At 72.1% G+C, this 101,520-nt stretch carries 74 protein-coding genes, 2 pseudogenes and 1 riboswitch; of the genes and pseudogenes, 22 read left to right on the forward strand and 54 right to left on the reverse strand.

The window, feature by feature from the left end:
- The coding region (locus AB0472_RS32770) for a DUF6350 family protein (protein WP_366361828.1) at positions 1 to 486 on the reverse strand (486 nt) is incomplete at its 3' end.
- A gap of 96 nt (positions 487 to 582) precedes the next feature.
- Between AB0472_RS32770 and AB0472_RS32775 the strand changes: the two genes are divergently transcribed.
- Entirely contained in the window at positions 583 to 1,425 is an 843-nt protein-coding gene (locus tag AB0472_RS32775) for a sigma factor-like helix-turn-helix DNA-binding protein (RefSeq protein ID WP_366361830.1), read from the forward strand.
- 176 nt (positions 1,426 to 1,601) lie between these two features.
- Here AB0472_RS32775 and sucD read toward each other — a convergent pair whose 3' ends face one another.
- The 7 genes from sucD to AB0472_RS32810 form a co-directional block, all read right to left on the reverse strand.
- The gene (gene sucD / locus AB0472_RS32780) at positions 1,602 to 2,486 is read right to left on the reverse strand and encodes a succinate--CoA ligase subunit alpha (RefSeq protein WP_366361832.1); all 885 of its coding nucleotides are present in this window, start codon (positions 2,484 to 2,486) and stop codon (positions 1,602 to 1,604) included.
- Between the two features lie 27 nt (positions 2,487 to 2,513).
- Complete coding sequence (gene sucC, locus AB0472_RS32785) at positions 2,514 to 3,695, reverse strand: ADP-forming succinate--CoA ligase subunit beta (RefSeq protein WP_366361834.1); 1,182 nt, start codon at positions 3,693 to 3,695, stop codon at positions 2,514 to 2,516.
- Between the two features lie 449 nt (positions 3,696 to 4,144).
- Positions 4,145 to 4,474 carry a hypothetical protein gene (locus tag AB0472_RS32790; protein ID WP_366361835.1) on the reverse strand — a complete coding sequence of 110 codons (330 nt, stop codon included), beginning with the start codon at positions 4,472 to 4,474 and terminating at the stop codon, positions 4,145 to 4,147.
- 232 nt (positions 4,475 to 4,706) lie between these two features.
- Complete coding sequence (locus tag AB0472_RS32795) at positions 4,707 to 5,696, reverse strand: hypothetical protein (RefSeq protein WP_366361836.1); 990 nt, start codon at positions 5,694 to 5,696, stop codon at positions 4,707 to 4,709.
- A gap of 203 nt (positions 5,697 to 5,899) precedes the next feature.
- Positions 5,900 to 7,168 carry a VWA domain-containing protein gene (locus tag AB0472_RS32800; RefSeq protein WP_366361838.1) on the reverse strand — a complete coding sequence of 423 codons (1,269 nt, stop codon included), beginning with the start codon at positions 7,166 to 7,168 and terminating at the stop codon, positions 5,900 to 5,902.
- Entirely contained in the window at positions 7,165 to 9,540 is a 2,376-nt protein-coding gene (locus AB0472_RS32805; RefSeq protein WP_366361840.1) for a DUF5682 family protein, read from the reverse strand. Before AB0472_RS32805 ends, AB0472_RS32800 begins: the two co-directional genes overlap by 4 nt.
- On the reverse strand, positions 9,537 to 10,655 hold the full coding sequence (locus AB0472_RS32810) for an AAA family ATPase (RefSeq protein ID WP_366361842.1): 1,119 nt from the start codon (positions 10,653 to 10,655) through the stop codon (positions 9,537 to 9,539). Before AB0472_RS32810 ends, AB0472_RS32805 begins: the two co-directional genes overlap by 4 nt.
- 132 nt (positions 10,656 to 10,787) lie before the next feature.
- Here AB0472_RS32810 and AB0472_RS32815 point away from each other — a divergent pair, with 132 nt between their 5' ends.
- Positions 10,788 to 12,143: an SWIM zinc finger family protein gene (locus tag AB0472_RS32815; protein ID WP_366361843.1), complete on the forward strand. Its 1,356-nt coding sequence runs from the start codon at positions 10,788 to 10,790 to the stop codon at positions 12,141 to 12,143.
- 346 nt (positions 12,144 to 12,489) lie between these two features.
- A complete protein-coding gene (locus tag AB0472_RS32820; protein WP_366361844.1) occupies positions 12,490 to 14,073 on the forward strand; it encodes a DUF5691 domain-containing protein in 1,584 nt (527 codons plus the stop codon).
- A gap of 108 nt (positions 14,074 to 14,181) precedes the next feature.
- Here the strand turns inward: AB0472_RS32820 and AB0472_RS32825 are convergent, their stop codons facing one another.
- Positions 14,182 to 14,598 (reverse strand): cobalamin B12-binding domain-containing protein, encoded by a 417-nt coding sequence (locus tag AB0472_RS32825; RefSeq protein ID WP_366361846.1) that lies wholly within the window; start codon positions 14,596 to 14,598, stop codon positions 14,182 to 14,184.
- Between the two features lie 326 nt (positions 14,599 to 14,924).
- Here AB0472_RS32825 and AB0472_RS32830 point away from each other — a divergent pair, with 326 nt between their 5' ends.
- Positions 14,925 to 15,791: an alpha/beta fold hydrolase gene (locus tag AB0472_RS32830; RefSeq protein ID WP_366361847.1), complete on the forward strand. Its 867-nt coding sequence runs from the start codon at positions 14,925 to 14,927 to the stop codon at positions 15,789 to 15,791.
- A 242-nt stretch (positions 15,792 to 16,033) separates the two neighbouring features.
- A complete protein-coding gene (locus AB0472_RS32835) occupies positions 16,034 to 17,521 on the forward strand; it encodes a M23 family metallopeptidase (protein WP_366361849.1) in 1,488 nt (495 codons plus the stop codon).
- 43 nt (positions 17,522 to 17,564) lie between these two features.
- On the opposite strand, the gene pcrA is transcribed toward AB0472_RS32835, so the two are convergent.
- Positions 17,565 to 20,057, reverse strand: coding sequence for a DNA helicase PcrA (gene pcrA, locus AB0472_RS32840; protein WP_366361850.1), 2,493 nt, complete (start codon positions 20,055 to 20,057; stop codon positions 17,565 to 17,567).
- Positions 20,058 to 20,391: 334 nt separating this feature from the next.
- A riboswitch (cyclic di-AMP (ydaO/yuaA leader) is annotated at positions 20,392 to 20,565 on the forward strand.
- A 7-nt stretch (positions 20,566 to 20,572) separates the two neighbouring features.
- On the opposite strand from pcrA, the gene AB0472_RS32845 reads away from it, so the two are divergent.
- On the forward strand, positions 20,573 to 21,751 hold the full coding sequence (locus AB0472_RS32845) for an NlpC/P60 family protein (RefSeq protein WP_366361852.1): 1,179 nt from the start codon (positions 20,573 to 20,575) through the stop codon (positions 21,749 to 21,751).
- 208 nt (positions 21,752 to 21,959) lie between these two features.
- Positions 21,960 to 22,222: pseudogene (locus tag AB0472_RS32850) on the forward strand (hypothetical protein); the annotation flags it as partial.
- Here the strand turns inward: AB0472_RS32850 and AB0472_RS32855 are convergent.
- Complete coding sequence (locus AB0472_RS32855) at positions 22,200 to 22,553, reverse strand: hypothetical protein (RefSeq protein ID WP_366361853.1); 354 nt, start codon at positions 22,551 to 22,553, stop codon at positions 22,200 to 22,202. The pseudogene AB0472_RS32850 and the gene AB0472_RS32855 overlap by 23 nt on opposite strands.
- 459 nt (positions 22,554 to 23,012) lie before the next feature.
- Here AB0472_RS32855 and AB0472_RS32860 point away from each other — a divergent pair, with 459 nt between their 5' ends.
- Complete coding sequence (locus tag AB0472_RS32860) at positions 23,013 to 24,071, forward strand: NlpC/P60 family protein (protein WP_366361855.1); 1,059 nt, start codon at positions 23,013 to 23,015, stop codon at positions 24,069 to 24,071.
- Positions 24,072 to 24,141: 70 nt separating this feature from the next.
- Here AB0472_RS32860 and AB0472_RS32865 read toward each other — a convergent pair whose 3' ends face one another.
- Both AB0472_RS32865 and AB0472_RS32870 read right to left on the reverse strand, forming a co-directional pair.
- A complete protein-coding gene (locus tag AB0472_RS32865) occupies positions 24,142 to 24,855 on the reverse strand; it encodes a response regulator transcription factor (protein ID WP_366361857.1) in 714 nt (237 codons plus the stop codon).
- Entirely contained in the window at positions 24,852 to 26,144 is a 1,293-nt protein-coding gene (locus AB0472_RS32870) for a PspC domain-containing protein (RefSeq protein WP_366361859.1), read from the reverse strand. Before AB0472_RS32870 ends, AB0472_RS32865 begins: the two co-directional genes overlap by 4 nt.
- Before the next feature lie 198 nt (positions 26,145 to 26,342).
- Between AB0472_RS32870 and AB0472_RS32875 the strand changes: the two genes are divergently transcribed.
- Complete coding sequence (locus AB0472_RS32875) at positions 26,343 to 27,767, forward strand: PspC domain-containing protein (RefSeq protein ID WP_366361861.1); 1,425 nt, start codon at positions 26,343 to 26,345, stop codon at positions 27,765 to 27,767.
- Entirely contained in the window at positions 27,754 to 27,966 is a 213-nt protein-coding gene (locus AB0472_RS32880; protein ID WP_366361863.1) for a hypothetical protein, read from the forward strand. Before AB0472_RS32875 ends, AB0472_RS32880 begins: the two co-directional genes overlap by 14 nt.
- 13 nt (positions 27,967 to 27,979) lie before the next feature.
- Here the strand turns inward: AB0472_RS32880 and AB0472_RS32885 are convergent, their stop codons facing one another.
- Both AB0472_RS32885 and AB0472_RS32890 read right to left on the reverse strand, forming a co-directional pair.
- A complete protein-coding gene (locus AB0472_RS32885) occupies positions 27,980 to 28,519 on the reverse strand; it encodes a TQO small subunit DoxD (RefSeq protein ID WP_366361865.1) in 540 nt (179 codons plus the stop codon).
- Between the two features lie 201 nt (positions 28,520 to 28,720).
- Complete coding sequence (locus tag AB0472_RS32890) at positions 28,721 to 29,998, reverse strand: hypothetical protein (protein WP_366361867.1); 1,278 nt, start codon at positions 29,996 to 29,998, stop codon at positions 28,721 to 28,723.
- A gap of 188 nt (positions 29,999 to 30,186) precedes the next feature.
- Here AB0472_RS32890 and AB0472_RS32895 point away from each other — a divergent pair, with 188 nt between their 5' ends.
- Entirely contained in the window at positions 30,187 to 31,062 is an 876-nt protein-coding gene (locus AB0472_RS32895) for a DUF4429 domain-containing protein (protein ID WP_366361869.1), read from the forward strand.
- Between the two features lie 148 nt (positions 31,063 to 31,210).
- On the opposite strand, the gene AB0472_RS32900 is transcribed toward AB0472_RS32895, so the two are convergent.
- Together AB0472_RS32900 and guaA are read right to left on the reverse strand one after the other, a co-directional pair.
- Positions 31,211 to 32,005, reverse strand: a complete 795-nt coding sequence (locus AB0472_RS32900; protein WP_366361870.1) for a class II aldolase/adducin family protein — start codon at positions 32,003 to 32,005, stop codon at positions 31,211 to 31,213.
- 194 nt (positions 32,006 to 32,199) lie between these two features.
- Entirely contained in the window at positions 32,200 to 33,780 is a 1,581-nt protein-coding gene (gene guaA, locus AB0472_RS32905; protein ID WP_366361872.1) for a glutamine-hydrolyzing GMP synthase, read from the reverse strand.
- 301 nt (positions 33,781 to 34,081) lie between these two features.
- Here guaA and AB0472_RS32910 point away from each other — a divergent pair, with 301 nt between their 5' ends.
- Positions 34,082 to 34,363 (forward strand): chorismate mutase, encoded by a 282-nt coding sequence (locus tag AB0472_RS32910; protein WP_366361874.1) that lies wholly within the window; start codon positions 34,082 to 34,084, stop codon positions 34,361 to 34,363.
- A gap of 655 nt (positions 34,364 to 35,018) precedes the next feature.
- Here the strand turns inward: AB0472_RS32910 and AB0472_RS32915 are convergent.
- Positions 35,019 to 36,173, reverse strand: a complete 1,155-nt coding sequence (locus AB0472_RS32915; protein WP_366361876.1) for a hypothetical protein — start codon at positions 36,171 to 36,173, stop codon at positions 35,019 to 35,021.
- Positions 36,174 to 36,378: 205 nt separating this feature from the next.
- Here AB0472_RS32915 and AB0472_RS32920 point away from each other — a divergent pair, with 205 nt between their 5' ends.
- Positions 36,379 to 37,404: an LAETG motif-containing sortase-dependent surface protein gene (locus tag AB0472_RS32920; protein WP_366361878.1), complete on the forward strand. Its 1,026-nt coding sequence runs from the start codon at positions 36,379 to 36,381 to the stop codon at positions 37,402 to 37,404.
- Between the two features lie 190 nt (positions 37,405 to 37,594).
- Here the strand turns inward: AB0472_RS32920 and AB0472_RS32925 are convergent, their stop codons facing one another.
- From AB0472_RS32925 to AB0472_RS32955, 7 genes are all read right to left on the reverse strand, one after another.
- On the reverse strand, positions 37,595 to 39,370 hold the full coding sequence (locus AB0472_RS32925; protein WP_366361880.1) for a GMC family oxidoreductase: 1,776 nt from the start codon (positions 39,368 to 39,370) through the stop codon (positions 37,595 to 37,597).
- Between the two features lie 86 nt (positions 39,371 to 39,456).
- The gene (locus tag AB0472_RS32930; protein ID WP_366361882.1) at positions 39,457 to 41,082 is read right to left on the reverse strand and encodes a succinic semialdehyde dehydrogenase; all 1,626 of its coding nucleotides are present in this window, start codon (positions 41,080 to 41,082) and stop codon (positions 39,457 to 39,459) included.
- Positions 41,083 to 41,219: 137 nt separating this feature from the next.
- Positions 41,220 to 42,092 (reverse strand): serine/threonine-protein kinase, encoded by an 873-nt coding sequence (locus AB0472_RS32935; RefSeq protein ID WP_366361883.1) that lies wholly within the window; start codon positions 42,090 to 42,092, stop codon positions 41,220 to 41,222.
- A gap of 91 nt (positions 42,093 to 42,183) precedes the next feature.
- Positions 42,184 to 42,687 carry an SUKH-3 domain-containing protein gene (locus AB0472_RS32940; RefSeq protein ID WP_366361885.1) on the reverse strand — a complete coding sequence of 168 codons (504 nt, stop codon included), beginning with the start codon at positions 42,685 to 42,687 and terminating at the stop codon, positions 42,184 to 42,186.
- Between the two features lie 5 nt (positions 42,688 to 42,692).
- Complete coding sequence (locus AB0472_RS32945) at positions 42,693 to 49,550, reverse strand: polymorphic toxin-type HINT domain-containing protein (RefSeq protein ID WP_366361886.1); 6,858 nt, start codon at positions 49,548 to 49,550, stop codon at positions 42,693 to 42,695.
- Positions 49,551 to 49,713: 163 nt separating this feature from the next.
- Positions 49,714 to 53,331, reverse strand: a complete 3,618-nt coding sequence (locus AB0472_RS32950; RefSeq protein WP_366361888.1) for a LamG-like jellyroll fold domain-containing protein — start codon at positions 53,329 to 53,331, stop codon at positions 49,714 to 49,716.
- A gap of 32 nt (positions 53,332 to 53,363) precedes the next feature.
- Complete coding sequence (locus AB0472_RS32955) at positions 53,364 to 54,848, reverse strand: integrin alpha (RefSeq protein ID WP_366361890.1); 1,485 nt, start codon at positions 54,846 to 54,848, stop codon at positions 53,364 to 53,366.
- A 584-nt stretch (positions 54,849 to 55,432) separates the two neighbouring features.
- On the opposite strand from AB0472_RS32955, the gene AB0472_RS32960 reads away from it, so the two are divergent.
- Positions 55,433 to 57,328, forward strand: a complete 1,896-nt coding sequence (locus tag AB0472_RS32960; protein WP_366361891.1) for a glycosyltransferase family A protein — start codon at positions 55,433 to 55,435, stop codon at positions 57,326 to 57,328.
- 10 nt (positions 57,329 to 57,338) lie between these two features.
- On the opposite strand, the gene AB0472_RS32965 is transcribed toward AB0472_RS32960, so the two are convergent.
- The 4 genes from AB0472_RS32965 to AB0472_RS32980 form a co-directional block, all read right to left on the reverse strand.
- A complete protein-coding gene (locus tag AB0472_RS32965; RefSeq protein ID WP_366361893.1) occupies positions 57,339 to 58,946 on the reverse strand; it encodes a serine/threonine-protein kinase in 1,608 nt (535 codons plus the stop codon).
- 103 nt (positions 58,947 to 59,049) lie between these two features.
- Positions 59,050 to 60,807: a serine/threonine-protein kinase gene (locus tag AB0472_RS32970; RefSeq protein WP_366361959.1), complete on the reverse strand. Its 1,758-nt coding sequence runs from the start codon at positions 60,805 to 60,807 to the stop codon at positions 59,050 to 59,052.
- 222 nt (positions 60,808 to 61,029) lie between these two features.
- Positions 61,030 to 63,927, reverse strand: a complete 2,898-nt coding sequence (locus AB0472_RS32975; protein ID WP_366361895.1) for a protein kinase — start codon at positions 63,925 to 63,927, stop codon at positions 61,030 to 61,032.
- A gap of 137 nt (positions 63,928 to 64,064) precedes the next feature.
- Positions 64,065 to 66,143 carry a serine/threonine-protein kinase gene (locus AB0472_RS32980; RefSeq protein ID WP_366361961.1) on the reverse strand — a complete coding sequence of 693 codons (2,079 nt, stop codon included), beginning with the start codon at positions 66,141 to 66,143 and terminating at the stop codon, positions 64,065 to 64,067.
- Between the two features lie 169 nt (positions 66,144 to 66,312).
- Here AB0472_RS32980 and AB0472_RS32985 point away from each other — a divergent pair, with 169 nt between their 5' ends.
- Positions 66,313 to 67,356 (forward strand): serine hydrolase domain-containing protein, encoded by a 1,044-nt coding sequence (locus tag AB0472_RS32985; RefSeq protein WP_366361897.1) that lies wholly within the window; start codon positions 66,313 to 66,315, stop codon positions 67,354 to 67,356.
- Positions 67,357 to 67,514: 158 nt separating this feature from the next.
- On the opposite strand, the gene AB0472_RS32990 is transcribed toward AB0472_RS32985, so the two are convergent.
- Positions 67,515 to 69,221 (reverse strand): glycerol-3-phosphate dehydrogenase/oxidase, encoded by a 1,707-nt coding sequence (locus AB0472_RS32990; protein WP_366361899.1) that lies wholly within the window; start codon positions 69,219 to 69,221, stop codon positions 67,515 to 67,517.
- A gap of 506 nt (positions 69,222 to 69,727) precedes the next feature.
- Between AB0472_RS32990 and AB0472_RS32995 the strand changes: the two genes are divergently transcribed.
- Complete coding sequence (locus AB0472_RS32995) at positions 69,728 to 70,936, forward strand: nucleotide sugar dehydrogenase (protein ID WP_366361901.1); 1,209 nt, start codon at positions 69,728 to 69,730, stop codon at positions 70,934 to 70,936.
- Between the two features lie 170 nt (positions 70,937 to 71,106).
- On the opposite strand, the gene AB0472_RS33000 is transcribed toward AB0472_RS32995, so the two are convergent.
- The 4 genes from AB0472_RS33000 to AB0472_RS33015 all read right to left on the reverse strand — a co-directional run bounded on the left by AB0472_RS33000 (position 71,107) and on the right by AB0472_RS33015 (position 75,605).
- Positions 71,107 to 72,231 carry a GuaB3 family IMP dehydrogenase-related protein gene (locus AB0472_RS33000; protein ID WP_366361903.1) on the reverse strand — a complete coding sequence of 375 codons (1,125 nt, stop codon included), beginning with the start codon at positions 72,229 to 72,231 and terminating at the stop codon, positions 71,107 to 71,109.
- Between the two features lie 116 nt (positions 72,232 to 72,347).
- A complete protein-coding gene (guaB, locus tag AB0472_RS33005) occupies positions 72,348 to 73,850 on the reverse strand; it encodes an IMP dehydrogenase (RefSeq protein WP_366361905.1) in 1,503 nt (500 codons plus the stop codon).
- Positions 73,851 to 74,128: 278 nt separating this feature from the next.
- Positions 74,129 to 74,716: a sigma-70 family RNA polymerase sigma factor gene (locus AB0472_RS33010; protein ID WP_366361907.1), complete on the reverse strand. Its 588-nt coding sequence runs from the start codon at positions 74,714 to 74,716 to the stop codon at positions 74,129 to 74,131.
- Between the two features lie 277 nt (positions 74,717 to 74,993).
- Positions 74,994 to 75,605, reverse strand: coding sequence for a response regulator transcription factor (locus AB0472_RS33015; RefSeq protein WP_003948568.1), 612 nt, complete (start codon positions 75,603 to 75,605; stop codon positions 74,994 to 74,996).
- Between the two features lie 381 nt (positions 75,606 to 75,986).
- Here AB0472_RS33015 and AB0472_RS33020 point away from each other — a divergent pair, with 381 nt between their 5' ends.
- Positions 75,987 to 76,316 (forward strand): WhiB family transcriptional regulator, encoded by a 330-nt coding sequence (locus AB0472_RS33020; RefSeq protein ID WP_046733109.1) that lies wholly within the window; start codon positions 75,987 to 75,989, stop codon positions 76,314 to 76,316.
- Between the two features lie 81 nt (positions 76,317 to 76,397).
- Here the strand turns inward: AB0472_RS33020 and AB0472_RS33025 are convergent, their stop codons facing one another.
- On the reverse strand, positions 76,398 to 77,297 hold the full coding sequence (locus AB0472_RS33025; RefSeq protein ID WP_366361909.1) for a LysR family transcriptional regulator: 900 nt from the start codon (positions 77,295 to 77,297) through the stop codon (positions 76,398 to 76,400).
- An 80-nt stretch (positions 77,298 to 77,377) separates the two neighbouring features.
- On the opposite strand from AB0472_RS33025, the gene AB0472_RS33030 reads away from it, so the two are divergent.
- The 3 genes from AB0472_RS33030 to AB0472_RS33040 all read left to right on the forward strand — a co-directional run bounded on the left by AB0472_RS33030 (position 77,378) and on the right by AB0472_RS33040 (position 79,720).
- Complete coding sequence (locus AB0472_RS33030) at positions 77,378 to 78,046, forward strand: MOSC domain-containing protein (RefSeq protein ID WP_366361911.1); 669 nt, start codon at positions 77,378 to 77,380, stop codon at positions 78,044 to 78,046.
- A 97-nt stretch (positions 78,047 to 78,143) separates the two neighbouring features.
- Entirely contained in the window at positions 78,144 to 78,917 is a 774-nt protein-coding gene (locus AB0472_RS33035; RefSeq protein ID WP_366361913.1) for an SDR family oxidoreductase, read from the forward strand.
- Between the two features lie 95 nt (positions 78,918 to 79,012).
- Entirely contained in the window at positions 79,013 to 79,720 is a 708-nt protein-coding gene (locus AB0472_RS33040) for an ester cyclase (protein ID WP_366361915.1), read from the forward strand.
- A gap of 91 nt (positions 79,721 to 79,811) precedes the next feature.
- On the opposite strand, the gene groL is transcribed toward AB0472_RS33040, so the two are convergent.
- From groL to AB0472_RS33060, 4 genes are all read right to left on the reverse strand, one after another.
- The gene (groL, locus tag AB0472_RS33045; RefSeq protein ID WP_366361916.1) at positions 79,812 to 81,437 is read right to left on the reverse strand and encodes a chaperonin GroEL; all 1,626 of its coding nucleotides are present in this window, start codon (positions 81,435 to 81,437) and stop codon (positions 79,812 to 79,814) included.
- 126 nt (positions 81,438 to 81,563) lie between these two features.
- A complete protein-coding gene (groES, locus tag AB0472_RS33050) occupies positions 81,564 to 81,872 on the reverse strand; it encodes a co-chaperone GroES (protein WP_004955293.1) in 309 nt (102 codons plus the stop codon).
- A gap of 351 nt (positions 81,873 to 82,223) precedes the next feature.
- Entirely contained in the window at positions 82,224 to 82,979 is a 756-nt protein-coding gene (locus AB0472_RS33055; RefSeq protein ID WP_366361963.1) for a polysaccharide deacetylase family protein, read from the reverse strand.
- A gap of 59 nt (positions 82,980 to 83,038) precedes the next feature.
- On the reverse strand, positions 83,039 to 83,932 hold the full coding sequence (locus AB0472_RS33060; RefSeq protein ID WP_366361917.1) for a polysaccharide deacetylase family protein: 894 nt from the start codon (positions 83,930 to 83,932) through the stop codon (positions 83,039 to 83,041).
- Positions 83,933 to 84,022: 90 nt separating this feature from the next.
- Between AB0472_RS33060 and AB0472_RS33065 the strand changes: the two genes are divergently transcribed.
- Positions 84,023 to 85,189 (forward strand): class I SAM-dependent methyltransferase, encoded by a 1,167-nt coding sequence (locus AB0472_RS33065; RefSeq protein WP_366361918.1) that lies wholly within the window; start codon positions 84,023 to 84,025, stop codon positions 85,187 to 85,189.
- On the opposite strand, the gene AB0472_RS33070 is transcribed toward AB0472_RS33065, so the two are convergent.
- The 10 genes and pseudogenes from AB0472_RS33070 to tsaB form a co-directional block, all read right to left on the reverse strand.
- Positions 85,104 to 88,445, reverse strand: a complete 3,342-nt coding sequence (locus AB0472_RS33070; RefSeq protein WP_366361919.1) for an NACHT domain-containing protein — start codon at positions 88,443 to 88,445, stop codon at positions 85,104 to 85,106. The genes AB0472_RS33065 and AB0472_RS33070 overlap by 86 nt on opposite strands.
- A gap of 103 nt (positions 88,446 to 88,548) precedes the next feature.
- Entirely contained in the window at positions 88,549 to 89,835 is a 1,287-nt protein-coding gene (locus AB0472_RS33075) for a sigma-70 family RNA polymerase sigma factor (protein WP_366361921.1), read from the reverse strand.
- A 43-nt stretch (positions 89,836 to 89,878) separates the two neighbouring features.
- Entirely contained in the window at positions 89,879 to 90,235 is a 357-nt protein-coding gene (locus tag AB0472_RS33080; protein ID WP_366361923.1) for a YciI family protein, read from the reverse strand.
- A gap of 130 nt (positions 90,236 to 90,365) precedes the next feature.
- Positions 90,366 to 91,421, reverse strand: coding sequence for an LCP family protein (locus AB0472_RS33085; protein WP_366361925.1), 1,056 nt, complete (start codon positions 91,419 to 91,421; stop codon positions 90,366 to 90,368).
- A gap of 95 nt (positions 91,422 to 91,516) precedes the next feature.
- Positions 91,517 to 92,247 (reverse strand): annotated as a pseudogene (locus AB0472_RS33090) (endo-1,4-beta-xylanase); the annotation flags it as partial.
- A gap of 54 nt (positions 92,248 to 92,301) precedes the next feature.
- Positions 92,302 to 93,333, reverse strand: a complete 1,032-nt coding sequence (locus AB0472_RS33095; RefSeq protein ID WP_366361926.1) for a LacI family DNA-binding transcriptional regulator — start codon at positions 93,331 to 93,333, stop codon at positions 92,302 to 92,304.
- A 165-nt stretch (positions 93,334 to 93,498) separates the two neighbouring features.
- Positions 93,499 to 93,759 carry a hypothetical protein gene (locus AB0472_RS33100; protein ID WP_366361927.1) on the reverse strand — a complete coding sequence of 87 codons (261 nt, stop codon included), beginning with the start codon at positions 93,757 to 93,759 and terminating at the stop codon, positions 93,499 to 93,501.
- On the reverse strand, positions 93,756 to 94,850 hold the full coding sequence (gene tsaD / locus AB0472_RS33105) for a tRNA (adenosine(37)-N6)-threonylcarbamoyltransferase complex transferase subunit TsaD (RefSeq protein WP_366361928.1): 1,095 nt from the start codon (positions 94,848 to 94,850) through the stop codon (positions 93,756 to 93,758). Before tsaD ends, AB0472_RS33100 begins: the two co-directional genes overlap by 4 nt.
- Positions 94,843 to 95,370 (reverse strand): ribosomal protein S18-alanine N-acetyltransferase, encoded by a 528-nt coding sequence (rimI, locus tag AB0472_RS33110; protein ID WP_366361965.1) that lies wholly within the window; start codon positions 95,368 to 95,370, stop codon positions 94,843 to 94,845. Before rimI ends, tsaD begins: the two co-directional genes overlap by 8 nt.
- Positions 95,371 to 95,387: 17 nt before the next feature.
- Positions 95,388 to 96,044, reverse strand: a complete 657-nt coding sequence (gene tsaB, locus AB0472_RS33115; RefSeq protein WP_366361930.1) for a tRNA (adenosine(37)-N6)-threonylcarbamoyltransferase complex dimerization subunit type 1 TsaB — start codon at positions 96,042 to 96,044, stop codon at positions 95,388 to 95,390.
- Positions 96,045 to 96,168: 124 nt separating this feature from the next.
- Here tsaB and AB0472_RS33120 point away from each other — a divergent pair, with 124 nt between their 5' ends.
- Positions 96,169 to 96,732 (forward strand): hypothetical protein, encoded by a 564-nt coding sequence (locus AB0472_RS33120; protein WP_366361932.1) that lies wholly within the window; start codon positions 96,169 to 96,171, stop codon positions 96,730 to 96,732.
- A gap of 97 nt (positions 96,733 to 96,829) precedes the next feature.
- On the opposite strand, the gene AB0472_RS33125 is transcribed toward AB0472_RS33120, so the two are convergent.
- The 5 genes from AB0472_RS33125 to AB0472_RS33145 form a co-directional block, all read right to left on the reverse strand.
- Positions 96,830 to 97,000: a hypothetical protein gene (locus AB0472_RS33125; protein WP_366361969.1), complete on the reverse strand. Its 171-nt coding sequence runs from the start codon at positions 96,998 to 97,000 to the stop codon at positions 96,830 to 96,832.
- A gap of 130 nt (positions 97,001 to 97,130) precedes the next feature.
- Positions 97,131 to 97,643, reverse strand: a complete 513-nt coding sequence (gene tsaE / locus AB0472_RS33130; RefSeq protein WP_366361934.1) for a tRNA (adenosine(37)-N6)-threonylcarbamoyltransferase complex ATPase subunit type 1 TsaE — start codon at positions 97,641 to 97,643, stop codon at positions 97,131 to 97,133.
- Positions 97,609 to 98,871 carry an alpha/beta hydrolase gene (locus AB0472_RS33135; RefSeq protein WP_366361936.1) on the reverse strand — a complete coding sequence of 421 codons (1,263 nt, stop codon included), beginning with the start codon at positions 98,869 to 98,871 and terminating at the stop codon, positions 97,609 to 97,611. The genes tsaE and AB0472_RS33135 overlap by 35 nt, the downstream gene beginning before the upstream one ends.
- 129 nt (positions 98,872 to 99,000) lie before the next feature.
- A complete protein-coding gene (alr, locus tag AB0472_RS33140; protein ID WP_366361938.1) occupies positions 99,001 to 100,206 on the reverse strand; it encodes an alanine racemase in 1,206 nt (401 codons plus the stop codon).
- A gap of 60 nt (positions 100,207 to 100,266) precedes the next feature.
- Positions 100,267 to 101,034 (reverse strand): L,D-transpeptidase, encoded by a 768-nt coding sequence (locus AB0472_RS33145; protein ID WP_366361967.1) that lies wholly within the window; start codon positions 101,032 to 101,034, stop codon positions 100,267 to 100,269.
- Between the last annotated feature and the right edge of the window lie 486 nt (positions 101,035 to 101,520).

A 101,520-nucleotide genomic window follows, 5' to 3' on the forward strand; every position in this document is an offset into this window, starting at 1 on the left:
CCGGGGGGCGCCGCCCCCCACGCCGCGGACCCCGGCGACGACCCCGACCCAGGCCGTTCGGGCGCGGACCGGCGGCGGGGCGTCGGGGTCGTCGCCGTCCGGCGCGTCCACCGCGTAGCGCGCCGCCCGGTGCAGCAGCAGCGCCGGCACCAGGACCAGCAGCAACGGCGTCACCCCGACCGGAGCAGGCACTCCGGACAGCGTGTCGGTACGGACCAGTTCGACGCCGTGGGCGAGCAGCCACAGCGCGGCCGCGACGTGCAGCGCGCCGCCCGGACCGCTGTCGGGGTACGGCGAGCTGACCCACAGCGCGATCGCCAGCACGGCGAAGGAACCGAGTCCGAGTCCGGCCGCGAGCGCGCCCGCCACCAGGCTGGCGCCCAGTCCCGGGGAACGGTCGCGCACCCGGCTGAGCAGCGGCGGCGACGAGCGTCGGCGGGAGGGCAACGACGGTAGGCGGGCGGTCATCCGAATCACGACCGCCATGCTCCCAACGACACGCGCTTTTCCGTCGTAACCGATGAACAGCCGAAGTGTCGCTCAATATATGTTTATGTGCTTTTTCGAAGGGAGGTGCGCCCGATGACGCAGAGCCCTGCCCGTGCCCACGAGGCCGGACCGTCCGCCGCTCTGACGCCCGCTCAGGCCTTCGACGCGCTCTACGCGTTCTGCGCCCCGGCCCTGGTACGGCAGGCCTACCTGCTCACCGGCCGCCGGGAGCTGGCGCAGGAGGCCGTCGAGCGGGCCTTCCAACTGGCCTGGCAGAACTGGCCACAGGTGGCCCGCGACCGGGATCCGGCCGGCTGGGTACGGGCGGTGGCGCACGAGTGTGCGCTCTCCCCCTGGCACCGGTTCCGGCTGCGCTACCGCCACCCCGAGGAGCCGCCGGCCGACGCGGCCGACCGCGCCCTCCTGGAGGCGCTGCTGAAGCTGCCGCCGACGTACCGGCGCACGCTGCTGCTGTACGACGGCATCGGCCTCGACCTGCCGGAGACCGCGGCGGAGACGGAGGCGAGTACGCCGGCGGCGGCCGGCCGGCTGACCCGGGCGCGGCGGCTGGTCGCCCGCCAGGTGCCGGAACTCGCCGACCCCGCCGCGCTGCACCGGCGGCTGGCCGAACTGGCCTCCACGGAGCGGCTGCGGGCGGCCCAGCCGCCCACCGTGCGGACGTACGCCGAACGGCGGACCCGATTCTGGACCCGGTCCGCGCTCGCCTTCACGGCGACGATCGTCGCGGCGACGACCCTCACGCTGCGGACGGCGCCGACGCACTACGAGGCGCCGGTCGGGCCGGCACAGGCGATCAGCGGGGTGCCGGCGGAGGTCGGGATGGGCCCGTTGTCGGCGGGCGAGCGGGCGTTGCAGGCGAAGCTGCACACGGCCCCCGGGAAGGGACCGGAGAGACTGGTGCCGTCGGCGAGGTAGTGGGTTCCGGTGCGGGCGGGTGGGGGCTGGTCGCGCAGTTCCCCGCGCCCCTTTCGGGGCGCTGTCCGGCCGCTTCCTTCATCCGACCGCGCCCACCCGGCGTGGCCGGCGCAAACGCCGGCAGGCCCGCCCCCACCCCGGGGAACGGGCCTACCGGCGTACAGTCACGCGGCTGCTCAGCCGGCGAGGATCTCGCGCGCCAGCTTCGCCGTCTCGGTCGGGGTCTTGCCGACCTTGACGCCCGCGGCCTCCAGGGCCTCCTTCTTCGCCTGGGCGGTGCCCGACGAGCCGGAGACGATGGCGCCGGCGTGCCCCATGGTCTTGCCCTCCGGCGCGGTGAAGCCCGCGACGTAGCCGACGACCGGCTTGGTCACGTTCTTCGCGATGAAGTCCGCGGCCCGCTCCTCGGCGTCGCCACCGATCTCACCGATCATGACGATCAGGTCGGTGTCGGGGTCGGCCTCGAACGCGGCGAGCGCGTCGATGTGCGTGGTGCCGATGATCGGGTCGCCACCGATGCCGACGGCGGTCGAGAAGCCGATGTCACGGAGCTCGTACATCATCTGGTACGTCAGCGTGCCGGACTTCGAGACCAGGCCGATGCGGCCCGGCTTGGTGATGTCGCCCGGGATGATGCCGACGTTGGACTGGCCGACGGTGATGATGCCGGGGCAGTTCGGGCCGATGATCCGGGTCTTGTTGCCCTTCTTGCCGGCGTACGCCCAGAACGACGCCGAGTCGTGCACGGCGATGCCCTCGGTGATCACGACGGCCAGCGGGATCTCCGCGTCGATGGCCTCGACGACCGCGTCCTTGGTGAACTTCTCCGGCACGAAGATGACGGAGACGTCGGCGCCGGTCTTCTCGATGGCCTCGGCGACCGTACCGAAGACCGGTACCTCGGTGCCGTCGAAGTCCACGGACTGCCCCGCCTTGCGCGGGTTCACGCCGCCCACGACGTTGGTGCCGTCGGCGAGCATGAGCTTGGTGTGCTTCATGCCAGTGGCGCCGGTCATGCCCTGGACGATGACCTTGCTGTCCTTGTTGAGCCAGATAGCCATGGTGTGTTGTGTCCTCGTCCTGAGTGCTTACTTGGCGGCGTTTGCCAGCTCGGCGGCCTTGTCGGCGGCGCCGTCCATGGTGTCGACGCGCTGCACCAGCGGGTGGTTGGCGTCGGTGAGGATCTTGCGGCCCAGCTCGGCGTTGTTGCCGTCGAGGCGGACGACGAGCGGCTTGGAGACGTCCTCGCCGCGGTCCTCCAGGAGCTTCAGGGCCTGCACGATGCCGTTGGCGACCTCGTCGCAGGCGGTGATGCCACCGAAGACGTTGACGAAGACCGACTTGACGTCGGGGTCGCCCAGGATGATCTCCAGGCCGTTCGCCATGACCTGGGCGGAGGCACCGCCGCCGATGTCCAGGAAGTTGGCGGGCTTGACGCCACCGTGGTTCTCACCGGCGTACGCGACGACGTCCAGGGTGCTCATGACGAGACCCGCGCCGTTGCCGATGATGCCGACCTCGCCGTCGAGCTTGACGTAGTTGAGGTTCTTCTCCTTGGCGGCGGCCTCCAGCGGGTTGGCCGCGGCCTTGTCGTGGAGCTCCTCCCAGTCCGCGTGGCGGAACTCGGCGTTGTCGTCCAGCGACACCTTGCCGTCGAGGGCGATGACGTCACCGGAGGCGACCTTCGCGAGCGGGTTGACCTCGACGAGGAGGGCGTCCTCCTTGATGAAGGTGTCCCACAGCGTGACCAGGACGTCGGCGACCTTGTCGGCGACCTCGGCCGGGAACTTCGCCGCGGCGACGATCTCCTTGGCCTTGGCCAGGTCCACACCGTCGATCGGGTTGATCGGGGTCTGGGCGACGGCCTCGGGGCGGGTGGCCGCCACCTCCTCGATCTCCATGCCGCCCTCGACGGAGGCGATGGAGAGGAAGGTGCGGTTGGCACGGTCGAGGAGGAAGGAGACGTAGTACTCCTCGAGGATCTCCGGGGCCGTCTCGGCGATCATCACCTTGTGGACCGTGTGGCCCTTGATGTCCATGCCGAGGATGTCCGTCGCCCGGGCGACGGCCTCGTCCGCGGAGGCGGCCAGCTTGACGCCACCGGCCTTGCCGCGGCCACCGACCTTCACCTGCGCCTTGACGACGGACTTGCCGCCCAGCCGCTCGGTGATCGCGCGCGCCGCCTCAGGCGTGTCGATGACTTCACCGGCCAGCACCGGTACATCGTGCTTGGCGAAGAGGTCCCTCGCCTGGTACTCGAACAGGTCCACGCGCTTCCGTCCCTATCAGTGATCTCGCGGTTCGTTGGATGCGTGGGCGTGCCGCGAAGGGCAACGTGACGTCCGCAATGTGTCACAAGGGGTGCGCACACGGTGTCCGAGCGCGCGGCATGTCCGTCTCGCAGATTATCGCCGCTCGCTGGGGGTCTCTAAATCGGGAGTCACACCTGAGCGGTGATACCTGTCACATGATGCCGGGTATCCGGGGTTTCGGTGGCACGGCGTGCCGCCCCGCGTGCGAAGGGCGAGGCCTCACCGGGCTGGGGTTGGCCCGGTGAGGCCTCAGGTCCCGAGGACTTCCGGTCCTCGGGCCGGGCGGCCGCACCCCGTCCCAGGGGGTGGGCCGCCCCGAACCGTGGGGTTGCGGCCGGACGGACCGACGGCGTTCGGCCGTCCGCGCCGGGCCGCCCACGGAGTCGTGGAGAGCCGGTCGCGCGGGCCTACGCCCGGTGGCCGGCCTCCGGGCTCACGGGAGTGCCCGCCGCGGGGAAGGGCGAGGCGAAGTGGCCGGGGGTGGTGTCCGCGAGCATGGTCGCGGCGCGGTTCCGCAGGGCCTGGGCGTGCGCCCGGGCGGTGGCCTGCGCCCTGGCCGTGGCCGTCGCGGCGCGGGCCGCCCGGGCGCCCTGGATCGCCTCGGCACCACGGATCCGGGCCGCCCGGCCCGGTACGGCGGGCGATTCCTCGGCGCCGGCCGCCGCGGGCCGGCCGAACGCCCCCGCCCAGCTCCCGCCGGCGGCTATGACCATGGAACGGCCGATGTACTCGTTCATGCGTGTGTCAGTCCTTCGGGGCTCCGGCACGTCTTCCACGCGCGTACGGAGCCGGGAGAGCTTCCGGTGGGGCCGGAAGTACGGCTGGGGACATCGCCGCCCGGGGCGTCGGCAGGGGTGCCGAGGCGTGCTCACGGAGTCCGAAGGGGGATCTCCGCGGGGGTCCGGGCGGACGGGCGGACCTGTTCCGCCCCCGCGCGGAAGGTCGGTGCGGGGAGGGTGGTCGCCGGTCCTAGCCGGGGAAGAGGGGGATGTCCCGGTACCTGTCCCGGGTCCCGGCCGCGTCGGTACGCCCGGCGGCGGCGGGCACGAGCCCCAGCGGCGCGCGGTCGGCGAAGGTCACGGCGTGTTCGTCAGCGTGCCGGGAGGCGGCGGCGTCCACCGCGGCCTTGCCCAGTGCACCGTCCGGGTCTCCGGCGGGCGCCGGGTGGGCGGGAGCGCCGGCGGCGTGGTCGACGCGCTCGGCACGATGGCCGTCGGTGTGCGGGTCCCTGCCGGACGCGAAGGTCACGTCGGCGGTGTTGCGCGGGCCGTACGACGCGGCAGCGGGCGCCGCCGCCGCTTCCGTACCGGGCTTCCCGTGCCGGTCGACGGGCGTGACCGGTGTCCGCGGCTGCGCCTGCGTGGTGCCGGGCGCCGGGGTCACCGGTGCCGTCTGCGACCCGGCGGGCGGGTCGGAGACGACGGGAAGCTCCGGCACCTGCACCACCGGCACGGCGGGCAGCTCCGTCACCTGCCGCACTGTCTCGGTGAGCGTGTCGGTGAGTGTCCCGGTCAGGGCCGAGACGACGGGAGCCGAGACGACGGGAGAGGTCACGGTGCCGGTCACGGTGGAGCTCACCGTGGAGGTCACCGTGCCGGTCACGGACCGGACGACCTCACCCACGCCGTCCGCGATCGGCACGGCCTTGACGACGGGCCGTCGCGCCGCCCCGGGCTCCCGACGCGGCGTCACCACGTCCCGCGGCGGGAGCTTCTGGGGCACGGCCGACGTCACCGCCGACGTCACCGCGGACGTCACGGCAGATGTCACCGCAGACGTCGGCGACGACGCCGGCGACGGGTTCGACGGCACCCCCTCGGCCGCGTGTGCCCGCTGCCCGCAGAGGAGGCCGAGCGCGAGCAGTCCGCCGACCAGCAGCGCCAGTTGCAGCGCACGCCGTCCCGGCGCCGTGCGCAACACGCGCACCGCGGCACCGGGCAGAACTGCTGGCGAGGTCAAGACGGGGAGGTTCCTCCCGTGCGGCGGAACAGAGCAGAAGGGGCCAACGGCGTGAAGGCCGGTGAAAGACCAGTGGAGACTTCGATCCTTGCACGGCACTCCCGAGGTTGCGCAAGCCCCCCGTTACCGATGGGTACTCATGTCCGTTTTGACGCCCGGTGCCGGACCTCGCCGAGTCGACAAGTCACCCTTCGGGCCGGGCGTCACACGGTGTCCGGCACCGGGATCGGCCGCTTCTCGATCGCCGCCGCCATCACCTCGGGGAAGAGGTCGGGCGTGCACGCGAACGCCGGTGCCCCCAGCGCCGCGAGCGCCGCCGCGTGCTCGCGGTCGTACGCCGGCGCGCCCTCGTCCGACAGCGCGAGCAGCGTCACGAACTGCACCCCCGACGCCTTCATCGCCGCGACCCGCTTCAGCATCTCGTTCCGTATCCCGCCCTCGTAGAGATCGCTGATGAGGACGACGACGGTCTCCGCGGGCCGGGTGATCTGCGACTGGCAGTACGCCAGGGCCCGGTTGATGTCCGTCCCGCCACCGAGCTGGGTGCCGAACAGGACGTCCACCGGGTCGTCCAGCTGGTCCGTGAGATCGACCACCGCGGTGTCGAAGACGACGAGCCGGGTGTCGATCGACCGCATGGACGCGAGGACCGCCCCGAACACCGAGGCGTACACCACCGAGGCAGCCATCGACCCGGACTGGTCGATGCAGAGCACCACCTCCTTCTTCACCGACTGTGACGCCCGCCCGTACCCGACCAGCCGCTCCGGTACCACCGTCCGGTACTCGGGCAGGTAGTTCCCGAGGTTGGCCGCGATGGTGCGGTTCCAGTCGATGTCGTGGTGGCGCGGGCGGCTGACGCGGGCGCTGCGGTCGAGGGCGCCGGTGAGGGTGGCCCGGGTGCGGGTGGCCAGTCGCCTCTCCAGGTCCTCGACGACCTTCCGCACCACCGCCCGGGCCGTCTCCTTCGTCGTCTCCGGCATCGCCTTGTTCAGCGAGAGCAGCGTGCCGACCAGGTGCACGTCCGCCTCCACCGCCTCCAGCATCTCCGGTTCGAGCAGCAGCGCGGCCAGCCCGAGCCGGTCGATGGCGTCACGCTGCATGACCTGCACGACGGACGACGGGAAGTAGGTCCGGATGTCCCCGAGCCAGCGCGCCACCGACGGCGCCGACGCCCCCAGCCCCGCCGAACGCTCCCGCCCCGACTGCGGTCTGTCCCCCTTCCCGTAGAGCGCGGCCAGCGTCCCGTCCATCGCCGCGTCCCGCCCCGACAGCGCGCACCCGGTCCCGTCGGCGGCCTCGCCGCCGAGCACCAGGCGCCACCGCCGCAGCCGCTCCCGCGCGGGATCAGCGGTCCCGCTGCCGGTGCCAATGCCGGTGTCGGTCCCGCTGCCGGTGTCGATGCCGGTCCCGGTCCCGGTCCCGCTGCCGGTGTCGGTCCCGGTGCCCGCGTCCGTCGCGTCCGTGGTCATCTCCCCGCCCCCACAAGGTCGTTGTCCGATCCCGTCGCCGCTCCCTCTTCGTCGAGGCCGAGCAGCAGGCGCAGCACCGGCAGCACGGCGTCGGCGCGCCCGGTGTCCGGCTCGGCACCGAACCCCGGTGTCCCGCCGGCCCGTCCCGCCCCGCGGAGCCGCTCACCCGGGCCGCGGCGCACCAGTTCGCCGATCGTCCGGCGCACCCCCGGCTCGTACACCGAGAACGTCCGGCGCAGCAGCGGCAGCACGTCCGTGAACGCCTCCGCCGGCACTCCGGTCAGCCACGCGTCGACGAGGCCGAGCAGCCGCTCGTCGTGCACCAGCAGCATCCCGCCCCCGCCGCTGCCGCCGACGAACCCCTCGATCCAGGCGGCCGCGTCCGCCGGCGGGGTTCCCGGCGAGAGCACCAGGCCCATCAGCCGGGCCGCCTCCTGCGGCTCCAACTCCCCCTCGTCGAGCAGTATCCGCACGGCCCGCCCGCGCAGCACCCCGGGCACGGTGTCGCGGCCGGAGAGCGTGCGCAGCACGGCCCGCCAGCGCAGGCGGAGGTCCGAGTGGCCGGGACCGGCCTGCGCCGCCGTCTCCCCGAGCAGTCCCACCGCCGTGTGCACCGCGTCCACGTGGCCGCGCATCTCGTCGGCGGCATCCGGGTCGAGGGCGGCGCAGGCCGGCGGAAGCCCGACGAAGACCCGCTCGGCGAGACCCGCCGCGACCTCGGCGAGGGCCCGGGTGTCGGTACCCCGGACGTCGCCGTAGCGCAGGGAACGGACCAGTGCGGGCAGGGCCTGGGCGAGCCGGCCCACGTCGGTGTCCAGCGCGGCCCGGTCGGCGAGCGCCCGCATCACCACCGGCAGCGCGTCCGGCAGCCCGGCGAGCAGGCAGTGCTCGGCGAGCCCGGTGACATCGGCGAGGTCGCCCGCCTGCACCGCGTCGGCCTCGGCCCTGGCCGTCGCCGCGCCCTCGACGGTCGCCCCCCACACGCCCGCCTCGGCCACCCGCACCGACAGTTCCGGCTCCCAGCGCAGCCGCCAGGTCTCCCGGAACGTGCCCGTGCTCCCCCGCGACCGCACCGGCTCGCCCCACCCGACGCCGAGCAGCCGCAGCCGGTGCAGCAGCCGGCTGCGCCCGGCGTCGGTCTCCTTGCGCAGGTCGAGCTCCAGCTCCCGCTCCACCGCCTCCGGCTTGAGCCTGAGCCGGCGCTGCTCGCGGGCCAGGTCCCGCTGCAGCGGCACCGCGGGCGCAGCCTCCGGCACCTCCCCCAGCACGTCCCCGACCACCAGCCGGTCGTGTACCAGCGCCAGCGGGACGTCCGAACCCTCGCAGAGCACGGCCCGCACCGCGTCGGTCGTCTCGCCGAGTCCGGGCAGCGGGCGGCCACGCATCGCGGCGAGTGTCTCGGCCAGCCGCACGGCCTCGATGACGTGGGCCGTGGAGACGATCCGGTCCTCCTCGCGGAGCAGTCCGGCCACCTTGGTGAGCCACCGCTCCACCGGCCGGTCCGGGGCGCGGAACAGATGCCCGTACCAGCCCGGCGAGTCGATGCCCGCGCCGTAGCCGCTCGCCCGGGCCAGCCGGCGGTTCGTCCACGGCACCCAGGTCAGGTCCGCCTTGACCCTGGGCAGCCCCTTCAGCAGTTCCCGGTCGGCGGCGACGGTGGTCTTCGCGCGCAGCGCCGGCACGTGCCACGCCCCGCACACCACCGCGACCTGCTCCCCGAACTCCCGCTGTGCGGCGCGCAGCCGGAGCCGCATGTGGGCCTCCCGCACCGGATCCCGGTCGCGGCCGCCGTCCCCGTACGTCTCGCGCAGCGCCGCCATCGCCTCGGCCACCGCGGCGAACGGCGCGAACACGTCCCGCTCCCCGGCCCCGCCCCGGTGCTCGACCACGTCCTCCCACCAGCGCTCGGGATCGTCGTAGCCGGCGGCCTCGGCGAGCGCGCCGAGGGGGTCGACCCGGACCTGCTGCCGCCCGCCGTCGGATCCGTCGTCCGGTGCGCCCGGCTCCTCCGGCCGCTGCCACGCCAGGGTGTGCGTGGCCGGCAGGTCGAAGAAGCGGGCCGGGACTCCGTGCTGCAGGGCCCAGCGGAGCGCCACCCACTCGGGGCTGAAGTCGGCCAGCGGCCAGAACGCCGAGCGGCCGGGCTCGTCCACGGCGTGCGCGAGGAGCGCGACCGGTGGCCGCATCTGCGAATCGGCGGCCAGCGGGACCAGCGTGTCGGCCTCGGGCGGCCCCTCGATCAGCACCGCCCGCGGCCGGGCGGCGTCCAGCGCGGCCCGCACCGCCCGCGCGGAGCCGGGCCCGTGGTGCCGTACCCCCAGCAGCAGCGGCCCGGGGCCGGGCGCCCGCCGCCACGCCGTGTCGTCGCTCACGCGCTCACCTCGCGGCAGGCGCGGTAGAAGTCCTTCCAGCCGTCCCGCTCACGGACCACCGTCTCCAGGTATTCCTGCCAGACGACCCGGTCGGCGGCCGGGTCGCGGACGACGGCCCCGAGGATGCCGGCCGCGACGTCACCGGCCCGCAGCACGCCGTCCCCGAAGTGGGCCGCCAGGGCGAGACCGCCGGTGACGACGGAGATCGCCTCGGCCGTCGAGAGCGTGCCGCTCGGCGACTTGATCCTGGTGCGGCCGTCGGTGGTCACGCCGTCGCGCAGCTCGCGGAAGACGGTGACGACGCGGCGGATCTCCTCGATGCCGTCGGGCACGGCCGGCAGGTCCAGGGAGCGGCCGAGCTGGTCGACCCGGCGCGCGACGATGTCGACCTCGGCGTCCGGGCTCTCGGGCAGGGGCAGCACCACGGTGTTGAAGCGGCGGCGCAGGGCGCTGGAGAGCTCGTTGACCCCCCGGTCGCGGTCGTTGGCGGTGGCGATCAGGTTGAAGCCGCGGACCGCCTGCACCTCCTGGCCCAGCTCGGGGATGGGCAGGGTCTTCTCGGACAGGATCGTGATCAGCGTGTCCTGCACGTCGGCGGGGATCCGGGTGAGCTCCTCGACCCTCGCCGTCATGCCCTCCGCCATGGCCCGCATGACGGGGCTGGGCACGAGGGCGTCCCGGCTGGGGCCGTGGGCGAGCAGCTGCGCGTAGTTCCAGCCGTAGCGGATCGCCTCCTCCGGGGTGCCGGCCGTGCCCTGCACGAGCAGGGTCGAGTCGCCGCTGACGGCGGCGGCCAGGTGCTCGGAGACCCAGGTCTTGGCGGTGCCGGGCACGCCGAGCAGGAGCAGGGCGCGGTCGGTGGCGAGGGTGGTGACGGCGACCTCGACGATGCGGCGCGGGCCCACGTACTTCGGTGTGATCACCGTGCCGTCCGGCAGCGTGCCGCCGAGCAGGTACGTGGCCACCGCCCACGGGGACAGCCTCCAGCGGGCCGGGCGCGGCCGGTCGTCCTGCCCGGCCAGCGCCGCCAGTTCGGCGGCGAAGGCGTGCTCGGCGTGCGGTCGAAGCGCGCCCTCGACGGTCGTCGGGTCGGTCGGTTCCACGGACACAGTCATGGCTGAGGCCCCCTCCAGCTCGGCCGGTTCGGATCTGGTGTCCACCGTGCACCACGCCACTGACAATCGCTCTGACCTGCACAGACACCCTCGCCGGGGCGATTGTCAGTGGCGGGATCTACCTTCGATGGCATGACTCAGCAGGGGGTGCGCTGGAGTGCGGACCAGGTGCTGGCCCTGGCGCCTGACGCCACGTCACGCAAAGCGGGAAGCCGGCTCGGAGCGGCGGGGCCGTGGTCCGGGGCCGGGAGCGGCGAGGAGGGGACGGTATGGGGACTGTGCAAGGGCAGCGGCAGCAAGCCCTACCAGACGATCGTGGACGTCGCCGATCCGGCGGGGCCCGCCTACAAGTGCAGCTGCCCGAGCCGGAAGTTCCCCTGCAAGCACGCCCTCGGCCTGCTCCTGCTCTGGGCGGGCGGGGACGACTCGGTGCCGGCGGCACAGCAGCCGCCGGACTGGGCCGAGCAGTGGATCGCGGGCAGACGCAGGCGCGCGGAGGACAAACGGGCGACGGGCGGCGGGAGTTCCGCGGCCGCCGCTGATCCGGAGGCGGCCCGGCGCCGGGCGGAACAGCGGGCCGAGCGGGTCACGGCGGGCGCCACGGAGCTGGAGCAGCGGCTGTCCGACCTGCTGCGCGGCGGCCTGGCCGCGGCCGAGCAGGCGGGGTACGGGCTGTGGGAGGAGACGGCGGCCCGCATGGTCGACGCCCAGGCTCCCGGACTGGCCGCGCGGGTGCGGGAGTTGGGGGCGATACCGGGCTCCGGTCCGGGCTGGCCGGTGCGGCTCCTCGAGGAGTGCGCGCTGCTGCACCTCCTCGACCAGGGCTGGCTGCGCCGCGACCGGCTCCCGGCGGGCCTCGCGGGCACGGTCCGCTCCCGCGTGGGGCTGCACGCCCCCGCGGACGGCCCGCCGGTACGCGACCGCTGGCTGGTCCTCGCCCAGTACGACACCGCGGACGCGAAGCTGACGACCCGCCGGATCTGGCTGCACGGCGCCGACTCGGGCCGTACGGCACTGCTCCTCTCCTACGGTGCGGCGGGCCGCGCCCCCGAGCTGGCGCTGCCCGTCGGCCTCGCCCTGGACGCGGAGCTGTCCGCCTACCCGGGCGCGGGGCAGCACCGGGCGGCGCTGGGCGAGCGGTTCGCCGCCCCCGCGCCCTCGCCGGCCCGGCCGCCCGGTGTACCGACGGCACAGGCGGCCGCCCGGTACGGGGAGGCACTGCGCGACGACCCGTGGCTGGAATCTGTACCGGTGACGCTCGACCGGGTCGTTCCGGTCCCGGACGGCGACTCCTGGCAACTGGCCGACGCCGAGGGCGAGTCGGCGCTGCCCCTGACGCCCGGCGCCCGTACCGGTCCGGGGCTGTGGCGGCTGGTCGCGCTCTCGGGCGGCGCCCCGGTCACGGTCTTCGGCGAATGCGGCCACCGCGGCTTCACCCCGCTGACGGCCTGGCCGCAGGAGGCCGGGGAGGCGGTGCCGCTGTGCTGACCCGGCCGGTCCCGATCCGCGTCGCACTCCCACCGGCCCAGGGCCGGCGCGGCCACTCTCCGGCGCGCGGCGCAGCCGCCGTCGGCGAGCGGCGGTCGCGTCCGGGGTGGCGCAGCCGCCGTCGGGGGGTGCTGGGAGTACCCCCCGGCCGAAGGCTCGGGGAGGAACCGCGCGACCAGCCGCGGCGCACCCGCACCCGGCCGCCCGCCCCTCACACCCGAACCGACCCGACACCACCACCCCGCACCCAGCCGACTCGCGAAAATCGCGGCACTCACCGCACTCACGGCACTCACCGCACTCACGGCACTCACGGCACTCACGGCACTCACGGAAAGGTAACCCCGTGACCGCTTGGGAAGATCTCGTCACCACGGCACTCCTGGGCACGGACCGGCGCCCGCCGACGACCGGCGGACCGTGCCGCGAGGCTCCCGTGGCCCTGCTGGACGAGGCGGCCGTGGCGACCGTACGCCGGCGGGCCGGGCTGTGTCCGGCACCGGCCGCGCGCCGCCCCGAACCGGCCCCCGGGGACCCCCGCCCCGCGCTGCCGGCCGCCGCGGCCCGCAGACTGGCGATGCTGCTGTCCGACCGCCCCGGCACCGCGGCCGGCGGCCGCCGGGGCACCTCGCCCGATCTGATGGAGCTGCTGCCGCAGTGGCTCGCCGCGGCCAACGCGCGCGGGTTCGCCGCGCCCCCGCAGGCGCTGCCCGCACTGCTGGACGCGGCCCGGGGCCGTACCGACCTGCGGCCCGCCGCGCTGGCCTTCGCGGGACCGCGCGCCCTGTGGCTGGCCCGGCTCAACCAGGACTGGCGGTTCGCCCTGCGCGCGGCCCCGGGCGGCGGCGCGACGCTGCCCGGCCCCGAGGACACCGACGGGATACGGCAGTTGTGGCAGGAGGGGCTGTTCGCCGAGCGGGTCGCCCTGCTGGCCGCGGTGCGGGCCCGTGCGCCGCAGACGGCACGCGAGCTGCTGGCCGGGACCTGGGCGACGGAGCGGGCCGAGGACCGGCTGATGTTCCTCGACTCGCTGCGCACCGGCCTGGCCGCCGAGGACGAGCCGTTCCTGGAGCAGGCGCTGTCGGACCGCAGCCGCAACGTGCGGACGACCGCGGCCGAGCTGCTGTCCGCGCTGCCCGGCTCGGCGCTCGCCGGCCGGATGGCGGTGCGGGCCGGGGCGTGTGTGGCGGTCGACCACACCGGGGACGGCCCTGTGATCGCGGTGGAGGCACCGCCGGAGTGCGACCCGGGGATGGAGCGCGACGGCGTCGTGGCCAGACCGCCGACCGGACGCGGCGAACGGTCCTGGTGGCTGGGGCAGTTGGTCGAGGCGGCCCCGCTCTCCACCTGGCCGGCCCGGCTCGGGGGCCGGACCCCTCAGGAGATCGTGGCGCTGGCGGTGGCGGACGGCTGGCAGGGCGAACTGCACGCGGCCTGGTGCCGGGCCGCCGTACGGCAGCGGGACGGCGAGTGGGCGAGAGCGCTGCTCGGGGTGCCGGGGGCACCGGAGGCGGGCGGTCCTGGCGCGGTGTCCCTGGCCGAGCGGGCCAAGCTGCTGGGCACCCTCGGGGGCGAGGAGCGCGCCGGCTGGGTGGCCGGTTTCATCGCGGCACACGGCCTGTCGGAGGCGTTCCAGCTGCTCGGGGTGTGCGCCGTGCCGTGGTCGGCGGCACTCGGCCGGTCCGTGGTGGACGCCCTCAACATCGCGCGGGACGCGGGGAGTTACCCGTGGAGCTTCAGTGGGGTGATGGGCCTCGCCGAGCGCTGCCTGGACCCCGCGGAAGCCGGCCGCCTGGACGCCCTCCTCGCGATACCGGACGAACGCGAGGACGCCTCCCCGGGAGCCGGCGGCTACTGGGCAGAGGCGTTCCAACGCCTGGTGACGACCCTGCGCCTACGGGCGGAGATGCTCTCGGAACTCGACGGGTGAGGGCGCCCCGACAGGCGGGCGGGGAACCGCGCGACCGGCCACCACCGGCCCGCGGCCGTCACCCGACCGCATCCCCCGAGGTCGGAGGTCGGCCCCCGCGAACGCGGCCTACGCCTCGGTCGGCTGCCGCACGTTCTCCCGGACCCACTCCACGATCGACGCCGTCGTCGCCCCCGGCGTGAAGATCGCCGCGACGCCCTTCTCCTTGAGGGGGGCGATGTCGTCCTCGGGGATGATGCCGCCGCCGAAGACGAGGATGTCCTCGGCGTCACGCTGCTTGAGGAGGTCGATGACCGCGGCGAACAGGGTGTTGTGGGCGCCGGAGAGGATGGAGAGGCCGATGGCGTCGGCGTCCTCCTGGATGGCCGTGTCGACGATCTGCTCCGGCGTCTGGTGGAGGCCGGTGTAGATGACCTCCATGCCCCCGTCGCGCAGCGCCCGCGCGATGACCTTGGCCCCGCGGTCGTGGCCGTCGAGCCCCGGTTTGGCCACCACCACGCGGATCGGACCGGCTGCCACACCCATCAGTGCCTCCATGACCACGAAACGAACACGCCGACATCCCTGCGTACCGAGAAGTACCGCACATTCAGGGCGTTCCGCCACCCACCTCAAGTGAACGAACGTTATCTCCAGCATCCCGCAACCGGCAGTTTCGCGGAGGTTACAGAGGGGGAAATCACACACAGCGGGACACGTCAGGGAGCCGCAGCGTGGTCCGCGGGACCGGCAGGAGCGCGCGGCGCGGCGCGTCGTCGCACTCTGCCACCCCCGCAGCCTCCGCTCCGGCATCCCCATGAGGGCACACGGGGGACGGAGCTGTCCTCGGCGTGCCGACAGGAGGTCGGCCGATGAAGGTCACCGAGGTACTACTGGAGCCCTTTCTCCCGTTCTGCCGCCGCTTCCTGCCGACCAGACTCGCCGGCCTGTCGATGGCCCTGCTGAAGTCGACCGCCCTGGAGGCCGCGATCCTGGCCGGGCATCTGCTGCTCTACCCGACCGGCCTCACCCCCGAGCGCCGCCCCGCCGTCCCGCCGGCCCCGCCCGCGGAGCCCGACGGCCCGGCCCGGCTGCCGGTCCGGGCGGCCCCGCCGGTCGTGCTGCTGCACGGTTTCATCGACAACCGCTCGGTCTTCGTCCTGCTGCGCCGCACTCTCGCCCAGCACGGCGGGCAGCGCGTCGAGTCGCTCAACTACTCTCCGCTGACCTGCGACATCCGCACCGCCGCCGAGCTGCTCGGCCGGCACGTCGAGGAGATCTGCGAGCGCACCGGCAGCGACCGGGTCGACATCGTCGGGCACAGCCTCGGCGGGCTGATCGCGCGCTACTACGTCCAGCGCCTCGGCGGTGACCTGCGCGTCCGCACGCTGGTGACGCTCGGCACCCCGCACTCCGGCACCCGGGTGGCACCGCTGGCGGACGCGCACCCGATCGTGCGGCAGATGCGCCCCGGCTCGGCGGTCATCGAGGAGCTGGCCCGGCCCGCGCCCGGCTGCCGTACCCGGTTCGTGAGCTTCTGGAGCGACCTCGACTCGCTGATGGAGCCGGTGGAGACAGCGCGCGTCGACCACCCGGACCTGACGGCGACGAACGTGCGGGTGACAGGGATCGGCCACCTCGCCCTGCCCGTCCATCCGGCGGTCGCGACCGGTATACGACAGGCCCTCGACGAGACGCACCCCGAGGAGCGGATCGCCGGCGGTCTGACGGTGGCCTGAGGGCTCCCCGGAGCACCCGTCCGGGACCTGCCGGGCGCCCCGGAGACCGCCGGGGACCCCCACTCGCCTCGAACATTCCTCGAACACAAAGCCAAACCCGTGCCCGTCGTCCCCCGAAACACGGCCGAATGCCCGTTTCCCGGAACAGCGAAACCTGTTGAAGATTGTCGCGCCCGTATACCGCCGGGTACAGTCGCCGCACTGCTCTGGCAGCCCCTGTTGTCGAGGCGAAAGAGAAGTTGGTGAACGACCGTCACCCGTCGGGGACCCTGACCACCCCGGCCCCGGCTTCCGACGCCGATCCGGCGCACTACGCGTCGTACGGCACCCAGGGAACCCAGTACGGCGACTTCACCACGTACGGCGACCACACCGCCGGCGCCGCCTTCCACGGCGACCCGCTCTTCGGCAGCCTCCCCGGCGCAGGCCAGGCCACCGGGGCCTACGACACCACGCAGTGGCAGACCGCCGGCGGCCAGACCCCGAACTACGACCCGTACGCGGCCCAGCACCACGCCGCCTACGACTCCGGCGCCTACGACAGCACCGCGTGGACCGTCCCGGCGCAGGGTACGGCCCCCGACGCGAGCGGCCAGTGGGACGCGAACGCCTGGCTGCAGCCCGACCAGTCGGGCATGGCCGGCGCGACCCAGCAGTGGGAGTGGGGCACCCAGGCCTTCGACACGGGCGTGTACGACGCCACGCAGTGGAACTCCGACGGCACCCCGGCGCACGTCCCCGAGCACGAGCCCGAGCATGCGCAACCGCACGAGCCGTACGGGGACTTCGAGGAGCAGACGGACCACGGGCAGTACGCGGAGTACGGCGGGCACGACGGGTTCACGGAGTCCGCGGACAACTCCGCGGACGACGCGGAGTTGTCCGCGACCGGTGAACTGCCTGCAGTAACGCCACTGCTGGAGGACCAGGAGGAGGTCACCCCGACCGCCCCCGCCACGCCCGCGGCGACTCGCGCCGGCTCCCGCGCGGGGGCGCGTTCCCGTCGCCGTACGCCTCCCAAGCGGTCCGCGCTGCTGACCGTCGCCGTGCCCTCGGTGTGCGTGATGGGGGTCGCCGGGATCGCGGCCGCCTCCGTCAACAGCCTGACCGGCGACAGCAAGGACACCACGGCATCGGCCTCCGACGCGCAGTCGGTGAAGCCGTCCGCCGCCAACAGCAAGCTGGACGCCCAGCTGCGGACGCTCTCGGCGGGCGCCGACGACTTCGCCGACCGGGCCAGCCGGACGCAGGAACGCATCGACCTCAAGGCCCAGCAGGAGTCCGAGAAGAAGAAGGCGGCGGCGGAGGCGGCCCGCAAGGAGCGGCTGCGCCCGAAGTACGTCCTTCCGGTCACGCAGAAAGGGCTCAGCGCCTACTTCGGCCAGGCCGGCGTGAACTGGATGTCCGTCCACACGGGCATCGACTTCCCCGTCTCCTACGGCACGACGGTGATGGCCGCGACCGACGGCGTCGTCTCCACCAAGTGGAACAGTGCCTACGGCAACATGATGATCGTGACGGCGAAGGACGGTACGGAGACGTGGTACTGCCACCTCTCGTCGTACCGCGTCGCCGCCGGTACGACGGTGAAGGCCGGCGACCCGATCGCGTACTCCGGGAACTCCGGCAACTCGACAGGACCGCACCTGCACTTCGAGGTGAGGCCGGCCGGCGGCGCCGCCATAGACCCGCTGCCGTGGCTGCGCAGCCACGGACTCGACCCGACCTGACCGGGCAGGTACCGGAGGGCCCCGCTGCAGCGGGGCCCCGGTGCTACAGCTTCTCCACCGGCGCGTACCGCAGCAGCAGCCGCTTCGGCTTGGCGTCACCGAAGTCGATGGTCGCCTCCGCGTTGCCGCCCGTGCCCTTCACCGCGACGACCGTGCCCAGGCCGAACTGGTCGTGGGTGACGCGGTCGCCGACCACCAGCGAGACCACCGGCTTCTCCGAGGTCCGCCGGGTGGCGAAGCCGGACGCGCCCGACGCCGAGGAGCGCGAGCGGGTCGAGGAGAGCGAGGCCGCCACGCCCGCGGCGGGCCCGGAGGAGACCGGCGCCATCGCCCCGGTCCGCTTCCACTCCAGATACCCGCCCGGGATCTCCTCCAGGAAGCGCGACGGCGGGTTGTACGACGGCTGGCCCCAGGCGCTGCGCATGGACGACCGCGTGAGGTACAGCCGCTCCCGCGCGCGGGTGATGCCGACGTAGGCGAGCCGCCGTTCCTCCTCCAGTTCCTTGGTCTGGCCGAGGGCACGCATGTGCGGGAAGACGCCGTCCTCCATGCCGGTCAGGAACACCACCGGGAACTCGAGGCCCTTGGCGGTGTGCAGGGTCATCAGGGTGATGACGCCGTCGCCGTTCTCGTCCTCGTCGGGGATCTGGTCGGAGTCGGCGACCAGGGCCACCCGCTCCAGGAAGTCGGCGAGCCCGGCCTGCTGCTCGCCCTCGCCGGACTCCTGCTCGAACTCCAGGGCCACAGAGGCGAGTTCCTGGAGGTTCTCGATGCGGGTCTCGTCCTGCGGGTCCGTGGAGTTCTGCAGCTCGGCCAGGTATCCGGTGCGTTCGTAGATCGCCTCCAGGACCGTGGCGGGTCCGGCGCCGGACTCCACGACCGTACGGAGGTCCTCCATCAGCGTGTTGAACCGCTTGACCGCGTTCGTCGACCGCGCGGCCATGCCGTACGCCTCGTCGACCCGCCTGAGCGCCTGCGGGAAGCTGATCTTCTCGCGCTGGGCGAGGGCGTCGATCATCGCCTCCGCGCGGTCGCCGATGCCGCGCTTGGGGACGTTGAGGATCCGCCGGAGCGGTACGGAGTCCTCCGGGTTGGCCAGCACCCGCAGGTACGCGAGGACGTCCCGGACCTCCTTGCGCTCGTAGAAGCGGACGCCGCCGACCACCTTGTAGGGCAGGCCGACGCGGATGAAGATCTCCTCGAAGACACGGGACTGCGCGTTGGTGCGGTAGAAGACGGCGACGTCGCCGGCCTTCGCCTCGCCCGCGTCGGTCAGCCGGTCTATCTCCTCGGCGACGAACTGCGCCTCGTCGTGCTCGGTGTCGGCGACGTAACCGGTGATCTGCGCGCCCGCGCCCGCGTTGGTCCACAGGTTCTTCGGACGGCGGGACTCGTTGCGCTCGATGACCGCGTTGGCGGCGGAGAGGATCGTCTGCGTGGAGCGGTAGTTCTGCTCCAGGAGGATCGTCGTCGCGTTCGGGTAGTCCTCCTCGAACTGGAGGATGTTGCGGATCGTCGCGCCCCGGAAGGCGTAGATCGACTGGTCGGCGTCACCGACGACACAGAGCTCGGCGGGGGGCAGGTCGTGCTCGCCGGGCGGGGTGTCGCTGCCGTCGGCGCGGACGCCGGTGCCGACCAGCTCGCGCACGAGGGCGTACTGGGCGTGGTTGGTGTCCTGGTACTCGTCGACCAGGACGTGCCGGAAGCGGCGGCGGTAGTGCTCGGCGACGTCCGGGAAGGCGCGCAGCAGGTTGACCGTCGTCATGATCAGGTCGTCGAAGTCGAGGGCGTTCGCCTCGCGCAGCCGCGACTGGTACAGGGCGTAGGCCTGGGCGAGGGTCTTCTCGAAGCCGTCGCTCGCCCGGGCGGCGAAGTCCTCCTCGTCGACCAGTTCGTTCTTCAGGTTGCTGACCTGGGCGCTGAACGACTTCGGCGGGAACCGCTTGGGGTCGAGGTCCAGGTCCCGGCAGACCAGGGCCATCAGGCGCTTGGAGTCGGCGGCGTCGTAGATCGAGAAGGAGGAGGTGAAGCCGAGCTTCTTGCTCTCCCGGCGCAGGATCCGCACGCAGGCGCTGTGGAAGGTCATCACCCACATCGCGTTCGCGCGCGGGCCGACGAGGTGCTCGACCCGCTCCTTCATCTCGCCCGCGGCCTTGTTGGTGAAGGTGATCGCGAGGATCTGGCCCGGGTGCACCTGGCGGGCGCCGAGCAGGTGCGCGATGCGGTGCGTGAGCACGCGCGTCTTGCCGGAACCGGCGCCGGCCACGATGAGCAGCGGGGAGCCGGCATGCACGACGGCCGCCCGCTGGTTGTCGTTCAGCCCCTCCAGGAGCGCGGCCGGGTCCGGGGCCGGGCGGGCGGCGCCGTCGCGGTAGTAGGCGTCCCGGTCCGGGGGCACGTCGAACTTCCCGCCGAACAGATCGTCCGGAACCGACTCCGGAGCGTGCTCGTCCTCGGGCGGCGGCGGAGGTTCCTCGTCGTGGCCGCGGGGGGCCTGGAGGCTCGCCAGGAAGCTGTCGTCAAAGAGGCTGCTCATCGCTCTCCGAGTCTAGGGCGCCCCACCGACAACCGGCTGCCGCCCCGAGAACTCGCCCGGGTGACCGAACGGATCCCCTCCGTCACGGCAGGTCGACGCGCGTCCCGCAGCCGCCGGCGCCCGCACCGAACCCCTGAATCGCTCGCGGCAGGACCTTTGGATCCGCCGGAACAAGTCGCCCATAACGTCACGGATCTCCCAACTGAACAGAGCACAACGCCTAGGTCACGAAAATGTATCGGGCATATCGCACATCAAACTTCACAGGGACCACACGAGTTGGCTAGCGTGCCGGGCGGGCCGCACGACCCCCACCGGCGAACGTCGCCGGGCCGCACGGCCTCCGCCGAGTCCGGGGCGCACCGCGCATCCGGAGCCGGGGACCCACACCGATCCCGGGGTGAATCGGTCCCGACGTCCCTCCGGGGAACGGACCGTAGGGCAACCCTTCCGAACCACCCGCCCGAACCCGACAGCTAACTCGGTAGGCGGAACACCGGAAGGAGTCGCCCCCGTTGGCGTCGCACCGCAAGTCCCGGCCGTCAGGAGCGCGCGCGGCGGGCATACGCACCCCCGCGCTGGCCACCGCGGCCCTCACCTCGATGGCGCTGTTCTCCCAGTCGGCCGAGGCCGCGCCGTCCGACGACGGCAAGCCGAGCCTGGAGGAGGTCGAGAAGAAGGTCGACGCCCTCTACCGGCAGGCGGAGTCGGCGACCGAGAAGTACAACGCGGCCAAGGAGCGGACCGGCAGGCAGCGCAAGCAGGTCGACACCCTGCTCGACGACGTCGCCAGGCGCACCGAACGGCTCAACAGGGCGCGTGAGGAACTGGGTTCGTTCGCCGCGGCCCAGTACCGGACCGGGGCGAGCGTTCCCGACACGGCGACCTTCCTGCTCGCGGACAGCCCCCAGGGCTACTTCGACCAGGACCAGCTGATGAGCCGCCTGACCTCGCGCCAGAAGGGCGCGGTCGACGACTACGTCACCCAGCAGTCCGCGACCATGAAGAAGCGGCAGGAGGCCACCCACAGCCTCGAGTCGCTCACCGAGACGCAGGACGACCTCAAGACCGCCAAGGCCACCGTGCAGACGAAGCTGGCCTCCGCGCGGGAGCTGCTGTCGCAGCTGACGGCCGCGGAGAAGGCCCGGCTGGCGGCGATCGAGAAGCGGCAGCAGGAGGCGGCGGACCGCAGGGCGGCGGAGCTGGCGAAGCAGCAGGCCGCCGCGGCCGACCGGGAGGCGTCGTCGTCCTCGGCGTCGGGCGGCTCGGCTTCCGGCTCCGGCTCCGGCTCCGGCTCCGGCAGCGGGGCGGGCTCCGGGTCGGACTCCGCCTATGCCACGAAGGCCGCCAAGGCGATCGCCTTCGCCCGCGCGCAGATCGGCAAGCCGTACGTCTGGGGCGCCACCGGCCCCGGCTCCTACGACTGCTCCGGGCTCTCCCAGGCCGCCTGGAAGGCCGCGGGCGTCTCGCTGCCCCGCACCACCTACGACCAGGTGAACGCCGGCACCACCGTCCCCCTCGCCGACGCCCGGCCCGGCGACCTGGTCTTCTTCTACGACGACGTCAGCCACGTCGGGGTCTACATCGGCAACGGCATGATGATCCACGCCCCGAAGCCCGGCGCCTACGTCCGGGAGGAGTCGATCTACTACGGCGGCGAGTCGATCATCCACAGCGTGGTGCGCCCGGCCTGACCCCGCGGGGGCGCCCGTCAGCTCCGGGGCGCCCCCACCCGCTTCCCTCCGCCGGCCCGCACGCGCCACGGGGCCCACCCGCCGCCGCACGGCCCCGGCCTCCCGCCTGCGCCCCCTGGTGCTCCCGTCCACCGCGACCGCGCGGTTCGCGCGGCCGGGCACGGTTTTCGGTCCGCACGCGCGCGTGCCCCGCCGGTACCTCGGCCCGGCCGCGGAGGTGGCGTGGCCCCGGCTCCGTTACGACGTGCGCCGCTGGGCGACGGTGTTCCCGATCGGGATGACGGCGTCGGCGACGCTGTCGGTCGCGGCCGCGGTCGGCGGCGCGTGGCCGACGTGGCCGGGGCGGGTGCTGGTGTGGGTCACTGTCGTGGCCTGGCCGGCGGTGGCGGCCGGTGCTGCGGCGGGCACCCGTGCCGCCCCCGGGAAGGCCCGCTGAGGGTGCCGGGGATCAGGTCCACAGGACGGCGATGAAGATGTTCACCACCGTGAGCAGGCCCACCAGGCCGAAGGCGCCCTTCTCGACCTTCTCCTCGTCCCGTTTCACGTAGACGAGCCCGAGGATCACGATCAGCAGGGCGAGCTTCACGCCGATCTTGATCGTGTCGACGTGGTGGTCGCCGGCCTCGTTGAGGCCGACCAGGATCACGCCGGTCGCGAGCATGGTGAACGCGCCGTGCAGCATCCCGGGGACGAACCGGGCCGTGCCCTGGCCCATCGCCTTCATCTGGGTGAGGAAGCCGCCGAGGAGCGCGGCGATGCCGATGATGTGCAGGCCGACGAAGAGATGGATGAGTACGTCCATGGCCCCGGAGCCTAATCAGGCCCGTACGGGGCACCGGTCACCGGCCCCTCCCCCGGCACCCGCGGCCCCGCATATATGCACGCCATAGCACCCCGCGTCCCCCATCGGCCCCGGAACCGTCGCTTCGGTCATCCCGCCCTGAGAAGCCGACGACTCCGGACCGCAATCCCGGTCACATACCGTCGGGTAACGATCCGGTCACGCCAATACCGCGCATCGCGTTACCAGGCCGACACACCCGGGCCTAGCGTCCTCCCCCAGGTGACCGACTCCCCACCGCCGCCCGGACCAGGGGCGGCAGTCGGACACCACCGCCGAGAAGATCCGGCGGCGGCCCGTTCCCCCTGTGCGGGCCGCCGCCGGACGCGCAATCCGCACTCCCCCGCGGCCGTACGGACGCTCCCCCTGGCGTGCCCTACGGACGAGACGGCGGTCGTACGAAAGGACGGGACAGTCCAGGTGGCAGCGCACCGCAAGCCCCGACAGCGCTCGCTCGGCGGCAGCACGGCCCGCACGGCCGTCACCCTCGCCCTGGCGGGCGCGGCCACCGCGACGGCCTTCGAAGGGACCGGAAACGCCGAGCCGCAACTGACACCGGCCCAGGTGAAGGCCAAGGTGGACCAGCTGTACCAGGAGGCCGAGGAGGCCACCCAGAAGTACGACGGGGCGAAGGAGAAGGCCGACACGGCCCAGCGGCGGCTGAAGTCGCTGCAGGAAGAGACCGCCCGCGCGCAGCAGAAGCTCAACTCCGCCCGGGACGCGCTCGGTCTCGTGGCGGCCGCGCAGTACCGCGACGGCGGCATCGACCCGGCCTGGCAGCTGGCGCTGTCCAGCGATCCCGACCAGTACCTGGACAACGCGGCCATCGCCGAGCGGGCCGGCGACCGGCAGGCCGGTGCGGTGACACGGGTACGGCAACAGGTGCGGGACATCGAGCAGTTGAGGGGCACCGCACATGTCGAGCTGACGGCACTGCGGTCCCGGCAGGCCGAGCTGCAGCGGGAGAAGACCGCCGTCGACGGCAAACTCGACGAGGCGCGACAGCTGCTGGACCGGCTGTCACCGCAGCAGCGGTCGGCGGTCACCGCGGACGACGGCACCGGGCGCGCCTCACGCTCCGCGGCGGACGCCCGCGCCCCGCTGACCGCCGGCGGCGTCGCCGCCACCGACTCGCGCGCCGCGGCCGCCGTCGCCTACGCCTACTCGAAGCTCGGCAGCCCCTATGTGTGGGGCGCGACCGGCCCCGACGCCTTCGACTGCTCGGGACTCGCCCAGGCCGCCTACCGCTCCGCCGGTGTCTCCATCCCCCGCACCACCTACGCCCAGATCAACGCCGGCCGCCGCGTCTCCCGCTCCGAACTCCAGCCGGGCGACCTGGTGTTCTTCTACTCGGGCATCAGTCACGTCGGCATCTACATCGGCAACGGCCAGATGATCCACGCGCCCAACCCCTCGGCGCCGGTACGGATCGCCCCGATCGACGAGATGCCGTTCGCGGGCGCGACACGGGTCGTCTGACTGAGCGGCCGGCCACGGCGGACCGGGCGGCCACGGACCGGCGTACCGGTGGGCCGGCCGGGCACGGCCCTCAGACCAGGCGGCGTGCCGTCGCCCAGCGGGTCAGCTCGTGCCGGTTCGACAGCTGCAGTTTCCGCAGCACCGCCGACACGTGGGACTCGACCGTCTTCACGGAGATGAACAGCTGCTTGGCGATCTCCTTGTAGGCGTAGCCGCGGGCGATGAGGCGCAGGACCTCGCGCTCGCGCTGGGTGAGGCGGTCGAGGTCCTCGTCGACCGGCGGGGCGTCGGTGGAGGCGAAGGCGTCCAGGACGAACCCGGCGAGCCGCGGCGAGAAGACGGCGTCGCCGTCCTGGACCCGGAAGATCGAGTCGACCAGGTCGGTGCCGGTGATCGTCTTGGTGACGTAGCCCCGGGCGCCGCCCCGGATCACGCCGATCACGTCCTCGGCCGCGTCCGACACGGACAGCGCGAGGAAACGCACCGGCCGCTCGGCGTCCGCCGACAACGGGGCGCACCGGCGCAGCACTTCGACCCCGCCGCCGCCCGGCAGGTGCACGTCCAGGAGGACCACCTCGGGCCGGGTCGCGGTGATCACCGAGACCGCCTGGTCGACGTCGGCCGCCTCGCCGACCACCTCGACGCCGGTCTGCTCGGTCCTGCCGATCTCGGCCTGGACGCCCGTCCGGAACATCCGGTGGTCGTCGACGAGGACCACACGCACCCGACGTCCGGCCTTCTCCGCGCCTTCCGCCGGGCCGTTCGCCTCGGTCGCGTCGCTCATGACGTCTTCTCCGCCCTCTCCATCTCCAGCTCGACCTCCGTGCCGCCGCCCGGCACGGACCGCAGTCGTGCGGTACCGCCGTGGCGTTCCATGCGGCCGATGACCGATTCTCTGACACCCATGCGGTCGGCGGGTATCGAGTCGAGGTCGAAGCCGGGACCGCGGTCGCGGACGGACACGAAGACCGTCCTTCCTTCGGCTTCGGCGTAGACCTGGACGGCGCCGCCCTCGCCACCGTACTTGGCCGCGTTGACCATCGCCTCGCGTGCGGCCTGCATCTGCGCGCCCGTCCGCTCGTCGAGCGGGCAGTCCCCGACCACGACGACCTCGATGGGGACTCCGTGCTTGTCCTCCACCTCCGCCGCGTTGCGCCGGACGGCGTCGGCGAGGGTGGTGGGTTCGTCGGCCTCGTCCTTGCCGGTGCCCTCGGGCTTGTAGAGCCAGGTGCGCAGGTCGCGCTCCTGGGCACGGGCGAGACGGCGCACCTCGCCGGCGTTCTCCGCGTTGCGCTGGATCAGGGTGAGGGTGTGCAGCACGGAGTCGTGGACATGGGCGGCGACCTCGGCACGCTCCTGGGCGCGGATGCGCATCAGCCGCTCCTCGGAGAGGTCCTGGGTCATCCGGACCAGGTACGGGCCGGCGAGCAGCGTGATGCCGACGAGCACGGCGAGGGCCGCCTGGAGCACCGCGCCGATGTGCGCGGCGGAGCCCTGCATGACGAAGACGCCCGAGACGCCCGCGGTGACGAGCAGGACACCGACGCCCGCGCGCAGCAGGCTGAGCGTGCGGCGCCGGCTGCCGACCTCGACCCAGCGGGCCCGGCGGGCGTTGTCGGCCTGGCGCCAGACCAGGGCGACACCGGCGGCGACCAGGACCGCGGGAAGGAGATAGGCCTTGGCCCCGCGGGTCAGGTTGACGCTGCTCACGAACACGATGGACACGACGACCATGAGGAGCAGGGCGACGATCTGGCCCCGGTCCGGTTTGCGGGCGACGAGTCTGCGGCGGCCGTCCGCCGAGGTCTCGGTGGCGACCAGGGACGGCGGCCTCTGTCCGCCGACCCCGCCGACGCCGAGCGGCACGAAGAACCAGAACGCGGCGTACAGCAGCGCGCCGAGGCCGTTGGCCATGAACAGGCCGACGAAGACGAGCCGCACCCACACGACAGGCAGCCCGAGATGCCCGGCGAGACCCCGCGCCACTCCGCCGAGCCAGCGGCCGTCGCTGCTGCGGTAGAGCCTGCGCGGCGGCCGCGGGTCGTCGAGGGGCGCTGCTGCGGCTTCCGGCATGCCATCGATGGTCACACGCCCGCGATGGTGGAGCATCAGGGTCGACCCCCGAGACTCCCCTGATCTTCGGATTTCCCCGTGGGAACCCTCGCGTCCGGCCGTTCGAACGCCTCCCGGTCCGGCCTCGGGGCAGATCTCAGGGTTCGGCCAGGGTCATCCCGACTGCCGTCGCGGCCGCACGGCCGTCACCATTGACTCATGACTGATCACGAGCACGCCGCGACGGGTCCGGGACCCGGCCCCGGCCCGCGGCCCGCAGCGGGCACCGGGCCGTCGGATGCCGCGCCCGCCGCGGCGGAGACGGCCGCGACGGGAGCCGGCGCGCCCCGCACCGGCCCGGAGGCCGCCGACGCGGCTTCGCCGCGGTTCCGGCGCGACCGGCGGCACAAGATGATCGCGGGCGTGTGCGCGGGGCTCGGCCGCCACACCGACCTGGACCCGGTGATCTTCCGCATCACCCTGGCCGTGCTGGCCGCGACCGGCGGCATCGGTCTCCTCTTCTACGGCTTCGCCTGGCTCTTCGTGCCGTACGAGGACGACGAGGAGAACGAGGTCCGCAAGCTGCTGACCGGCCGGGTCGACGGGCAGGCCCTGGCGGCCGTGCTGTTCGCGCTGGTCGGCTGCGGAGTGCTGCTGACGATGATCAGGAACGGCCAGGTGCTGGCGTTCGCCGTCGTCCTCTCCCTGCTGCTGGCCGGCGCCGGCTACTGGTCGCGGCGGCGCGGCGCCCCCGACCCCGACCCGTTGTCCGCGCAGGCCGTCGCCGACGCCCCGCCGGAGGCCCAGGCACCGCCGGTCCCGATCTCCTACCCCTCGTGGTGGCGGGACCCGATCGTCAAGGACGGCACGCATGTGGGGGGCACCGGCTACCTCTGGGGACCGGCGGACGTTCCGGGCCCGCAGGTGCCGGGGCTCGACTTCCGGCTGAGCACGCCGTGGGTCCACGGCCAGGACCTCCGGACCCGGCCGAGCCCGCCACCGAAGCCGCGCGGGCCGCGCTGGATCGGCGGCTGGATCTTCCTGTTCGCGCTGGTGGCGGGCGGCCTGGGCACGGGGCTGACGTGGGACACGCACCCCTTGGGCACCAGCCTCCAGGCCGGTCTGGCCTGCGCGCTGATCGTGTTCGGGCTGGGGACGGCGCTCAGCTCGTTCCTCGGCCGCACAGGCGCCGGCTCGCTGTTCCTGGCCCTGCTCACGGCGGCCCTGCTGGCGGCCGCGACGGCCCTGCCGTCGAACATCAGCACCCACTGGACCCGGACGGCCTGGACACCCGTCACCGCGGCGGAGGTGGCGCCGGCGTACGACCTCGGGACGGGCGTGGCCACGCTGGACCTGACGCACATACGGGTCGCCCGCGGGCGGACGGTGTCGACCTCCGCCGAGGTGGGCGCGGGGCAGCTGAAGATCGTCGTGCCGGCGGACGTGACGCTGCGCATGAGCATCGACGTGGGGGTGGGTGACATCCGGTTGCCCGGTGAGGACAAGAAGGACGTGGACGTGGAGCCGGGCAGGCACAAGGACGTGACGTTGCCGCCCGCGAGCGGCGCGAGGAACGCGGGGACACTCGACCTGGATCTCCAGGTCGGCGCGGGACAGGTGGAGGTGACCCGTGCTGCGGCATGAGTTCCAGCCCGGACGGCTGGTCGTCGGTGTCTTCCTGACGGCGGCGGGGGTCGCCTACGCCGGTGACGTGGGCGGCTGGTGGGACACCGAGTGGTTCGCCGTCATCCCCGTGACGATGGCCGGCCTCTTCCTCGCGGGGGTGGCCGCGGCGCTGACCCGGGCGATACGCAGGCGCCGTGGCACCACCCCGGAGAGGTAGACGCCGGAACCGGTCAGAGGCCCAGCGAAGCCCGTGCCGAGCGGTGTCGGCGGCGGGCGCGGAGCATCGCGTCCAGGGAGAGGTAGGGGGCACCGGCGAGCACCAGGGGCAGCCAGGCCATCAGGTAGGCAAGGTCGTTGCCGTAGTAGTACGGGGAGTTGGCCCAGCTGATGGTCAGCCAGAGGCTGAGCGAGATCAGTGCGCCGCCGAGCGCGGCCAGCCGGGCCAGCAGGCCGAAGAGCGTGCCGAGGCCGACGGCGAGCTCACCGAAGGCGATCGCGGTGCCGAAGCCGACGGGGTTCTTCAGGGCCAGGTCGACCAGGGCCGGGATCGCGGCGGAGTCGCGGACGGCGCGCATGGTGTCGCCGATCGATCCGGAGCCACCGGATTTGAGGAAGGCGCTGTCGGTCAGTTTGTCCAGACCGGCGTAGATGAAGGTGACGCCCAGGAAGATCCGCAGGGGAAGGAGGGCGTACCGGGTGGCGGTGTCCCGCAGGCCGCGGTCACCGTCGAGATAGGGAGTGTGCGTGTCCGAACGAATGCTGTGAGTCATCGCCAGTAGCCGCCTCTCGCCGCTGTACCCGGGCCCCTCAACAGACCATACGTACGACAACGACGACCGTCTCAATCCTCTCCCGGACGTTTTTCCGAATTTCGGCCGGACCGACGCACCCGGGAGGGTGGAGAAAGGTGGGCAAGAAGGGCCAGGGGTGGGTCTGGCCGGGCCGCTCCGCCCTTCCGGCACCCGGCCGGCTCACTCCGTCACGTCGACCACGCAGCGGTTGGTCGCCACTCCGGCCGCCGTCACCACCTGGACCTCGACGGATCCGGGCTCCACGTCGGCCGGGACGGGGACGGTGAGGACGTGGTCCGTGGGGTTGCTGAAACCGCCGGTGACGGGGACCAGGGGGACGTGGACGTTGACGGGGCCGATGCGGACCACCATGCGGGAGAGACGGTCGGCGCCCTGGGCGCCGGGCGGGACGAAGCCGGTGCCGCGGATCTCGATGTCGTCGCCCGTACGGATCGGGGCGTCCAGGTCACCGGCCTCGCGGGCGCGGACGACGGAGAGGATCACCGGGCGACCGCCCTCGGCGTACTTGCCGGCCAGGTAGGTCGCGGCGGAGATCAGGACCACCGTCGCGAGCCCCCAGGGCAGGTCGGGGAGCTGGTCGGGGCGGCGGGCGAGCCGTACCGCGGCGAAGACCAGGGAGACGGCGCTGATGACGACGTACTGGATGTCGGCGAAGGTGCCGCGGCCGGAGTCGTCGGTGAGCAGGTCGGCGGCGCGGGGGCGGTGGGCACGCACCTTCTGCAGACGCTGGCCGGCGATACGCAGGCCGACCACCCGGCGCACCAGGACGGCGATGCCGCAGACCACGGCGAGGACGGTGACCGCCCCGGCACCGCGGGCGAGGTCGAGGCCGGAGATGAGGGCGTCCCGCTCGGCGGGAGAGGAGGCGGCGGCCAGCCGGCCGGCCAGGACGAGGACCGCGTAGGCGACGAAGAGGACCCAGGAGGCGGCGACGGCGCGGGAGGTGGACATGCGGTTGTCCTCGCCGATGACGGGGGCGAGCGCCCCGCCGCGCGAGCGGTGGAACCAGGAGGCGGCGGTGAGGGCGAGGGCCACGAGCAGGGCGGCGAGCAGTCCGGCGGTGCGGGCGCTGGTCCAGCCCGCACCGATGGCGGTGAGGGCCTGGGCGAGGAGTGTGATCACGACGGCGGCCCAGACGGTGCACGCGGTGCGCAGCCACAGGCGGGCGAGCCAGGCCTCGCCTTCGGCGCGGCCGCGTTCGGCCACCACCCCGGCGGACTGGGCAAGTTCCTCGGAGACCCACTGCCGGGAGGCGGAGGCCGAGTGGGCCACCGCCGCGGGCAGTCCCTGCCCGGCAGCGAACTCCTCCCGTTTGAGGAGGAATTCGGCGACCGCCCGTCGGTGTCCCTCGCGTGCCCCGTGCGGGCAGTCCCCGCACGCGCAGCCGCCGCCGTGGGCGCCCGAACCGGCGCCCTGCCTCGCCTCCTGCACCGCCACGCCCGACGCCTGCCTTCCCCACGCCCGGGGCACGACGCGCAGGGCCCTCCCCGGGGCCGGACGGCGTCATGCAACTCCCTTGTGTCGAGAGCGAATTGTGCCCTACGCCACGCGGTTCGCGTTCAGTGGGCCGGTCACGACGGGTGAAGATACGGCAGATGTGTTGACCCGGCTGCGAGAATTTCCCCATGGCCGAGATCATCCAGCGGGACGGGACCTGGGCCTTCGACGGCAGCACGGTCCGGATCACGCCGGGGCGGCACCGGTCCGTGCCGCTGTTCCGGCAGACCTACGGGGAGATCGCCGTACCCCTGGAGGCCGTGGCGGGGGTGGTGTACGAGCCGGAGCGCAGGCGGGGGCTGCTGAGGATGCGGCTGCGCCAGGGTGCGGACCCGTTGCTGCAGGCGACGGGCGGCCGGTTGCCGCAGGCGGCGGATCCGTATCGGCTGGCGGTGGACGGGGACCGGTCGGGGGTGGCCGAGTACGTCGTGGCGGAGATCCGGCGGTCGCTGCTGCTGGACCAGGTCCCGAAGGAGCCCGCGCGGGCCTATCTGCTGCCGGGGCCGCCGGTGCCGGTGTCGGTGCGGTCCTCGGACGGCACGGTGTCGTTCGACGGTACGCAGGTGCGCATCGACTGGGCCGACACCTCCGACCGGGTCAAGCGGGCCACCGGGCCCCGGATCATCGGCGTCGGCGATCTGGTGCAGGTGGAGTGGCTGCCCAACTCCGGGTACGAGGGCGGCTTCCTGCGGTTCGTGACCCGGGACACGGTGTTCTCGAAACTGCCGGCCGAGCGCGACCCGTACGCCCTGGACCTGTGGGGCAGTGTCCGCCGCGACCTGCTGACGGCACTGGTGGCGGCGGCGGTCACGGCCCGGCTGCCGCATCCGTCCACCCGCCCGGGCACGGAGGACCGCCCCCCGGTATCGGTGCCGCGCCAGTCGGCCGACCACCACGACGTCCTGCTGCGCAGACTCCGGGAGCTGGGCGACCTGCACCGCGACGGCGTCCTCACGGACGAGGAGTTCGCCGCGACGAAGGCGGCCGTGCTGCGGAGCTTCTGAGCAGGCGGCCACACCAGGCCCCGCAAGGGGCGCTGAGGGTACCCCCGGCCGAAGGTTGGGGGAGGAACTGCGCGACCAGCCACGATGGCACCGCAGACGACAGACGAAAGACGACAGACGGCAGATCACGGCGCTTCCAGCGCAGCGCCTAGCTGAGCAGGTCCGGTTCGCTGCGGCTGATGTCCTGCCACAGGGGCTGGTAGTTGATCCAGGCCACCAGGTCGCCGCCGAGCTGTTCCCGGGTGGCGACGGCGAGCTTGTGGTCGATGAGCAGCGGCCGGCCGGCCGCCTTGGCGGTCAGCTGGACCTGCGCGGACTTCTCCATCGACAGGAACCACCAGGCCGCCGCGTCCACCGAGTCGCCGACGGTCAGCAGCCCGTGGTTGCGCAGCACCAGCGCCTTGCGGGAGCCGAGGGCGGTGGCGATCCGGCGGCCCTCCTCGGCGTCGACGGCGACGCCGGTGTAGGCGTCGTAGAGGGCGTGGTCCTCGTAGAAGGCGCAGCTCTCCTGGCTGATCGGGTCGAGCAGGTCGCCGAGGGCGGACAGGGCGCGGCCGTGCACGGAGTGGCAGTGGGCGACGGCGACGACGTCCGGGCGGGCCGCGTGCACCTGGGCGTGGACGGTGAAGGCGGCCTGGTTGACGTGGTAGCGGCCCTCGATCACCTGGCCGTCCTCGTTCGCCAGGACCAGGTCGCCGACGGTGACGTGCTTGAACGGCATGCCGAAGGGGTTGACCCAGAAGCAGTTCGAGTACTCGGGGTCGCGGGCGGTGATGTGCCCGGACACACCGTCCTCCAGTCCGGCCCGGCCGAAGATCCGCAGCGCTCCGGCGAGCCGCTCCTTGCGATGCCGGCGCTCGTCGTCGAGCGAGTCGTACATCGGCGGCATCGCGAACTGGAGCTGGTCGGTGGGCAGCGGAAGGGGCGGGGTCGGCCCGTGCATAGGTCCTCCAGCACTGGGTTTGTGTTACGGCCGGAAGTTACCGCCGGTCAGCGCAGGAAAACAGAGCTGTTCTGTAAAGATGACGCGCGCGAGCAGATCGCGACAGAAGATGTCGGGAATCGACAGCCGCGTGACCCTTGCCGCACATGACGAAGAGGTGGCACAGCCGGAGCCGTGCCACCTCTTCACCAGGCCTACTCCCACTCGATGGTGCCCGGCGGCTTGGAGGTGACGTCGAGGACGACCCGGTTGACGTCACGGACCTCGTTGGTGATCCGGGTGGAGATCTTCGCGAGGACCTCGTACGGCAGGCGGGACCAGTCGGCCGTCATGGCGTCCTCGGAGGAGACCGGGCGCAGCACGATCGGGTGGCCGTAGGTGCGGCCGTCGCCCTGGACGCCGACGCTGCGGACGTCCGCGAGCAGGACCACCGGGCACTGCCAGATGGCGCGGTCGAGGCCGGCCGCGGTCAGCTCCTCGCGGGCGATCGCGTCCGCCTCGCGGAGCAGGTCCAGGCGCTCCTTGGTGACCTCGCCGACGATGCGGATGCCGAGGCCCGGGCCCGGGAACGGCTGGCGCTGGACGATCTCGTCCGGCAGGCCGAGCTCCTGGCCGACCATGCGGACCTCGTCCTTGAACAGCTTGCGGAGCGGCTCGATCAGCTTGAACTCGAGGTCCTCCGGCAGCCCGCCGACGTTGTGGTGCGACTTGATGTTCGCGGTGCCGGTGCCGCCGCCGGACTCCACGACGTCCGGGTAGAGGGTGCCCTGGACCAGGAACTCCACGGCCGGGCCGGCGTCGGCGATGATCTCCGCCTGGGCCTGCTCGAAGACCCGGATGAACTCGCGGCCGATGATCTTCCGCTTCTGCTCCGGGTCGGAGACGCCGGCGAGCGCGTCGAGGAAGCGGGCCTCCGCGTCGACGACCTTCAGCTGGACGCCGGTCGCGGCGACGAAGTCCTTCTCGACCTGCTCGGTCTCGCCCTTGCGCATCAGGCCGTGGTCGACGTAGACGCAGGTCAGCTGGGAGCCGATGGCCTTCTGGACGAGGGCCGCGGCCACCGCGGAGTCGACGCCGCCGGACAGGCCGCAGATGGCGCGGCTGTCGCCGACCAGCTCGCGGATCGCGGCGACCTGCTCGTCGATGACGTTGCCGGTGGTCCAGGTGGGCTTGAGGCCCGCACCGCGGTACAGGAAGTGCTCCAGGACCTGCTGGCCGTGCGTGGAGTGCATGACCTCGGGGTGGTACTGGACGCCGTAGAGCTTCTTCTCGTCGTTCTCGAAGGCGGCGACCGGGACGACGTCCGTGGCCGCGCTGACGGTGAAGCCCTCGGGGGCGGCGGAGCAGGCGTCGCCGTGCGACATCCACACGTGCTGCTCGGCGGGGGTGCCCTCGAACAGGGTGGAGGCCGTCTTGGAGACGTGCAGGTCGGTGCGGCCGTACTCGCGGGCGCCGGTGTTGTCGACGGTGCCGCCGAGGACCTGCGCCATCAGCTGGAAGCCGTAGCACATGCCGAAGACCGGGACGCCGGCCTCGAAGAGCTCGCGGTCCAGGCGGGGGGCGCCCTCCTCGTACACGGACGAGGGGCCGCCGGAGAGAATGATCGCCGCCGGGTTCTTGGCGAGCATCTCGGCGACCGGCATGGTGCTGGGCACGATCTCGCTGTAGACCCGGGCCTCGCGGACGCGGCGGGCGATGAGCTGGGCGTACTGCGCGCCGAAGTCGACGACCAGGACGGTGTCGGGAGCGGCGGCAGCGGGAGTCGCTGATGACACGGGGTGCCTTCCGGCGGTCGGGCGGGGGTCTGTGGTTACCGATTCTAACGGGGTGGGCGCGGGGCACCTCCCCGTAGTGCTGTGGCATACTCGCCCCCATGCTCACGCGGACGACCTTCCTGTTTACCTATGGCAACCGGCCCACCGGCTGCCATGGTCGTGCTGCTTGAGCAACTGACAAGCGACTTCCCCAGGCGCCCCGGGCCGACAAGGTCCGGGGCGCCTGCCGTTTCTCCGGACCCGGTCGCTCCGGGGCTCACCGCATCGCACCCCTTCCGGCAAGGACAGACGAGGAGCCCCCATGAACGCGATCGACGTGACCGGTGCCCGTACCCACGAGGCCGCCGAGGTGATCACCGGTGCGCGGGAGCGCATCGACGCGCTCGACGACCGGATCATCGGTCTGATCCAGGAACGGATGGCCGTCTCGGCCGTCGTCCAGGAGGCACGGATCGCCTCCGGCGGCCGCCGGGTGAACCTCTCCCGCGAGATGGAGATCCTCGGCCACTACAGCTCGGCCCTCGGCAGGCCCGGCACGCCCCTGGCGATGACGCTCCTGGAACTGTGCCGGGGTCGCATCTGAGTCGGGCGGACCTGAGTTCGGGACCTTCTCACCCGTACGGCGCGTGACCGGCCCGCGGACCGCCTCGTTGGTGGGGTGTCCGTGTCAGCCAGGGGCGGGCCCGAAAGAACCACGCGTGGCTTCACTGGAGCGATGAGGCGTACGGAACGTGCCGTGCGCCGTGGGACCTCGTTCCAGTCAAGTGACCGGACGGCAGGGGACAGCAGCCCGGTCACCCATGAGACGGCCGGCTCCGGGGACGCCCGGGGCCGACCGGCGGAAAATTGCAAAAATGCACAAGGGCTGGGTCAAACGGTTGCGGAGGCCGCGTACATCCAGCACGATGCGAGAAGGCCCGTAAAGCCTTCGGAGTTCCCAAGTCCCAGTTCAGGCACCGGAATTGCCGTGTACCGACCGTCCGCCAAAGGTCGGGACCTGCCATACGCCCCGAGCGCGCCGGGGCGCCGACCCGGGGCACGGACGGCGGTACAGGGCACAGAGACCAGCGGCGCAACCCCCCGGCGCCGCTCCCAGGCACCGACGCTGCCCTGACGTCGGTGCTGACGAAAGAAGGGCCCCGCGGCTCCGTTCCGCGGGGCCCTTCGCCTGTCTCCCGCGGGGGCCTTCGCCCGTCTGCGGAACAACGTGGGAACAACGTGGGAACAACGCGGGCGGACTAGGTCCGGCTGACCGTGCCGCAGGCCTCCTCCTTGCCGATGTCGCGGCTGCGGTCGTACGGGTCGACGGACGGGCCGCTCGGGGCGGTGCCGCCGGTCGGGGCCTGGGACGGGAACTGCGGGTGCAGATAGCCGTCGCTGATGCCGCACGCCGTGTTGCCGGCGTCCTCGTCGAAGCGGAGGAGGGTCAGGCGCCCGGGGGTGACCCGGTACCGCGTGGGGTCGGAGAGTTCGGCGTCGATGACGCGGCGCACGATCGTGCGGGTGACCTCGGCGTTGCCGTCGGTGGCGGCGTCGGCGCGGACCACCGGGTAGACGAAGGTGTAGTCGGCGTGCACGGCCACGCCCAGGAACTTGCCCTTCGCGAAGGTGATCCGGCCGCGCACCTTGACGACCTTCCCGGCCTCCTTCACGTCCTTCGGGTCGAAGCGGCTGAAGAGGAACAGCGGGTCGTGGGCCTTGCTGGGGCTGCGCAGCGAGGTCTTGAGGTTGTCGAGCACGTCGGGCTGCTTGGGGTCGAGCACCGACAGGGCCGCTGACGGGTTGCCGCCGGCTATGACGTCGGGGTTCAGGTTGGCGTCCACCAGCAGCTTCCTGGTCTGCTGGAGGGCGAGTTCGACACGGTCCTTCGGGATCGCACCGAGCGCGGTGGCCTTCGGCAGCACGATGCCGGCCGCGCCGTCGGCCCAGCGCAGCGCCGGGGAACCGGCGAACGGGTGGGCGAGCGTGGGGGTGTCGGGGGCGACCGCGGAGGGCGGGGCGGTCGGGGTGGTGGTCTCGGCGGGCAGCGGCGTGGTGGTGGTGTCCGTACCGGCGGACGAGCCGAAGGGGTGGCCAGGGATCAGCGACGGCCGCATCGCCACGACGGCCACGGCGATCGCCAGCGGGACGCCGACGACCGCCCAGGCCCTGCGGCGCCGGGCGGCCCGCCCGTTCCTCTCCTGCCAGGCCGGCCCGGTCCGCCAGCCCTCCGGCTGCCCCTGCTGCCCCTTGAGCCGCTCGGTCACCTCACGGGCCCGGGCGGACGGCTCCTTGGGGGCGGACTTGCGGATGTCCCGTTCGGTGTCCTTGAGGAACTGCGCCCACACCTCATCGGACACGGAGGAGGACGACGGCTCGTCCCCCGACGATTCTTCGGACCGTCTGTCAGACATGACACTCTCTCGCTCGGCCGTTCGACGGGGCGAGAATAGCCCCGGAAACGGCCGTGTCCATGCCCTGCGGTGACCTGACAGGTGAGTGACCCACCTCACATAAGGGTTCTGTGAATGTGGAGGCAACCATTCACAGGACTCACCGGTCACATCTGCGGAACCAGCGGTGACATCCGTCCGCCGCGGCTGACGCACGGGGGTCCTCATGAAGCTTCGCCAGGCCTTGGCAACGGCGGCGGCAGCAGCTGTCATCGCACCGGTCGCCCTGCTGTCCGCGCCGGCCGCGTTCGCGGAGGAGTCGCCGTCGACTCCCGCGTCGGAGAGCGCACCGGGCGGGACCCCCGGTGACACGACGTCCGCCTCCCCGTCGGACTCCGGCTCGGCCTCGCCGAGCGACGGCGCGTCGGCGTCCGGGTCCGCGTCGCCCTCCGGCTCTGCCGGCGGCAGCGCGAGCGCGTCGGCGTCCGCGTCCACCTCGGCCGGGCCGTCCCAGTCGGCGGAGCCGAGCGGGGACCCGTCCGACCCGGACGTGCCGTACTGCGAGGATCTCGACCAGGACTTCCGCGACGCCAAGGTGTCCGCCGACATCAAGGGCCTGCCCGGCAAGATCGTCGCGGGCGACGGCTTCCACCGCTTCGAGCTGGTCGTGACCAACGACGCCAGGACGGACGTCGAGGGCGTCGCCTTCTACGCCGAGATCGAGAACTACGAACTCGACGAGTCCAAGTACCTCAGCCCGTACGTCGACCTGGAGTTCAAGAACCCCGACACCGGCTCCTGGGACCGGATCGGCGACGACGACTGGGCCGGCGACTACTTCTTCTACGTGCCGAAGCTGAAGGCGGGCGCGAGCAGGTCGGTCGACCTGCGCGTCTCCGTCGACGCCAAGGCACCCGCCGGTGACGCCTACTCCTTCGGCTCCGGCGCCTACCTCGACAAGGTCGAGGGCCAGGACTGCATCGCCGAGGGCTGGGCCCAGTACGACTTCACGGTCCTCAAGGCCGGCTCGTCCAACCCGGACCCGGGTACGGCCACGCCGGGCGACGACGGCGGCAAGGACTCGGTGAAGAAGCCCCAGGGCAACGTGTCCGACCTGCCGACCGGCAACCTCGCCGAGACCGGATCCAGTTCGGCGCTGCCGGTGATCGGCCTGGTCGGCGGAGTCGCCGTCGTGGTCGGCGTCGGTGCGGTGGTCCTGGTGCGGCGGCGGAGGACCGGCGCGGACTCATAGGCAAGGTCGCGCGGACCGCCGTACGGCGGCGGCCGCGCACCGATCGAAGAGGGACCTGAGCTCGGAGGGGGGCACAGGTCCCTCTTCGGTGTCCGGCAGCGTGTTCGCCGCGCTGCTTGGTCGCCGCGCTGCTCTTCGCCCTACTGCTTCTTCGCCCTACTGCTTCTTCGCCCCGCTGCTCTTCGCCCCGTTACTTCTTCGGCGGTACGGCCGGGATGCCGAGGAACGGCAGTCGCAGCGCGCCGAAGGCCCCGGCCGGGACCGCCGGGCGGTGCGGCTCGACCGCCTGCAGGCGCCGGTACGGCTCGCCCTGCCGGGGGCGCGGGTCCGGCTCGCCCTTGTTCGGCCAGTAGGACATCGCCCGCTCGGCCTGCGCGGTGATGGTGAGGGACGGGTTCACGCCCAGGTTGGCGGAGACGGCGGCGCCGTCCACGACCGAGATGCCCGGATGGCCGTAGAGCCGGTGGTACGGGTCGATGACCCCGGTCTCGCGCGAGTCGCCGATGGGGCAGCCGCCGAGGAAGTGGGCGGTGAGCGGGGTGCCCATCAGCTCGCCGACGTTGCTGCCGGCGAAGCCGTTGATCTCCTCGGCGAGCACCGTGGCCGCCTCCGACGCGGCCCTGATCTGCTTGGGGTTGGGGGCGCCGTGGCCCTGCCGGGCGGTGAGCAGGCCCTTGCCGACGCCGTCCGGTTTCAGGTACGTCGTCAGGGAGTTGTCCAGCGACTGCATGACCAGGCCGATGATGGTCCGCTCCGACCAGCGCCGGTTGGAGAGCGAGCGCAGCACGAGGAGGGGGTGGCGGGCCGCGTTCGCCAGCCAGCCGAGGACGCGGGAGGAGCCCTCCGCGTACGGCACCTGGAGGATCGACAGGCCGCCCATCGCGTTGGAGCCCTTGCCGTAGCGGACCGGCTCGATGTGCGTGTTCTCGTCCGGGTGGATGGACGAGGTGATCGCGACGCCCTTGGTGAAGTCTGCCTTCGGGGTGCCGTGCGCCCTGCGGTAGCGCCGGTCGTCGGTCTGGGCGCCGACCAGGGCCTCGGAGTTGGTGCGGGTGAGGTCGCCGAGGCGGTCGGAGAGGTACGGCAGCTGCCCGCCGGCCTTCATGCGGTGCAGCAGGGTCTGGGTGCCGTAGGTACCGGCGGCGATGACGACCCGGCGGGCCTTGAAGGTCCGGCCCTGCGCCTTCCGGTCGTCGGTGGGGAGGGTGGCGATCGCGTAGCCGCCCTGGGAGTCGTCAGTGACGGAGACGACGGTGGTCATGGGGTGGACGACCGCGCCGGCCCGCTCGGCGAGGTGGAGGTAGTTCTCGTTGAGGGTGTTCTTCGCGCCGTGCCGGCAGCCGGTCATGCACTCGCCGCACTCGGTGCAGGCGTTGCGGGCCGGGCCCGCGCCGCCGAAGTAGGGGTCGGCGACCTGCTCGCCGGGTGCCGCCTTCGCCTCGCCGTCGGCGTCCTTGCCGTCGCCGAAGAAGACGCCGACGGGGGCGAGGTGGAAGGTGTCGCCGACGCCCATCTTCTGCGCCGCGGCCTTCAGGTGCACGTCGGACGGGGTCATCGTCGGGTTGAGCCGTACGCCGAGCATGCGCTGGGCCTGGTCGTAGTAGGGCTTCAGCTCCTCCTGCCAGTCCGTGATGTCCCGCCACTGGGGGTCGTCGAAGAAGGGCCTGGGTGGGACGTAGAGGGTGTTGGCGTAGTTCAGCGAGCCGCCGCCGACACCCGCGCCGGCCAGGACCATGACGTTGCCGAGGAGGTGGATGCGCTGGATGCCGTAGCAGCCGAGCTGCGGGGCCCAGAGGTAGTTCTTGATGTCCCAGGAGTTCTTGGGGAGGGTCTCGCGGGTGAAGCGGCGGCCGGCTTCCAGGACGCCGACGCGGTAGCCCTTCTCGGTGAGGCGTAGGGCGGTGACGGAACCGCCGAAGCCGGAGCCGACGACCAGGACGTCGTAGTCATAGGTGTCCTGAGACAACGTGCCATCTCCCCTTTGAGTGTGCACTGCGGGTGCTCGGTGGCTGGTCGCGCAGTTCCCCGCGCCCCCAGGAAAAGGAAGGTCGGCTATCGCAGCCTCAGTGCCTTCATCACCTTCAGGCTGGTGCTCATGAACTGGGCGTACTTCTCGTCGTCCATCCCCAGCGAGGGCGCCATCGGCAGCAGTCGCTGCTGGGCGACGGTCTGGGCCTCCGTGTACTTGAGGATGCCCTCCGAGCCGTGCCGGCGGCCCAGGCCCGAGTCCTTCATGCCGCCCATCGGGGACTGGACGCTGCCGTAGGCGGGGGCGTAGCCCTCGTTGACGTTCACGGTGCCGGTGCGCAGGCGGGCGGCGACAGAGCGGCCACGGCTGCCGTTCTTCGTCCAGACGGACGAATTGAGGCCGTACGGCGTGCCGTTGGCGTGCTCGACGGCCTCGTCCTCCGTCCTGAAGCGGTAGATGGAGACGACCGGGCCGAAGGTCTCCTCCGTGCAGACGGCCATCGCGTCCTCGACGCCGTCGAGGATGGTCGGCTCGTAGAAGTAGGGGCCGATGTCCGGGCGCGCGGTGCCGCCGGCGACGACGGTCGCGCCCTTCTCGACGGCCTCGTCGACGTGCCGGGTTACCGTCTCCAGCTGACGTTCCCCGACCAGGGAGCCCATGTCGGCGCCGTAGGCGAGGGACCGGCCGAGGCGCATGGCCTTCGTACGGGCGGCGAAGCGCTCGACGAAGGCGTCGGCGATCGACTCGTGGACGTACAGCCGCTCGATGGAGATGCAGAGCTGACCGGCGGAGGAGAAGCAGGCGCGGACCGCGCCGGCGGCGGCCTTCTCGATGTCGGCGTCGTCGAGGACCAGCATGGCGTTCTTGCCGCCGAGTTCGAGGGAGACGCCGACCAGGCGGGCGGCGGCGCCCTGGGCGACCTCGCGCCCGGTACGGGTGGAACCGGTGAAGGAGACGTAGTCGGCGTGCCGGACGACCTCGGGGCCGACGACCGGGCCCTCGCCGAGGACGACCTGGAAGACGTCCGCGGGCAGCCCCGCCTCGACGAGGAGGTCGCGGGCCCACAGGGCGGTCAGGCAGGTCTCGGTGTCCGGCTTCATGACGACCGCGTTGCCGGCGGCGAAGGCGGGGAGCGCGTCGCCGACGGAGAGTTCGAGGGGGTAGTTCCAGGGGGCGATCTGGCCGACCACGCCCCGCGGGTGCCGGAGCTCGGTCACCTTGGTGAGGGTGGGCATGGCGCCCGCGTGCCGCTTGGGGCGGAGGTAGGCGGGGGCCTTGCGGCCGTAGTGCCGGGCGGCGACGGCGACGGCCTGCACCTCCTCGTGGGCGTGCAGGCGGGCCTTGCCGGTCTCCAGCTGGATGAGGTCGAGGACCTCGGCCTGGCGGGCCAGGATCAGGTCGTGGAAGCGGAGCAGCACGGCGGCGCGCTGCCGGACCGGCACCTTCGCCCACACGGCCTGCGCGGCACGGGCCGCGTCGAAGGCCTTGGCCACGTCCTCGGGGGTGGACTCGGGCAGGTCGGCCAGCTTCTCGCCGGTGAAGGGCGTGTGGTTGGCCGTACGTCCGGAGCCGACGACACCCTTGGTGAGCTGGGCGACCAGCTCGGGCGTGACCACGTCGGCGGCGGTTCGGGCCCCTGCGGGCGCGGGGGCGAGCGGGTTCGTGCCGGTGGGGGCCGGTGCGTGGGCCGGGGCCTGCGAGTCCGTCATGAGCCGCAGGGTATTCGGGCGCGAGGCCTTTGGGTACCCGTGGGTAACCCGGTTTCACGGACTGCACACACCACGCCAGTGATCACTGGCAGGGAATGTGCTGATCAGCGGCCTCGGATGCCCTTGGGTACGGACGATCAGCCGCGTTCCGGTTTTTTGGCGAGGAGCAGGCCGAGGGCGGTGAGAGGGGTGAGACGGCGGGGTTCGGGGGCCGGGGGCGGCGCGGGGGCCAGGGCCAGGGGCGGCGCGGCGGCGGGTCCGGTCACCCATGCCGGAAGGGGCGCACCGGCGGCCTCGGCGAGCGCCTCGGCGGCCTCCTGGGCCGTCGGCCGGGCTTCCGGTTCCGGGGCGAGGAGCTTGTCGAGCAGCGGTCGGAGGGGTCCCTGTGCGCCGTCCGTGGCCGCCCGGAGCAGTGCGCCCAGGGACCACAGGTCGGAGGCGGGCCCGGCGACGCCCCGCCCCGCGCCGCACTCGGGGGCGTCGAAGGGGCCGCACCCCTGTCCCCCGCCGATACCGAAGTCGGTGACGACGACGCGGTCGCCGTCCGCCGCGAGGAGGACGTTGGAGGGCTTGAGGTCGCGGTGGACGATGCCGACGCAGTGCGCGGCGTGCAGGGCACCGAGGACGGCGAGGCCGATCCTGGCGGCCTCGGCGGAGGGCAGCGGGCCGCGGGCGGCGAGGACGGGGTGCAGCGCCTCCCCCTCCACCAACTCCATGACGACCCAGGGAAGTTCGTCGTCGAGGAGTACGTCGTGGATGGCGACGGCGGCCGGGTGGTCGACGCGGGCGGCGGCCCGGGCCTCGTGCAGCAGCCGGTGCGCGGCACGCTGCCGTTCCTCGCCGTCCGGATCTCCGTCCAGGCGCGGCTCCTTGACGGCGACGTCCCGCCCGTCCTGCTCGTCCCGGGCCCGCCACACGGTCCCGGCAGGCCCGGACCCGATGTGCCCGGCGAGCCGGTAACGCCCACCGATCAGCCGTCCCTCGACCGGTAGTTCGCCGTCTTCGCTCATGGCACATGAGTACCGTGCGCACCATGCCGTTGTCGAAGCGACGAGGTCAGCGAAAGGGGCCCCCGGAGATCCGGCAGGGCCCCTTCCCGTATCAGTCGGACGGCATCGCGGGCCAGGGGTCGAGCCCCGGGTCGGAGTAGAGGCACCTCAGGGGGCGCTCGGCGAGAATCGCGAGTTCCAGAGCCTCTTCAAAAGTGGCGCCCAGTTCCCAGATCCATCCCATCCCCGTGGCGATGACTCGCCCCTCCGCCTCCACGAAGACGCTGGAGTAGCTGAGCCATTCGCCCACCGGGAAGTAGGACCCCCCGAGAATGTTTTCCGCCTCCACAGCCATACCGCGCTGTCCCGCTCCGGCCGCGAGCGGATCGAAATTGAATGGATCGCCATTGCTGAAGTTGGGGCCTACCTCATTCAGCGGAGGGACGGAGATTCCTCCCAGACTGGCGAGTACCTCCGATGCCAGAGGGTGGACCCGATACCCTTCGGCCTCCAGAGGCACCACCCACTGGGCGGTGTCGACCCTCCGTTGGGCGCTCCACCCGGAGTTGCCGAGCGCTTCCAGCACATCCGGGTGGAGCGAGTCGAATCTGATCATGGCAGTCAGTATGCGACTCCCAGGTCGTCCATCAGCCGCTTGCATCTGGCACAGGGGTCGCCCGGGTCGCCATGTCCTGCGGTATTGGAGGTCGGCATGGAGTTGTTGCGGGACTTCACCGTGCGCATGGACCCTCCGCGGATTCCAGCGGACCCCTCGGCGTCCTGGGCCTGGACCAGGCAGTGCACCTCCGAGCATCCGCCGTGGTGGTCCACTCGCTGAACCGCCGAGCCGAGTTCCCCGGTCACAGGCTCGCCGTGCCGGTTGCGCCCGTAGTAGACATTGCCCGAGGGCGACGTGTATTCGGATGCGAACTTCACGCCCTGCTCGTTGCGCACGCTGTCTGCATAGGTGACCAGGGGATCACAGGGATTGGTGTTGTGAACCAACACCGGAGCGTTCCCCGCCAGTACATAGTACGTGTGCAGTTCACCGACGGTGAGGTTGTGGACCGTCGCTGTCAGGGCCGTCCAGCGCTTCACTGCGGTGATCTGGACGTGGCTGCCCGAGCCGGTGGTCAGCCACTCGCCCGCGTGCAGATCGGTGGCGTCGATCCACTCGCCTAGCTCCGGAACCCAGAAGGGGTGGTTGTAAGTGGCGTTGACCGACGCCGTCTTGGTGCCCTTCTTCCCGTCGACGTCGACGGTGACCTTGACGAGGTGCTTGAGGCCCACGCCCTTGATCTCAGCCGTGACCTTTTCCGGTTTGGTCTTCCCCGTCTCCGGATCGGTGGCCAGGACCTCGTCGCCGATCTTCACGTCCTTGATGGCTTTGGCCGTGCCGTCCGCCATCAACACCTTGGTGTCAGGAGTGAAGCTGTTCGGTTTCTTCACGGAACACGAGGCCACCTCCGCCAGCCGGTCCGCCTCCTTCCTGCTCTTGCGCCAGTCCTTGAAGGACTTCAGGAGGTCCTTGCCAAGCCCGTAGATCCGCTTGCCGAGGGCTGCGGCCTTGTCCCAGCGGAACAGGTACTTCTTGGCGAGCTTGGCCAAGGGCCCACCGCCCAGGAACGAACCCACCACGTTGAGGGCGGTGTTGCCGCAAGCCCCCAGGTTGCCGGTCGTGAAGCAGTCGAGGGCGTCGGTGATGCCGAGCTCGTCCATCGCGATCTTGCCGAGTTCCTTGGCGATCGCGATCGCGCGCTGCTTGGCCGAGTCCTCCTTCTCTCTGGCGTCGTCGGCCTTCGCCTGGGCCGGGGTGTAGGTCGTACCGCTGCCGGTACTGCCCGAGCCACCGTTGTCACGGGTGCCGACCGCGCCGCGGTGGGTGGAGGGGCCGGGGCCGCACTCGTTCCAGCCGCCGACGCAGTCGGCGAGGCGCATGCCCGACGCGTCGCTGTTGGAGACGGGGCTGTTGTTGGCGTACGCGTAGCCGTTGATCTGCTGCGGGTCGGTGTAGTCGACCACCGGGTCCGCCGAGAGGAAGCGGCCGGTGTCGGAGTCGTACTCGCGGGCGCCGAGTGTGGTCAGGCCCGTGGACTCCTGGACGGTGCCGCCGACGAAGCCCTTGTCGTTCACCCAGCCCGTGGACGAGGACGTGGAGTCGTCGCGGAGGTTGCCGAACGCGTCCATGCGGCGGCGGGTCGTCGAACCCGTCTTCGCGTCGACCGACAGCTGCGCGGTGCCCTGGTTGTCCGAGGCGAGGAAGTGGACGCCGTCCGCCTCGCGCATCGCGACCGTGGTGCCGGCGAAGCTGTAGTAGCGGGTGGCCGTGACCTTGGCCGTCGACTTGTCGTAGTGGAGTTCGGTGCCGGGGAGGTAGAACGTCTTCTCGGTGGGGGTGTCCCGGAGGACCCGGGCGCCCTGCGCGTCGTACTTGTACGTCGTCACCGAGTTGTCGGCGTTCGTGACCGTCGTCAGCTCGCCCTGCTTGTCCCAGGCCAGCGACTGGGTGTCGCCGTCCAGGACCCGGGTCTTCGTGTTGCCCGACGCGTCGTAGGTGTAGGAGTTCTGGGAGGTGACCGCGGGCGTGGTGCTGGTCGCGTCCGTCTTCTCCGTCACCGACGACACCGTGTGGGCGCCGGAGGCCGAGCCGTTGGGGCCGGAGCCCGTCTCGCCGTACTTGTACGTGCGGGACGACGTCGCCGCGCCGTTCAGGCCGTGGCGCACCTCGGTCGTGCGGTTGCCGATGGTGTCGTAGCCGTAGTCGGTCCAGTACGGGGTGACTCCCCCGACCGTCGACGCCGACGCTCCCGACGCGCAGGACGCGTCGGTCGAGCCCGTGCCCTTCGCGCCGTTCGACGCCACCGAGGACGTCCACGCGGACGAGACGCGGCCCAGGCCGTCGTACGAGAAGCACTGGACGTCGCTCGTGCCGCCGGTCGGGGTGTCGGCGACGGAGAGGATGTCACCGGCCTTGTCGTAGGTGTAGTCGGCGTCGTAGGCGATGCTCGACGCGCCCTCGACCCGCACCGACGAGTTGGTCAGACGGTCCGTGCCCGCCTCGTAGAAGTTGTTGATCCACGTCTTCTTCGCCGTCGACTCACCCGTGTACAGCTCCAGCTGTTCCAGGTTCGAGGTCGGCGAGTACGACGCGTCCGTGACGTAGCTCAGGCCGCCGAGTGAGGTCTTGAGGCCGGTCGGGCGCTGGAGGCCGTCGTAGACGTGGGACACCGACTCGCCGGGCAGGTCGCCGATCGCCGGCAGGGTGTCGTACTGCACCGTGCCGTCGTCGTTGTAGCCGGTGTCGAACTCGTACGTCCCGCCCAGCTGCGGCTCGGCCGTCTTGGAGAGGAAGTACTTGGTCGAGACGGGTGCGTAGTCGTTGTCGGGGTCCAGGGTCGGGTAGGTCACCGACGAGTAGACCGCGCCGTCCTTGTAGGTGTAGACGCCGTACAGCTCGCCCTTGTAGACCGTGTCGTACTTGGTGACGGAGAGCTTGGTGCCGGTGGTGGCCTCGCCCTGCCAGGTGGAGACGGCCCGGCCCAGTTCGTCGTAGAGCGTCGACGTCTTGTCGCCGTTCACCGTCACGGACGTCTGGCGGTCCAGCGCGTCGTACGTGTACGAGGACGAGCCGGTGTCGGGGTCGACCGCCGTCTTCTTGCGGCCCAGCTGGTCGTAGGTGTACGTCCAGTCGTTGCCCTTGTCGTCGGTGACGCCGGTCAGCCGGCCCGCGTCGTCGTAGCCGTACGACGTGGTGACCGCGTCGCCGTCCACCGGGTACTGGATCTGGGTCGTCGTGTTGTCCCGGGCGTCCTTCACCACCGTCGTCTTCACGCCGCCCTGCGGCGGGGTGGTCGTGACGCGGTCGCCGCCGTAGGCGTACGTGGTGCGGTAGTCCTCGGTGCCCTTGACCTTGAAGATCGAGGCCGTGGTGCGGCCGGCGCCGTCGTACTGCGTGACGGTCGTCGCGTCCAGGTCGTCGTCGACCGGGTCGAAGAGCGTCGAGGACGGCGAACCCGAGGCGAAGTAGGTGTCGTTGACCTTCGCCACCCGGCCCGAACCGTCGTAGAGCGTGTCGGCGACCATGCGGCCGCCCTCGCCCTCCGTCTGGTCCTGCCGTGGCCGGAGCCAGCCGTCGTACAGCGACCACTCGCTGCCGTACGACGTGCCGTCGTTCTCGATCTTCTGGGTGTGGACGGCGGCCGGACCGTCGGCGCCCCGGATCAGGTACTCGTACTTGATCGACGGGGTGAAGTTCTTCGCCTTGGGGCGGTCCTGCAGCCAGACCGAGACCAGGCGGCCGAGGCCGTCGTAGGCGAGGTCGGACCGCAGGCCGTTGGTGTCGGTCTTGGCGGTCGGCTGGCCCCAGGCCGGGGCGTACTCCGTGGACGTCGTCCAGCCGTCGATGTTGGTGACCGTCGCCTTGGTCGCCAGGCCGTAGGTGTCCGTGTAGACCGTGGAGGACGTGTACTGCGTCGACGACGACGCCGTCTCCGCGTCCTTGACCACCAGCGGGCGGCCGTAGGCGTCGTACGTCGTCACGGCGGTCGTCTGGTAGGTGGCCGTCGTGCCGTCGTGGGCCGACAGGCGCTTGGTCATGGTGGGGTCGCCCTTGGTGGGGGCGGCGCCCAGCGTCGTCGAACCGTCGTAGTAGGTGAGGTCGTCGGAGATGACGTCCTTGGAGCGGTCGGGGGTGGAGGCGCAGTCGACGCCGACCTCCTCGACCCGCGAGACCATCGTGTAGATGTGCGCGCTCGCGCTGTCCGCGTACTCGGTGCGGGTGCACTGGTTGTCGGCGACGCCGACCTCGCCGTCGTCGTCGACCGTCTTCTCACGGCCGGTCGCGTCGTCGTAGGTCGTGGTCGACTTGGTGTGGCGCCAGCCGCCCACCGCGAGCGCGGTGTAGGTGTCGGTCGAACCGTTCGCCACGTAACGGGCCTTGTAAGTGGCCCAGTCCCGGGTCTCCGTCGCGGTCACCGCGGTCCACGGCACCGTCACCGACTTCTCGGTGATGTCGTCGCCGTTGTAGGTGAGTGTCTCCAGCTCCTGGCCGGCCTTCCAGTCGGAGTCGTCGTAGGAGACGCCGTTGGAGTCGGTGACGGTCGCGGGGCGGGTGGTGCCGTTCTTGTCGACGTCGCCGTCGAGACCGCGGAAGAAGACGTGCTCGGTGCGGGTGTTGGCGGCGGAGTTGGTGCCGTCCGAGGTGACGACCCGGACCCTGCCGTAACCGCGCCAGTCGCTCCAGGTGCGGTCCTCGGTCTTGGTGATGCCGTCGGCCGGGGTCTTCCGCCAGCCCGCGTCGCCGAGGTAGGTGTACGAGGTGACCTGGTCGGCGTTGCCGCCGGTGAGGTCGGTCTGCACGACGGAGGCGACCACGTACTTGTGGAACCAGTCCGTGATCGGGTCGGTGGCGCCCGGCGGACTCCACTTCACCGGGAAGCAGCGCTTGACGGAGGAGTCCTCCGCCGGGACGTTGCTCGTCGTGCACTGGTTGTCGGCGTAGTTGACGCTGAGCACGCCGCCCGACTCGTTCTGCACCCCGGAGAGGCGGAAGCGGTAGAAGGGCTGGATGTTGTCGCCGGTCTCGTCGACGCGGTTGGGCAGCTGGGTGCCGTACAGCTGGACGGACGGGACCGAGGCGTCGGAGCCGACCTTGCCGGTGTGGTCGATCTTGCTGAGCCACAGGGACCTGGAGCCGTCGCCGTTGTCGGTGAAGTCGTGGGTGAGGCTCCAGACGTCGACCGGGGTGTACGCCGCGTCACCGGTACGGATCTGGGTGGTGACCTTCGTGAGCTTCTTGCGGGTCCAGAAGGTCGGCGAGTTCTGGCTGGGGCACTTGCTGCCCGACGCGCAGTTCTGGTCCCAGGGGACGTCCGGCCAGTCGGCGGCCGTGGAGTCCTTGAGGGCGTCGGCGGAGCAGTCGGTCAGCGAGCCGACACAGCGCTCCGCGGTGGTGAAGACGACCTGGGCGGCGGGCTTCGTGGAGTACACCGAGCCGTCGCGCTGGCCGTAGTCGATGCGCTTGAGGTAGCCGCCGCGGATGTAGGCCTTGCCGTTCTCGGTGGTCTTCAGGCCCTGCGTGTAGTAGTTCGTCTCCGTGCCGTAGAAGTACGACATGGCGTTGCCGTGCGGGTCGACGACGTAGTCGAGGTTCCAGCGCCAGGCCTGCGTGCAGTAGGCGTCGGCGAACGTGGACTTGTAGCAGGGCTCGCCGGAGTCGTCGCCGTAGACCGGGACGGTCCAGGTGGAGTCGGTCTCCTCGTTGCCGCTCGCGTAGCCGGTGAGGTGGTTGAGGCCGAAGTAGTACTGGGTGCCGTCGCCGGTCGTGATCTTCCAGTACTCGCCGTTGTCGTCGCCGTTGACGGCGCCGGTCAGGTGCTCGACCTTGGAGTTGTCGTCGGAGCTGATCCGCCACTCGCCGGTCTTGTCGTCCTTGACCAGCCGGCCCGAACTGCCGCCCGTCAGCGACAGGGTGGCGTTGTCGAACGCCCAGCACTCGTCGCCGTTGGTGTCGTCGTGGCCGTCGTCGGCGCAGGCCTTGTAGCTGCGCTCGATGTACCCGGGGTCGTAGGAGAAGCCCTGGCCGATCCACGAACCCTGGTTGTTGGTGGTGGCCGTCTGACCGTCGATGGACTGGGAGTTGTAGCTCAGGCCGACGGTCGGCTGCATGCCGCCGGGGACCGGCGGAACGCTCATCGGGTACGACCAGGTGAACGCGCCGGAGCTGGCGTCGACGCCCCACTGCGAGGACTGCGAGAGGCTGGTGGCCTTGTAGTCGCCGCCGTCGCCGCCGCTGCTCGCGGTGGCCGCGACGACCGTGGCCGAGGACGCGGCGGAGTCCGCTTCGAGGAGCTGGCCGGAGGGGCCCGAGGTGTCGGCGGCCGCCTGCACGGTCGCGGTCAGGGTCTGCTCGGCCCGGTCGTTCGCGGTCTTCAGGTAGGTCGGCGTCGAGCAGGACCTCTTCTCCGGCGTCGTCAGCACGCACGCGGGGTACGTGGCCAGCCGCAGCCGGGAGCCGTAGGAGCCGCCGAAGGCGTCGGCGAAGTCCGAGTAGTCCAGGGCGACCCGGGCCGGTCCCGCGGTCGCGGCGCCGTCGGCGCGGGCGACGGTGAACAGCACGCCGTCCACCCCGGCCGCCTCGGCGGCCTTGCGGTCGAGGACGGTGAGACGGACCGAGCCGGCGCCCTTGGTGCCGCCGGCCGCCTCGGCGGTCAGCGGCAGGTCCTTGGCCCGGACCGCCTTGCCGGACAGGGCGACCTCCGCGCTGCCCGCCTTGGGCCAGTGGGCCCTGGAGGTCTTCCTGACCACGGCCTTCCCGGCCTGGTCGGTCTTCCTGAAGGCCTTCGCCGTGGCGTTCTTGCCGCGTACCGGCTGGTCGAGGTCGGTCTGCGTCTTGGGCCGGGTGACGCCGCTGTCGGATGCGGTGGCCGCGGGAGCGTACTGCGGGAGCAGCCCTATGGACAGCGCGAGTCCGAGGACCACCGCGGCCCTTCTGCGACCGCTTCGCCAGGCCGGTCGGGCCGACCGGAACCAGGGAGGCGAGGACATCAACTCTCCTATGGAGTAGGGGATATACGGGAACGGCAGACATGCCGAGAAGGGCGGGCGGCTCGCAGTCGAGCCGCCCGCCCACGCAACGGGCCGGTTATGCCGGGGTCTCGTCGATGCTGGAGCCGCCCGGCAGCCCGGCGACCAGCGCCACCAGCGAGGCGTCCAGCGGACCCTGGTACATGCGCACCTCGTCCACGGCTCCGGAGAAGTACTCGCCCGCCGACGAACCGGTCAGCGCACGGCCGACCTGGAGGCTGGTCGTGCTGAAGTCCCAGGTGTTGTCCCAGGAGGCGTCGACCACGGCGACCCCGTTGACGTACAGGAGCGCGTCACCGAAGACCGCGTTGTAGACGAGGGCGAGGTGATCGCCGTCGCCCGCGGAGCTCGGGGCGTCGCCCTTGTCCAGTTGGGTGACGGTGACCGGCGAGGAGGTGTCCGCGTCGGTCACCACCAGCTGCCAGCGGGCGTCGGCCGCCGAGTACCTGACCCTGATCGCGGTCCCGTTGGCGCCGGAGAGCGACAGCACCGTCTCGTCGGCCGTCGGGCTCGCCGAGGCCAGCCGGGCCCGCGCCGTCAGGGTGAAGCTGTCCTGCGCGGTGAGCGGTCCGGCCGCCGCGCGGGTGGCGTAGCCGCTGACGCCGTCGAGCGCCAGGTGCCCGTCGCCCCACAGCGGCGGGGCCGGCGGGACGCAGTCCGGGTCGGCCTCGGGGTCGCAGGACTCGTCCGGGGTGTAGATGGACGCGCCGCCGCCGAGGGTCAGCCCGGTGCCGCCGCCGTTCTCCGGGGAGACGCCGTTCGCGGCCTCGTCCAGCTGCCAGTAGGCCAGCTGGTGCGGCTGGATGCCGCCGAGTTCCTGGCCCTCGGTGGGCGGGATGACCCGGTCGTGCAGCTTGACGTCCGCGACGCTGCCCTTGAGGTTGTTGGTGTAGCCGTCCAGGTCGAGCCGGCGGCCGATCTGCACGGCGCCGGTCGCGGTCCACACGGTGTGCCGGGCCTGCACGTCGTCGGCGACGAGGACGCCGTTGACGTACAGCATCAGCTTGCCGAGCTCGGCGTCGTACACGCCGATCAGATGCGTCCAGCTGCCCACGACCGCCGTGGCGCCGGAGACCTTCCAGGTGCCCAGCGTCTCCATGTCGCTGACCGGGATGCGGAAGGTCCAGGAGGCGGTGTCCCTGTCGTAGCCCAGCTCGAAGCCGGCCTGCGCGGTGCCGTCCTGGCTGACGACGGTCATGTTCTCGGTGGGCAGCGTCGGGAGCATCACCCAGGCGCTCACGGAGAAGGACTTGCCGGTGTCGACGGAGGCGCTGCCCGAGTCGAGGTAGGCGTTCTCGGTACCGTCGAGGGAGGCGGCGGTGTCGGTGGAGCCGAGCGGGCCGGCCACGCCGAAGGCCACTCCGGAACCGGGGGTCGCGGCCGGGGTGGTGCTGCTCCCGGCCGCCTTCGTGGAGCCCTTGGCGTCACCGAGGGTCCAGGCCGCGACGGGCGCGCGGCCGTCGCTGACGAGGAAGACGTGGACCGTCGGTGTCTTCTGCGGGTTGCCGGCGCCGTCGACGGCGGTCACGTGCAGGACGTAGGTGCCCTCGCTGGGCGGCATCCAGCGGATGGTCGCCGGTCCGCCGGTGGAGTCGGCGGCCACCGTCTTCTTCGCGCTGTCGGCCTGCGGGCCGGTGACGTAGTAGGTGTACTTGGTGACGTCGGTGGACGGCGAGTCCATGGTGAAGTCGCCGTAGTCGCCGACGCCCGTGTGCCAGGCCTCGTCGTCCGGGTACTGGGCCGAGGTGATCGTGGCCGCCTGGGGCTTGCTGGTGTCGTAGATGAACTCGCAGCGGGTCTGGTCGCCGTCGGTGGACCAGGCGCCGTAGGACTGCTGGTCGTAGCCGCGGACCGCCCAGGCGACGGTGGTGTTCGCCGGGACGGTGAACCCGGCCTCCCCGTCGCCCGCGACGTCGCTGCCGATGGTGTAGAAGAACGTGGCCACGCCGGTCTGGTCGCTCCAGCTGGAGTCGACGGTGGTCTTCTTGGCCGTCGTGGCGTAGTGCGTGACCGTGTCGCCGCTGGAGTTGGTCCACCAGACCTTGAACTGGGCCTGCAGGGTCTCGGAGTTGGAGCCGACGTCACCGTGGTCGTAGTCCCGGATCACGGCGGAGACCCGCGGGGCCTCGGTCACGTAGTGCTCGGTGGCCGCGCCGTACTCGCAGGTACCGCCCGGCTTCATCTGCAGGTCGTCCTGGACGGGCTCCAACGGAGGCCGGTTGTAGGTGACTTCGAGGTGCGCGTTGCCGCAGAACCGCTTCCAGTACGAGGTGTCGGACTCGCTGCCCGCCTTCAGCCGGAAGGTGGTGGTGTCCCAGGCCTTGTCGGCCGCGGTCTGGATGGTGTCCTGCACGTCGAAGCGCACGTTCTGGTTGGTCGAGGTGCACGAACCGGCGTTGTCGGTCGGCGACTTGGAGCCGATCGTCGCCTTGGACGACGGCTGGTTCGCCCAGTCGGTCTTCGAGCTGATCGCGCTCGCACCGGTGCTGTTGACCCGGGCCAGCTGCACCTCACGGGCGCTGGAGCTGTAGGTGAACACCTGCGTCACCGCGAACTCGGCGCTGACGATGTCCTTGCCCGCGAAGGTGCCGGTCGGGATCGCGAAGAACTGCCGCTTCACGTCCGCCGAGCTGCTGCACCGCACCGACACGTCGGAGGGGCACAGGCCGACGCCTTCGTCGTCGTCGAACTTCCAGAACGAGGTGCCCGAGTAGTGCGAGGAGACCATCGTCCAGCCGGTGCGGGTGGCGGTCTTGACGACCGGGTCGATGTAGACCGGGTAGACGGTGTCGGGGGCGGTGAGCAGGTCCGTGTCGGGGGTGAGCGTCATCGTGTCCGCGGAGACGTCCACGCCGACGTCGGCGACCCTGGCGCCCTCGGGGGGCGTCTGGGTGTTCTCGTCGGCGGCGGGCGCGTCGTCCTTCGCCGTGCGACTGGAGTCCCACATCACCGGCTGCGGCGCCTCGAAGACCGCGCCGCCCGAGCCGGTGTCGGTGGCGGTCAGCCCGCCGTCGCCGGTCTCCGTCAGGTTCACCGAGGAGGTGTCGAGCGGCAGGCGCAGCTTCGCCAGCTCCGGGTCGGCCGCCGCCTTCGCGTTCTTGACGACCAGCACGTGCGAGAAGCCCTCGGCGCTGGCGGTGACCTTGAGGTCGACGCCGTCCAGGACGTTGCGGTACGTGGCGGTGGAACCGTCGATCCGCGGCTTCGGCAGCTTGTCCGGCCAGTCCAGGGAGACGGAGCGGCCGTCCTTCTCGATCTCGGCGAAGGTCGTGTCACCACCGCCGGAGAAGGACATGGCGGTCAGCGCCGCCTTCGGGGCGAGGGTGCCGTTCTTCCGTCTGACCAGCGTGGTGTCGATGTCCGTCCACCTGCCGTCGACGCGGGTGCGGACGGGCTGGACGTACTCGCTGACGGTGAACGTCCCGTCCGGGTTGGCGACGGTGGTGCTGCGCTCGTCGCGCAGGCTCTGGATCTCGACGGCCCTGCCGGACTTCTTCGCCCTGGTCTGGGCGGCGGCCGGGGAGAGCGGCGAGCCACTGCCGTCGGAGGATTCCTTGGCGGCCGACGTCTGCTCGGCGGCCGGGGCGGGGACGACGCTCAGACCGGTCGTCAGCAGGGCCGCCACCGCGGCGGCCGCGACGAGCGGGCGGCGTCCGGGGCTTCTGCGGATCTTCATGGTGCGGTGCTCTCTGCTTCCGTGCCGGCCGTTCACCCGATCACCCCGAACGTCGAGCCCGCGTCGGGCAGGCCGCCCGATCCGGGCACGTGGACCGTGGCCCCCGTGCTGGTGGTGCCGTCGATGTCGGACCACGGCAGGACGTACGCGACGCCCTTCGAGGTGGCCGGTTCCTTGCTGTAGGGCACGCCCACGTAGAGGTTGGTGCTGCCGCCTGCGAGAGCGACACCCGTGTAGTCGCGGGCGGTCGCGGTGCCGGGCAGCCCCGAACCGCGGAAGAGCTCCTTGTCGTTGGCGCCGAGGGCGGCGTCGAGCGGCCGGAAGGTATGCACGGCGCCTGCGTCCTTGACCGTCGGGGTGTCCTTGCCGGGCTCGCCGACGGCGAGGCGGACATTGGCCGTGGTGGTCACGACGGTGGTGTCGGTGTTGGCGATCGCCACGCGCTGGCCCATGAAGTCACCGGCGACCGCGTCGCCCTCGACGTCCGCCACGCTGTTGTCGAACGCCGCGATCTGCGTGTATGCGCCGGACGGCTGGATGCGGACGACCGCCACGCCGCCCGCGTCCGGCGTGGTGCCGATGTCCTCGCCCGGGATGCCCACGGCCAGCAGGACGTCGGAGTTGTACGTCTGGTCGCTGGGCCGGTACCCGGTCATGGAGACCGAGGAGCCGAAGCGGTCCCCGGCCTCCGCCGCACCGCCGATCCCGGTGCTGTCCTGGCCGATCCCCACCAGCGGCGTGGGCATGCCGCCGGAGAGGGTGTGGCTGAAGACGTCCACGGCGCCCGCGAACGCCAGGTCACCGGCTCCCTCACCCGGAACGCCGACGGCGAAGTAGCGGTTGGTTCCGGCGAGTGAGTAGCCGAAACGGTCGTTCTCCTCTGCGTCGCCGTTCACCCCGGGAGAGTTCTGGGTCAGGGAGACCTTGGTGGTGCCCTGGACGTACTCGATGCACCCGGCGTCGGTGTACGTCGTGCCGTCGACCGTGACCCCTTCACCGGGGACCCCGATGACCAGGTACGGCACTCCGCTCGCGGTCGTGCCCGCCTTCAGCGCGTAACCGAACCAGTCGTACGCCTCGGTCGCCGTGGCGGAGTCGAACCCCGCCTGGCTGTAGCCCTGGATCGCGGAGCCCGTCCCGATGCCGGTGGGCGTGCCGTGGATGATGTAGATCGCCCCGGCGTCGACGAGGTTCTTGCCGTCCTTCACGACGTCCTCGTACGGCGCGCCGACCACCAGGTCGCTGCAGCCGTCGCCGTCGGCGTCGTAGCCGGCGTAGGACGTGCCGAAGCCGTCGCCGGTCTCGGGCGTCGCGTCCATGCCGCTGGTCGCCTGGGAGATCTCCGAGACGCCCTTGCCCCCGCCCAGGACCACCCGCACCAGGCCGGCGCGCTTGGCCCCGTTCACCGTGGCGCCCGGGTCCGCGATCACCGTGTCCTGCAGCCCGTCGCCGTTGAAGTCGCTCGCCGTCCCCGCCGTGCATGTGGCGGCGGCCGCCTCCGGGGAGGTCAAGGTCACGCCTCCCGTCGCGGCCAGGAGAAGGCCGGCCAAAGCGACCATTTTCCCCGCCAGATGTGTACGCGTACGCACACTCCACCCCTCGTTGTCCCGTCGGGCGAGCCCAGGTAAGACCACCCTATGAATGACGTAAGAGCAGACTAAATACGAGACAAATAAAGGCCGTCAAGACCGCTCAAGAAAACCAGCTGCACACAGCAACCACACAGAGCGGCACCATCTTTGCCTTATGTACCGCAACGAACGAGAAGGGGACTCCGGACAGCAAAAGGGGCAAAGGATGCGCCACCCACAGGCCCACCTGCGGCAACCTGACGGCGCTTCACGAAATATTCACATGACGGCTCCGGAATGGTCGTGATACGTTCATGACCGGAAGAGGCTTCATATCCAGAGACCGCCACGCCCCCTTTTACCGGTATCCGGGCTGCGATCCGCCGAGGCAATTACGCCTGTCGACCTGCGCGATAATTCGACAGAACGGTCGCCCCATCTTTTCGGTTATCCAATTCCACACCCGCATCACCTCCTTCCCTTCTGTAAAAGATTCGTCAACGCCTGACCGGGCAGGTAAAATCTCGGGAATGCCGAGAATCAAGGTCAGTGTCATCGTCCCCGTCTACAACACGGGGGCCTATGTCGACGAGTGCGCACCGTCGTTGCTGGAGCAGAGCCTGCCGGCCGACGAGTACGAGGTGATCTACGTCGACGACGGGTCGACGGACGACACTCTGGCCCGGCTGGAGAAGATCGCTGCCGCGTATCCGAACGTCCAGGTCCACACCCGCCCCAACTCGGGCTGGCCGGGCGCGCCGCGCAACCTCGGCATACAGCACGCCAGGGGCGAGTACGTGCAGTTCGTCGACCACGACGACATGCTCGGGCCCGAGGCCCTGGAACGGCTCTACGAGCACGCGAAGCGGAACGAAGCCGACGTCGTGCTCGGCAAGATGTCCAGCACCATGGTGCGGCCCCGACGGGTGTTCCGGCACACGGTGGACGCCTGCACGATCGACAACGACGAGCTGATGCAGACGCTGACGCCGCACAAGATGTTCCGCCGGGCCTTCGTCGAGCAGCACGGCCTGCGCTTCCCGGAGGGACCCTGGTTCCTCGAGGACATGCTCTTCGTCACCGCCGCCTACCTGAAGGCGCAGCGCGTGGCGATCCTCGCCGACTACCCCTGCTACTACTGGATGAAGCGGGACGACGGAGGCAACAACACCCAGCACCGGTTCAACCCCCGGTACGGGTTCTGGCCCAATCTCCGCACCATCGCCCGCCAGCTCAAGGACGGCACCACACCCTCCGACGACCTCGACGCCTTGCAGAACCGGCTGCTGCACCGCCTCTACCAGGTGGAGATCCTGGCCCGCGCCCGGGAACCCGAAGTCCTGCGCGAGAACCCGGCCGACCAGCGCCCGCGTTTCGAGACAGCCCGTCAGCTGGCCCTGGAGGAGTTCCCGCCGACCGTACGGGAGGGGTTGCCCGCGGTGTCACGGCTGCGGGCCGAACTCCTCGAAAGCGGCGACTTCGACGGCGCGGTCACGTTCGCCCAGCACATCCGCGAGGTGCAGGCCCGCGGCGAACTCGGCCAACCCCGCTGGGAGGACGGCCGCCTGGTCGCCGATGTCAGGCTGAGCCTGGTACGAGGGGACGGCGAGCCCCTGGCACTCGTCCAGCGGGACGGGAAGCACTGGCTCGACCCGGAGTTGCTGGGCGGGGTGCCGGGAACCGAGGACGGCTGGGAGGTCCGTGACCCGTTCCGGCTCGCCTACGCCGAACTGGTCGTCAAGGACCGCGACCGGGAGGACTGGTGGTACCCCGAAGGCGACCTGGACGTACGGCTGGAGCCGCTCGGGGACGGCCGGTCCCGGCTCGTCGCGTCCGGGCGGCTGACCCTGGATCCGGAGCGGCTGGCGGGCGGCCGGCCGCTGGAACGCGGGCCGCACGAGGTGTGGGCGTTCGTCCAGTTCCTGGGCGTCGACCGGTTGATCCGCATGACCGGCGACGCCACTCCGAACACCCCGGCCGCCACCCCCGCACTCACCGGCGGTCGGCTCGCCCTCCCGTACTGGACGGCGGGCCGGGCGCAGCTCACCCTCGACGTGGGCCCGCGCCTGCGCAGGCTCGGCCCCGACACCGCCGAGGCCGCCGCCGCGAACTCCGCCCGTGGCAGCCGCTCGCTCCCGTTGCCGTACGTGGCGGCGGCCGCGTCCACCGCCCCGGCCGCCGTCAAGGTCACGGTGTCCACGCTGGCGGTGGACGCCGAGTTGGCCGCCGACGCCGGTGTGGTGCACCTGCGCCTCCCGGCCCGCCTGCAACTGCCGTCCGGACGGCACCCGGTCACCCTCCCCAAGGCGCCGGCGCCGGTCGCGTACGCGGTCGTCCGCAACGGTGCCCTGCTACGGCTGGAGGGCCCGGCCTACCGCCCCGGCACCGCCCGCCGTCTCGTGGACCTGGTCCGGCGCACCCGGTAGCGGCCCTGCCTCAGGTGGCCGTGAACGTGTCGACGGCGACGTCGAAGTACTCCCGTGCCTCCCGCACCTTCCCGACCGGCGCCGACACCCACACGTCGTAGAGCCGGCCGTCCTCCTCCCAGCAGAGGTCGTAGGTGTGCCGGGGGCCCTCCGCCGCGCTGAAGCCCTTCCAGGTGAACTCCCAGAAGGCGGCGGGGTGTCCGGAGCGGGTGGTGTCGGTGACCCGGCCGTCGTGATAGCCGGGGTTCGTGCTCGGCCCCTCGGCCGCCGCGCGCCGCAGCACCCCGCCCGGTCCGCCGGTCTGCGTCTCGGAGAGCCTGATGCCGAGCCGGAAGGTCTGCCCCGCCGACATGTAGAAGACACGCTCGCCCTGCGGGTCACGGGTGAAGCCCTCGGGGACGGCGAGGGTGAAGCCTGCCGGGTCCCGTGCGAGGCGGTAGCCGGAGGGCGCGGTCCGGGACGGGGCGGTGGGCGGCGGGGCGGTCGTGGCCGGGGACGGCGTGCCGGCCGTCGGCGAGGGGGGTGCCCGGTGGGAGGCGGAGGCGGCCGTCGTCCCCCCGGGGCCCGGGGCGGTGCCGCCCCCGTCGCCGTGGAACAGCAGCGTGGCCGCCGACACGCCCGCCCCCGCCATCGCGGCGACCAGCAGCGCGGCGACCAGCATCCCGCGGGTGGAGGGCCGGGGCGGCACGGCGGGTTCCGGAGGCGGCGGCCACGGAACGTCCCGCTGGGTCGGCGTGTACGAGGCGACGCCCGCGCTCCGCGCCGCGTCACCGGCGTCCGTCACGGCCCCCGTCTCCAGGAACCCGCGCAGCATCAGCTCGGCCTCCGCCGCGCCCAGCCGGCGCTCGGGATCCCGCTCAAGCAGCCCCCGTACGACCGGCAGCAGCGGCTCGGCCTGGGCCGGTGGCCGGATCTCGTCGGAGACCACGGCGTGCAGGATCCCGCCGAGCGAGTCACGCCGGAACGGCGACTCGCCGCTGAGCGCCGCGCACAGCAGCGCCCCCAGCGACCACAGGTCGGACGCCGGTCCTGACCGGCCGCCCGACATCCGCTCGGGCGCGGTGTACTCGGGCGAGCCGACGAAGGACCCGGTCTCGGTGAGCGTGGTGGCGCCCGCGACCTGGGCGATCCCGAAGTCGGTGAGCACGACACGCCCGGTGGCGGCCTCCACGAGGACGTTGGCGGGCTTGATGTCCCGGTGCAGCACCCCCGCTCCGTGCGCCGCCCGTACCGCGCTCAGCAGCGCGATCCCGATCCGCGCGGCCTCGCCCACGTCCACCGGCCCGCTCCGCGAGATCCGGTCGGCGAGCGAACCGCCCTCGATCAACTCCATGACGATGTAGGGCCGTCCGCCGTCCTCGACGACGTCGTGCACGACGACGATGTGCGGGTGGTGCAGCTGGGCGACGGCCTGCGCCTCGCGCAGGGTGCGGTCACGGCGCAGCCGGGCGTCGTCGTCCGGGAGGGAGTCGTCGACCGTGAGCTCCTTGACGGCGACCTGCCGTCCCAGTAACTGGTCGGCCGCGCGCCATACGACACCCATCCCGCCCCGCCCGAGCCGCGCCTGCAGGCGATAACGCCCCGCGATCAGACGGACGGCGTCCCCGTCGGTCCCCATGGCCCCATGATGCCGCACCGGACCCGAACCTTCCGGACGGTGACAAGCCAAGCCACCTGACCGGAACGCGGCTTTCCGGGGCTTTCGGCGGCGCGCGGGCGCGTCACCCGGACGACCCGGGCTCCTGCCAGCTCTGCAGGATCCACTTGAACTGCTTGGCGGCCGTCGCCCAGTCCTTCGCCGGCGACGACACGTAGATCGCGTACTCGACGCCCGCCCGTGAGTAGTACGTCTCCTCGATCGCCTGCCGGGGCCCGGCCGTGTTCGCCCCGTCCTTGGCCAGCGCCGTCCAGGTGTACTCCCACACCGACCCGTCCCGGTCCCGGTACAGGTTCTGCTTCATGGTCACGCGGTTGTAGTCGACCAGCTTGTGCAGCTGCTGCTCCAGGTCCTGCTGGTGCGCGAGTGCGCTGGAGAAGTCGGGCGAGCTGTCCATGGCGATGCGCACGAAGTGCTTGCCGCCGTCGGGCGAGTAGTCGACCTGCCTGAGGTCGGGGTCGACGTCGCCGCCGACGGCGTAGACCTTGCGCGTCCAGCCCTCGGGCAGGGAGAGGCTGAAGCCGAACGGGTCGTGCACGGTGTGCCAGTCGGTGGGAACGGCCCCGCCCGGAGCCGCGCTCGCGCCGCTCGGGGAGGACGCGCCGGAGGTGGCCGGCGAGGCCACGCTGCCGCTGCCGTCGTCCTGCTGTCCGGAGCCCCACTTCTGCAGCGCCACGGCCGCCCCGCCGCCGAGCAGCGCGGCCAGGGCGACGACGAGCGCGAGGGTCCGCAGCCGGCGCCGTCCGGGCCGGGCGGGGCCGGGCGCGGAGGGCGGGCCGATGGTCGTCGGGGTGTTCGTGGCACCACCGGAGGGACGCTGCCCCTCGTAGGAGCCGCCGAGCGAACCGGCGTAGGAGTTCGGGTAGGAGCTGCTGCCGTACGAGCCCTCGTACGGCGCTCCCTCCGGGAAACCCTCCTGACCGGCGCCGGAGTCCCGGCGCGTCCCGGCGCCACCGCCGCCGCGGAGCTGCGACCGGGTCGGCACGTACGCCTGTGCCCCGCTCGGCCGCCGGCCCTCCGCCGCCTCGGCGAGCATCTGCTCGGCCTCCTCGGGGCTCGGCCGCTCGGCCGGTTCCTTGCGCAGCAGGGCCGTGATGACCGGTTCCAGCGGGCCCGCCGCCTGCGGCTCGGCGGCCTCGTCCTCGACGACCGCCTGCATGGTGGTCAGCGGCGAGGTGCGGCGGAACGGCGAGCGCCCCTCCACCGCCGTGTACAGCGTCGCGCCCAGCGCCCACAGGTCGGAGGACGGCCCCGGGTCGTGCCCGCGCACGCGCTCCGGCGCGAGGTAGTCGACGGATCCGACCACTTCCCCGGTACGGGTGATCGTCGTGTCGCCCTCGATCTGGGCGATGCCGAAGTCGGTGAGGAGGACCCGGCCGTCCCGGCCGATCAGGACGTTGCCCGGCTTGACGTCCCGGTGCAGCACCCCGGCGCTGTGCGCGGCGCGCAGCGCGCGCAGCACCCACAGCCCGATCCGCGCGGCCTCCCGCGGCTCGATGCGCCCCTGTTCCTTGACCGCGTCGGCCAGGGAGTGGCCCTCGACCAGCTCCATGACGATCCACGGGCGGCCGTCGTGTTCGAGTACGTCGTGGACGGTGACGACGGCGGAGTGGTTGATGCGCGCCGCGGCCCGGGCCTCCGCCCGGGTGCGGGCCAGCAGGACGGCCTGGTCGCCCTCGGAGACGTAGAGCGCGGCCGTCAACTCCTTGATGGCGACAGCCCGGTGCAGCACTTCGTCATGGGCGCGCCACACCCGGCCCATGCCGCCGCTGCCGATGATGTCGGCCAGCCGGTAGCGGCCCGCGATGAGCAGGCCCTGCATCTGATTCACGTTGCCCCGCAATGCTCTTGTCAGGGTCAGACTAAGGACCGCTCCCCGGTCAGGGAACAAGGGGGGTCCCACGGAGACAGCACTGTGACGGTTCTCGCTTCCGCCACCCGATGTGAACGAAATCCCCGCACCGGAACGGGAACCAACCGCCCCGGGGATGCGTTGACTTCCGCCCGGTACGCCCCTTTGTACGTCTGCGGCCGCGGCCGCCTCTCAGCCCGTGTACCGGTACGTCGTCGACGCCTGCTCGAACAGCGTGGTGACCTCGTCCCGGTCGGCCTCCGGACCGCGCACCTGCACGATGTGGTACCTCCCGTCGATCAGGAAGACCATGTTGCGCACGAAGAGGTCGCCCTCCTGACCGTCCGTCCAGGTGAACTGCCCCTCGGCCGACACCTGCTGACCGACCGTGATGGTCCGCAGCCCGCCCGCGGTGGCCCAGCTGGAGTCCCGGTAGGGCTGCAGCTCCGGTTCCTTGTCCCGCTGGTAGGCCATCGGGTCGCTGCCGAAGGCCGCCGCGCTGTCCCGCCCGGCCACGACGATCAGCTCGAACTTCCCGTGCGAGTAGATCACCTGGCCGCTGCCGTTCTTCGGGGAACGGCTCCAGCCCTTGGCGACGGCGACCCGGAAGCCGTTCGGGTCGTCGCGCAGGGTGAACCCGTCGGCGACCGTGGAGCCGCCGGTCGAACCAGCCGTGGTCTGCGTCTCGGTGGACGGGGTCGACGTGGGGGTCGGTGTCGGCGTCGGCGTCCGGTCGTGGCCCGGCGTGGGACTCGCCTGGCCGGCCGTGCCCGTCCGGTCGCCGGCGGCCGCACCTCCCTCGGCCCCGGTGTCCTTCTTCGGCAGGAACAGCATGGCGTACGCGACCGCCGCGGCCAGCAGGAGCAGGACCAGCAGAAGCAGGGTGCGGCCCAGCCGGCGCGGGGACCCGGCCTCCTCCCGGGCCCGCTTGTGCCGGCCGTGCGTCGCCGGGAGCCCCGCCCTGCGCCTGCGCACCAGCTCACCGCGGCGCCGGACGATCGGCAGCCGCCGGGGGTCGGCGGGCGGCGCGGCGACGACATGGGCACCGGCGTCCGGTTCCGGCGCGGACCGCACCAGCGAGCGCAGCCAGCCGCGCAGCTCCTCGAAGTCCAGCCGTTCGGTGGGGTCCTGACGCAGCAGCGACTCCACGACCGGTCTGAGCGACCCGCACTCCTCCGCGAACGCGGGCGGCTCCGAGCACACCAGCTGCACCAGCTCGGCCGTCGACTCCTCCGGGTACGGCGCGTGTCCCTGGACCGACCGGAACAGCAGCGCGCCGAGCGCCCACAGGTCGGTGGCCGGCCCGATGGGGGCCGCCAGCTGCCAGTTCTCGTGCACGGGAACGGCCTGCTCCGGCGCCCAGCGCTCGGTCACCGGCCCCACGACGGTCATCCGCACCTGCCGCGCCCGCTCGGCGGCCAGCGCGGTGCCGGGCCCCCGCCGTCCGGGAACGGCGGCAGCGGGCTCACCCCAGCGGGCGGCGGCGGGTCCGGCACCCTGCGCCTGCGCGGGTACGACGGCGTGCGGCCGGCCCTGGCCGCCGGGGAGTTCGGCGTCCGGCCGGGGCGCGCCCGTGCCGATGCCGGTGAACGGAGCGCCCGCGCCGGTGCCGGTCGGCAGACCGCCCGCGCCGGGTCCGGCGGTCGGGAGCGCGGTGCGCTCCTGGCCGGGTGCCACCGCCGGGGGTGTGCCGGGGCGATGTGCGGCGCCGTGCCAGGCCGACGGCGCGCCGCGCACTCCGTAGGGGTCCGCGATCTGGCCGGGCGGCATGGCACCGGCGGCCCGCTGCTCCCCGCCCGGGGCCTGCGCCTGCCCGTTCGCGTACGGCGGTTGCGCCACGCCGTTGGCGTACGGCTGCTGGGCCGGCCCGTGGGCGTGTCCCGGACCGTACGGCGACTGCGGTGCGGCCGCCGGAGTGTCGCTCTCGGCCGACGGCCGGGCGCCGGGCAGCGCGGCCCGCCCGTTCTGCTGGGCCTCGTGGACCCGGGCGGCGGCCCTGGCCCCCGCCCGGTACGCGGCGATCGCTCCGGCCCGCGCTGCGCGGATGTCCGAGCCGGTCTCCAGTGCCGGCCGCTCCACGGCCCCCGTACCGGCGCCGCCCGGACCGGTGCCGCCGGTCCCCTCGTCCGGACCGGCCCCCGGCAGCCCGCCGGCTGCCCGCGCCTGGATCGCGGCACGCCGGGCGGCCTCCGGATCGGTCTCCGGCGCGCCGGGCGCCTGTTGCGCGCCGCCCGTACCACCGGACGCACCACCGATGCTCCCGATGCCCCCGACGGGCACGACACCCGAACCGGCCGAACCGCTCGAAACGCCCGTACCGGGCGCGGCGTTCAGGCCGGGCGGACCGGACGGCCCGGACGGCCCGGACGGCCCGGACGGCCGGGACGCGAAACCGGGGGTGGCGGAACCTTCCGCCACGCCGGCCGGCCGACGGCCGTCGGTCGGCGCGCCGCCCTCGCTCTCACCCTCGGGCGCCGGTACCGGGTCATACCCGCACAGCGCCTCCTCCGCCGCCCCGGCCGCCAGGCCGGTCAGCATCACCCGGCCGTCGTCGCAGACGAGGACCGTGCGGGCGGTGATGTTGCGGTGCACCCAGCCATGGGCGTGCAGCACCCGCAGCGCCATCAGCACGTCGGAGGCGACCTCGGCCGCCCGGTACGGGCTCAGCGGCTGCTCCGCGAGCACCGCCGACAGCGGCCGGGCGGCGACCGACTCGCTGACGATCCACAGCGAACCGCCCTCGGCGAACACGTCGAATACCTGGTCGAGCCGGGGATGGTCGGGGATCCGGGCGGCGGCCTGCGCGGCCTCCACGGCGCGCCGCACCACCGGGTCGCTGGGCCGGCGTGTCGCGGTGCGCGCGGTCGGCGGCCGCCGCGCGCCACGGTCACGCGCAGTGAAACCCTCCGGCAGCCCCTCGGCGTCCAGCACCTCCGCCTCGACGACCTCCGGCAACGGCACCTGGCGGACGAAGACTTCCTGTCCGCTGTAGGTGTCGAAGGCCCGGGTCTCGGTGTGTTCGTACTCGTCGGAGGGGGGCAGCGGCAGGCGGTAGCGGTCGGCGAGCACCCGACCCGCGTAGTCGTCCACGTTGCCTCCCCCGGCCGCCCGGCTGGTCAAATCCGTTCGTTTCGCGGCCCGTTCTGCATGCATACCTGGATGCGTACGGTCCGCAACCACTCACGATACGTGCCGGAGGCAAGTCTCATTGTGGGGATGCGAATTTGTCACTTGGGCTCGAAGGACACCGTCAGTGTCTTCCAGGTGTCCTTGCGCAGCTCACTGTTCCAGTCGTCGGCCTTCGCGGTGTACATCAGCGCGTACCCCTGCTTGGAGCTGACGACGAATCCCCGGTCGACCGTGTGGTACTCGGTGCCGCCGTCGATGTAGGTGAACTCCCAGTCGGCCGTGTTCCAACCGCGGTAGGCCACCTCGGCTATGCGGATCTTCTGGTACTGGGAGCGCACCATGTAACGCTCCTGGTTCTTCCAGTCCGCCACCGGGTCGTCCTTGGGCGTGCTCGTCCAGGCGACCAGCAGCTTCTGCCCGTCAGGGCCGGTGAACCGGTCTCCGGCGGAACTGCTGGTCTGGAACTTCCAGCCCTTGGGCAGCCCGATCGAGTACCCCTGGTCGCCGTTGTACTTGGTCACCACAGGCGCGCTGCCACCGGCGCCATCGGTGTCGCTGCCACTGGAGTTCGACGCCGAGGCCGAGTCGCCGCCGGAGTCGTCCGAGCCACCGCTCCCGGAGCCGTCGGGCCCCGAGGCGTCCCCGTCCGTCCGTGTGCCGCCGCTCGTGTCCTGCTTGGTGGAGTCACCCCCGGAACCGGACTTCGAGCCCGAACGGGAACCGCTGCTCGCGCTCGCCCCCGTGGACGCCACCGCCTTGGAACCGCCGCTCCTGCCGCTCCCCTTGCTGTCCCCGTCGCCGCTGTTCAGCACGACGGCGAGCACGGTTCCGAGCACCGCGAGCACCACCACCACGGCGATGACCACCAGGGTGCGCCTCGGCACCACGTCGGTGAGCGGCGCCTTGGGCACGGGCCGGGGCGCCAGGTCCAGATCCGGCGGCGGCATCACGGGCCACCCCGAACTCGCCTTGCCCGCCGCGGGCTTGCCGCCCGCCGGGGTGCCGGCGGCGCCGGACCCGCCGGGCGCGGCCGGACGCGCACCCCCGACCGGCCCCGAGGGCGAACCGGTCACGACCGGAGCGGCGGGTGCCGCGGCCTTGCCGGCCTCGGCGCCCGCGCCGGCGCCCTTCGTGCGGGTCGCGGCCGCGGCACCGGCCGCCCCCGCGGCCTTCCGCACCGACCGCAGCGCCCCGCGCAGCTTCTCCCCGGCCTCCTCGCCCCGCTTGGCCCCGGCGCCCTTCTCCTCCTGCGGCGCCTCGGGCTGCGGAGGCAGCGGTACGACCCGGGTGGCGTCCGCGGGCACTTCCTCCGGCGCGTTGATGACCGCGTTGAGCATCGCCCGCGCGCCCGCGTCGTCCAGCCGCTTGGCCGGATCCTTGGTGAGCAGCCCGTAGATGACGTCCTTCAGCGGTCCCGCGTTCTTGGGCTCCTCCAGCTGCTCGGTCATCACCGCCGTCAGGGTGGCGATCGCCGACCCCTTGTCGTAGGGCGGCGCGCCCTCGACCGCCGCGTACAGCAGGCCGCCGAGCGACCACAGGTCGGCCGCCGGGCCGGGCTTGTGACCGCGGGCCCGCTCCGGGGAGATGTAGGAGGGGGCGCCGACGAGCATGCCGGTGGAGGTGATGGACGGGTCGCCCTCGACCTGGGCGATGCCGAAGTCGGTGAGCACGACCCGGCCGTCGCTCCCGGAGATCAGTACGTTGGACGGCTTCACGTCCCGGTGCAGGATGCCCTCGCGGTGTGCCGACCGCAGCACGTCCAGGACCGCCAGCCCGACCTCGGCCGCCCGCTTCGGCTCCAGCAGGCCGTCCTCCCGGATGACCTCGGCCAGCGACTTGCCCTCGACCAGCTCCATCACGATCCAGGGCCGGTCGTCCTCGTCGACCACGTCGAAGACCGTCACCGCGCTGTTGTTGCGGATCCGGGCGATCGCCTTGGCCTCGCGCAGGGTGCGCGTGATCAGGCGCCGCTTCTCGTCCTCGTCGATGTTCGACGGGAACCGCAGCTCCTTGACGGCCACCGTCCGGCCGAGGGTCTCGTCCTCGGCCCGCCACACCGTGCCCATGCCGCCGCGGCCGAGCACTCCCCCCAGCCGGTACCGCCCGGCGAGAAGACGCTCACTGTTGTCCTGACGAGTCTCCTGACGAGAAGTCCCCGCCCGCTCCGCCTCCGACATGCGTCCCCTCATGCAACCCGCCCTGACAGAGCCTCCATTGTCCCTCACCCGACAAGTGCCCGACGCCCAGGGGCCCCCTGATCGCGCATCGGGGCCGGCCGACCGGAACCCCCGGTGACGAGTGCGTCACGCGGGCGGGATGATGAGCCGTGAGAGGGGAGGAACCCGGATGCCGTCTCTTCGGACACTGGTGGCCATACCGGCCTCTGTTGCCCTGCTGTTCGCCCCGTTGATGGCCGGTTCCGCCTCCTCCGCGGAGGCCACGGACCCCCTCCTGTCACAGTTCGTCATCAAAGGCGGAGCACCGGCCGCCGCGCTCCTGGACCGCGACGGCGACGACGTCCACTACGCGGGCGCCGGGCCGGGCATCACCCGTGCCGACCACTTCCGGGCCGGCAGCATCACGAAGACGTTCATCGCCACCGTCGTCCTGCAACTGGCCGCGGAACACCGGCTCTCCCTCTCCGACTCCGTGGAGCGGTACCTGCCGGGACTGCTGCGCGGACGCGGCGTCGACGGACGGCGGATCACCCTCCGGGCCCTGCTCAGCCACACCGCCGGGCTCGCCGACTTCACCGCGGCCACCCGGGGGACCGTCCCCCTCACCCCGCTGCAGGCCGTACGCCTCGCGCTCGCCCTCCCTTCGACCCGGCCGGGCCACTACGCGTACTCCAGCACCGACTACGTCGTGCTCGGCATGGTCATCCGTCAGGTCACCGGTCACGCGTACGCCGTCGAGGTCCGGCGCCGCATCATCACCCCCCTCCGTCTCACGGGCACGTCCTTCCCCGGTGCCCGCACCTCGCTGCCCTCCCCGCACGGCCGCGCCTACGCGACCGACGGCTCCGACGTCACCGAGCTCGACCCGCGCGTGGCCGGCGCGGCGGGTGAGCTGGTGACCACGCTCGACGACCTGGACCGCTTCTACGCGGCGCTGCTGGACGGCGAGCTGCTGCCCCCGCCCCGGCTGCGCGAGATGCTCGACACCCGTGCCGCACATGGCGCGTACGGCCTGGGGATCTTTCCTGTGAAGCTGCCGTGCGGGACCACGGTGTGGGGACACAACGGCCGGATCGCGGGCAGCTACGTGCGGAGCGCCGCCTCGATCGACGGCCGGCATGTCCTCACGTTCCGTGTGAACACGACGGCGATCGCAGACCCGGACGTCGAACCCGCACTGCTCGCTGCCGAGTTCTGCCCTCACCATGGATAGAACGACCGGAAGCGGGCGGGAGATCCCACGGCCGGGTCGCTCGATCGGGTGCGGTCCGGGCGCCGGCCGGCACGGACGGTCCGGCACCGCCGGAAACCACCGTCGCGGCTCGGCGCCGCCGCGGCGAGCAGGGTTCTCCGGCGGCCGACCGGCATGGACTACCGGGGCACGATCTCCGGTGCTCCCAGCCTCGCTGCGTCCGCTGTCTGGTCGTCCGGCTGGAGCTGGGATTCGCGTTCGGCCTCGACGCGCTTCTCGTAGTGCTCCACCTCGCGTTCGATCTGGTCCTTGTCCCAGCCGAGGACCGGGGCCATCAGTTCGGCGGCCTCGCGGGCGCTGCGGGTGCCGCGGTCGAAGGTCTCGATGGAGATCCGGGTGCGGCGGGTCAGGACGTCGTCGAGGTGGCGGGCGCCCTCGTGGGAGGCCGCGTAGACCACCTCGGCGCGCAGGTAGTCGTCGGCGGCCGACAGCGGCTCGGCCAGGCCGGGGTCGGCGGCGATGAGGTCGAGGACCTCCTCCGCCGTCGAGCCGTAGCGGTTGAGGAGATGCTCGACGCGGGCCACGTGCAGGCCGGTGCGGGCGGCGATCCTGGCCCGGGCGTTCCACATCGCCCGGTAGCCCTCGGCGCCGAGCAGCGGGATGTCCTCGGTGACGCACTCCGCGACCCGCATGTCGAGTCCGTGCACCGCCTCGTCGACGGCGTCCTTGGCCATCACCCGGTACGTCGTGTACTTGCCGCCCGCGACGACCACGAGCCCCGGCGCCGGGTGCGCGACCGTGTGCTCGCGCGACAGCTTGCTGGTGGCGTCGGACTCACCGGCCAGCAGCGGGCGCAGACCGGCGTAGACGCCCTGCACGTCGTCGCGCGACAGGGGCACCGCGAGCACCGAGTTGACGTGGTTGAGGAGGTAGTCGATGTCGGCACTGGAGGCGGCCGGGTGGGCCTTGTCCAGGTCCCAGTCGGTGTCGGTCGTCCCGATGATCCAGTGCCGGCCCCACGGGATGACGAACAGGACCGACTTCTCGGTGCGCAGGATCAGGCCGGTCGTGGAGTGGATGCGGTCCTTGGGGACGACCAGGTGGATGCCCTTGGAGGCGCGGACGTGGAACTGCCCGCGCTCGCCGACCATCGCCTGCGTGTCGTCCGTCCACACCCCGGTCGCGTTGACGACCTGCTGGGCGCGGATCTCGTACTCCCCGCCGCTCTCCACGTCCTGCACCCGGGCCCCCACGACCCGCTCGCCCTCGCGCAGGAACCCGGTCACGCGCGCGCGGTTGGCCGCCTTCGCGCCGTACGACACCGCCGTGCGCACCAGGGTCGCCACATAGCGGGCGTCGTCCATCTGGGCGTCGTAGTACTGGAGGGCGCCGACCAGGGCGTCCTTGCGCAGCGCGGGCGCGACCCGCAGGGCGTGACGGCGGCTCAGGTGGCGGTGGGCCGGCAGGCCCCGGCCGTGGCCGCGGGCCATCGACATCGCGTCGTAGAGCGCGACACCCGAACCGGCGTACAGGCGCTCCCAGCCCTTGTGCTGGAGCGGGTAGAGGAAGGGCACCGGCTTGACCAGGTGCGGAGCGAGGCGCTCCAGGAGCAGGCCGCGCTCCTTGAGGGCCTCGCGGACCAGGGCGAAGTCGAGCATCTCCAGGTAGCGCAGGCCGCCGTGGATCAGCTTGCTGGACCTGCTGGAGGTGCCGGAGGCCCAGTCGCGGGCCTCCACGATGCCGGTGTTCAGGCCCCGGGTGACCGCGTCCAGCGCGGTACCCGCGCCGACCACTCCACCACCCACCACCAGCACGTCCAGCTCGCGCTCGGCCATGGCCGCCAGGGACTCCGCTCGCTGCTCCGGCCCCAGTGTCGCTGTCCTCACCGCTGCCTCCCGCTCTGCCGCCATGCGGCCATCGCTCGCCATCGGTCCATCGCTCGCCATCGGCCGTCGCCGGCCGCGGGTCACCGATCGGCACCGGTCACCGGCACCTGCTGGTCACTGGTACCCGCCGGTCACAGGTCGATGTCGGTCACTGGTCGCCGGCGGCCGCCGGTCGTCGATCGCGTCGTCGACCACGTCGTGGGCCCGGTCGTCGATCGCATCGCCGATCGCGTCGTCCGCCGCCGAACGCGTCGTCGGTCATCGGTCGCGTCGGCCGCGCCCCCGGCGGGCGTGGCCCCTGCCCAAATTCTGACCGGCCTGCCCGGCTTCAGCCACCACTCGCCCCCAGCCTGTGGACAACGGCCACCGAACCCACGGAAGACACATGAACACAATCCCGCATAACGGTCATATTTACTCCTAGTCTGACCGTGCGCCTCGCTCATCCTGTCCACCGGGCTTGCGCACCTGTCCCGCTTCGGTTACTGGGAAGGACGGCCCACGCCATGCCCGCAGACCTCGCCGTCATCGGACTCGGTCCCTACGGCCTGCCCCTCGCCCAGGCCGCCGTGGCCGCCGGCGTCTCCACGATCGGCTACACCACCGGCCCCGAGGCGGGCTCGCTGAGCCCCGCCGAGCTGCGCCGGATGCTCGCGAAGGGCTTCCGGGTGGCCGAGGACCCGGCGCAGCTCGGGCGGGTCCGCACCGCCGTGATCTGCGCGCCGACCCCGCGCGGCGCCGACGGCGGGCTCGACCTGGGCCAGGTGGAGGCCGCCGCGCGCACCCTGGCCGCGCGACTGCGTCCGCACACGACGGTGATCCTGGAGTCCCCCGTCCATCCGGGGACGACGGAGGACTTCCTGCGGCCCCTGCTGGAAAAGGGCTCGGGCCTGCGCGCGGGCCGCGACTTCCACCTCGCCTACTCGCCCAGTCGGGTGAATCCCGGCAACCGGGACTTCACGCCGGCCAACACCCCGAAGGTCATCGGCGGCCTCACGCCCGCGTGCACGGAGTCGGCCGCCACGTTCTACGGCCGGCTCACCGACAAGGTGGTACGCGCGCGTGGCCCGCGCGAGGCCGAGACCGTGCAGCTCCTGGAGACCAACTTCCGGCACGTCAACATCGCCCTCGTCAACGAGATGGCCGTCCTCTGCCACGACCTGGGCGTCGACCTGTGGGACGTCATCCGCTGCGCGGAGACCAAGCCGTTCGGCTTCCAGACCTTCCGCCCGGGCCCGGGGGTCGGCGGCCACGGCGTCGCCCAGGACCTGTCCGACCGCGCGGGCCGCGGCCTGCGCATGGTGGAGCTGGCCCAGCAGGTCAACAGCCGGATGCCGGGGTACGTCGTGCAGCGCGCCGCCGCCCTCCTCAACGAGCACGGCAAGTCGGCACGCGGCGCGCGCGTGCTGCTGCTCGGGGTCACCTACAAGGCCGACCTCGCCGACCAGCAGAACAGCCCCGCCCAGGAGATCGCGATCCGCTTCATGGAGCTGGGTGCGTCGGTCAGCTACCACGACCCGCACGTCGCGTCCTGGAACGTCCTGGACCGCCCGGTGCCGCGCGCGGACTCCCTCTACGAGGCCGCCGCCGACGCCGACCTGACGATCCTGGTCCAGCAGCACCGCACGTACGACCTGCAAGGCCTTTCGGTGAAGGCCCAGTTGCTGCTGGACACGCGCGGGGCGACCCCGACGGGGGCGGCACACCGGCTCTGAGCGCCCCCGACAGGGGCGGCCCACCGCCTATGAGCGGACCCGGCGCCCGCGGCAGGCGGCTCGTGGGCCGACTCACCCGGGCATGCGAAGGCGCCGGCGCACCCGGGCATGCGGAGGGCCGGCCACCCACCGGGTGACCGGCCCTCCGGCCGCCGCACGGCGGCCGCGGCCTACCGCTTGTGCTGCGAGTCCGCCACCGTCACCTCGACGCGCTGGAACTCCTTCAGCTCGCTGTAGCCGGTGGTGGCCATGGCGCGGCGCAGGGCGCCGAAGAGGTTCATCGAGCCGTCGGGGGTGTGGGACGGGCCGGTGAGGATCTCCTCGAGGGTGCCGACCGTGCCGAGGTCGACCTTCTTGCCGCGCGGGAGCTCCTCGTTGACGGCCTCCATGCCCCAGTGGTGGCCCTGGCCGGGCGCGTCCGTCGCGCGGGCCAGCGGGGAGCCCATCATCACCGAGTCGGCGCCGCAGGCGATCGCCTTGGCCAGGTCGCCGGACCAGCCGACACCGCCGTCGGCGATCACGTGCACGTAGCGGCCGCCGGACTCGTCCATGTAGTCGCGGCGGGCGGCGGCCACGTCCGCGACGGCGGTGGCCATCGGGACCTGGATGCCGAGCACGTTGCGCGTGGTGTGGGCGGCGCCGCCGCCGAAGCCGACCAGGACACCGGCCGCGCCGGTGCGCATCAGGTGCAGGGCCGCCGTGTACGTGGCGCACCCGCCGACGATCACCGGTACGTCGAGCTCGTAGATGAACTGCTTCAGGTTCAGCGGCTCGTGCGAGGAGGAGACGTGCTCCGCGGAGACCGTCGTACCGCGGATGACGAAGATGTCGACGCCGGCGTCGACGACCGCCTTGGAGAACTGCGCGGTGCGCTGCGGGGAGAGCGCCGCCGCCGTGACCACACCGGAGTCGCGCACCTCCTTGATGCGCGCGCCGATCAGCTCCTCCTTGATGGGGGCCGCGTAGATCTCCTGGAGGCGGCGGGTGGCGGTGTCGGCGTCCAGCCCGATGATCTCGTCGAGCAGCGGCTGCGGGTCCTCGTGACGCGTCCAGAGGCCTTCGAGGTTGAGCACGCCCAGGCCGCCGAGCTCACCGATGCGGATCGCGGTGGCCGGCGAGACGACCGAGTCCATGGGGGCGGCCAGGAACGGCAGCTCGAAGCGGTAGGCGTCGATCTGCCAGGCGATCGAGACCTCCTTCGGGTCCCGCGTACGGCGGCTGGGGACGACGGCGATGTCGTCGAAGGCGTACGCCCGGCGGCCGCGCTTGCCGCGCCCGATCTCGATCTCAGTCACGTCTGTGGCCTTTCCCTCTTCGTTTCAGCGTCTTCCAGTATCGCCGACGGGTACGGCAAGGGCGGCCCCGGTGCGCCCGGGACCGCCCTGGAAAGGCCCTGAAGAAGCTCGGGCGACTACTTGCGGCTGTAGTTCGGCGCCTCGACCGTCATCTGGATGTCGTGCGGGTGGCTCTCCTTGAGGCCCGCCGCGGTGATCCGCACGAAGCGGCCCTTGGACTCCATCTCGTCGACGGTGGCCGCGCCCACGTAGCCCATGGTCTGGCGGAGCCCGCCGACGAGCTGGTGCAGCACGTTGGCCAGCGGGCCGCGGTAGGGCACCTGGCCCTCGACGCCCTCGGGGACGAGCTTGTCGTCGGAGGAGACCTCGGCCTGGAAGTAGCGGTCCTTCGAGTACGACCGGCCCTGGCCGCGCGACTGCATGGCGCCGAGCGAGCCCATGCCGCGGTACGACTTGAACTGCTTGCCGTTGATGAAGAGCAGCTCGCCCGGGGACTCCTCACAGCCCGCGAGGAGGGAGCCCAGCATCACCGTGTCGGCGCCGGCCGCGAGCGCCTTGCCGATGTCGCCGGAGTACTGCAGGCCGCCGTCGCCGATCAGCGGGACGCCGGCCGCGCGGGCCGCGAGCGACGCCTCGTAGATCGCGGTGACCTGCGGGACGCCGATGCCGGCGACCACGCGGGTGGTGCAGATCGAGCCGGGGCCCACGCCGACCTTGATGCCGTCGACGCCGGCGTCGATCAGCGCCTGCGCGCCGTCGCGGGTGGCGACGTTGCCGCCGACCACGTCGACGTCCACGCTGGACTTGATCTTCGCCATCCAGCTGAGGGCGTTGCTGTTGTGGCCGTGCGAGGTGTCGACGACCAGGAAGTCCACGCCGGCCTCGGCGAGCGCCTGGGCCCGTTCGAGCGCCTCGGGGCTCGCACCGACGGCCGCGCCGACGAGCAGGCGGCCTTCGGAGTCCTTGGCCGCGTTGGGGTACTTCTCGGCCTTGACGAAGTCCTTGACCGTGATCAGGCCCTTGAGGACGCCGTGGTCGTCGACGAGCGGCAGCTTCTCGATCTTGTGCTTGCGCAGCAGCTGCATGGCCTCGGTGCCGGAGATGCCGACCCTGCCGGTGACCAGCGGCATCGGCGTCATGACCTCGTGGACGCGGCGCGAGCGGTCGCTCTCGAAGGCCATGTCGCGGTTGGTGACGATGCCGAGCAGCCGGCGGTCGGGGTCGGTGACCGGGACGCCGCTGATCCGGAACTTCGCGCACAGCGCGTCGGCCTCGGCGAGGGTCGCGTCCGGGTGCACCGTGATCGGGTCGGTGACCATGCCGGACTCGGACCGCTTCACCAGGTCGACCTGGTTGACCTGGTCCTCGACGGAGAGGTTGCGGTGCAGCACGCCGACGCCGCCGAGCCGGGCCATCGCGATCGCCATGCGGGACTCGGTCACCTTGTCCATCGCCGCGGAGAGCAGCGGGATGTTGACCCGGACGTTGCGTGAGATGCGGGACGAGGTGTCGACCGCGTTCGGGAGGACCTCGGAGGCTCCCGGCAGCAGCAGCACGTCGTCGTAGGTCAGCCCGAGGGTGGCGAATTTGTCGGGCACTCCGTCGACGTTGGTGGTCATGACACCTTCCCCAAATGGCCTTGATCGGTGCGGATGTCCATGCTAACGGGAAGCACGGCTCCCAAATTCCACGGTACGACTCAGCTCCGGGCTTCGTATGTTCGTACGGGAACGAGCGTGCGCCTGTTCATCGGGGAGGGGACGAACCCCGCCGGGAAGGGATCGGACCCCGCCGGGGAGGTGACGGACCCGTCCACGGACCCCGTCGGCCACGGTAACCAGGACCGGTGGCGGCCTGATTCCGGCCCGGTCGGCCGCGGAGGGGCGGAACCCGCCGCCTACTGCTCGGCCAGCGCTCGCAACCGGCTCAGGGCCCGGTGCTGGGCGACCCGTACCGCACCCGGTGACATTCCCAACATCTGGCCGGTCTCCTCGGCCGTGAGACCCACGGCGATGCGGAGCAGCAGCAGCTCGCGCTGGTTCTCCGGGAGGTTGGCCAGGAGTTTCTTGGCCCACTCGGCGTCGCTGCTGAGCAGCGCGCGCTCCTCGGGGCCGAGGGAGTCGTCGGGGCGTTCCGGCATCTCGTCCGAGGGGACGGCCGTGGAGCCCGGGTGGCGCATCGCGGCGCGCTGCAGGTCGGCGACCTTGTGGGAGGCGATCGCGAAGACGAAGGCCTCGAAGGGGCGGCCGGTGTCGCGGTACCGGGGCAGGGCGAGCAGGACCGCCACGCAGACTTCCTGGGCGAGGTCCTCCACGAAGTGGCGGGCGTCGCCCGGGAGGCGGGACAGGCGGGTGCGGCAGTAGCGCAGTGCGAGGGGGTGGACATGGGCGAGCAGGTCGTGCGTGGCCTGCTCGTCCCCGTCTACGGCGCGATGGACGAGAGCACCGATCGCCCCTACGGCAGTGACCGCCTCGTCCTCGCGCATCGGTCCATGGTGCCCTGCTGCCGTCGGCGGCGTGGCATCGCGTCCGTCGTTGTGCACCGAAGCGTTATGAGCAGGTGCGCCGGAACTCATCTCCTGCGCCCTCCCCTTCCGCTCGAACGACTCGTCCCCGAGAGACTCCACACCTCAAGGATGCGGCATCCGCGCCGAAACGAGCAGCGCGCCTTCGGCGCTCCGCCTTGTGGACCCCGCCCACCATCGGGTAGGCGGGGGCGTCCGGTCGGTCCGCTTCCCCGCTGCGGTGCGGCTCACCGCCGTGCTAGCGAACCAGTCCCCAGCGGAAGCCGAGGGCCACCGCGTGGGCGCGGTCGGAGGCTCCGAGCTTCTTGAACAGGCGCCGGGCGTGGGTCTTCACGGTGTCCTCGGAGAGGAACAGCTCGCGGCCGATCTCGGCGTTGGAGCGGCCGTGGCTCATGCCCTCCAGGACCTGGATCTCGCGCGCGGTGAGGGTGGGCGCGGCGCCCATCTCGGCCGAGCGGAGACGGCGCGGGGCCAGCCGCCAGGTCGGGTCGGCGAGGGCCTGGGTCACGGTGGCCCGCAGTTCGGCGCGCGAGGCGTCCTTGTGCAGGTAGCCCCGGGCACCGGCGGCGACGGCCAGGGCCACACCGTCCAGGTCCTCGGCGACCGTGAGCATGATGATGCGCGCGCCGGGGTCGGCGGACAGCAGCCGACGCACGGTCTCGACGCCCCCCAGTCCCGGCATGCGCACGTCCATCAGGATCAGGTCGGATCGGTCGGCGCCCCAGCGGCGGAGGACTTCCTCGCCGTTGGCCGCCGTCGTCACACGCTCGACGCCGGGCACGGTCGCCACCGCGCGGCGCAGCGCCTCTCGGGCAAGCGGGGAGTCGTCGCAGACGAGGACGGATGTCATGACCGCCCTCCGCAGCTGATGCGCGTCACCTTGAGCCTCCAGGCTGGTACGGAATCGTCACCTGTGCGGTCGAACGTCTCGGACGCCTGCCCGAGCGCTTGTTGCTTCAACCGCCACCGCACTCTCAACGACGGTCACTCGAAAGAGTTACGGGGCTGCATGCCGTCTTCGGCACTCTACGTGAGGGGACGGACACGGTGCAGACATGGACGTCAGACCCTCAACTTTTCACCACAACCAATGCCCCATTTAGACCTTTTTCTTCCCGTTTAACAGTGTCTGGGGCTAGATTGCCAATGAGTCATATTTTCATCTCTCTAGACCGGAGATGTACGGTCGTTGGCACCGTATCCGCGCAGAACGGCTACAAGGGGTCACGTAATGGCAGATTTCTCCCGCCTTCCCGGACCGAACGCGGACCTGTGGGACTGGCAGCTCCTCGCTGCCTGCCGTGGGGTCGACAGCTCGCTCTTCTTCCATCCCGAGGGCGAGCGCGGGGCGGCTCGGAGTGCCCGTGAGAACTCGGCCAAGGAGGTCTGCATGAGGTGCCCGGTCCGCGCGGAGTGCGCGGCGCACGCGCTGGCGGTCCGTGAACCGTACGGCGTGTGGGGCGGCCTGACCGAGGACGAGCGCGAAGAGCTCATGGGGCGGGCGCGCAACAGGCTGGTGTCGGCGTCGACGACCAGCGGCGACTCCGCCTCCGACACATGAAAGAACGTTTCTTCAATCTGTTGACAATCCGCTGACGATCTACCGACGATCGGGCACGCGCGCGTGCCCGGCGCCTTTGCGTCACGCCCGCCGGGCCGCCCGGCCCAGCTGATCGAGCGTCGCCGCCACCGCCGGCACCTGTGCCAGGTCGGGCAGGGTCAGGGCGACGATCTCCCGCCGTACCGCCGGTTCGAGGACCACCGTGCGCACGCCTCTCGGCCGTACCGACTCGACCGCCAGCCGCGGCAGCACGGCCACGCCCAGCCCCGCGCCGACCAGGCCGACCACGGCCGGGTAGTCGTCGGTGGCGAAGTCGATGCGGGGCGTGAAGCCCGCGCTCTCGCACGCCTGGACGAGCTGTCCCCGGCAGCGCGGGCAGCCCGCGATCCAGGGCTCCTCGGCGAGTTCCCCGAGGGCCACCGACTCCGCGCGGGCCAGCCGGTGCCGCTCCGGCACCAGGCCGACCAGCCGGTCGGTGAGCAGCGGCCGCACCACCAGGTCGTCCCACTCCTCGGCGTCCGCCGCGCCCTCGTAGCGGAAGGCCAGCGCGATGTCGCAGTCCCCCGCGCGCAGCAGCTCCACGGACTGCGGCGGCTCGGCCTCCTCCAGGGAGACCCGGGTGCCGGGGTGGGCGGCGCGCAGGGCGGCGAGGGCCGTCGGGACCAGGGTGGAGCTGCCGCTCGGGAAGGAGACCAGGCGGACCCGGCCCGCGCGCAGCCCGGCGATCGCGGCGACCTCCTCCTCGGCGGCGGTGAGCCCGGCGAGGATCCCGGAGGCGTGCCGGACCAGGGCCTCGCCGGCCTGGGTCAGGCGCATCTCGCGGCCGTTGCGGACCAGCAGCGGGGTGCCCACGGAGGTCTCCAGGGCCTTCATCTGCTGGCTGACGGCGGGCTGGGTGCAGCCCAGTTCGCGCCCCGCCGCCGAGAAGGACCCGGTGGTGGCGACGGCCCGCAGGACGCGGAGATGACGTGCTTCTATCACCCCTTGAGTATAAGACCGGCTTGGACATCGCACCCGAAAACGCGTCGACGCTTTGGGGGGCGGTCCCGTACCGTCGTGGCATGGAGCTTCTCTCGGTGAACCTCGGCCGTCCGACGCCGTCGCCGCACACGGACCAGGTGGACGGCGTGACCGGTATCGACAAGCGGCCGGTTGCCGGGCCGGTGCGGGTGGCGGCGCCGGGGCCGAAGGGGGCCGCGGGCAGCGGCCTCGCCGGGGACGCTGTCTGCGAGCTGCGCCACCACGGCGGCGACGACCAGGCCGTGTACGCGTACGCGCGCGAGGACCTCGACGACTGGGCGAAGGAGCTCGGCCGCCCGCTGCCGAACGGCTGTTTCGGTGAGAACCTCACGACAAACGGGCTGAACGTGTCGGGGGCGCTGATCGGCGAGCGCTGGCGGGTCGGTCCCGAGGTCGTACTGGAGGTCACCTCCGGGCGCATCCCGTGCCGTACTTTCCAGGGCCATCTGGGCGAGCGGGGATGGGTGAAGAGATTCACGCGGAAGGGTGCCACCGGCGCCTACCTCCGGGTGATCGAACCGGGCGAGATCCGGGCCGGCGACCTCATCGAGATCATCCACCTGCCGGAGCACGGGGTGACGGCGGCGATGGAGTTCCGCGCGACCACCACCGAGCGGGAGCTGCTGCCCCGGCTGCTCGCGGCCGGCGCGGCCCTGCACCCGGAGGCGCTGGCGCGGGCCCGGAAGTACGTGGCGGCGCAGAGCGGCTGAACGGCCGTCACGCGCGGGCCGCTCACCGGTGCTTCACTCTCGGGGAGAGCCGGTGCGCACGGCGGACGCCGTCAGTCCGGGTAACTACCCTTGGGCCATGACAACGGCTCTGATTACGGGATCGACCGCGGGCATCGGTGCCGCGTTCGCGCGGCGGCTGGCTGCCGACGGGCACAACCTCGTCCTCGTGGCGCGGGACACCAAGCGGCTGCGCGAGCAGGCGACCGAGCTGCACGACCGGCACGGCATCGAGGCGGAGGTGCTCACCGCCGACCTCGCCGAGGACTCCGGCATCGAGTCGGTCGCCGCCCGGCTCGGAGACCGCAGGAACCCGGTCGACCTGCTGGTCAACAACGCCGGCTTCGGCAACAAGGGCCGCTATCTGGACGTCTCGATGGCCGACGAGCTGCGCATGCTCAAGGTGCACTGCGAGGCGGTGCTGCGGCTGACCTCGGCGGCGGCCGAGGCGATGCGCGAGCGCGGCCGCGGCGGAGTGGTCAACGTGGCGTCGGTGGCGGCGTTCGTGCCGCGCGGCACCTACGGCGCCTCCAAGGCGTGGGTCGTGCAGTTCACCCAGGGCGCGGCGCGCGACCTCGCGGGCAGCGGAGTGCGGCTGATGGCACTGGCACCGGGGTTCGTGCGTACGGAGTTCCACCAGCGGGCCGGGATGGGCACGGACAACATCCCGGGCTGGATGTGGCTCGACGCCGACAAACTGGTCGCGGCGGCGCTGGCCGACCTCGCGCGCGGGAAGACGCTGTCGATCCCGGATCCCCGCTACAAGGTGCTGACGGGCCTGGCGAAGCTGGCGCCGCGCGGGCTGGTGGGCGGCATCAGCTCGAAGACGGGCCGCAAGTACGGGCCGCAGTAGGGAGCCGGCCGGAACATACCGGGACACACCGGAACCGGGCCGGTGAGACGATGGTGTCGTTCGGTCGCGCCCGCAGGGGGGCCGGAGGCGGTGTCATGACGTTCGTGCAGCTCATCGAGTGCAGGACCAGGCGGTTCGACGAGATGGACCGGCTGATGGACAGGTGGGTCGAGCAGACCAAGGGGAAGCGGACGGCGACGCACACCCTGGTCGGCAAGGACCGCACCGACGCGGAGCGCGTCGTGGAGATCGTGGAGTTCCCGTCGTACGAGGAGGCGATGCGCAACTCACGGCTCCCGGAGACCGACAGGGTCTTCCAGGAGCTGCTGGCGCTGTGCGAGGGGACGCCGACGTTCACCGATCTGGACGTGGTGCGCGACGAGGGGCTGTTCGCCGGCACCGCGCGGCGGTTCTTCGAGACGATCGCCGCGCCCGGCCCGCTGGTTCCGCTGGACGGCCTGCTCGCCGAGGACTACCACGACCACGATCCGGTCGAGGGGCAGGACACCATCGGCATGGACGCGATGCGGCGCAAGCTGGAGATGTGGCGGGGGGCCTTCGACTTCACGTTCCTCGTCGAGGACCAGATCGCCCAGGGCGACCGGGTGTGCACCAGGTGGCTGTGGACGGGCGTGCAGAAGGCGGCGTTCATGGGGGTGGCGAACACCGGCCGGCAGGTCACCATGGCCGGGACCACCGTCCACCGCTTCGGCGCCGACGGGAAGATGGCCGAGGGCTGGCTGCAGTACGACCGGATGGGACTGCTGGCGCAGCTGGGTGCGCTGGACGCGCTGGAGAACTAGGCCGACCATCGAGGTACCCGCGAGGGGCGAAGCCCCCGTTCCCGGCGGACGACCGGGAACGGGGGCTTCCTCAGCTCGGAGAGCCGGTGCCTCAGTGCGAGTGGCCGTGGGAGTGGCCCGCGGCGGCGGCCTCTTCCTCTTCCTTCTTCTCGACGACCAGGGTCTCGGTCGTCAGCAGCAGGGAGGCGATGGAGGCGGCGTTCTCCAGGGCGGAGCGGGTGACCTTGACCGGGTCGATGACGCCGGCCTTGACCAGGTCGCCGTACTCGCCGGTGGCGGCGTTGAAGCCCTGGCCCTTCTCCAGCTCGGCGACCTTGGAGGTGATGACGTAGCCCTCCAGGCCGGCGTTCTCGGCGATCCAGCGCAGCGGCTCGACGACCGCGCGGCGGACCACGGCGACACCGGTGGCCTCGTCGCCGGTCTTGCCCAGGCCGCCCTCCAGCACCTTCGCGGCGTGGACGAGCGCGGAGCCACCACCGGAGACGATGCCCTCCTCGACCGCGGCGCGGGTCGCGGAGATGGCGTCCTCCAGACGGTGCTTCTTCTCCTTCAGCTCCACCTCGGTGGCGGCGCCGACCTTGATCACGCACACGCCGCCGGCCAGCTTCGCGAGGCGCTCCTGGAGCTTCTCGCGGTCCCAGTCGGAGTCGGTGTTCTCGATCTCGGCCTTGATCTGGGCGACACGGCCGGTGACCGCACCGGAGTCACCGGCGCCGTCGACGACCGTGGTGTCGTCCTTGGTGACGGTGACGCGGCGGGCGGAGCCCAGCACGTCCAGGCCGACCTGGTCGAGCTTGAGGCCGACCTCCTCGGAGACGACCGTGGCGCCGGTGAGGATCGCCAGGTCCTCCAGCATCGCCTTGCGGCGGTCGCCGAAGCCCGGGGCCTTGACCGCGACCGCGTTGAAGGTGCCGCGGATCTTGTTGACGACCAGGGTCGACAGGGCCTCGCCGTCGACGTCCTCGGCGATGATCAGCAGCGGCTTCGAGGCGTTCGACTGGATGATCTTCTCGAGCAGCGGCAGCAGGTCCGCGATGGAGGAGACCTTGCCCTGGTTGATGAGGATGTAGGGGTCCTCCAGGACGGCTTCCATGCGCTCCTGGTCCGTCACGAAGTACGGCGACAGGTAGCCCTTGTCGAAGGCCATGCCCTCGGTGAAGTCCAGCTCCAGACCGAAGGTGTTGGACTCCTCGACGGTGATGACACCGTCCTTGCCGACCTTGTCCATCGCCTCGGCGATGAGCTCGCCGACCTGCTGGTCCTGCGCGGACAGCGCGGCGACGGCGGCGATGTCGGACTTCTCGTCGATCGGGCGGGCCGACGCGAGCAGGTCCTCGGAGACGGCGGCGACCGCGGCGTCGATGCCCTTCTTCAGGGCGGCCGGAGAGGCACCGGCGGCGACGTTCTTCAGGCCCTCGCGGACGAGCGCCTGGGCCAGCACGGTGGCGGTGGTCGTACCGTCACCCGCGATGTCGTTGGTCTTGGTCGCCACCTCCTTCACCAGCTGCGCGCCGAGGTTCTCGTACGGGTCCTCGATCTCGACCTCGCGGGCGATCGTGACACCGTCGTTGGTGATGGTGGGGGCGCCGAACTTCTTGTCGATGACGACGTTGCGGCCCTTGGGGCCGATCGTCACCTTGACCGTGTCGGCAAGCTTGTTGACGCCGCGCTCAAGGGCGCGACGGGCGTCCTCGTCGAACTTCAGGATCTTCGCCATGGCAGCGGATGCCCTCTCGGAAATCTGGGGTGAACAAGACTGCGCCCCCGGCGCCCGGCTTCTCGGAGGATCGCGGGGGCCAGGGGCGCAGCTTCAAGCGGAGTGCTTGAGGTGTGAGTCGCAGGCTTACTTCTCGATGATCGCGAGCACGTCGCGAGCCGAGAGGACGAGGTACTCGTCGCCGTTGTACTTCACCTCGGTGCCGCCGTACTTGCTGTAGAGCACGACGTCGCCGACCTTGACGTCGAGCGGCAGGCGCTCGCCGTTCTCGAAACGGCCCGGGCCCACGGCGAGGACGGCGCCCTCCTGGGGCTTCTCCTTCGCGGTGTCCGGGATGACCAGGCCGGAGGCCGTGGTCTGCTCGGCGTCGAGCGGCTGGACCACGATGCGGTCCTCAAGCGGCTTGATGGCAACCTTGGAGCTGGCGGTCGTCACGATCCGACCTCCCCCTTCGGAGATCTCACGGGGTTAACTGTCTGAGGTGGCGACCAGGTCGATCCGTCGTCGCGGGTGCCGGACCTGCCCGTCGCGTTGTTGGCACTCTCATCTGCCGAGTGCCAGAGCCGAGACTATGACCGCGATTAGCACTCGGTCAAGCGGAGTGCCAATTGCCTGCGGCGCGGCGCCGAAAATCGGTGGCCGGGGGTTGTCGTGGCCGTCCCTGGGGGCTGCGCCCCCAGACCCTCCGTTCGGCCTTCGGCCTTCGGCCTCGTCCTCGAACGCCGGACGGGCCGGATCGGGGCTGAGCACCGCCGGCGAAGGCCAGGCCGGGGGGGAGCTGTGGTGCTACAGGTAGTCCTCCAGGCGGCCCACCGTCAGGTCGGCTGCCTGGACTCGGCGCAGGAGGCGGACGGTACGGTCCCTGAGGGTGGGGCCCAGGGCCTCGTCGGGGCCCACCAGGATGATGTCGCCGGGGCGGAGCTGTCTGTCGCCGGTGCGGTAGGTGATGCCGTCGGGGGTCGTCGCCGCCCGCCACAGCACCACCGCGGCGACCCCGCAGTCGTCCGCGGCGCGCAGGGTGGTGGCGTCGTAGGTGCCGTAGGGCGGGCGGAAGAGGCGGGGGCGGATGCCGAAGCGGGACTTCAGCTTCTCCTGCTGGCCGCAGATCTCGGCGCGCTGGCCGGCGTACGGCAGGCCGGGCATGGCCGGGTGGTCGAGGGTGTGGTTCTCGACGCTCGCGCCGACCGACTGGAGGCGGGCGAAGTGGCCGTAGCCGGGGCCGACCACGCTGTCCGTGAGGAACATGCTCACCGGCAGCCGCAGTTCACGGACCATGTCGACGAAGCGGGAGTCCTTCTCGGCGCCGTCGTCGTAGGTCAGGAAGACCACCCGGTCGGCGGTGGGGACGTGGTCGACGACCGGGGGGAGTTCGGTGCGGAGGGTCAGCGGGTGCAGCGGCGGGCGGGGCGCCGGGGCGAGGGGCTCGGTCAGGCCCCACCGGCGGTACGGGGGCTCGCCGGACGGGCCGTGCGGGTGCACCCGGTCGGCCGCCTTCCGGCCGAGCCGTTCGATGGGGTCGACGGACGGTGCACAGGCGGACATCGCGCACGCGGACAGGAGGAGGGCGGCGGCCAGGACAGCGGCCGTCGCCCTCGGTCGGCTCACAGGTAGTCCTCCAGGCGCGCCACCGCGTAGCCGTCGCGGGTGACCTTGTTCAGGAAGCGGCGCATGTCGTCGACCATGGTGCCGTCCCAGTCGTCGCGGCCCCGGAAGTGCGTGAGCACGATGTCACCGGGGTGCAGCGAGCGGTCCCACTCGCGGTACTCCCAGTGGTCGACGAACACCTCCTCGTCCCAGATCGGCGCGTACCTGATGCCGCAGGACTTGGCGGCGCGCAGGGTGTCGCCGTTGTAGTTGCCGTAGGGCGGCCGGAAGACCGTCGGCGCCTTGCCGAACTGCCGCTTCATGATGTCCTGCATGCCGCAGATCTCGTGCTTCTGCTCGTCGTAGGTCAGGCCGGGCAGGTAGGGGTGGGTGAGGGTGTGGTTGTTGAGGGTGTGGCCCTCGGCCTGCATCCGGCGGAAGTAGCCGTAGTCGTCCTTGACCAGGTAGTTGCTGAGGAACGCGGTGTACGGGATCCGCAGTTCGCCCATCATCCGCAGGAAGTCCGGGTCCTTCTCGGAGCCGTCGTCGATGGTGAGGAAGACGACCTTCTTCCTGGTCGGGATCGTGGTGAAGACGGGGGGCAGGTCGTCCTCGACCTGACCGTCCACCTCGAAGCCGTCGCGAGCGGTGATCGTCGGCTTGCGCTTCGGCGGGGCCGGTGGCCGCAGCGGGACCGCGTCCAGCCCCCAGCGCCGGGCGGCGGCGACCAGGGCGGCATGGTCGTCGGGGGCGGCGGCCGCACGGTGGGCCTGCTGGCCCGCGGCGGGCCGGACCGGGGCCTCGCCCTTTGGCCCGGCGCAGCCGGAGACGACGGCGACGGCCGCTACGGCGGCGAGGGCGGACATGACCGAAACCACCCTATTTTTGTCATTTTGTACGATTGCTCGCATGGCCTCGGATCTTTCCAGCCCTCTCCCCGGAGCCCCGGCAGACACCTCGGCCGGAGGCGAACCATCCACCGACTGGCCGACAATGACCCGGTGAACGACCTCCTCTCCCCCCTCCTCACCCCCGAGGGCCACGCCCTCCTCGACGAGGTGCGCGGCACCGCGCCCGCCGACGAGCTGGCCGTGGCCACCCGGCTGCGCCGCGAGCACCCTGCCGAGCTGGTGTCGGCGGCGCTGGCCCAGGCCCGGCTGCGGCAGCGGGCGGCGGCGAAGTTCGGGGAGGCCGACGCGGGCCGCATGTTCTTCACGCCGAACGGCGTCGAGCAGTCGACGCGGGCGACTGTCGCCGCCTACCGGGCGCGGCGGCTGCAGGCGCTCGGGGTCACCTCGGTGGCCGACCTGTGCTGCGGGATCGGGGGCGACGCGATCGCGCTCGCGCGGGCCGGCATCCGCGTCCTCGCCGTGGACCGGGACCCGGTGACCGCGGCGACCGCCCGCGCGAACGCCGAGGCGCTCGGGCTCGCGGACCTGATCGAGGTCCGCGAGGCGGACGTCCAGGAGGTCGACACGGCCGGCCACGACGCCGTCTTCGTCGACCCGGCCCGGCGCGGCGGACGCGGCCGCATCTTCGACCCGGAGGCCTACTCACCGCCGCTGTCCTGGGCGGTGGCGACCGCGTCCACGGCCAGGGTGGCCGCGCTGAAGATCGCCCCCGGCATCCCGCACGAGGCGGTCCCGGCGGCGGCCGAGGCGGAGTGGATCTCGGACGGCGGCGACGTGAAGGAGGCCGTCCTCTGGTTCGGCACCGGCGCCCCGGGGGCCGTGCGCGCCACCCTCCTCCCCGGCCCGCGCACCCTGCTCGGCCGCGGTCTGCCCGACCCCGCCGTCCGACCGGTCGGCCGCTACCTCTACGAGCCGGACGGCGCCGTCATCCGCGCCCACCTGGTCGCCGAGGCGGCCGAGGAACTGGCCGGCGGCCTGATCGACCCGACGATCGCGTACGTCACGGCCGACGACCTCCGGGCCACGGCCTACGCCACGGCCTACGAGATCACCGACGAACTCCCCTTCAACGTCAAGCGGCTGAAGGCCCTGCTGCGGGAGCGTGCGGTCGGGAACCTGACCGTCAAGAAGCGCGGCTCGGCGGTGGAACCGGAGGAACTGCGCAGAAAGGTCAGGCCGCAGGGCCCGAACGCGGCGACCGTGTTCCTGACCCGGGTGGCGGGGGCGCCGACGATGCTGGTGGGCCACCCGGCGTAGGGCGAGGAAGCCGGACGAGGCTCCGGTCGGGCAGGACGCGGATCCCGGCCCGGCGGCTGGCCCTCTGTACCAAGCCGTGCACCAGGTGGAAGCGGTTGTACAGCGCCGAGCCCGGGTCCCCGCCCGGACTCAGGAAAGGCAGCAGCAGCGCGATGGATTCGGTGTCCTCGGCAATGGCACCCGCGGCATCCAGGAGCCGGCTGAGTTGCTGGCGGGACATCCCGGAGGATTCCTCCCGCACTTGCAGGCAACGCTGGAGAACGACGGACACACGTGAGGCGGGGATCCGCGCGGGACATTCGGACGCGTACGTTCCGCTGTCGCTCTCCAGGGCCTCCAGGAAGGCGTCCACCCCCGCATCCGGGGCAAGCGCGTACAGCCAGCACCGGGCGTCATAGGCCGCCGCGGGCAACGCTCGCGTCATCCCGACGAAGCGCCGGACGATGTCGGTGTTCCCGTACGGAACCAGGACCTCGGCCAGCCTTGTCGCGATTCTCCCCTGCCAGACGCGCCGGCCCCGGAGCTCGCTCGTATGGGCGAGGCTGTGCGGGACCACATCCGTCAGGATCGCGTTGCGGATGTCGCCGAGTCCGACCGGCGTGCCCCAGGCAGCGGCGGTGGCGGCCGCCGCCACCGCCACCTCGGGTGCCGTACCGTCGAGCAGGTCCTGGATGTCCGTCAACGGTCCAGGGCTGTGATCCAGACACTCCAGGGCAAGCCAGCGCACCTGCCAGATCTGGGTCCCGTCGTGAGCGAGCGCAAGCAGCGCGTCACGGTACCCCCAGCCGTGTCCCTCGGCGGTGAACCCGCTCAGGGCCGCCATCAGGGGAAGCTTCTGGTAGTCCGTCGCCCGGCTGTACCGCACGATGTCGAGCAACACCTCCGCGCCCGGCGCACCCGCGACCTCCAGGTACGCGACGGCCATGTGCTCGCGCTCGAAGAACCAGCCGTTGTCCAACCGCAGCAGTGCCAGCAGCCGGTCCGCGACGCCGGGGTCCCGCACCCCCACGAGGGCGTCACGCACACCCTGCGCCAGTGGTTCGTAGGAGGTCCATTCCGCGCAGTCCTCAAGAGTGCGCACCAGCAGGTCGGCCGGTGCACCGGCGGCGCCGAGCGACCTCAGCAGAGACCCGATGTCCATGGCCTCGGCATGGTCGGGGCCCGGAGCCGGCCGGTCCGCCAGCTCATGGGCCAGGTCCGCGGAGAGCCTCGGAACGGCGGCCTCCACCCGCAGGGTGCCCATCGCCTGGATCAGATGCCGACGCAGCTCGGCCGCGCGGCTGGCAGTGAGGGAGAGAACGCCCAGGAGCCGTTCCCCGACGTTCCGTCCGCCGTGCGCGGACAGCGCGTCGACGAGCGCGACCCGTGACCAGAGCCGCTTGCTCTCGTCACCGATGTAGGCGACGACCTCGTTCAGCTGCCGGTCCGAGCCCAGGAACCCGACGACGGCGTCCGCCGCCTGCTGCCGCTCGCTCGGATACGGCGACGTCTCGAGCAACTCCCAGACCGTCCGCACGATCTGTTCCCGCAGCGCCACATCGGCGACCCGCGGACTCCCCGCCAGACAGCGTGCCGCCAGCAGCAGATCCGTGTGGAACAGGTCGTCGTGCGGGAGCCGGAGCAGCCCGGAATCAGCCTCGCGCCCCTCCGGCTGGAGCACTCCGAGCAACAGCAAAGTCGCATCCCCCAGCGACCCCGCGAGCAGCAGGATGACCTCCTCCCACCACTGGTCGTACCGCGCTGCCACGGCCCGTCCGATCCCCTCCTCGCCCCGTTCCAGCAGTGCGGCGGCGGTGAAGTGCTCCTGCAGGGTCAAATGCAGGAAGCCGTACCAGCCGTGGGCCTGGGCTTTCAGAAGGCCGTACTGCGCGGCGATCTCGTCGAGGATCGCAGGTGCGTCGGTGGCCGGCAGATCGATCGTCGGGAGAAAGGCTGCGATCCGGTCGAGCAGATCCTCCTCGGGGAAGTAGCGCATCCCCCGCTCGTGGTAGTGGCACGCGAGTTCCTTGAGCAGATCCTGCTTGCGGTCTGTCGTGAAGCGGCTGTAGCGACTGATCTTGCGATGCGCGTCCCACTCGCGCAGCAGCACCTCCACGCATCGCCGGTACAACGCGGCCCGTCGCTCGGGAAGCTCCAGATCCCGCTCGTAGACGATGGCGATCAGGCTGAGCAGCAGCGGGTTCGTCGCCAGGGTCTGCAGCCGGGCGTTCCCGGCCAGGGCACGGACCAGGCCGCCGCGTCGCCGGTCGCGGTCGCCGAACCAGTTGGCAATGAACGTCTCGATCTGCGGCCACTCGAAGTCCAGCGCCTCCAGCACCTGGAACTGCGGCAGCCCTCCCTGCCAGCCGTGCCGGCGGCAGGTGGTGGCGATCAGGGCTCGCGGGTACCGGGCTGCGAGGCGGGTGATCTCTTCGGTGACCCTGTGGTACGCCCCGAGCGCCGCCTCAGCGCTCTCGCCGCCCAGCACTTCGTCCAAACCGTCGAGGAGGAGAGCGGCCGTGCCGTCGGCGAGTTTCTCCGCGACATACTCGCGGGCATCAGTGAAGCCGTACTGGTCCGCCCAGTGCTGGGAGAGATAGTCGAGCAGGTCGTCATGGCCACTCTCCACGAAACGGAACAACTCAACGTAGGCGGGGAGTTCGGGCAGGGCCTCGTCCTGGGTCCGCCGGGCCATGCGCAGCGCGAGATGGCGCAGCATCGTCGTCTTCCCGGCACCCGGATCTCCCACGACGACAATCCGCTGATAGCGCTGAAGGGCGTCGACGGGAGCGTACGTGTGCCCGGCACCGGACGAGTCGGCTCTTTCGTCGCCGCGGACGGCCTCCTGCGTGCGGTCCTGGTCCACGTCCTCCGCACGCACGAATCGGAGCGGCCGCTGCTCCTGGACTCGCACCTGGACGTAGAGGTGGTCGAGGTGCAGCGGACGGGACATGTCGAGGATGCGGAGCGTGGACAGCTCGCCCGCCAGACGTGTGCAGTAGGAGACGAGCGCGGTGGCACGGCGGGCGGCGACCTCTTCGGCGGCTCGGACGCGCTCCCGTTCCGCGTCCTCGGCCAGGCGGCCACGCTCGCGTTCGGCGGCCTGTTGCTCCTGTTCCAGCTCCTGTGCCCGGCGGGTCAGATCGGCCGCAAGCTGGAGCGGGATCTTCTCCCTCTCCGACTCCCTGGTGCGCCGTGTCTGAACGAGGGCCACGCCGCCCGCGATCACGGCAACCAGCACGCCCGTGACGGCTGTGAGGACCGATGCTCCGTCCACTCGTCTCCCCGCCTCCGATGAGCAGTTGGCTGCCCGTCGATTCTGACAGCGCCGCCCCGTACGGAGGGACCGCTTGCAATCAGCCGCGAGGGTCTGAGCCCGGCTACGGAGCGCACCCCCGTGCCCTGGCCAGCAGCAGCTCCCGTTCCCGCTCGTTGCGTGTCAGACCCGCGGCCCGTTCGAACTCCGCGCGGGCCTCGGCCGTGCGCCCGAGGCGGGCCAGCAGGTCGCCGCGGACGCTCGGCAGCAGGTGGTAGCCGCCCAGGGCGGGGTCGGCGGTCAGCGTGTCCACGATCGCCAGGGCCGGTTCCGGACCCTCCGCCATCGACACGGCCACCGCGCGGTTCAGCTCGACGACCGGGGACGGGGAGCGGGCCGCCAGCAGCCCGTACAGGGTGGCGATGGCCTTCCAGTCGGTCTCCTCGTACGTGTACGCGTGCGCGTGGCAGGCCGCGATGGCCGCCTGGAGGGCGTACGGCCCGGGGGCGCCGGTCGCCGTGGCGTCCGCGCGGGCCAGGGCCCTGATGCCGCGGGCGATGAGCATGCGGTTCCAGCGGCGGCGGTTCTGGTCCCTGAGCAGGACCGGTTCGCCGTCGGGGCCGGTGCGGGCGGCCGCCCGGGAGGACTGGAACTCGAGGAGCGAGGTGAGGGCGTGCACCTCCGGTTCCTTCGGCATCAGGGCGGACAGGACGCGGGCCAGGCGCAGCGCGTCCTCGCAGAGCGACGGGCGCAGCCAGTCGTCGCCGGCCGTGGCCGCGTAGCCCTCGTTGTAGACCAGGTAGATGACGTCCAGCACCGAGCCGAGCCGGGCCTCGCGGTCGGGTCCGTACGGCACCTCGAAGGCGATGTTCCGCGTCGCGAGGGTGCGTTTGGCGCGGACGATGCGCTGGGCGACCGTCGGCTCGGGGACCAGGAAGGCGCGGGCGATCTCGGCGGTGGTCAGGCCGCCGAGGAGGCGCAGGGTGAGGGCCGTGCGGGCCTCGGGCGAGAGCACCGGGTGGCAGGTGGTGAAGACCAGCCGGAGCAGGTCGTCGTCGATGTCGTCCGGGTCGGCGGGCTCCTCCGGCGGGGCCGTCGTCTCGGCGGCCCGGCCGATCTCGGCGAGCTTGCGCGCGTAGTTCTCCCGGCGCCGGACCAGGTCGACGGCGCGGTGGCGGGCGGTCGCCATGAGCCAGGCGCCCGGGTTGTCGGGCACGCCGTCCCGGGGCCACTGCTCCAGGGCGGCGACCAGCGCGTCCTGCGCCAGCTCCTCCGCGATGCCGACGTCCCGGACGATCCGGGCGACGCCGGCGATCACGCGGGGCGATTCGAGCCGGAAGACGGTCTCGATGGCGTAGCGGGGGTCGGCCGCGGCGGAGGCGGCGGGCCCGGCGGGGGGCTGTGTGCTCACAACCCCCCATGCAACACCCGCCACCGGACGTACGCCAGGAGCGTCAGCCCTCCGCGATCTCCCGGACCTCGCAGGTCACCGTCCAGAACTCCTCGTGCACCTTGAGGAACCGCTTGGTCCACTCCAGGGCCTCCGCCTTGTCCTTGCACTGCATGATCGCGTAGCCGCCGACGACCTCCTTGGACTCGGTGAAGGGCCCGTCGGTGACGGAGATGTTCCCGCCCTCCCAGTGCACCCGGGTGCCCTGGGCGGTGGGCGTGAGGCCCGCGGTGTCCAGCATCACGCCGGCCTTGGTGATCTCCTCGATCAGCTCGCCCATCCGCTGCATCAGCTCCTGGCTGGGGCCTTCGGCGGGGGCGGTGTTCTCGTCGATCTTCACGAGCGACAGGTAACGGGGCATGGTGGCTCCTGTGGTTCCGGTGCGGTGCGGGGTCCGTCCCCACATCTCACCCTTGCGTCGAACGGCCCGCCCCCGGATCGACACGCTCACCGGAATTCCCCGAAGTTTTTTTCCGGCCCCCGCGCGGGGCCTACCGCAGCGACTCCCACAGCTCGCTCGCCGCCGGCTCCTTCGCGATCACCCGGTTGGGGTCGGAGGGCGCGGTCACCACCGGCATCATCAGCGTCTTCGTGTGGTGGGAGGTCAGTCCCTTCAGGCTCTGCCCGAGCCGCATCAGCTCGCTGAGCGAGTCCAGGCCGGTGTCGGTGGTGAGGCTGGCGGTGACCGCGTCGGCGACCTCGTACAGCTTGGCCGGGTCGGTCAGCAGGCTGATGGAGGCCATCCGGTCCAGGAGGGCCTTCACCAGTTTCTGCTGGAGGCCTATCCGGCCCAGGTCGCTGCCGTCGCCTATGCCGTGCCGGGTGCGGGCGAGCGCGAGGGCCCGGGTGCCGTCGAGGTGGTGGGTGCCCTTCTTCAGGTGCAGGTGGCTGTCGTCGTCGTCGATGTCCTGGTCGGTGGTCACGGTCACCCCGCCGAGTGCGTTCACCAGCTTCGCGAAGCCCGAGAAGTCGATCTCCAGGTAGTGGTCCATGCGGACGCCGGTGATCGACTCGACCGTCTTGACCGCGCACACCGCCCCGCCGACCGAGTAGGCGCTGTTGAACATCGCCTGGTAGGCGACGGACGTCGAGCCGCCGGAGGAGAGCGGGCAGGAGGGCCGGGTCACCAGGGTGTCGCGCGGGATGCTGACGATCGTGGCGGACGTGCGGCCGGCGTCGACGTGGACGACCATCGCGGTGTCGGAGCGGGCGCCCGAGCTGCTGCCGCCGCCGAGCTTCTTGTTCTCCTTGCCACTGCGCGAGTCCGAGCCCAGCACCAGTATGTTCATCGAGCCGGTGGGCAGCGGTGACGCGGACGCGGACGGCGCGGCCGCCGGGGTCGTCACCGCCTTCGCCGGGCGGTCGTCCCCGAGGGCGCTGTTGATGTCGACGCTCTTGATGTTGTCGTCGAGGTGCCAGTAGACCCACCCGGCGCCCGCGATGCCGAGCGTCATGACCCCCGCCAGGGTGAGGCCGACGATCTTCACCGCTCTCGACCGCCGGCCCACCCGTCTGCCCGCGCCGCCTTGCTCCTCGTGTCCCGTCACAAGGCAGGAACGTAAGTCCGAATTATTAGGGGACTGTTAGCGCAGGCGGCATGAAGGGGTTTTCTTCGGAAAATCTCACCCTTCTCACTCCGGGTTCAGCCCAGGGTGACGGTGGGCACCGGATTACTGCCGCTCCAGGAGGCGTTGAACCCGAAGGTGACCGGACTCCCGTCCGCCACCGGCCCGTTGCAGGGGGCGTTGGCGCAGGAGACGGTCGCGCCGGACTGCGTGCAGAGGGCGTTCCAGGCCTGGGTGATCCGCTGCCCGGCGCCGTAGGTCCAGCTCACGTTCCAGGAGCTCAGTGCCGCCCCGGAACAGGAGACCGTCGCCTGGCCGGTGAACCCGGTGTTCCACTGGCTGGTCACGCCGCAGGCGGCGGTGCGGGCACCGGTCGGCGGCGGGGTGGTCGTGGTCCCGCCGGGCGCCTCCGCGATGCCGTAGTACGCCGGTTTCGGCGCGTACTTCGCGTCGTACGGGGTCGCCGCGCCGTAGCCCGGGAAGGTGCTGTCCACCCAGGAGTCGAAGTCGAAGTCGGTGAAGCCCCACACGGTGACGTCGACGCAGCGGCTCACCGCCGCGCACGCGGCCACCACCGACGTGAAGTCCGCCTTCTGCTCGGCGAGCTCGGTGCTGTCGGGGGCAGCGCCATCCGGATGTCCAGCTCGGTGATCACCACGTCGACGCCGAGGTCGGCGAAGCGCTGGATGTTCTGCTGGAGGGTGGACGGCACCTGGCCGAGGACGAGACGGGCCTGGAGCCCGACCCCGTCGCTCGGCACGCCGGGCCTCCGAAACTTTTGGTTGTGCAACCGATTGGCTTCGGAGGAGTGTGGAGACGCCCGCACCACCCGTCAATACGTCAACTTCCGGCCAAGCCCGCCTCACGCGGCCGCGGGCGCCGCCGTGCTGGACCGCACCACCAGGCTGGTGGCCAGCTCCACCCGGGTCGCGGTCGTCGCCTCCTCCACCCGCCCCATCTCGAGGACCAGCCGCGCCGCCGCCTCGGCCATCTCGGTCAGCGGCTGCCGTACGGTCGTCAGCGGCGGCCCCACCCAGCGGGCCAGCGGCAGGTCGTCGAACCCGACGACGCTCACGTCCTCCGGGATACGCAGCCCCAGCTCACGGGCGGCCTCGTAGAGCCCGAGGGCCTGCAGGTCGTTGCCGGTGAAGATCGCGGTGGGCCGGTCGGGCATGCGCAGCAGTTCCAGGCCGAGCCGGTAGCCGGCGTCGTGGTGGAAGTCGCCGGCCTTGATCAGGGCCGGGTCCACCGGCAGCCCGGCGGTCTCCAGCGCGGCCCGGTACCCGTCCACCCGGGCCCGGCTGCACATCATCCGGGAGGGCCCGCTGATCGCCCCGATGCGCCGGTGCCCCAGCTCGACCAGGTGCCGGGTGGCGGCCAGCCCGCCCTGCCAGTTCGTCGCGCCGATGGACGGCACGTCCGGCCCGGGGTCCCCCGCCGGGTCCATCACCACGAACGGAATGGACCGGCTCAGCAGCAGCGCCCGCTGCGACTCGTCGAGCCCCGACAGCACCAGCACCACGCCGTGCGGCCGCCGCGCCGCCACCTGGTCCGCCCAGGTCCGCCCCGGGGTCAGCCGCCCCGCGCTCTCACTGAGCACGACGCTCAGCCCGGCGTCCCGGGCCACGTTCTCCACACCCCGGATGACCTCCATCGCCCAGGCGCTCTCCAGCTCGTGGAAGACCAGGTCGATCAGCGGCGACCGGGAGGCCTCGGCGCGGCGCCGCCGGTAGCCGTAGGCGCGCAGCAGCTCCTCGATCCGGGTGCGGGTGGCCGGGGCGACGTCGGCGCGCCCGTTGAGGACCTTCGAAACAGTCGGAGCGGACACGCCGGCCTCACGGGCGATTTCGGCGAGCGTCGCCGTCTGCGTTTGTGTGGGCTTCGAAGGCGTCATGCCCGCGATCGTATCCCCGCGCTCCCTCCTTGACGAAGACCTTCGCACGCCATGACTTCCCGGAACATTCGACATGCAGGACGAAACATTCGCTACGTTCGGAGCCCGCAGAAAGCAGAGACGGACGGCGCCACGCGGACGGCGCCGCGCGGCGTCGAGCCGTGCTCAGTCCGCCGTCACCGGCTCGAACCGCCACCTGTGCACCGGGCGGCTCACCAACCCCTCCGGCGGGGCGGCGAGTTCGGGCACGTCCGGGTCGTCGTACGCCGCGTCCCACCAGGTGATCACCAGCACCCGGTCCTGCGGTGCCCGGAAGGTCTCGCGGCGCAACGGGGCGGCGGCGAGGACCTGTTGCCGCACCCACGTCAGCAACTCCCCGCCCCTGCCGGGTACCGCCCGCGCCTCCCACATCAACGCGACCGTCACGTGTACAGGTTCTCCTTGCTGACCTCGTGCACGTGGTCGTGGTGGTGGCTGCCGGGGACGTGCGGGTCCGTCACCGGCAGGGAGCTGTCCGCCGAGAGGTCCCAGCCGGAAGGGGTCCGGTTGCGGGAGACCATTTCGGCGCCGAGGGCGGCCACCATCGCGCCGTTGTCCGTGCACAGCTTCATCCGCGGCACCCGGAGCCGGATGCCGGCCGCCTCGCAGCGCTCCTGGGCGAGGGCGCGGAGCCGGGAGTTGGCGGCGACCCCGCCGCCGATCATCAGGTGGTCGACGCCCTCGTCACGGCAGGCCCGGACGGCCTTGCGGGTCAGGACGTCGACGACCGCCTCCTGGAAGGAGGCGGACACGTCACGGACCGGGACCTCCTCGCCGGCCGCCCGCTTGGCCTCGATCCAGCGGGCCACCGCCGTCTTGAGACCGGAGAAGGAGAAGTCGTACGCCGGGTCGCGGGGGCCGGTGAGACCGCGCGGGAAGGCGATCGCCGCGGGGTCGCCCTCCTTCGCGTACCGGTCGATGACCGGGCCGCCCGGGAAGCCCAGGTTCAGCACGCGCGCGATCTTGTCGAAGGCCTCGCCGGCCGCGTCGTCGATGGTCGCGCCGAGCGGCCGTACGTCGGAGGTGATGTCCGAGGACAGCAGGAGCGAGGAGTGACCGCCGGAGACCAGCAGGGCCATCGTCGGCTCCGGGAGCGGGCCGTGTTCCAGCTGGTCGACGCAGATGTGGGAGGCGAGGTGGTTCACGCCGTAGAGCGGCTTGCCGAGCGCGTACGCGTACGCCTTCGCCGCCGAGACGCCGACCAGCAGCGCACCGGCCAGGCCGGGTCCCGCCGTGACCGCGATGCCGTCGAGGTCCCTCGCGCTCACGCCCGCGTCCTTCAGGGCCCGTTCGATGGTCGGGACCATCGCCTCCAGGTGCGCCCGGGACGCCACCTCGGGCACGACCCCGCCGAAACGGGCGTGCTCGTCGACGGAGGAGGCGACGGCGTCGGCGAGCAGGGTGGTGCCCCGGACGATGCCGACGCCGGTCTCGTCGCAGGAGGTCTCGATCCCCAGCACCAGGGGTTCGTCAGCCATTGATCTCGGTTCCTTGTCCTGAGGTGGGCCCGGTGGCGGAGCCACTGCCGGGCTGCCCGGTCGTCAGGCGCATCACCAGGGCGTCCACGTTCCCCGGCTGGTAGTAGCCGCGCCTGAACCCGATGGGCTCGAAGCCGAACCGCTCGTAGAGCTTCTGGGCGCGGATGTTGTCGACCCGGCACTCCAGCATGACCTCGGCGCACTCGAAGGCGGTCGCGGCCCGCAGCAGTTCGGTGAGCAGCTCCGCCCCGAGCCCGGTGCCCCACTGGTCACGGCGTACGGCGATGGTCTGGATGTCGCCGACCGCGGCGGAGCCGCTGTCGTCGGAGGTGGCGCCCTGGGCGGCGAGTCCCCCGTACCCGACGATCCGGTCGCCCTCCAGGGCCACCAGGTACCGGCGGGTCGCCCCGGGGCCCCTCGCGTGCGCCAGTTCGGACCAGAACATCCCCCGCGACCAGGCGTCCTCGGGGAACAGGTCCTTCTCCAGCTCCAGGACCGGGTCGATGTCCCACCAGCGCATCTCGCGCAGCTGTGCGGTCACTTCGGGGTGACCACCTTGTAGTTCTTGGGCACCTGGGCGTCCGGCCGGCGCAGGTACAGCGGCCGGGGCGCGGGCAGTTCCTCGCCGGCTGCCAGCCTCGCGACGGCCAGCGACGCGAGGGCCGCGGCGGAGACGTGCTCGGGCTCGTGGACGACCGGGAAGGTGTCGGGGTAGAGCAGCGCCCCGGCGCCGACCGCGGGCAGCCCCGCGACCTTCTCGGCGATGTCGCCCGGCCTGTCCACGGCCGGTTCCGTGAGCCGGGTGCGCGAGTCCTCGTACACCGCCCAGTAGACCTCTTTGCGGCGGGCGTCGGTCGCGACGACGAACGGACCCTTCTCGATGTCGGCGGCGTAGGCGAGCCCGTCGAGCGTGCACAGGCCGTGGACGGGCACGCCGAGCGCGAGGCCGAAGGTGTCCGCGGTCATCAGACCGACCCGCAGGCCGGTGTAGGGGCCGGGACCGATGCCGGTGACGATCTCGGTGACGGCGTCCAGCCCGACCCCGGCCTCGGCGAGGACGCGGTCGACGGCCGGCAGCAGCAGCTCGCCGTGCCGGCGCGCGTCCACCTGGCTCGACGAGGCGATGACGGCCGTACCGTCGTGCAGGGCGACGGTGACGGCGGGGGTGGCGGTATCCAGAGCGAGCAAGAGCACGCGAACAGCCTACGGCTCCGGCGCCGCGAGCACGCCCGGCCGGGTCGGACGGTCACTGACTGCTACGGTCTGTACGAAGTACGACATATACGGCGAGGCTCTTCGGCAGGCAGAGGTGGCGCACGTGGCAGGGACCAGCTCGGGAGTCGTGGCAGGCCTCACCGCGGCGGCCCTCGGAGCGGTCGGTCTCCTCGCCTACCAGGCCTCGGCCACCGTCCCGCCCGGCCTCGGCAGCCGGTCGTCGGCGAGCCCCGCGCCCGGCGCTCCCGCCGCCAAGGCACCCCGCGACCACCGCCACCCGACCGCCCTGCCGAACACGTCCGGCACGGGTGAACGGGTGGTGTACTCGGTGGACGACGACCGGGTCTGGCTCGTCAGCGAGCGGGGCCGCGTCGAACGCACCTTCAAGGTGACCCCCGGGACCATCGACCCGCCGCTCGGCGCCTACTGGGTGACGTCCCGCTCGAAGGCGGTCACGGGCACCGACGGCCTCCCCATCGAGCACGTGGTCCGCTTCACCACCACGAAGGACGGCTCCGCCATCGGCTTCAGCGCGGTCATCGCCCGGCACGCCGCCGCGCCCCCCGACCCCACGGTGAAGACGGGCGGCATCCGCGAGACCCGCCCGGACGGCGACGCGATGTGGAACTTCGCGACGATCGGCGTGAAGGTGGTCGTGATCCGCTGACGCGGCCCCGCACGGACCTGCCGGCTCTGCCGAGTGCGGCGCCGCCGTAGCTGGTCGCGCAGTTCCCCGCGCCCCTCACGGGGCGCTGCCGAACCGTCTAGGCAGCCCTGCGCCCCTGCTCGACCGGCCTGGAAACCGGCTCCGGCGTTCTCGGCGGCCGGGACACCGCGTCGGCCGCCGCACAGGCCGCCAGCAGCTCGCGCATGGAGACACCGGGGACCACGGCGACCACGGCGGGTCGCCGCTGTTCGGACCGGGGCATGGACACGGACGCCTCCTGAGGTGCGGGGGCGGGCGTGGTTAGGTAGACCTAACCACGGACTGGGTACCATGTGACCACGCCCGATACGTCCGGCGCAATATCTTGCCGACGCCTTGTCGGAACGTTCCCACGGTCCTCAGGCCGACAGCACCCCCAGGTCCGCCCCGTCCCACCGCTCCCCCAGCCCCGCCAGGGTCACGTGCCGTACCTCGTCGGTGGTCTCGCCGACGGCCCGGTGGATGCCGATCACGAGCCGGTCGTCGGTCAGCTCCTCGACCTTGCCCTCGCCCCACTCCACGACCACCACGGACTCGGGCAGCGACACGTCGAGATCGAGGTCCTCCATCTCGTCGAGCCCGCCGCCCAGGCGGTACGCGTCCACGTGGACGAGCGGCGGACCGTCCCCCAGGGACGGATGCACGCGGGCGATGACGAACGTCGGCGACGTGACGGCCCCGCGCACACCGAGCCCCTCGCCCAGTCCCCGCGTCAGCGTCGTCTTGCCGGCGCCGAGCTCCCCGCTGAGCATCACGAGGTCACCGGCGCGCAGCAACTTCGCCAGTCGGCGGCCCAGCTCCCCCATCTGCTCGGGGGAGGTCACGATCAACTCGGTCTCAGCCTGGCTGTGCCGTGCTGCTGGTGCTTCCATAGCCACTTACGGTAGCCCCTGCCGGCACGGCGCCCGCGCGGGTGAGCAGGTCGGCGAGGCGGTCGGTGACCACTTCCGGGTGTTCCAGCATGACCAGGTGCCCGGCGTCCGCGACGAGCACCAGTTCGGCGTCGGGCAGCAGGTCGGCGATGACCTCGCTGTGCTCGCTGGGCGTGACGAGGTCCTGCACCCCGGCCAGCACCAGCAGCGGCAGGTTCTGGAAGTAGGCGAGGGCCGCGGTCTTGTCGTGGTCGGTGAAGGCCGGGTAGAACTCGGCGACCACGTCGATCGGCGTCGACTCGATCATCCGCTCGGCGAACCGCTCCACCGCCGGGTCGACGTCCTTGGACGCGAACGAGTACCGCTTGATGATCCCGGCGAAGAGGTCCGCGGTGACCCGCCGTCCCTTCTCCACCAGCGCGGCCTGCGTGCCCAGCGCCTTCAGTACCCCGGGCAGCACCCGGCGCACCACGTTGACGCCGGCGACCGGCAGCCCGAAGTTGACCTCGCCGAGCCGCCCGGACGAGGTACCGACGAAGGCGGTGGCGACCACGCGCTCGCGGATCAGGTCGGGGTACTGCGCGGCCAGCGCCATCACCGTCATGCCGCCCATGGAGTGCCCGACCAGCACGATCGGCCCCTCCGGCACGGCCGCGTCCAGGACCGCCCTCAGGTCCCGGCCCAGCTGGTCGATGGTCAGCTCCACCCCGTCCTCGTGCTGGGCGACGCCCCGCCCGGAGCGGCCGTGGCTGCGCTGGTCCCAGTGCACGGTGCGCACGACCCCGCGCAGGGCCGCGCGCTGGAAGTGCCAGGAGTCCTGGTTGAGGCAGTAACCGTGGCTGAAGACGACGGTGACGGGCGCGGGCGCCTTGCGGCCGAAGAGCCGGCGGCGGCGCGGCGAGACGGCGGGGCCGGGGTCGGGGACCACCTCGTCGACCTCGTAGTACAGCTCGGTGCCGTCGTCGGCGTACGCCTTGCCGGGCGTGCCGCGCAGGGTGCCGTACGGGCCCGCCGAGTCCAGTGCGAGGCGGGCCTTGCGGCGCATCCCGCGGCCGACGGTCATCCGCTCCACGGCGACCCCGGCGGCCGCCCCGGCGGCGAGCACTCCTATGGCGGCTCCGGCGACGCCCGTCACCTTGCGCCAGCTGCCGGAGGCCGCCCCCGTGGCCGAGGCGACGACGGCCGCCGCGGCGGCTTCCGCTACGGCCTCCGCACTGCTCTCGCTCACGTACCGCTCCTCTTCGCCGTACTGCAGTTCGCTGCCTGGCTGACACGGGTGATGCTGACGCGACGCATGTTGCTGATGTTGCTGTTGATACAGATGTAACCGGGTGGTGCCGCCGCCGAACCCTCGGGGTCAGGCGTCGTCCCCTGGTTCTTGCCCACTCGGTTCCCCGTTCACATAGACGCGGGGTACCCGGGTTCCGATGCGCGTGACGATTTCGTATGCGATCGTGCCCGCGGCCTGGGCCCAGTCCTCGGCGGTGGGCTCGCCCCGGTCGCCCGGACCGAACAGCACGGCCTCCGTCCCGGCTTCGGGCTCGTCACCGCCGAGGTCCACGACGAACTGGTCCATGGCGATGCGCCCGGCGGCCGTCCGCCACTTGCCGCCGACCAGCACGGGCCCGGTGCCGGAGGCGTGCCGCGGGATGCCGTCCGCGTAGCCGACGGGGACGAGTCCGAGGGTGGTCTCGCCGGGCGTGACGTAGTGGTGCCCGTAGCTGACCCCGTGCCCGCCCGGCACGTGCTTCACCAGGGCGAGGGAGGCGGACAGCGTCATCACCGGGCGCAGCCCGAAGTCGGCCGCGCTGCCCAGCTCGGGGCTGGGTGACAGGCCGTAGAGCGCGATGCCCGTGCGGACCAGGTCGAAGTGGGTCTCGGGGAGGGTGAGGGTGGCCGGCGAGTTGGCGATGTGCCGCACCTCGGGGCGCACGCCCTCTCCCTCGGCGTACCCGAGCAGCTCGCGGAAGAGGGTGAGCTGGGCGGCGATGGAGGGGTGGCCGGGCTCGTCGGCGCAGGCGAAGTGCGACCACAGTCCGGTGATCCGGAGCAGCCCCGCGGCCTCGGCGCGCAGCGCCTCGCGGACCAGCTCGGGCCAGTCGGCGGGCTGGCAGCCGTTGCGCCCGAGCCCGGTGTCGGCCTTGAGCTGCACGCGGGCGGGCCGGCCGGCCGCCCGGGCCGCCTCGGTCACCTCCCGCAGCGCCCACAGGTCGCTCACGGACACGTCGAGGTCGGCCTCGATCGCCTCCCGCCAGGGCCCGCCCGGCGTCCACAGCCAGCACATGATCCGCACGTCCGCGGGCAGCCCGGGGTCCGCGCGCAGCGCCAGGGCCTCCTCCGGGGTGGCCGTGCCCAGCCAGCTCGCGCCCGCCTCGACGGCCGCGCGGGCACACCGCAGGGCCCCGTGGCCGTACGCGTCGGACTTCACCACGGCCATCAGGGCCGCGCCCGGCGCGAGGGCACGCAGGGTCCGCGCGTTGGCCCGCAGGGCGGCCAGGTCGATCTCGGCGCGGGCGCGCAGGGGCGCGGTCGGTGCGGTCTGCCCAGTCGGTGTATCACTCATCGCGCCCCCAGTGTCTCAGAGGCCTCCGACAGCCCTCGGGCACAGCCCCGGGTACCGAGCTCAGGTACCCGTACGGTGTCCCCACACGTACACCTTGTCGCCCTTCTTCAGCACGCTCCACAGCTTCTTCGCGTCGCCGAGCTTGAGGTTCACGCAGCCCCAGGAGCCGACGGTGGTGTAGATGGAGCCGTAGACGGCGTGGAAGGCCTGGCCGCCGTCGAAGAACTGGGCGTACGGCATGGGCGAGTTGTACAGCGTCGACCAGTGGTTCTTGTGCCGCCAGTAGACGGTGTGCCACCCGGCCCGGGTCGCGTACCCCTTGCGCCCGCTGCGCATCTGCACCGGCCCGTAGACCACCTTGCCGCCCTTCTGCACCCAGGTGACCTGCCGGTTGAGGTCCACGCAGGCGACCCGGTACGACTTCACGGGGCAGTTCCCGGCGGCGTTCGGGTTCTTCTTCGCCGACAGGAGCATCATCTGGTACCAGGTCACGGGCCCCGCGAACCCGATCGCCGGCTTGATCTTGTACTTCTTCTGGAATTTCTGGATGGCCTTGCAGTCGGCCGCGGACTGCTTCCCGTCCGCCTTCAGCTTCAGCCACTGCTCGATCTGCTTCTGGTACGGCCCGGTCAGCTTGGAGCAGCTCACCTTGGAAACGGCGTCGCTGAGCGGCACGTACTCGATGAGGTCGTACGTCCCCGGGGCCGCCGCCTTCGGTTCGACGGCGTCCTCCTTGGCGGTGGGCGTGTACACCTTGGGCGCCAGCATCTGGTCGGGGGTGTCGATCTGCCAGGGCTGCGAGGGGCCCGGCGCGATCCCCGGCACCAGCTCCGACTCGGGGACGGCGACGCCCGGTTCGGGGGCGGCGCCGTCCGCGACCCCGGTCCCGGCACCGAGGCAGAACACGGCCACGGCGACCACGAGGACCCCTGCGACCTCCCGCACCAGACCACACCGATAGCGCACGATTCGTCCACAAATCATGCGATCAGACAACCCCGCGCAGCCCGGAATTCCGGGAAGCCGCGCGGTGAGGTCACCCGGGGGACGCAGCGCCCCGACAGAGGGCGCGGGGACGTCACCCGGGGGACGCAGCGCCCCAGCAGAGGCGCGGTGAGGCCACCCGAGAGACACAGCACCCCGACAGAGGGCGCGGGGGACGTCACCCGGGGGACGCAGCACCCCGACAAAGGGCGCGGGGGACGTCACCCGAGAGACACAGCACCCCGACAAAGGGCGCGGGGGACGTCACCCGAGAGACACAGCACCCCGACAAAGGGCGCGGGGGACGTCACCCGAGAGACACAGCACCCC

It is taken from the genome of Streptomyces sp. NPDC086777, assembly GCF_040702065.1.
In the GTDB taxonomy this organism is placed as follows: domain Bacteria; phylum Actinomycetota; class Actinomycetes; order Streptomycetales; family Streptomycetaceae; genus Streptomyces.

Coding starts and splice junctions, on each gene's coding strand:
- AB0472_RS32825 (WP_366361846.1), bottom strand. CDS start 14,598: ATGGGTGTGGCAGCCGGTCCGATCCGCGTGGTGGTGGCCAAACCGGGG.
- tsaD (WP_366361928.1), bottom strand. CDS start 94,850: ATGGCTGACGAACCCCTGGTGCTGGGGATCGAGACCTCCTGCGACGAG.
- AB0472_RS33035 (WP_366361913.1), top strand. CDS start 78,144: ATGACAACGGCTCTGATTACGGGATCGACCGCGGGCATCGGTGCCGCG.
- AB0472_RS32930 (WP_366361882.1), bottom strand. CDS start 41,082: ATGACGGACTCGCAGGCCCCGGCCCACGCACCGGCCCCCACCGGCACG.
- AB0472_RS33080 (WP_366361923.1), bottom strand. CDS start 90,235: ATGCCCCGTTACCTGTCGCTCGTGAAGATCGACGAGAACACCGCCCCC.
- rimI (WP_366361965.1), bottom strand. CDS start 95,370: ATGCGCTGGTGGGACATCGACCCGGTCCTGGAGCTGGAGAAGGACCTG.
- AB0472_RS32790 (WP_366361835.1), bottom strand. CDS start 4,474: ATGAACGAGTACATCGGCCGTTCCATGGTCATAGCCGCCGGCGGGAGC.
- tsaE (WP_366361934.1), bottom strand. CDS start 97,643: ATGGAAGCACCAGCAGCACGGCACAGCCAGGCTGAGACCGAGTTGATC.
- AB0472_RS32960 (WP_366361891.1), top strand. CDS start 55,433: ATGCCGAGAATCAAGGTCAGTGTCATCGTCCCCGTCTACAACACGGGG.
- AB0472_RS33060 (WP_366361917.1), bottom strand. CDS start 83,932: ATGCGAGCAATCGTACAAAATGACAAAAATAGGGTGGTTTCGGTCATG.
- AB0472_RS32900 (WP_366361870.1), bottom strand. CDS start 32,005: ATGCACGGGCCGACCCCGCCCCTTCCGCTGCCCACCGACCAGCTCCAG.
- AB0472_RS32940 (WP_366361885.1), bottom strand. CDS start 42,687: ATGATCAGATTCGACTCGCTCCACCCGGATGTGCTGGAAGCGCTCGGC.
- AB0472_RS32875 (WP_366361861.1), top strand. CDS start 26,343: ATGACTGATCACGAGCACGCCGCGACGGGTCCGGGACCCGGCCCCGGC.
- AB0472_RS32920 (WP_366361878.1), top strand. CDS start 36,379: ATGAAGCTTCGCCAGGCCTTGGCAACGGCGGCGGCAGCAGCTGTCATC.
- AB0472_RS32985 (WP_366361897.1), top strand. CDS start 66,313: ATGCCGTCTCTTCGGACACTGGTGGCCATACCGGCCTCTGTTGCCCTG.
- AB0472_RS32855 (WP_366361853.1), bottom strand. CDS start 22,553: ATGGACGTACTCATCCATCTCTTCGTCGGCCTGCACATCATCGGCATC.
- AB0472_RS32830 (WP_366361847.1), top strand. CDS start 14,925: ATGAAGGTCACCGAGGTACTACTGGAGCCCTTTCTCCCGTTCTGCCGC.
- AB0472_RS32800 (WP_366361838.1), bottom strand. CDS start 7,168: ATGACCACGGACGCGACGGACGCGGGCACCGGGACCGACACCGGCAGC.
- AB0472_RS32870 (WP_366361859.1), bottom strand. CDS start 26,144: ATGCCGGAAGCCGCAGCAGCGCCCCTCGACGACCCGCGGCCGCCGCGC.
- AB0472_RS32865 (WP_366361857.1), bottom strand. CDS start 24,855: ATGAGCGACGCGACCGAGGCGAACGGCCCGGCGGAAGGCGCGGAGAAG.
- AB0472_RS33015 (WP_003948568.1), bottom strand. CDS start 75,605: ATGACATCCGTCCTCGTCTGCGACGACTCCCCGCTTGCCCGAGAGGCG.
- AB0472_RS32815 (WP_366361843.1), top strand. CDS start 10,788: ATGACTCAGCAGGGGGTGCGCTGGAGTGCGGACCAGGTGCTGGCCCTG.
- sucD (WP_366361832.1), bottom strand. CDS start 2,486: ATGGCTATCTGGCTCAACAAGGACAGCAAGGTCATCGTCCAGGGCATG.
- AB0472_RS33030 (WP_366361911.1), top strand. CDS start 77,378: ATGGAGCTTCTCTCGGTGAACCTCGGCCGTCCGACGCCGTCGCCGCAC.
- AB0472_RS33040 (WP_366361915.1), top strand. CDS start 79,013: ATGACGTTCGTGCAGCTCATCGAGTGCAGGACCAGGCGGTTCGACGAG.
- AB0472_RS32910 (WP_366361874.1), top strand. CDS start 34,082: ATGAACGCGATCGACGTGACCGGTGCCCGTACCCACGAGGCCGCCGAG.
- groL (WP_366361916.1), bottom strand. CDS start 81,437: ATGGCGAAGATCCTGAAGTTCGACGAGGACGCCCGTCGCGCCCTTGAG.
- AB0472_RS32935 (WP_366361883.1), bottom strand. CDS start 42,092: ATGAGCGAAGACGGCGAACTACCGGTCGAGGGACGGCTGATCGGTGGG.
- AB0472_RS32995 (WP_366361901.1), top strand. CDS start 69,728: ATGCCCGCAGACCTCGCCGTCATCGGACTCGGTCCCTACGGCCTGCCC.
- AB0472_RS32915 (WP_366361876.1), bottom strand. CDS start 36,173: ATGTCTGACAGACGGTCCGAAGAATCGTCGGGGGACGAGCCGTCGTCC.
- AB0472_RS32980 (WP_366361961.1), bottom strand. CDS start 66,143: ATGTCGGAGGCGGAGCGGGCGGGGACTTCTCGTCAGGAGACTCGTCAG.
- AB0472_RS32895 (WP_366361869.1), top strand. CDS start 30,187: ATGGCCGAGATCATCCAGCGGGACGGGACCTGGGCCTTCGACGGCAGC.
- guaB (WP_366361905.1), bottom strand. CDS start 73,850: ATGACCACCAACGTCGACGGAGTGCCCGACAAATTCGCCACCCTCGGG.
- AB0472_RS33020 (WP_046733109.1), top strand. CDS start 75,987: ATGGCAGATTTCTCCCGCCTTCCCGGACCGAACGCGGACCTGTGGGAC.
- AB0472_RS32810 (WP_366361842.1), bottom strand. CDS start 10,655: ATGACTGTGTCCGTGGAACCGACCGACCCGACGACCGTCGAGGGCGCG.
- AB0472_RS32965 (WP_366361893.1), bottom strand. CDS start 58,946: ATGGGGACCGACGGGGACGCCGTCCGTCTGATCGCGGGGCGTTATCGC.
- AB0472_RS32885 (WP_366361865.1), bottom strand. CDS start 28,519: ATGACTCACAGCATTCGTTCGGACACGCACACTCCCTATCTCGACGGT.
- AB0472_RS33055 (WP_366361963.1), bottom strand. CDS start 82,979: ATGTCCGCCTGTGCACCGTCCGTCGACCCCATCGAACGGCTCGGCCGG.
- AB0472_RS32775 (WP_366361830.1), top strand. CDS start 583: ATGACGCAGAGCCCTGCCCGTGCCCACGAGGCCGGACCGTCCGCCGCT.
- AB0472_RS33010 (WP_366361907.1), bottom strand. CDS start 74,716: ATGCGCGAGGACGAGGCGGTCACTGCCGTAGGGGCGATCGGTGCTCTC.
- alr (WP_366361938.1), bottom strand. CDS start 100,206: ATGAGTGATACACCGACTGGGCAGACCGCACCGACCGCGCCCCTGCGC.
- AB0472_RS32950 (WP_366361888.1), bottom strand. CDS start 53,331: ATGAAGATCCGCAGAAGCCCCGGACGCCGCCCGCTCGTCGCGGCCGCC.
- AB0472_RS33095 (WP_366361926.1), bottom strand. CDS start 93,333: ATGACGCCTTCGAAGCCCACACAAACGCAGACGGCGACGCTCGCCGAA.
- AB0472_RS32970 (WP_366361959.1), bottom strand. CDS start 60,807: ATGCAGGGCCTGCTCATCGCGGGCCGCTACCGGCTGGCCGACATCATC.
- pcrA (WP_366361850.1), bottom strand. CDS start 20,057: ATGAGCAGCCTCTTTGACGACAGCTTCCTGGCGAGCCTCCAGGCCCCC.